Origin of the sequence: Larsenimonas rhizosphaerae (genome assembly GCF_023700005.1) — a bacterium.
GTDB classification, from domain to species: Bacteria; Pseudomonadota; Gammaproteobacteria; order Pseudomonadales; family Halomonadaceae; genus Larsenimonas; species Larsenimonas rhizosphaerae.
The window spans coordinates 1,632,729-1,748,071 of the sequence record NZ_JAMLJK010000001.1 but is presented as its reverse complement, the minus strand read 5'-3'; the positions used below and the strand labels follow the sequence as shown (position 1 = coordinate 1,748,071).

The 115,343-nt window shown below is 56.0% G+C and carries 100 protein-coding genes, 1 tRNA gene and 1 pseudogene (2 of these 102 cut by a window edge); 56 read left to right on the top strand and 46 right to left on the bottom strand.

Features of this window, described 5'->3' with window-relative positions:
* The 9 genes from tssJ to NAT21_RS07920 all read left to right on the top strand — a co-directional run.
* Positions 1 to 356 carry the 3' portion of a type VI secretion system lipoprotein TssJ gene (gene tssJ / locus NAT21_RS07960; protein ID WP_322974097.1) on the top strand. It extends 187 nt beyond the left edge of the window, so only the last 356 of its 543 coding nucleotides appear in the window; its start codon lies off the left edge, out of view; the stop codon is at positions 354 to 356.
* Positions 357 to 465: 109 nt separating this feature from the next.
* Entirely contained in the window at positions 466 to 1,812 is a 1,347-nt protein-coding gene (gene tssK, locus NAT21_RS07955; protein WP_250937049.1) for a type VI secretion system baseplate subunit TssK, read from the top strand.
* On the top strand, positions 1,809 to 2,531 hold the full coding sequence (gene icmH / locus NAT21_RS07950) for a type IVB secretion system protein IcmH/DotU (RefSeq protein WP_250937041.1): 723 nt from the start codon (positions 1,809 to 1,811) through the stop codon (positions 2,529 to 2,531). Before tssK ends, icmH begins: the two co-directional genes overlap by 4 nt.
* Positions 2,532 to 2,534: 3 nt before the next feature.
* Positions 2,535 to 6,554 carry a type VI secretion protein IcmF/TssM N-terminal domain-containing protein gene (locus tag NAT21_RS07945; RefSeq protein ID WP_250937039.1) on the top strand — a complete coding sequence of 1,340 codons (4,020 nt, stop codon included), beginning with the start codon at positions 2,535 to 2,537 and terminating at the stop codon, positions 6,552 to 6,554.
* An 18-nt stretch (positions 6,555 to 6,572) separates the two neighbouring features.
* Entirely contained in the window at positions 6,573 to 7,484 is a 912-nt protein-coding gene (gene tagF, locus NAT21_RS07940) for a type VI secretion system-associated protein TagF (RefSeq protein ID WP_250937036.1), read from the top strand.
* A gap of 29 nt (positions 7,485 to 7,513) precedes the next feature.
* Complete coding sequence (gene tssM, locus NAT21_RS07935; RefSeq protein WP_250937033.1) at positions 7,514 to 10,003, top strand: type VI secretion system membrane subunit TssM; 2,490 nt, start codon at positions 7,514 to 7,516, stop codon at positions 10,001 to 10,003.
* Between the two features lie 274 nt (positions 10,004 to 10,277).
* A complete protein-coding gene (locus NAT21_RS07930; protein ID WP_250937031.1) occupies positions 10,278 to 10,808 on the top strand; it encodes an Hcp family type VI secretion system effector in 531 nt (176 codons plus the stop codon).
* Positions 10,809 to 11,011: 203 nt separating this feature from the next.
* Entirely contained in the window at positions 11,012 to 12,124 is a 1,113-nt protein-coding gene (gene tssA / locus NAT21_RS07925) for a type VI secretion system protein TssA (protein WP_250937028.1), read from the top strand.
* Between the two features lie 2 nt (positions 12,125 to 12,126).
* On the top strand, positions 12,127 to 13,299 hold the full coding sequence (locus NAT21_RS07920; protein ID WP_250937026.1) for a hypothetical protein: 1,173 nt from the start codon (positions 12,127 to 12,129) through the stop codon (positions 13,297 to 13,299).
* Here NAT21_RS07920 and NAT21_RS07915 read toward each other — a convergent pair.
* Positions 13,290 to 13,556 carry a PAAR domain-containing protein gene (locus NAT21_RS07915; protein ID WP_250937024.1) on the bottom strand — a complete coding sequence of 89 codons (267 nt, stop codon included), beginning with the start codon at positions 13,554 to 13,556 and terminating at the stop codon, positions 13,290 to 13,292. The two genes, NAT21_RS07920 and NAT21_RS07915, sit on opposite strands and share 10 nt — an antisense overlap.
* A 118-nt stretch (positions 13,557 to 13,674) precedes the next feature.
* Here NAT21_RS07915 and NAT21_RS07910 point away from each other — a divergent pair, with 118 nt between their 5' ends.
* Both NAT21_RS07910 and NAT21_RS07905 read left to right on the top strand, forming a co-directional pair.
* Positions 13,675 to 16,476 (top strand): type VI secretion system Vgr family protein, encoded by a 2,802-nt coding sequence (locus tag NAT21_RS07910; RefSeq protein ID WP_250937023.1) that lies wholly within the window; start codon positions 13,675 to 13,677, stop codon positions 16,474 to 16,476.
* Positions 16,473 to 18,773 carry a hypothetical protein gene (locus NAT21_RS07905; RefSeq protein WP_250937022.1) on the top strand — a complete coding sequence of 767 codons (2,301 nt, stop codon included), beginning with the start codon at positions 16,473 to 16,475 and terminating at the stop codon, positions 18,771 to 18,773. Before NAT21_RS07910 ends, NAT21_RS07905 begins: the two co-directional genes overlap by 4 nt.
* A gap of 42 nt (positions 18,774 to 18,815) precedes the next feature.
* Here NAT21_RS07905 and NAT21_RS07900 read toward each other — a convergent pair whose 3' ends face one another.
* The 5 genes from NAT21_RS07900 to NAT21_RS07880 form a co-directional block, all read right to left on the bottom strand.
* The gene (locus tag NAT21_RS07900) at positions 18,816 to 19,733 is read right to left on the bottom strand and encodes a formylglycine-generating enzyme family protein (protein ID WP_250937021.1); all 918 of its coding nucleotides are present in this window, start codon (positions 19,731 to 19,733) and stop codon (positions 18,816 to 18,818) included.
* Between the two features lie 416 nt (positions 19,734 to 20,149).
* A complete protein-coding gene (locus NAT21_RS07895) occupies positions 20,150 to 20,797 on the bottom strand; it encodes a lysophospholipid acyltransferase family protein (protein ID WP_250937020.1) in 648 nt (215 codons plus the stop codon).
* Positions 20,798 to 20,806: 9 nt separating this feature from the next.
* Positions 20,807 to 21,739 (bottom strand): phosphatidate cytidylyltransferase, encoded by a 933-nt coding sequence (locus NAT21_RS07890; protein ID WP_250937019.1) that lies wholly within the window; start codon positions 21,737 to 21,739, stop codon positions 20,807 to 20,809.
* Positions 21,732 to 22,424, bottom strand: a complete 693-nt coding sequence (locus NAT21_RS07885; RefSeq protein ID WP_250937017.1) for a CDP-alcohol phosphatidyltransferase family protein — start codon at positions 22,422 to 22,424, stop codon at positions 21,732 to 21,734. Before NAT21_RS07885 ends, NAT21_RS07890 begins: the two co-directional genes overlap by 8 nt.
* A gap of 1,181 nt (positions 22,425 to 23,605) precedes the next feature.
* Positions 23,606 to 24,511: a formylglycine-generating enzyme family protein gene (locus NAT21_RS07880; protein WP_250937014.1), complete on the bottom strand. Its 906-nt coding sequence runs from the start codon at positions 24,509 to 24,511 to the stop codon at positions 23,606 to 23,608.
* A 240-nt stretch (positions 24,512 to 24,751) separates the two neighbouring features.
* On the opposite strand from NAT21_RS07880, the gene NAT21_RS07875 reads away from it, so the two are divergent.
* From NAT21_RS07875 to NAT21_RS07855, 5 genes are all read left to right on the top strand, one after another.
* Entirely contained in the window at positions 24,752 to 27,385 is a 2,634-nt protein-coding gene (locus NAT21_RS07875; protein WP_250937012.1) for a type VI secretion system Vgr family protein, read from the top strand.
* Between the two features lie 12 nt (positions 27,386 to 27,397).
* The gene (locus NAT21_RS07870; RefSeq protein WP_250937010.1) at positions 27,398 to 28,222 is read left to right on the top strand and encodes a DUF4123 domain-containing protein; all 825 of its coding nucleotides are present in this window, start codon (positions 27,398 to 27,400) and stop codon (positions 28,220 to 28,222) included.
* Positions 28,219 to 30,981 carry a T6SS effector BTH_I2691 family protein gene (locus NAT21_RS07865; protein WP_250937008.1) on the top strand — a complete coding sequence of 921 codons (2,763 nt, stop codon included), beginning with the start codon at positions 28,219 to 28,221 and terminating at the stop codon, positions 30,979 to 30,981. Before NAT21_RS07870 ends, NAT21_RS07865 begins: the two co-directional genes overlap by 4 nt.
* 2 nt (positions 30,982 to 30,983) lie before the next feature.
* A complete protein-coding gene (locus NAT21_RS07860; protein WP_250937006.1) occupies positions 30,984 to 31,940 on the top strand; it encodes a DUF6708 domain-containing protein in 957 nt (318 codons plus the stop codon).
* Between the two features lie 818 nt (positions 31,941 to 32,758).
* Positions 32,759 to 33,385 (top strand): LysE family translocator, encoded by a 627-nt coding sequence (locus tag NAT21_RS07855; protein WP_250937004.1) that lies wholly within the window; start codon positions 32,759 to 32,761, stop codon positions 33,383 to 33,385.
* Positions 33,386 to 33,544: 159 nt separating this feature from the next.
* Here the strand turns inward: NAT21_RS07855 and NAT21_RS15630 are convergent, their stop codons facing one another.
* Both NAT21_RS15630 and NAT21_RS07850 read right to left on the bottom strand, forming a co-directional pair.
* On the bottom strand, positions 33,545 to 33,799 hold the full coding sequence (locus NAT21_RS15630) for a phage integrase central domain-containing protein (RefSeq protein ID WP_407658222.1): 255 nt from the start codon (positions 33,797 to 33,799) through the stop codon (positions 33,545 to 33,547).
* A 528-nt stretch (positions 33,800 to 34,327) separates the two neighbouring features.
* Positions 34,328 to 34,412 (bottom strand) — tRNA-Leu (locus NAT21_RS07850).
* 123 nt (positions 34,413 to 34,535) lie between these two features.
* On the opposite strand from NAT21_RS07850, the pseudogene NAT21_RS15590 reads away from it, so the two are divergent.
* The 8 genes and pseudogenes from NAT21_RS15590 to NAT21_RS07815 form a co-directional block, all read left to right on the top strand.
* Positions 34,536 to 34,709: pseudogene (locus tag NAT21_RS15590) on the top strand (double zinc ribbon domain-containing protein); the annotation flags it as partial.
* 9 nt (positions 34,710 to 34,718) lie between these two features.
* Positions 34,719 to 35,267 carry a ComF family protein gene (locus tag NAT21_RS07845; protein ID WP_250937002.1) on the top strand — a complete coding sequence of 183 codons (549 nt, stop codon included), beginning with the start codon at positions 34,719 to 34,721 and terminating at the stop codon, positions 35,265 to 35,267.
* Positions 35,264 to 36,238 carry a serine/threonine protein kinase gene (locus NAT21_RS07840; protein ID WP_250936999.1) on the top strand — a complete coding sequence of 325 codons (975 nt, stop codon included), beginning with the start codon at positions 35,264 to 35,266 and terminating at the stop codon, positions 36,236 to 36,238. The genes NAT21_RS07845 and NAT21_RS07840 overlap by 4 nt, the downstream gene beginning before the upstream one ends.
* The gene (locus NAT21_RS07835) at positions 36,207 to 37,412 is read left to right on the top strand and encodes a murein transglycosylase domain-containing protein (protein ID WP_250936997.1); all 1,206 of its coding nucleotides are present in this window, start codon (positions 36,207 to 36,209) and stop codon (positions 37,410 to 37,412) included. The genes NAT21_RS07840 and NAT21_RS07835 overlap by 32 nt, the downstream gene beginning before the upstream one ends.
* 93 nt (positions 37,413 to 37,505) lie before the next feature.
* Positions 37,506 to 38,060 (top strand): GTP cyclohydrolase I FolE, encoded by a 555-nt coding sequence (gene folE, locus NAT21_RS07830; protein ID WP_250936995.1) that lies wholly within the window; start codon positions 37,506 to 37,508, stop codon positions 38,058 to 38,060.
* 70 nt (positions 38,061 to 38,130) lie between these two features.
* Positions 38,131 to 39,588: an NAD-dependent succinate-semialdehyde dehydrogenase gene (locus tag NAT21_RS07825; protein WP_250936993.1), complete on the top strand. Its 1,458-nt coding sequence runs from the start codon at positions 38,131 to 38,133 to the stop codon at positions 39,586 to 39,588.
* A 127-nt stretch (positions 39,589 to 39,715) separates the two neighbouring features.
* Positions 39,716 to 40,960 (top strand): pyridoxal-phosphate-dependent aminotransferase family protein, encoded by a 1,245-nt coding sequence (locus NAT21_RS07820; RefSeq protein ID WP_250936990.1) that lies wholly within the window; start codon positions 39,716 to 39,718, stop codon positions 40,958 to 40,960.
* A complete protein-coding gene (locus NAT21_RS07815) occupies positions 40,953 to 42,191 on the top strand; it encodes an allantoate amidohydrolase (RefSeq protein WP_250936988.1) in 1,239 nt (412 codons plus the stop codon). The genes NAT21_RS07820 and NAT21_RS07815 overlap by 8 nt, the downstream gene beginning before the upstream one ends.
* Here NAT21_RS07815 and uraD read toward each other — a convergent pair.
* Positions 42,154 to 42,669, bottom strand: a complete 516-nt coding sequence (uraD, locus tag NAT21_RS07810) for a 2-oxo-4-hydroxy-4-carboxy-5-ureidoimidazoline decarboxylase (protein ID WP_250936986.1) — start codon at positions 42,667 to 42,669, stop codon at positions 42,154 to 42,156. The two genes, NAT21_RS07815 and uraD, sit on opposite strands and share 38 nt — an antisense overlap.
* Before the next feature lie 32 nt (positions 42,670 to 42,701).
* On the opposite strand from uraD, the gene uraH reads away from it, so the two are divergent.
* On the top strand, positions 42,702 to 43,037 hold the full coding sequence (gene uraH, locus NAT21_RS07805; protein ID WP_250936984.1) for a hydroxyisourate hydrolase: 336 nt from the start codon (positions 42,702 to 42,704) through the stop codon (positions 43,035 to 43,037).
* 15 nt (positions 43,038 to 43,052) lie between these two features.
* Here the strand turns inward: uraH and NAT21_RS07800 are convergent, their stop codons facing one another.
* From NAT21_RS07800 to xdhA, 5 genes are all read right to left on the bottom strand, one after another.
* The gene (locus tag NAT21_RS07800) at positions 43,053 to 44,456 is read right to left on the bottom strand and encodes a uracil-xanthine permease family protein (protein ID WP_250936981.1); all 1,404 of its coding nucleotides are present in this window, start codon (positions 44,454 to 44,456) and stop codon (positions 43,053 to 43,055) included.
* Between the two features lie 117 nt (positions 44,457 to 44,573).
* Positions 44,574 to 45,899: a guanine deaminase gene (gene guaD, locus NAT21_RS07795; protein WP_250936979.1), complete on the bottom strand. Its 1,326-nt coding sequence runs from the start codon at positions 45,897 to 45,899 to the stop codon at positions 44,574 to 44,576.
* Between the two features lie 40 nt (positions 45,900 to 45,939).
* On the bottom strand, positions 45,940 to 46,794 hold the full coding sequence (xdhC, locus tag NAT21_RS07790; RefSeq protein WP_250936978.1) for a xanthine dehydrogenase accessory protein XdhC: 855 nt from the start codon (positions 46,792 to 46,794) through the stop codon (positions 45,940 to 45,942).
* The gene (gene xdhB / locus NAT21_RS07785; protein ID WP_250936977.1) at positions 46,787 to 49,198 is read right to left on the bottom strand and encodes a xanthine dehydrogenase molybdopterin binding subunit; all 2,412 of its coding nucleotides are present in this window, start codon (positions 49,196 to 49,198) and stop codon (positions 46,787 to 46,789) included. The genes xdhC and xdhB overlap by 8 nt, the downstream gene beginning before the upstream one ends.
* Positions 49,191 to 50,609: a xanthine dehydrogenase small subunit gene (gene xdhA, locus NAT21_RS07780; RefSeq protein ID WP_250936976.1), complete on the bottom strand. Its 1,419-nt coding sequence runs from the start codon at positions 50,607 to 50,609 to the stop codon at positions 49,191 to 49,193. Before xdhA ends, xdhB begins: the two co-directional genes overlap by 8 nt.
* Positions 50,610 to 50,799: 190 nt before the next feature.
* Between xdhA and NAT21_RS07775 the strand changes: the two genes are divergently transcribed.
* The 4 genes from NAT21_RS07775 (at position 50,800) to NAT21_RS07760 (ending at position 54,247) form a co-directional block, all read left to right on the top strand.
* Positions 50,800 to 51,498 carry a TetR/AcrR family transcriptional regulator gene (locus NAT21_RS07775; RefSeq protein WP_250936968.1) on the top strand — a complete coding sequence of 233 codons (699 nt, stop codon included), beginning with the start codon at positions 50,800 to 50,802 and terminating at the stop codon, positions 51,496 to 51,498.
* Positions 51,495 to 52,199, top strand: a complete 705-nt coding sequence (locus NAT21_RS07770; protein ID WP_250936966.1) for a GntR family transcriptional regulator — start codon at positions 51,495 to 51,497, stop codon at positions 52,197 to 52,199. Before NAT21_RS07775 ends, NAT21_RS07770 begins: the two co-directional genes overlap by 4 nt.
* Positions 52,196 to 53,026, top strand: a complete 831-nt coding sequence (locus NAT21_RS07765; RefSeq protein ID WP_250936963.1) for a MurR/RpiR family transcriptional regulator — start codon at positions 52,196 to 52,198, stop codon at positions 53,024 to 53,026. Before NAT21_RS07770 ends, NAT21_RS07765 begins: the two co-directional genes overlap by 4 nt.
* A 72-nt stretch (positions 53,027 to 53,098) precedes the next feature.
* A complete protein-coding gene (locus tag NAT21_RS07760; RefSeq protein WP_250936961.1) occupies positions 53,099 to 54,247 on the top strand; it encodes an amidase in 1,149 nt (382 codons plus the stop codon).
* A 73-nt stretch (positions 54,248 to 54,320) separates the two neighbouring features.
* Here the strand turns inward: NAT21_RS07760 and puuE are convergent, their stop codons facing one another.
* Genes puuE through NAT21_RS07745 form a run of 3 tightly spaced genes read right to left on the bottom strand, consistent with a single transcriptional unit; the run spans position 54,321 to position 56,727 of the window.
* Entirely contained in the window at positions 54,321 to 55,244 is a 924-nt protein-coding gene (gene puuE / locus NAT21_RS07755) for an allantoinase PuuE (RefSeq protein WP_250936960.1), read from the bottom strand.
* On the bottom strand, positions 55,241 to 55,993 hold the full coding sequence (locus tag NAT21_RS07750; protein WP_250936954.1) for an aspartate/glutamate racemase family protein: 753 nt from the start codon (positions 55,991 to 55,993) through the stop codon (positions 55,241 to 55,243). Before NAT21_RS07750 ends, puuE begins: the two co-directional genes overlap by 4 nt.
* A complete protein-coding gene (locus NAT21_RS07745; protein WP_250936942.1) occupies positions 55,990 to 56,727 on the bottom strand; it encodes a GntR family transcriptional regulator in 738 nt (245 codons plus the stop codon). The genes NAT21_RS07750 and NAT21_RS07745 overlap by 4 nt, the downstream gene beginning before the upstream one ends.
* 280 nt (positions 56,728 to 57,007) lie before the next feature.
* Here NAT21_RS07745 and NAT21_RS07740 point away from each other — a divergent pair, with 280 nt between their 5' ends.
* Together NAT21_RS07740 and NAT21_RS07735 are read left to right on the top strand one after the other, a co-directional pair.
* Positions 57,008 to 58,474: an NCS1 family nucleobase:cation symporter-1 gene (locus tag NAT21_RS07740; RefSeq protein WP_250936940.1), complete on the top strand. Its 1,467-nt coding sequence runs from the start codon at positions 57,008 to 57,010 to the stop codon at positions 58,472 to 58,474.
* Positions 58,475 to 58,658: 184 nt separating this feature from the next.
* On the top strand, positions 58,659 to 60,395 hold the full coding sequence (locus tag NAT21_RS07735) for a methyl-accepting chemotaxis protein (protein WP_250936938.1): 1,737 nt from the start codon (positions 58,659 to 58,661) through the stop codon (positions 60,393 to 60,395).
* Positions 60,396 to 60,505: 110 nt separating this feature from the next.
* Here the strand turns inward: NAT21_RS07735 and NAT21_RS07730 are convergent, their stop codons facing one another.
* The 4 genes from NAT21_RS07730 to NAT21_RS07715 form a co-directional block, all read right to left on the bottom strand.
* On the bottom strand, positions 60,506 to 61,654 hold the full coding sequence (locus tag NAT21_RS07730) for a glycosyltransferase (protein ID WP_250936935.1): 1,149 nt from the start codon (positions 61,652 to 61,654) through the stop codon (positions 60,506 to 60,508).
* Positions 61,655 to 61,710: 56 nt separating this feature from the next.
* On the bottom strand, positions 61,711 to 62,928 hold the full coding sequence (locus tag NAT21_RS07725; protein ID WP_250936934.1) for a PIG-L deacetylase family protein: 1,218 nt from the start codon (positions 62,926 to 62,928) through the stop codon (positions 61,711 to 61,713).
* Positions 62,925 to 64,136 carry a glycosyltransferase family 4 protein gene (locus tag NAT21_RS07720; protein ID WP_250936925.1) on the bottom strand — a complete coding sequence of 404 codons (1,212 nt, stop codon included), beginning with the start codon at positions 64,134 to 64,136 and terminating at the stop codon, positions 62,925 to 62,927. The genes NAT21_RS07725 and NAT21_RS07720 overlap by 4 nt, the downstream gene beginning before the upstream one ends.
* 133 nt (positions 64,137 to 64,269) lie before the next feature.
* Positions 64,270 to 65,709 carry an SLC13 family permease gene (locus tag NAT21_RS07715; RefSeq protein WP_250936924.1) on the bottom strand — a complete coding sequence of 480 codons (1,440 nt, stop codon included), beginning with the start codon at positions 65,707 to 65,709 and terminating at the stop codon, positions 64,270 to 64,272.
* 165 nt (positions 65,710 to 65,874) lie between these two features.
* Between NAT21_RS07715 and galE the strand changes: the two genes are divergently transcribed.
* The 14 genes from galE (at position 65,875) to NAT21_RS07645 (ending at position 79,390) form a co-directional block, all read left to right on the top strand.
* Positions 65,875 to 66,885 carry a UDP-glucose 4-epimerase GalE gene (gene galE, locus NAT21_RS07710; protein WP_250936923.1) on the top strand — a complete coding sequence of 337 codons (1,011 nt, stop codon included), beginning with the start codon at positions 65,875 to 65,877 and terminating at the stop codon, positions 66,883 to 66,885.
* Positions 66,886 to 66,988: 103 nt separating this feature from the next.
* Positions 66,989 to 68,335, top strand: coding sequence for a UDP-glucose dehydrogenase family protein (locus NAT21_RS07705; protein WP_250936922.1), 1,347 nt, complete (start codon positions 66,989 to 66,991; stop codon positions 68,333 to 68,335).
* 11 nt (positions 68,336 to 68,346) lie between these two features.
* Positions 68,347 to 69,489 carry a glycosyltransferase family 4 protein gene (locus NAT21_RS07700; protein ID WP_250936921.1) on the top strand — a complete coding sequence of 381 codons (1,143 nt, stop codon included), beginning with the start codon at positions 68,347 to 68,349 and terminating at the stop codon, positions 69,487 to 69,489.
* Positions 69,490 to 69,492: 3 nt separating this feature from the next.
* Positions 69,493 to 69,978: a DUF2489 domain-containing protein gene (locus tag NAT21_RS07695; RefSeq protein ID WP_250936920.1), complete on the top strand. Its 486-nt coding sequence runs from the start codon at positions 69,493 to 69,495 to the stop codon at positions 69,976 to 69,978.
* A 299-nt stretch (positions 69,979 to 70,277) separates the two neighbouring features.
* Positions 70,278 to 71,177, top strand: coding sequence for an OmpA family protein (locus NAT21_RS07690; protein ID WP_250936919.1), 900 nt, complete (start codon positions 70,278 to 70,280; stop codon positions 71,175 to 71,177).
* Positions 71,178 to 71,425: 248 nt separating this feature from the next.
* Positions 71,426 to 73,324, top strand: coding sequence for a threonine--tRNA ligase (thrS, locus tag NAT21_RS07685; RefSeq protein ID WP_250936918.1), 1,899 nt, complete (start codon positions 71,426 to 71,428; stop codon positions 73,322 to 73,324).
* A 34-nt stretch (positions 73,325 to 73,358) separates the two neighbouring features.
* Positions 73,359 to 73,898 carry a translation initiation factor IF-3 gene (gene infC, locus NAT21_RS07680; protein WP_265895905.1) on the top strand — a complete coding sequence of 180 codons (540 nt, stop codon included), beginning with the start codon at positions 73,359 to 73,361 and terminating at the stop codon, positions 73,896 to 73,898.
* Between the two features lie 78 nt (positions 73,899 to 73,976).
* The gene (gene rpmI / locus NAT21_RS07675; RefSeq protein ID WP_250936917.1) at positions 73,977 to 74,171 is read left to right on the top strand and encodes a 50S ribosomal protein L35; all 195 of its coding nucleotides are present in this window, start codon (positions 73,977 to 73,979) and stop codon (positions 74,169 to 74,171) included.
* 32 nt (positions 74,172 to 74,203) lie between these two features.
* A complete protein-coding gene (gene rplT, locus NAT21_RS07670; protein WP_250936914.1) occupies positions 74,204 to 74,560 on the top strand; it encodes a 50S ribosomal protein L20 in 357 nt (118 codons plus the stop codon).
* A 136-nt stretch (positions 74,561 to 74,696) separates the two neighbouring features.
* The gene (gene pheS / locus NAT21_RS07665) at positions 74,697 to 75,716 is read left to right on the top strand and encodes a phenylalanine--tRNA ligase subunit alpha (protein WP_250936911.1); all 1,020 of its coding nucleotides are present in this window, start codon (positions 74,697 to 74,699) and stop codon (positions 75,714 to 75,716) included.
* Positions 75,717 to 75,737: 21 nt separating this feature from the next.
* Positions 75,738 to 78,119 carry a phenylalanine--tRNA ligase subunit beta gene (pheT, locus tag NAT21_RS07660; RefSeq protein WP_250936909.1) on the top strand — a complete coding sequence of 794 codons (2,382 nt, stop codon included), beginning with the start codon at positions 75,738 to 75,740 and terminating at the stop codon, positions 78,117 to 78,119.
* Between the two features lie 20 nt (positions 78,120 to 78,139).
* Positions 78,140 to 78,451: an integration host factor subunit alpha gene (ihfA, locus tag NAT21_RS07655; protein WP_250936905.1), complete on the top strand. Its 312-nt coding sequence runs from the start codon at positions 78,140 to 78,142 to the stop codon at positions 78,449 to 78,451.
* A gap of 109 nt (positions 78,452 to 78,560) precedes the next feature.
* Positions 78,561 to 79,010, top strand: coding sequence for a flavodoxin (locus NAT21_RS07650; RefSeq protein ID WP_250936903.1), 450 nt, complete (start codon positions 78,561 to 78,563; stop codon positions 79,008 to 79,010).
* Positions 79,007 to 79,390 (top strand): hypothetical protein, encoded by a 384-nt coding sequence (locus NAT21_RS07645; RefSeq protein ID WP_250936901.1) that lies wholly within the window; start codon positions 79,007 to 79,009, stop codon positions 79,388 to 79,390. Before NAT21_RS07650 ends, NAT21_RS07645 begins: the two co-directional genes overlap by 4 nt.
* Before the next feature lie 107 nt (positions 79,391 to 79,497).
* Here the strand turns inward: NAT21_RS07645 and ppnN are convergent, their stop codons facing one another.
* Both ppnN and NAT21_RS07635 read right to left on the bottom strand, forming a co-directional pair.
* Positions 79,498 to 80,865, bottom strand: a complete 1,368-nt coding sequence (gene ppnN / locus NAT21_RS07640; RefSeq protein ID WP_250936898.1) for a nucleotide 5'-monophosphate nucleosidase PpnN — start codon at positions 80,863 to 80,865, stop codon at positions 79,498 to 79,500.
* Positions 80,862 to 81,167: a YfcL family protein gene (locus NAT21_RS07635; protein ID WP_250936895.1), complete on the bottom strand. Its 306-nt coding sequence runs from the start codon at positions 81,165 to 81,167 to the stop codon at positions 80,862 to 80,864. Before NAT21_RS07635 ends, ppnN begins: the two co-directional genes overlap by 4 nt.
* Before the next feature lie 185 nt (positions 81,168 to 81,352).
* Between NAT21_RS07635 and NAT21_RS07630 the strand changes: the two genes are divergently transcribed.
* A complete protein-coding gene (locus NAT21_RS07630) occupies positions 81,353 to 82,270 on the top strand; it encodes a LysR family transcriptional regulator (RefSeq protein ID WP_250936894.1) in 918 nt (305 codons plus the stop codon).
* A gap of 66 nt (positions 82,271 to 82,336) precedes the next feature.
* Here the strand turns inward: NAT21_RS07630 and gcvP are convergent, their stop codons facing one another.
* Both gcvP and gcvH read right to left on the bottom strand, forming a co-directional pair.
* Positions 82,337 to 85,216, bottom strand: a complete 2,880-nt coding sequence (gene gcvP, locus NAT21_RS07625) for an aminomethyl-transferring glycine dehydrogenase (RefSeq protein WP_250936893.1) — start codon at positions 85,214 to 85,216, stop codon at positions 82,337 to 82,339.
* A gap of 101 nt (positions 85,217 to 85,317) precedes the next feature.
* Positions 85,318 to 85,710 carry a glycine cleavage system protein GcvH gene (gene gcvH / locus NAT21_RS07620; protein WP_250936892.1) on the bottom strand — a complete coding sequence of 131 codons (393 nt, stop codon included), beginning with the start codon at positions 85,708 to 85,710 and terminating at the stop codon, positions 85,318 to 85,320.
* A 301-nt stretch (positions 85,711 to 86,011) separates the two neighbouring features.
* On the opposite strand from gcvH, the gene NAT21_RS07615 reads away from it, so the two are divergent.
* Positions 86,012 to 87,373, top strand: a complete 1,362-nt coding sequence (locus NAT21_RS07615) for an alanine/glycine:cation symporter family protein (protein WP_250936891.1) — start codon at positions 86,012 to 86,014, stop codon at positions 87,371 to 87,373.
* Positions 87,374 to 87,430: 57 nt separating this feature from the next.
* Positions 87,431 to 88,540, top strand: coding sequence for a glycine cleavage system aminomethyltransferase GcvT (gcvT, locus tag NAT21_RS07610; protein WP_250936890.1), 1,110 nt, complete (start codon positions 87,431 to 87,433; stop codon positions 88,538 to 88,540).
* A 30-nt stretch (positions 88,541 to 88,570) separates the two neighbouring features.
* Here the strand turns inward: gcvT and NAT21_RS07605 are convergent, their stop codons facing one another.
* The 12 genes from NAT21_RS07605 to NAT21_RS07550 all read right to left on the bottom strand — a co-directional run bounded on the left by NAT21_RS07605 (position 88,571) and on the right by NAT21_RS07550 (position 99,057).
* Positions 88,571 to 89,185 carry an alpha-ketoglutarate-dependent dioxygenase AlkB family protein gene (locus tag NAT21_RS07605; RefSeq protein WP_250936888.1) on the bottom strand — a complete coding sequence of 205 codons (615 nt, stop codon included), beginning with the start codon at positions 89,183 to 89,185 and terminating at the stop codon, positions 88,571 to 88,573.
* A complete protein-coding gene (locus NAT21_RS07600; protein WP_250936886.1) occupies positions 89,182 to 89,703 on the bottom strand; it encodes a phosphatase PAP2 family protein in 522 nt (173 codons plus the stop codon). Before NAT21_RS07600 ends, NAT21_RS07605 begins: the two co-directional genes overlap by 4 nt.
* Positions 89,696 to 90,907, bottom strand: a complete 1,212-nt coding sequence (locus NAT21_RS07595) for a glycosyltransferase family 4 protein (protein ID WP_250936884.1) — start codon at positions 90,905 to 90,907, stop codon at positions 89,696 to 89,698. Before NAT21_RS07595 ends, NAT21_RS07600 begins: the two co-directional genes overlap by 8 nt.
* 39 nt (positions 90,908 to 90,946) lie before the next feature.
* Positions 90,947 to 91,666, bottom strand: coding sequence for a peptidoglycan DD-metalloendopeptidase family protein (locus NAT21_RS07590; RefSeq protein ID WP_250936882.1), 720 nt, complete (start codon positions 91,664 to 91,666; stop codon positions 90,947 to 90,949).
* An 83-nt stretch (positions 91,667 to 91,749) separates the two neighbouring features.
* The gene (yihG, locus tag NAT21_RS07585) at positions 91,750 to 92,595 is read right to left on the bottom strand and encodes a 1-acylglycerol-3-phosphate O-acyltransferase, YihG family (RefSeq protein ID WP_350355164.1); all 846 of its coding nucleotides are present in this window, start codon (positions 92,593 to 92,595) and stop codon (positions 91,750 to 91,752) included.
* Positions 92,596 to 92,853: 258 nt separating this feature from the next.
* Positions 92,854 to 93,693 (bottom strand): fructosamine kinase family protein, encoded by an 840-nt coding sequence (locus NAT21_RS07580; protein WP_250936879.1) that lies wholly within the window; start codon positions 93,691 to 93,693, stop codon positions 92,854 to 92,856.
* Positions 93,680 to 95,545: a monovalent cation:proton antiporter-2 (CPA2) family protein gene (locus NAT21_RS07575; protein WP_250936878.1), complete on the bottom strand. Its 1,866-nt coding sequence runs from the start codon at positions 95,543 to 95,545 to the stop codon at positions 93,680 to 93,682. The genes NAT21_RS07580 and NAT21_RS07575 overlap by 14 nt, the downstream gene beginning before the upstream one ends.
* Before the next feature lie 70 nt (positions 95,546 to 95,615).
* The gene (locus NAT21_RS07570; RefSeq protein WP_250936877.1) at positions 95,616 to 95,882 is read right to left on the bottom strand and encodes a GrxA family glutaredoxin; all 267 of its coding nucleotides are present in this window, start codon (positions 95,880 to 95,882) and stop codon (positions 95,616 to 95,618) included.
* 119 nt (positions 95,883 to 96,001) lie between these two features.
* Positions 96,002 to 96,826 carry an inositol monophosphatase family protein gene (locus NAT21_RS07565; protein ID WP_250936876.1) on the bottom strand — a complete coding sequence of 275 codons (825 nt, stop codon included), beginning with the start codon at positions 96,824 to 96,826 and terminating at the stop codon, positions 96,002 to 96,004.
* Positions 96,827 to 96,861: 35 nt separating this feature from the next.
* Positions 96,862 to 97,401: a response regulator transcription factor gene (locus tag NAT21_RS07560; protein ID WP_250936875.1), complete on the bottom strand. Its 540-nt coding sequence runs from the start codon at positions 97,399 to 97,401 to the stop codon at positions 96,862 to 96,864.
* A 32-nt stretch (positions 97,402 to 97,433) separates the two neighbouring features.
* Entirely contained in the window at positions 97,434 to 98,699 is a 1,266-nt protein-coding gene (locus tag NAT21_RS07555; RefSeq protein ID WP_250936873.1) for an ATP-binding protein, read from the bottom strand.
* Between the two features lie 208 nt (positions 98,700 to 98,907).
* Positions 98,908 to 99,057, bottom strand: coding sequence for a hypothetical protein (locus NAT21_RS07550; protein ID WP_250936871.1), 150 nt, complete (start codon positions 99,055 to 99,057; stop codon positions 98,908 to 98,910).
* A 206-nt stretch (positions 99,058 to 99,263) separates the two neighbouring features.
* Here NAT21_RS07550 and NAT21_RS07545 point away from each other — a divergent pair, with 206 nt between their 5' ends.
* From NAT21_RS07545 to NAT21_RS07525, 5 genes are all read left to right on the top strand, one after another.
* Positions 99,264 to 99,920 carry a metallophosphoesterase gene (locus tag NAT21_RS07545; RefSeq protein ID WP_250936866.1) on the top strand — a complete coding sequence of 219 codons (657 nt, stop codon included), beginning with the start codon at positions 99,264 to 99,266 and terminating at the stop codon, positions 99,918 to 99,920.
* 86 nt (positions 99,921 to 100,006) lie between these two features.
* Complete coding sequence (locus NAT21_RS07540; RefSeq protein ID WP_250936865.1) at positions 100,007 to 100,204, top strand: hypothetical protein; 198 nt, start codon at positions 100,007 to 100,009, stop codon at positions 100,202 to 100,204.
* A 133-nt stretch (positions 100,205 to 100,337) separates the two neighbouring features.
* A complete protein-coding gene (locus tag NAT21_RS07535) occupies positions 100,338 to 101,924 on the top strand; it encodes a peptide chain release factor 3 (protein ID WP_250936864.1) in 1,587 nt (528 codons plus the stop codon).
* 72 nt (positions 101,925 to 101,996) lie between these two features.
* Positions 101,997 to 102,479, top strand: a complete 483-nt coding sequence (gene mscL / locus NAT21_RS07530; protein WP_250936863.1) for a large conductance mechanosensitive channel protein MscL — start codon at positions 101,997 to 101,999, stop codon at positions 102,477 to 102,479.
* 2 nt (positions 102,480 to 102,481) lie between these two features.
* Positions 102,482 to 103,246 (top strand): TatD family hydrolase, encoded by a 765-nt coding sequence (locus NAT21_RS07525; RefSeq protein WP_284732668.1) that lies wholly within the window; start codon positions 102,482 to 102,484, stop codon positions 103,244 to 103,246.
* Between the two features lie 71 nt (positions 103,247 to 103,317).
* Here NAT21_RS07525 and NAT21_RS07520 read toward each other — a convergent pair whose 3' ends face one another.
* From NAT21_RS07520 to metH, 3 genes are all read right to left on the bottom strand, one after another.
* The gene (locus NAT21_RS07520) at positions 103,318 to 103,815 is read right to left on the bottom strand and encodes a DUF934 domain-containing protein (protein WP_250936862.1); all 498 of its coding nucleotides are present in this window, start codon (positions 103,813 to 103,815) and stop codon (positions 103,318 to 103,320) included.
* A complete protein-coding gene (locus NAT21_RS07515; RefSeq protein WP_250936860.1) occupies positions 103,808 to 105,460 on the bottom strand; it encodes a nitrite/sulfite reductase in 1,653 nt (550 codons plus the stop codon). The genes NAT21_RS07520 and NAT21_RS07515 overlap by 8 nt, the downstream gene beginning before the upstream one ends.
* Before the next feature lie 204 nt (positions 105,461 to 105,664).
* Positions 105,665 to 109,366 carry a methionine synthase gene (metH, locus tag NAT21_RS07510; RefSeq protein WP_284732667.1) on the bottom strand — a complete coding sequence of 1,234 codons (3,702 nt, stop codon included), beginning with the start codon at positions 109,364 to 109,366 and terminating at the stop codon, positions 105,665 to 105,667.
* A 184-nt stretch (positions 109,367 to 109,550) separates the two neighbouring features.
* On the opposite strand from metH, the gene nfuA reads away from it, so the two are divergent.
* Positions 109,551 to 110,138: a Fe-S biogenesis protein NfuA gene (gene nfuA, locus NAT21_RS07505; RefSeq protein ID WP_250936856.1), complete on the top strand. Its 588-nt coding sequence runs from the start codon at positions 109,551 to 109,553 to the stop codon at positions 110,136 to 110,138.
* Between the two features lie 63 nt (positions 110,139 to 110,201).
* Here the strand turns inward: nfuA and NAT21_RS07500 are convergent, their stop codons facing one another.
* Positions 110,202 to 111,164 (bottom strand): DNA-binding protein, encoded by a 963-nt coding sequence (locus NAT21_RS07500; RefSeq protein WP_250936854.1) that lies wholly within the window; start codon positions 111,162 to 111,164, stop codon positions 110,202 to 110,204.
* Positions 111,165 to 111,361: 197 nt separating this feature from the next.
* Between NAT21_RS07500 and NAT21_RS07495 the strand changes: the two genes are divergently transcribed.
* Positions 111,362 to 112,504, top strand: coding sequence for a tyrosine-type recombinase/integrase (locus tag NAT21_RS07495; RefSeq protein WP_250936844.1), 1,143 nt, complete (start codon positions 111,362 to 111,364; stop codon positions 112,502 to 112,504).
* 62 nt (positions 112,505 to 112,566) lie between these two features.
* Positions 112,567 to 112,977, top strand: a complete 411-nt coding sequence (locus tag NAT21_RS07490) for a SufE family protein (RefSeq protein ID WP_250936842.1) — start codon at positions 112,567 to 112,569, stop codon at positions 112,975 to 112,977.
* A gap of 6 nt (positions 112,978 to 112,983) precedes the next feature.
* Here the strand turns inward: NAT21_RS07490 and yidD are convergent, their stop codons facing one another.
* The 5 genes in view from yidD to NAT21_RS07465 are tightly spaced (at most 14 nt apart) and all read right to left on the bottom strand, a layout consistent with a single transcriptional unit that may run on beyond the window.
* Positions 112,984 to 113,277 carry a membrane protein insertion efficiency factor YidD gene (gene yidD, locus NAT21_RS07485; protein WP_250936838.1) on the bottom strand — a complete coding sequence of 98 codons (294 nt, stop codon included), beginning with the start codon at positions 113,275 to 113,277 and terminating at the stop codon, positions 112,984 to 112,986.
* Entirely contained in the window at positions 113,258 to 113,713 is a 456-nt protein-coding gene (gene hisI / locus NAT21_RS07480; protein ID WP_250936836.1) for a phosphoribosyl-AMP cyclohydrolase, read from the bottom strand. Before hisI ends, yidD begins: the two co-directional genes overlap by 20 nt.
* Positions 113,714 to 113,716: 3 nt before the next feature.
* Positions 113,717 to 114,553, bottom strand: a complete 837-nt coding sequence (locus tag NAT21_RS07475; protein WP_250936834.1) for a metal ABC transporter permease — start codon at positions 114,551 to 114,553, stop codon at positions 113,717 to 113,719.
* A gap of 14 nt (positions 114,554 to 114,567) precedes the next feature.
* Positions 114,568 to 115,299 (bottom strand): metal ABC transporter ATP-binding protein, encoded by a 732-nt coding sequence (locus tag NAT21_RS07470; RefSeq protein ID WP_250936831.1) that lies wholly within the window; start codon positions 115,297 to 115,299, stop codon positions 114,568 to 114,570.
* Positions 115,296 to 115,343, bottom strand: partial view of a metal ABC transporter solute-binding protein, Zn/Mn family gene (locus tag NAT21_RS07465; RefSeq protein WP_250936829.1) — the 3' end only. Its footprint extends 909 nt past the window's final position; the window shows 48 of its 957 coding nt (coding positions 910-957); the start codon falls outside the window, past its right edge; it ends in the stop codon at positions 115,296 to 115,298. The genes NAT21_RS07470 and NAT21_RS07465 overlap by 4 nt, the downstream gene beginning before the upstream one ends.

Below are 115,343 nucleotides of genomic sequence, written 5' to 3'. Positions count from 1 at the left end.
TATCGGTAGTAGTGCGACTCTATCAGCTTGGAGAGCTGCCACCCTTTGCAACGGCTGCCCCTGACCGGCTATGGGATGATGCGGAGGGTGTGCTGGGTGACTCGTTGATTTCCCAGCGTGAGCTCACATTATTGCCTGGCGCTGAAAGAATTGACGTGGCGCCTCTCGATGAAAGAACCCGCTATGTGGGCATTGCAGCTTTCTTTCGTCACACAGGGGGTAATGCATGGCATGTGGCATTGAATGCCAATGAGTTGCGTCGTGACGGTCTGATAAGCGCCTCCGAGGGCATTCGGGTGAAACTCGCGGGGGACCGGATGGAGCTTGAAAGAGGCGATGACCTGATCAACCGTTAGTCGGCAAGCGACCGGTTATTGACGAGACATCGAAGGAGGGCGCTGATGCTTATACATCAGTGTGCTGACAGCATAAAGGTAAACGCGGCGGCGTTCGGGATGAATTCAAGTGAGCAAGCATAATCGCATCATGTGGTCAGAAGGCATGTTCCTTTTGCCGCAACACTTTCAGTATCAGGATGAGTTTCATCAGCGTCAGCAGGCTGCGGCGCGACAGTCTCAGACGCCGTTTCACTGGGGCGTTCAGCAACTGACCGTTGATGAGGGGGCCCTGGAGCAGGGGACTCTTCGACTGACTCGCCTCAAAATGGTATTTCCCGATGGCACACTAATGGATGCCCCGCAACACGACCCGCTGCCTCTCGGTCGTGATCTCAATGAGTTATCTCGCAATACCGAAGTGCTCATCCATGCGGCATTGAAAGTGGTGGAACCCTGGGCGCCCAGCTACCTGAACGAGAACGTACCCCGCAATGGCAATCGTCGTTTTATCCAGCGTTTCGACACTATGGTTGACCTCAATGAAGGCTCGCTTGAAAACGAACTTGGGATGCTGGAGCTTAATGTTACGCTTTTGATGGAAGGTGACAGCCTGGACGGATACACCAGTTGTCCGATAGCCCTGCTCAAGCGCAATGCTGCTGGAGGATTCAGCCTCGAGACGCGCGAATTCATGCCGCCTTCGCTTCATCTGTCTTCTTCTTCATTGCCGCTCGAGATTGGTAACCGTCTGGTCGGCATGCTTCAGGCGCGCAGCGAGGCTCTTTCAGGACGTCGACGCGAGCGCGCCGACCAGGTGGCTGAATTCGGCTCCAGTGACGTCACGCTTTTCTGGCTGCTTTATACCATCAACCGGGCCTACCCTCAGCTCTCCCACCTTATTGCTCATACGGGATGTCATCCTGAAAGGCTCTATCGTTTTCTGGCGGAGCTCGCTGCCAGTCTGATGACATTTTCGATGTCGCATGCACTGGCTGATATTCCTGAGTATGACCATCACAATCCGGCTCCTTCGCTGCTGAAGCTCGAGCAGGTCGTGCGAGAGCTGTTGGATGTTGTGGTTCCCAATCAATACATCCCTATCCCGCTCGAACAGACCCGACCCTCATACTATATGGGGCGGCTCAATGATGCTCGTCTCAAGGACGCTGACTTTTATATCAGTGTTCATGCCGACATGCCCGGTGCCCGTATTCTGGAGCTGGTCCCCAGGGCCTTCAAGGTGGGATCTCCTGAAGACATTGAAGTCGTCGTTAATACAGCGATGCCCGGCGGCACACTGACCCATGCTCCTCGACTACCCAGCGCCATCCCGGCCAGGCTGGACAACCACTATTTTGCTCTTGAGCCCCATGGAAGTGTTTACGAACGCATGATGAAGGCGCAGGCCATTGCCTTTTACGTACCCAGCGGGTTCACCAACCTCAGCATTGAACTGATGGCGGTAATGAAATGAATGAAGCCCTTGCCCGGCCGGTAGACGAGGCCGCTCCACGAACCCTGAAATATCTCTCGCGCGATTTCATCTCCATGGTCCTCATGGTGCGGCGCGGTCAGCAGGCAGAAAGTGTCGAGAAATTTCTGGAGAGCGTTGATCGATGGCTCAAGGACTTTGAAGAGCATGCTCGAGGAGAAAATTACAGCGCTGACGCCGTGAAGGATGCTCAGTATGCACTGTGCGCCTTCCTTGACGAAAGCGTGCTCAAGGGCGGTGTGGGCAACATTCGCGAACATGTTGAGCTGCATCCGTTTCAATACCGCTATTTTGGTGTACATCTGGCTGGCGAAGGATTCTATGACCGTCTGGATGCGCTGCGCGCGGATGTGCCAGGCAATCTTGATGTGCTGGAGGTCTACCATTTATGCCTGGCGCTTGGTTTCGAGGGCAAATACAGCCTGGAGAATCGGGAGCAGCTTCGCTATATCGCCAACACGCTGGGTCAGGACATTGCCCGCTACCGTCACCATGATGCCGGCATTAGCGAAAGCTGGAAGCTGCCTGATCAGGTCGGGCAGTTGTTGCGCTATGAAATTCCTTTCTGGGTTTATCTGCTGGCCATTGCCGTGATCTGCCTGGCGGTGTACGGCGGTCTGCACTGGTGGTTGGATAGTGCGACGGGGGCGCTGACCGAACAGGTCCATCAACTGTTTACTACCCCGGGCAAGAGTGAGTAAGACATGATGCGATTTCTACGATTTCTGCGCTTGCTCAAGGGGTTCTGGGCACTGGCCATCGTGCTGTGGCTGGCTGGGCTTGTCATGTGTGTTTTACTGCTGCCACTGATAACCCAGGAGCGGGAGCAGGTTTTCATTGCCATGGCCCTTGTAACCGCCGTCTGGCTGTTGGCCGTGGTTCTTCGCCAGTACCATCGTATTCGCTCCGAGCGCAACATCGAAAACCTGGTTGAACTCGAAGTGCATCGTGAAGCGGCCGACAGCGAGCCGGGTGACTACCAGGTCTTGAGAGAGCGGCTCAAGCATGCCTTGTCCATGCAGCGTGCCTCTCGCTCGGTTGAAGGTGGCAGAGCGTCCCTTTATGCACTTCCGTGGTATCTGGTCGTGGGCATGTCTTCGGCTGGCAAGACTTCATTACTGACCCGTTCCCCACTCTCGGCCACCATGGCCGGCGGCAGCCAGATTTCAGCTGTCAGCGGCACCCAGCACTGTGACTGGTACTTCAGCCGTGAGGCGGTAATGATCGATACGGCTGGACGGTATCTCACCGATGATCGTCCTGCCAGTGAGTTTGCCGACTTTCTGAAAACGCTTCGCAAGCAGCGCAGTCGTCCCGCCATTAACGGCCTGGTGCTGGTTGTCAGTCTGCCGGATCTGTTAAAGGACTCCCGGCAACAGGCCCACGCACTGGCAGAGCAGCTGGTGAGCCGGGTTGATGAGTACCGTGACTGCCTGAGGCTCAATCCACCGATTTATCTCTTTTTCAGCAAGGCAGATCTGTTACCCGGTTTTACGCGTACCTTTGAATCACTTGATGCCGCCGAGCGCCAGCGTCCCTGGGGTATTACCTTCTCTCTTGAAGAGCTTCGTCAGCAGGGCGTGATTGCTGCCTTTCAGCAGCGCTTTCCGCACCTTGTCGATCAGCTTCGTACCACGGTGGATCGGCGCGTAATGGAGGAGGGGCTCAAGGCAGACAGCGAGCTTCTGCGCTTTTGTGACTACTTTGCCGAACTCTCGGGCGTGCTCAGCGACTTTCTTGAACAGTTTGACAGCCAGCTTCACGGTGAGCGTGCCCCCGTACTGCGCGGTCTTTATTTTACCAGTGCCCTGCAAGGCGGTCCGGCCCTGCCAGCGCTGCTGGATGAACAAACGCGCCATGACTTTGCTCTGGAGCAAAGCATTGGTGTGGCCAACGATCGTGAGTCACAGGGCGAAAAAAGCTATTTTATTGCCGGTACCTTTCGTGACGTCATCTTCGCTGATCGTAATCTGAGCCTCTACTACTCAAGGCACGGTAATCGCCGCGCTCTACCGCCGCTCCTGATCGGTGCGGCAGGGCTGCTGGGCGTGGCCGCTATAGCAGCGCAGGGCTGGTCTGCCTGGCACAATCACCAATGGATTGATGGTATCTCACACACGCTTGAGCAGAAGGAGCGTGGGCCGATCATGAACATGGATCGGGACCAGCGTCTTGCCCTGCTGGAGGACATGCAGCGCCAGTTGACCACCATCGAGCAGTATCGGCAGCAGGGGGTGCCGTTGCAGCTTGACATGGGGCTTTATCAGGGCGATGCCATGCGTGATGCCCTGATGCAGGCCTGGGGGGCGCTACTGAAGGCCGAGGCGCTGGCACCTCTGCAGATTCGTCTGGCACGACAGCTGCGTGACCTGGACGTTCTGGCCGGTCGTCATGATGGGCTCGATACCCGTGCAGAGACTACTCGTAATGAACTCTCTGCCAATGAATCCATGCAGGAAGAGTCTGGCGCTGATGAACGTCCGGCGCAGGTGCTGAGCGCTCGTGGTCAGGCCATCGGCAACTCTGCCGTATCCCGCATGGAGGAGAGCTCCACCGAACGCGCTGCGCTGGGTAGCGTGCCTACCAGCCTGTCCGAGGTAGGGAGCCGAGTGCGTAGTGAGGCTCGTTCACGTACTACCGACAGTGCTCGGGATGCCTGGTATTCGGCGCGCAGCGATCTGCGCACCGAGGTAGAAGAAGGTATACGCCAGGGCGGACATGTTTCAGGAGAGCTGAATGGAAATAAGGCGGAGGCATCGGGTGTTGCATTAACGTCAGGCCAGCAGCGCGGGCCATCGCTTTCCGAAGAAATGTTGACGCGACTTGATCAGGCGGACATTGAGCGTCTGATAGAGGGTTACTCCTCACTGCAGCTCTATCTGATTCTGACGGATCCGGACGCTCATGAGGACCAGGCAGACTTCGTGGCCACAGCGTTACCACGTCTGTTAACCGACATGGCAGAGAGGAAGGAGATCGCTCTGTCCAGGGAAAGCATCGTGGACAGTGCGGCGCTGTATGTGCACTTTCTTCAATTGGGGGAGGCGCCGGCGCTTGAGCGCAATAAGCTGCTGGTGGCCGATACGCGCGCCAATCTCAATGCCTTTCTGATCGATAGCAGCCTGGTGGATCGTGAGTACCTGCGCTATCAACTTGAAGCTGAAAAGCGCTTTGATCCGCTTACGCTGTCGCGAATGGTGCCTGACATGTCCGGCCGGCTGTTGTATGCCAGCCGCGCTGTGCCGGCCCTTTATACCCATGAAGTGTGGGAGCAATATCTGCGCCCGGAAATCATCAAAACGGTATCTGGCGATCTCGATCGCGAGTCTGACTGGGTGCTCGATGATGAAAATACCGACGATGCCGTACAGTCAAAGGCCCGCTTTGTCAGCCAGTTGATGGCTCGCTACAAGCGTGACTATGCCAAAGCATGGGAGCGCTTTCTGGGCAGCACTCACGTCTCGCAGTTCGATACGCTGGATCAGGCCAGTAATAGGCTGGCTCAATACAGTGATCTGCAGACCTCGCCGCTGCGCCAGGTTCTGAGGGCCGTGGATGAAAACACCCGCTGGGATTCTCCGCGTACCCGTGATGAACAAGGTGATCAACGTGGCCACGAGCAGGATCAAGGGTTCTGGGCACGTGTCACCCGGGTCTTCGGTGACGACGATGCCAATGACCACTCGATCGACCTGACGTCGCTTCCGCGCATCAACGACGGCACGCTGGCGCGCCATTTTCGCCCTGTCTCACGGCTACTGGCGGCTGATGAAGCCACAGGCAGCGATGATTCCGTGATCAATCAGTACCTGCTGGATCTACGCCAGCTCAAGAACCGCATCGATAACATCCGTGGCGCTCAGGATACGGGGCGCAGCAGTAAGTTACTGATCATGGAAACACTGGCGGGGCAATCTTCCGAGATCAATACGCTGCACAATTTTATTGCAGCGCGCGTGGACACGTCTCGAATGCCACTGGTTGCGTCCCTGCAACCCCTGTTTCGTACACCAGTGGACAATACCAGGAAGGCCCTCGACGGACCGGCTCGTGCTCAGCTCAATGGTGCCTGGAATGATCAGGTTCATACGCCCTGGCAGCAGATGATCGCGGGTCGCTATCCGGTAGCTGATTCGATCAATGAAGCCTCGGTCCGTGACCTCTCTCATTTCATTGATCCTGATGATGGGCTGCTGTCGAAGTTTCGTCATGACGAGATTGGTGACCTGGCAGGTTCCGGTAGCGGTCAGCGTTCGAATATGGTCGATCCTCGCATGCTCAAGAGTATCGATAATGCCACCGAGCTTGGGCGTGTGATCGACAGCCTTTCCGATCTGCAAAACGGCTTCGAACTGCAGATAAATCCGACCTCGGGTCTAACGGAAATCGTGCTGACCCTTGATGGTCAAACGGTTCGCTATCGCAATAACAGTCAGCACTGGGAGCGGATGATCTGGCCTGGTGGTGGCCGATCCTCTGGTGCCCGCATGGATATCATCAATCGTAATGGCGAACGGCATACAGTCTTTGACTATCCCGGTCGTTGGGGATTTTTGCGGATGATCGATAGTGCGCACATTACTTCTCTTGATCGAGCGCGACAGCGCTTTGAATGGCGGACCTGGATGGGTGCAGTCAGCTTTGATGTGCGCAACTTTGGTGGTGTAAGGGTTTCGGATCTCAAGCGTATCAAGGCGCTCAGCATTCCCGGAATGGGCCAATGAGCAACAGGAACGAGCATCATGATTGGTTGCTTTGGCAAGATTCCCTGCAGAGCTGACTTTGTAGGTGTTAATGCCTCCGGAGAGGTCATTAGAGAGCTGGATCAGTGGTTTCAGCAGGCCTTGTTACGTTTTCTGGATCACTCGGACTGGCAGCAGCGTTTCGATGCTCTGCCCATCTGTTATTTCAGCTATCACGCCCGGGCGGGAGGAAATGTGATTGGGGCGATGATCAGCTCGTCGGATGCCTCGCAACGTCGCTATCCCTTTTTTATTTATCAAATGCTCAATGGTGAGCGGATCCGAACGCTGACCTGTCAGCATACTTTGGCCGAGATTTCTGCCAGCCAGATCAGACAGATTCTTACCGATGCGGTCCACGGCGATGCGCTGATTGATCCGATTCGGGCACTGTCCGAGTTGCGCAACTGGACCGATCAGGACCTTGTGCTCTATCAGCGGGTTAATGAGCGCTTTCTGGAGAATTACAGTCTGTCCGATATCACGGCGGCAATGATGTGGAATCGGCCCGAGTTCGTTTTGTCAGCCTGTCTGCATCGGCTTTATTACGTCATGCAGCGCTGGCAGGCGGGAAGCACCGTGGCAGCGCTGCTTCCATTACCGGCAGAGCGCGGACTCAAGCGCCCGGTGGCGGATCTCTGGCAACAGTGGCTGGGCCGTGCCTGTCCCGGCGGTCTGCCGGTAATGAGCCTTTTGATCGATGATTTCATGCAGCCCTGTCTGCTGATCATGCCCTCCTGGTCAAGTGCGGAGCAGTTTTATGAAGTGCTGTCCGAGCCGGGCAATCCTCGCCGCTGCATCGATGTAATGGCGTCATTCCATCCGGATGAAGCGCATCCTGGAACACTCTCATTACCTGATATGCATTCAAGCCTGGCACAGGCCATGGCACGTTTTCCAAGTCACGCCTGACGGCGGTGAGCATTGAGCGGATAACAGCGATGAAACGTTTTAAGCCAGCTTATCTGAAATACGCATTTTTCAAGTATCAGCCTTATATCCTGGGCATATTGTTCTTTATCGCGATTTTTTTGGTGTGGCGCCTGGGGGTGGCGCTGGGGCTGTCTTCGTTGACCAGCCTGCTCATCGGCATCCTGGTATTTTTGCTGGCCTCGGCCCTCTATGTTCTGCTGCTTTATCGCGGCGTAGGACAAAAGCGCAACCTTGAGCGGTTGTTGATGGATGATGCCGATGCGGCCGTGCTGGGTGCCAGCCCACAGGACCGTGAAGAAATCAGCCTGCTGCGAGAGCGGTTGCTCAAGTCGATCGAGCGGTTGAAAAGTACCGGCAGTGGACGTGGAAAACGTTCACGCGATGCACTGTATTCACTGCCCTGGTACATGGTCGTTGGACAGCCTGCCGCGGGCAAGAGCACCATGGTTTATCAGTCAGGCCTCAATTTCCCCTTTGCCGAGCGTGAGAATGCACGGGTGGCCGGTATGGGAGGGACGCGTCACTGTGACTGGTTTTTCAGTGCTGATGCCATCCTGCTGGATACCGCCGGGCGCTATATGGACAGTGAGGAGGAGGCCGGTAAATGGAAGGCCTTCATGGGCATGCTGAGTGAGCAGCGACGACGCTGTCCGCTCAATGGCCTGATTGTGGCCGTCAACATCAGCGATGTCATGCGTGCGGATGAGCATCAGCGCGGCCTTCTGGCACGGCGCTTGCGTGAGCGCATTCAGGAGGCCCGTGAGCAGCTGCAGTCACGGGTGCCCATCTATCTGGTCTTTACAAAATGTGATCTGATCGAGGGGTTCGCCTCTTTTTTCGAACGGCTTGATCCGGCTCGGTGCAGTGACGTGCTGGGCCATACCTTTCCTCATCAGCAGCCCCACAACGTCAACTGGGGCGAGCAGTTCGACAGGGCCCTGGGTGATCTCTGTCGCCACTGGCAGCAGGTCGGGGATGACGAAATCACGCAACGGGATATCACCGATACGCGCCGGGAGATCGCTGCGTTTCAGTTTCCGCTGGAATTTGAAGCCCTGCGAGGCCCTCTGAGCGACTTTGTTGGCACATTGACCAATGCCAATCCCTATCAAAGCGCGCCGTTACTGCGCGGGTTCTATTTCATCAGTGCCCTGCAGGAGGGCGAGGCGATCGAAGGGGAACACGCTCATAGCGTCAGTCGGCACTTCGCTCTTGATCGAGCGCCTGTGACCTCTACAGAACGAGCGCATCGGCCGTATTTCATCGCCAATCTATTTCGCGATGTCATCATCGCCGATCAGCACCTGGCCGGTCGCCATGTCAATAATACCCGTGAGCGACATCAGCGATTGGGTGGACTGGCGGCACTGGCACTGGTGGGGCTTTTGATCTGCGGTCTGTGGGTCCATTCTGCGCTGCGCAATCACGATGAGATCGACATGCTGTCGCAGTCTCTGGTCGAGGCAGGTCATCAGGATGATCGCCGGCCGGAGCAGTATGCTCGCTGGCACAGTCTTGACGCGCTCAGGAGCTGGAGTCAGCATTACTATGATCGGCGCCTTGAAGGGGGCGCGCCGCTTGGCATGCGCTGGGGGCTTTATCAGGGTGATGAGATCGAGCCGGCTCTGCGTCAGACCTACTTTGAAGCGTTGAAGCCCATCATGCTTGCGCCGGTCGAGCATAATCTGACCCGTTCACTCTACGCGCTGACCACCATTGATGTTTACCGACGCAGCACCGACGAGCTGCACAAGGTGAATGGTCCGGAAACGGTGGCACCGTTTGCACGTCCTGACAACAACAGTGCCCAGTCGCTGGCGACATTCGGTCGAGCCACGCTGGATACCTACCTGATGCTCTCGGAAGCCGACCGTGGTGACATTGACTCTGCACGCCTGCGCAATCAGCTTCCGGCGTTCTGGTACCCCGATATTGCCCGTAATGCTGATAGCGATACCCAGGCCGGTGAGGACTATAGGGAAGCGGGCCGTCAGATCGACTTCTATGCCAGCCAGTTGCCTGAAGCCGATGTGCCACGCATTGCTTCCAATGCGTTTTTGATGTCGAGCAGTCGAAACTATATCGACAGCCTGCTGGAGCAGACGCTTTCCTCGGCGGAAACCATTGTGCTGGAGTCGGATACGCTTTTTGCCTTTGGCCGTGGCGACTATGCCGGGCTGCAGAAGGCCGGGCAGCAGGAACTCGATGCGTTGGCCCAGAGGTTGCTCAATACGCGTGATTTGGGCGAGATCAAGATCACCGGACACGCCGATCCCATTGGCAATGCCGAAACCAATCGGAAGCTATCCCTGCAGCGGGCTCGTACGGTTCGTCAGTATCTGGTGGGCAAGGGTGTCCCTGCAGAGCTGATTGAAGCCATTGGTGCCGGTAGTGATCGACCTCTGGTGAGCTGTGAGAGACAACAATCGCGCGCTGATTTGATCGAGTGCATGGCACCCAATCGGCGTGTTGAAATCGAGGTGCGCAAGCAATCATGAGATGAAAATAAATTGTTGAAGGCTGAAACAGTCAAGAATTCAGCTTGAAAACCTATATGTTAGCGTTCACTGCAAAAGTCGTTTTATATATAATTCGAGTCAACCGATGTGAAGCCGATCATTGGTTGGCCACGGGCAGGCGGCCCTGGTGCTGGAGTAGTCAGTCCCGAGGTGCGCAGCACCTCACTGCCGCATACACGGTAGTGAGAGAAGAAGACGTCGACATGTCGGCAGCGCTTTTTCAGACACTGAAAATATAGGAGAACTGGATAACATGGCATTTGATACGTATCTCAAGATCGATGGTATCCCGGGTGAAAGCCTGGATGACAAGCACAAGGACTGGATCGAGCTGCTGAGCTTTGATTTCGGTGCCAGTCAATCCACATCGGCGACGGCAAGCTCCGCCGGTGGTGCATCTGCCGAACGTGTGAACCTGAGCGAATTCCGTGTTCAGAAGTTCATCGACAAGGCTTCTGCCAAGCTGTTTGAAGCCTGCTGCAAGGGCCAGCACATCAAGGAAATCACCATGAACGTCAACCGTGCCGGTGGCGACAAGGTGCGTTACATGGAAGTAAAAATGGAAGAGGTCATTGTCTCCTCGACCAACATGGAAGGTACTTCCGTATCGACCGGCTTCGAGCAGGATCAGAACGAAGACCGTCACGATCTGCCGCATGAAACCATTAAGTTCAACTATGCGCGCATCAAGATCACCTACACCCAGCAGAAACGCTCTGATGGTCAGGGCGGCGGCAACGTCGCTGGCGGCTGGGATCGCACTCGCAACAAGGTCTATTCCTGAGTTCGAGCGCTGTTCGTTGAGAATGACAGGGCGGCACTTGCCATGAGGGCTGCCTGATCGTTCCCTTTGCGCCCGCCAGTTGGCATCAATGATGGCTCTGGTGGGCGTATTGCGTTTTATCAGCCTGTATACTTCATGGTTTTAATACAGTGTGACCTGAAGGATGATATATCCATCAGGTACAAGGGATCAGGAGAGGGGCAATGAATGAACTCGGTGAGCTTTCCGTCGAAGCGCTGCTGGCGCCAATCGATGGCAGCAGTGGCGAAGACCTCACCTTTTCCCTGCTTTTTGACGACATCAAGGAAGCACGTCGTGCCGACCCGGACTATCTCCCACAGGGGGAGTGGCAGACCGAGCTCAAACAGGCTGATTGGGGGTTGGTTATTCGTCTGGCCGGTCAGGCACTGGCCGAGCAAAGCAAGGATATTCAGCTGGCCGGCTGGCTGTGTGAAGGGCTTGCCCATCAAGAAGGATTTGCCGGCGTTCGCTTTGGCCTCCATCTGATGGGGCGGCTGCTCGACGAGTACTGGGAAAGCCTTTACCCCGAGCTTGATGAGGATGACCTCGAAGAGCGCTCTGCTCGATTGGGCTGGTTGAGTGACACGCTGACAGGCGTTGTTCGTACTCTGCCGCTGGTGGCTGGCGAGGGATACGGTCTTGCCGATCATGAGGAGTCTCGTCAGGTCGAAAACCAGGCGCGCAATGATCCTGATGCCATGGACATCGCCCTGAGAGAAGGCAAGATCAACGATGAAATTTTCCAGCGTTCCGTTGTACTCAGCAGTACCGACTTCCTGAAGGACCGCCATGCCAATATCGTCGAAGCACTGACCGGTCTGCACCAATTGGGCAGCATCTGTGATCAGAGATTCGGACGCGATGCCCCCAGCTATGGCGCGTTGCAAAAGGTCATGGATCAGTGCCGAGATCTCACCGAGCGTCTGCTGCGTGACCGCGGCGCGAGTTTTACCAGCGAAAGCGATGAGACGTCGCTCGACGCGCCCATCGTCATATCGGAAGCGGGCGCTGTTGCCCCTTTGAATGAAGCGCCATCAACGTCGGTTGGTACTGCGCCGACCGGGAGCCTTCGCAAGCATCCGCAAAGCCGTGACGAAGCCTTTGAAATGCTCAACGGTGTGGCCCGCTACTTCAAGGAACGCGAACCGCACAGCCCGGTTCCCTATCTGGTTGAGCGTGCCATCAAATGGGGGCGGATGCCGCTTGAAGAGTGGCTCAAGGACGTCATCAAGGATGACGGTGTGATCGACAATATTCGTGATACCCTGGGTACTCAGCAACGGGATGACGACTGATCATGTCTCGCTCTTCGATCTTTGATCTGCTTCATCAGCGCCATCAGGAGGCTGTACCTGTCGTTGAGACGACTGCGCGCAGTGATTACCTGCCCGATCGTCTTCATCTGGTCGATGGTGTGGCGCTGACACCCGCAGGTTTCGTGGCACGTGGCGTGCTGCCTGATGCCATCCCGCCGGAGCTTTCCGAATCCCTCCATGGCCCGGATGGTTATCGTCTGCTGGTGCATCCCATTAAGGATGTCATGCCGTTGGAGGACAACCGCCTCAAGCGGCTGGAGCACAAGGCACATCGGCTGAATGCGCTGGTTCAGACCCTGATGGTCGAAGCCTTGATCATGCTGGAAGCCCTGCCGGAAGGGGCGGGGTTCGATCTGATACTCACACTGCCGATCAGGTCATCTCAGGCTGGCGATATCATACTGGCACAGGCGCGCGAGGCCATCATGGAGACCCAGTATGGAGATCGTCTCGAAAGTGCTCGCCTGGCGCCCTGTCAGGGGGAGCTGCACGATCAAATGGCGGTGCCGGAAGAGGGCGGCGCAGCCTGGGCGCTCTGGCTGAGCGCTGACAGCCTGCTCAATGACGATGATGTGGCACGCCTTGAGGCACGAGGTGTATTGGGGCGCTCGTCAAAAGGGCCAGGCCTGCACCCCGGGGAGGCAGTGAGTGCATTGCTGCTTCAGCGTGTGCTGCCGGATCATGACGCCTTTGATCAGGGCTGGATGATCGAGAAGGCCACAACCTGCCGCCATGAAAAGCGCTCCGAACAGCGTGACTATTATCGCCGTGAGCAGCTTTTCGCTCTGCTCGGTCAGGTCTGGCCCGATAATACCGGCACGCCGCCCGATACCACAGAAAAAAACCAGGCCTTGCCTGTCGCACCGGCATGGCTGGTGGTAGACAGCCTGACACTGCCGGGACGTGCGGTAGAAGCCGGAGGAGCGCTGATGGCCCGCTGGGAAATGCTGGATCTGATTGACGATGGTATCGGGGTAGATATTCACGGCGGATGGCCGGGCGAGGCGATGAGCGCCCTGCAGCTGGTACTGGCCACGGCGCGGCTCAAACAGCACGACTGCGCACTGGTACTGAACATTGCCGATGAAATGCAGAGCCGAGCGCTGGTATTACGGGCCTGTATCGGCCCGACAGTTATGGCGGATCAATTATGACCGTGATCACCATTATGCGAGGAGATCAGCGTGGCGCCACAGGCCGTCTTGTGGCCATGCATGGCCACCGGCTTGCCGTTGACGGTCATGGTCGGGTGCCCTTCGACAATGGCACTGGTGCTGTGGCCGCTTTTCGGGCAGGTCACCTTGTCGCCCACACAGGCCACCGGCTTGCCGTTGAGCAGATAGTTGCTTTGCGCGGTAATCACCTTGCCGCCATGGCTGGTAGCGTCACCCAGTACAACGATGCCTTTCATATGGTCGCAACTCCCCGAAAGGAATGAAGGAAAACGCCCCGGCCCGGGAGCGTTAATGAAGGTTAATTTAGCCACTGCCAGCGGCATGGCACAAGCGGTCAGTGCGAGGGAGGGAGAGATGGCAGCAACTTCATTGATGGAGCGCATTCAGGACGCGTTCGATATCACGTTGTCTCAGTCGCAGCGTCTGCTGCGGCTGGCGCTGCCCGGGACAGCGCTGCTGCCGCATAGGCTGGTGGGCGAGGAACGCGTCAGCACGCCGTTTCGCTATCGCCTCGACTGCGTGGCCCAGCAGGGCGATATCGAACTCACGTCGCTGATGGCCCAGCCCGCGCAGCTGAGCGTTCTGCAGGCTGACGGCAGCACTCGCACCCGCCATGCACTGGTCGAGGAGGCCGCGCTGCTGGGCGAGGACGGCGGCGTCTACTACTACCAGCTCACTCTGGTACCCTGGCTTGCGATGCTCAAACTGGGCCGCGACAGTCGCCTGTTTCAGGATCGCAGCGCGGTCGATATCCTCACCGAGGTGTTTGACGGCCACCTCATTGCCCGCGGCGGCTATCGCTTCGACCTGCGTCGCGAGTACCCGCCGCGCAGCTACTGTGTCCAGTACCGCGAGAGCGACTTCAACTTCATCAGCCGGCTGTGTGAGGAAGAAGGCCTGTGGTATTACTTCGAACACGCCGGGGACGGCGTCAGTGATGACGACGGTGGCGACAACAGTGTCGCCTTCGACGGCCACCGGCTGGTCATCACCGACGACGTCGACACCTGTCCGCCGGTCAGCCCGCAGGCGATCCGCTTTCATCGCCAGGCCGCCACCGAGACCGAGGACGCCCTGAACCAGTGGGGCGCCGCGCGCCGCGCCCAGCCCACCCGCGTCAGCGTCGGCACCTTTGACTACAAGCAGCCCGCGCTCACCAAACGCACCGGACTCGACACCCTCGATGAGCAGGGCAACCTGCCGGCCAGTGAAGTCTACGACTACGCCGGCGAGTACTATTACCACGGCTTTGAGCGCGGCGAACGACTGACCGAGAACCGCCTCGAGGCCCACGAATCGCTGGCCAGGCGCTTCCACGGTGCCGGCGGCGCCCGTCAGCTGCAGGCCGGCCACTGGTTCGAACTCACCCAGCACCCGCTGCACGACACCGGCGGCGAGGCCGAACGGCAGTTCCTGCTGCTGGGCATCACCACGTATGCCGAAAACGCCCTGCCGGTCTCGGCCCATCTCAAACGCCTGCCCGGCAGCCTGCAGGCCGAAATGGACGCCGCCCGCCGCGCCCATGGTCTGGATGAAGATCAAAAGGAAGACGGTGATCAGAGCGCTGAGCTGCTGGACAACTACCGCAGCGCCGGCACCGGCCACTTCCTGGTTGATATCGAGGCCCAGCGCCGCAGCCAGCCCTACCGCCACCCGCTGACCCATCGCCGCCCGGTGCTCGGCGGCCCGCAGACCGCCACTGTGGTGGGGCCTGAAGGCGAGGAGATCCACACCGATCACCTCAACCGGGTGCGCGTCCAGTTCCACTGGGACCGTACGGGTCAGCGCAACGAACAGGCCGGTGTATGGCTGCGGGTCGCCCAGCCCAGTGCCGGCGGCGGCTGGGGTGGAGTGTTCGTGCCCCGTATCGGTCAGGAAGTGCTGGTCGATTTCCTCGAAGGCGACGCCGATCGGCCCCTGATCACCGGGCGCATCTACAACGGCGAGCAGACCCCCGACTGGCACAGCAACGGCCTGCTCTCCGGTATCAAGAGCAAGACCTACCGTGGCAGCAAGTACAACGAACTGGTCTTCGATGACGCTACCGATCAGGAGCGGGTGCGGCTCAACTCCGAGCACTCGAAAAGCCAGCTCAACCTCGGCTACCTGATTCACCAGCACGGCAATCACCGCGGCGCCTTCCGGGGTACCGGCTTTGAGCTGCGCACCGACGCCTATGGCGCCATCCGCGCCAATGAAGGGCTGTATCTCTCCAGCTGGGGCCAGCTCGGCGCCAGTGGCGATCAGCTTGATCTGCGACCGGCCTTTCAGCAGCTCAGCACCGCCCACGAGATGGCCGAATCCCTGAGTCAGAGCGCCGCCGGCCACAACGCCGAGCCACTCGAGAGCAACGAATCCCTTGAAAAGGCCGGAGACGATACCCAGGCTCACTACGGTAACAGTGAAATGCTCGGTGGGGATCAAGGCACTGCCCGCGGCGCCATCGATAGCGGCGGGCGCGGTCAGAGTCCTGGCCTCAAGGCTCCCTGGCTGCACGCCGCCGCCTCGGCCGGCATGACCCTGAGCACCCCGGAATCCACGCACCTGGCCCAGGGGCACTCGCTGGGCGTGACCTCGGGCGAGGATGTGAGCATCGCCACCGGCCGCAGCCTGATCGCGTCAGCTGCAGAGAAACTCTCGCTGTTCGTACAAAACGCCGGCATCAAGCTGCTTGCCGCCCGCGGCAAAATCGACCTGCAGGCCCAGTCCGACAATCTGGAAGCCACCGCCCGCCACAACGTCGACGTCACCTCCAGCGATCAGAAGATCGATCTCGCCGCCGCCGAGGAGATCCTGCTGGTCAGCGGCGGCGCCTACGTACGCCTCAAGGGTGGCAATATCGAGATTCATGCGCCAGGCAAGGTGGACATCAAGGGCGCGAGCAAGAGCTTTACGGGGGGGACGAGCCAACCCATGGCTTTTGACAAGCTTCCAGAGCAGGAGGGCCCCTACGAGCAGTACTTTTTCCTGACCGATAAACAATCGGGCGAGGCACTGCCCTATGCTTCTTACCGGATTGAAACTGCCGAAGGCAGGGTATTTGAAGGGCGGGCTGACGGTGAAGGAAAAACCGGCAAGATAATGACCCGTACCTCACAACAGCTAAAAGTGACGATCCTGGATCGTTTCGATGATGCAGAAGGCAGCCTGTCATGACCAGTTCTACCGCTACTGCCCATGGACAATCTCAAACAAGAATATGTGCCGATGGGGCTCGGGCATCGAATGAGCCTGCTGCTCAGATGTTCTACATGACAGGCAAAAACACCATTCTATTGGTGCCTCAGGAAGCCATGTGTTCGTTCAGCAATGAATTGAGAACACTGGAGGCTCTGGTCGATGCACAACAGGAAGCGATGGCAAATCTGAAATATTGGCAAAATAGATACATCGCCTATATCCATGGCAGCTATTTCAAGCCCGGAGAGCGGCCGGATATCGATCGTGCCGGAGGCGTTGGGAACCAGGGCTCGGTCGCGATTCAGGTTCAACTGGCACGCAGGGCGCTCAATCAGGCCAACGCACAATTCAATGACGTGATCGATTCACTGACTGCCCCGGATGATGAGAGCAACAATATTGTAGAGCTTGTCGCGCTTCAGCGCCGAGGGGCCAGTGAATCTTCGGCCGGATTTCGGATGGGATACGTCAGAGCCAGCAAAATTTCTCCCGACTGGGAAAGATACCCTTTAGCGTCGGCATCCGACGATGAAGTGTTGAATGAGCATGGCCGAGTGGACTGGGCAACGCTGGATGCTCAGCTCAAGGCGCTACCGGGCAAGATGGAAGGACGTAATGACTGGGTCGACGGCTGGCTGGCGCTGGAAGACCAGGAAAAGGAGCTGTTCCACTGGAGCGAAGCAATCAACAGAAACCTTGAATTGAACGCTGAAACCCAGTCCGGTGGCGATCATGAGTCAGGCGCCATAAAGGTGGCGCTCAATAATGAGGCGCAACTGATGCGCTGGACCCACGGTGCCAGCGGTATCTCCATCAACGCGAGCCCTTTTGAGGGCAAGGGCACTATCAAGGCCAGCGGGCATGCCTCACTGATGCTGGCACAGGCCAAAAGCGAAATTCACTGCTATGAGCCACCCGGCGGCTACATGATGCAGTTTCAGCTCCCTAGCAGAGAAGACGATGACTCATCAGCAATGCAGCTGATTGATCTGGGCATGCTGCGCTCTCATGTCATTCTGGCCTCCGAGGGACGTGTGGGCGCCAGTCTTGCTGCCGAATTGAATATCGAGGCCGATCTCAGCAGTCCCAACGGCAGAACAGCGGGCATCAGAGGCACACTGGACCCCAATGGCTTGCCTGGTATGCAGCGAGTCGACATGTCGACAAGTGATGACGAAGACGATGCCGACGGCAATCAGATTCGGGCCTTCGCAGGCGCCGAACTGGAGTGCACGGTGACCGGTCAGATCGAATGGAAAAACCCGGAGGTCGATGAGTTTCGACCTTTCGGAAAATTGGCGCCGCAGTTGACCGCACAGGCCGGCGGGGGATTTGAAGGGGGGCTGCAGATTGGTTATAGGCAAGGCAAGTTTACCTTTATGGCCAAGGCAGGTTTTTGTTGGGGCGTAGGTGCCAAGGGAAAGGTTTCGGGAGAAGTCGACAAGGATCTGGTGCTGGAATTTATCAAGTGGACAGCTTATCAACTCAGACATGTCAATTTTCAACGCTTAGATTTTATAGGTGCAGAAGCATTTCAAGCCATATCTAATTTGGTCTATTTGGTTATAATTACAGGAGAACAAGTCGAAAATTTCTTGGATGAAACTGCGGCGGCTATATCTATAACGGCTCAAGAAAAATATGAGGAAATAAAAGCCAGTATAGAAAGAGGTATCGAAAGAGGGGAGTTGACATCCCGAATTAATGCAGACCCAGATGTCTTGAAATATGCTTCACCAGAAGCTAAAGGTGCCCTTCTTTATCTACTAACAACTAGCACTATTGTCGATGAAATGGATTGGCGTAATGCAGCATCTCCTTTCGACCGTGATGCTTGGCGTTTTGGCGCTTTACCTAACAGAAAAAGAGCTATTATTCGGGTTTTCGAGTGGGTGCAATCAAAAGCTGAGTTTGATTGTGTGATGGAGAGAGTGGCACCGGCCATTACAGTAACCGAGCTATCTTCGGGAGACAAAAAAGTCCGCAAAAAGGAAGGGGAAGAGAAAATATACGGCTTTCTCGGTATGGGAGAAAGAGAGCGAATTGAAAGCTTGCCTGAATTTTCGAAACTTTACACTAGTGATTACGGTAATGACCTCCGAAGAATATATGAGGACCTTCCAGAAGTGGCTCCCAAAGGGGATCGTATGGTGAGTAATCGAGTAGAGGAATATTTTACGCAGATAGAACAAAAGGTTACGCCAAATTTCTATACGCCCTGCAACAATTCTACTGATATTATATTTTTACCTAATAAGATGATGGTGTCTTAGGTATCAAATGCGGGTGGGCAAGTTATTTGCCCACCCGCATTTTTATTTTTCTATATCTTTGGAATTAGATGTGCACCGGAATGAAAAAGTTATAGGCGTATTTTTGGATTCCAGTTTTGGATCGGCACGATAACGCTCAATAGTTAATGCTCCTCCCTGTCCATCACCATGGGGTAATCCTCTTACAACTTTTTCTTTACCATTTTTAGGCCCCTTGGGATTTTTTTCGGGAGAGCTTTGGTAATAGTCAGCTTGGTACCAGTCAGAGACCCATTCGTATCCATTGTCACTCATCTGGTATAGTCCGAGCGGGTTCGGTGGGTACATGTCGACGGGATAGGGTGCGAGATTACTAAAGTCACCTGCGTTGGTAGTTTTCGCTACTTCATTTGTAGTTGGTATGCTTTTTCCTTTTTCAAGTGTACCTGTATTTGTGCCATAGGCTATGAACTTGCCACCTGACCTCGCTGCATATTCCCATTGAGCCTCGGTAGGTAATGCAAAAGGCAATGAAGTTTCGGCGGCTAGCCAACTGCAGTAATCACGGGCCTGTTGCCAATTGACGCCAGCAGGTACGTTAGGGTGCCTGAACTGCATCTCAACTTTACTGGTATTATTGATTTTTTCTCGATCGGTCGCCGCCGTGAAGACGTCATAATCCGCATAGGTGACCTTGGTCGGCGACATGTAAAAGGTATCGAGTGTGACCTTGTGCAGCGGTTTGTTGTCTTCGTCAGCACTGTAGGGCAGGCCCTTGTCGCTACCGGTCAGGTTGGGATCGATTGGCCCGAAGTCTCCCATCTGAAAGGAACCGCCTTCCACAAGAATCATGTTGTCTTTCGTCTTTTGAATTAGATCCTTGACGGCCTGTGAGTTTTCTTCGCTGTCAGCCTGGCTGCCATTGCAAGCTGTCATGCCCAGTGCCAGTAGTGATATAAAAGCGGTTCTACTGCGCAACATTAGAAATTCCCTCGCATCTTTTACTAGAAACGACAATCCTGCCACAGAAATTCTCATTTAGTGATTGTTTCACTATCAGAATTTTACCTGGAAAGAGCAGTTGGCCCTCAACCCTAGTGCCGGCGGCTGGGATGGAGTGTTCGTGCCCCAACCGGCATGACCCTGAGCACCCCGGAATCCACCCATCTGGCCCAGGGGCACTTGCTGGGCGTGACGCGAGAGAGGATTTGAGCATGATTGCCTCGGTTGTAGAGAGACTCTCAATGTTCGTACAGAGCGCCGGCCTAAAGGCTTTTCTTCGGGTATGGGGAGAAAAAATTCAAGCGAATAAAGCGCAGGATGAGTGATTCTGTAGCAATTTTTTGCACAGCTTTTTTATTTGCATCGCTTCCACTTACGAGTCGGTATTCACACTACTACCATTTATCAAACCAGGCACTAGCTCGGCACTGCTCAACAAGCGCTTCAAAAGCGGCTTCAAGTGAGCTCATGAAGACAGCGCAGTCGTTATCAACGTGCATCTGCTCACCCACGGCCACATCGCAATTGCGGGGCACCAGCAGCGCCTCGCCTTTGGGGAGCGCCCGACCCAAACCTCTCAGCATAACCGGGGTCAGGGGGATCTCTGCGCTTTCCTTGAGCAAATGAAAGATTCCTTTTTTCAGCGGCTGCATGGTTTCGGGTATGCCCCGACTACCCTCTGGAAAGAGAATAAGGATGTCACCAGCCGCCAGAGCTTCATGACAATCGGCCATTAGATCTCTCCCCACATGTCCGTCACGATGAATTGGAATGATGTCAAGTACACGAGTCGAAAACCAGGCCAGCCAGCGGTTGGCAAGAAAATAGTCCGCTGCCGCCACCGGCCTCACGCGAGCCAGGTCCCGCAAGGGAAATAGACTCATCAATACCAGTGTGTCTAGATGGCTATTGTGGTTTGCGACCAGCACGTGTGGCCCCCTTCGCGGGAGTCGTTCGCGATGGAATACATTGAGACCGATGACGAAGATGATTAATGGCCTCACGATCAGAAGGAAAAAGAGCACTTTCAGCCAGCGTTGCATGGCGACACCTTAATAAGCGACGTAGCGGTAGAAATGAAAGAAAATTGGTGCTGTATAGATGATGCTATCGAGCCGATCGAGAATCCCGCCGTGGCCCGGAATGAGCTGCCCGGTATCCTTGATATTTAGATCGCGCTTGACTGAAGAGATGACAACGTCACCGAAAAATCCGCATACGGCGATGATCGCACCCGCTGCCAGCGACAGCGGCCAGGACATTCCTGTCAGGTAGGGACCGGCCATGCCAGCACAGAGCGTCACTGTCATCACCCCACCCAGAAAACCACCCCAGGTTTTGTTGGGGCTTACTTTGGGAAGGATCGCTCGCTTACCGATCTGCTTGCCCCACACGTACTGACACACATCGTTGAACTGTGTTATGAAAAGTACAAATAGTACGGGTCCCAGATACCCTGCTGCGGGATTAAGCACGGGTAGCGTCAGCAACGCTGCGAGATGGCTGATTGAATAGATCGCCAGCATCACCATCCAGTGTATTACACCCGCTGCGCGAATGAAGCCCACGCTATCGCCCAACAGCAGCATACGTACCGGTAGAAACAAGAAGACGTAAACCGGCACGAAGACGCTGAACATTCCGTACCAATCATGCCACACCCACAGGTACTGCATTGGAATTGCGAGGTAGGCCCAGAACAGTACGCGACGATCCACTAGCCGTGTTGGCACGATCGAGAAAAATTCCTTGAGCGCTAGATAACTGAGACAGGCGAAAAAGACAATACCTGCATTTCGACTTGAAAGCAGGACCACAAACAACAGACCAAGCATCCACCACCAGGACCTAATACGTTGTTTGAGCTCGAGGTTATCTTGTGCTGGACGGCGTTGATCGAGAAATATACGGGTGAGGCTGGCGAGACAGAGCAGCCCAAGTATCGCGATAACTACGGTTTCAACGTGCGGCGCAATCTCAAACATCGTGCCCGCCCTCGGATAAGCCTTCGTTAGCCTCCTCGAAGTGTGCATGAATCTGCCGCGTACGACGGACAATGGTCCAGGCACTACCGGCGGCGATGATACCCACTGCGAGCAGTAGTACGATACCTTTTTGCCAAAGATAGGGTTCGAGCATGCTGAACAAACAGGCGCCACTGAGCAGCGCCATGCGGTGTTGCTTTGCCATAGGGCCCGAGAAGCGCATCGGCGCCCCCATCGAGGCGCCAAGTACGCGAACGTATGCCGTCATGACGGCCAGAATCGCGGCCAGCCAGCCCATCCATGGGCCAAGGCTCCAGAAGGCTCCTGAGGCGTAGCCGGCAGCTACGAGTAAAAGTGCATCTGCCGCTCGGTCCGGCATGTCATTGTAGAGTTCCCCGGCCAGGGTCGAACGTCCCCCCTCCACGGCGACCATACCGTCGAAGAGATTACACAAAAGCCGACCCTGGATACCCAGGATGACGAGCAGGGGTAGAAGCCACTGCATTCCGCCGGATGCATGACGCCAGAATACCAGTATTAGTGCAGCAGCAGCGGCGAAGCCGATACTTGCAAGCGAGATCTGGTTAGGCGTGAAACCACGTTGATTAAGCCAGGCCGCGGTACGCTGCGCAAGGCAATTTTCACGGCTCTTGATAGGGCGCCGATGTAGGCTGGAAGGTGGCAAGGTAGAACTCCTGAAAGCCTCGGTTAATGGGATACTTTGCAATGGTTAAACAGTGGCGTACTCGCCAGGCAACCCACTGGCAGTCATCCAGGCAAAGATGCAGTACCAGCTGCCTCGTAGCAGTATCGCGGCTAACACAGTGGGTATAGATGTTCAGTCCGAAGATCTTCTGGTCTGTTTGCATTGCCGCTCTTTATTAGGCGAGGTGACATTAATAAAGGCTCATGGGCGTAAAGTCCATAGTAAAAAAAGATATTTATTTTCCAGCGATCCAGTAGGCTGGAAAGGCGATTGATATCTAATTATTGTTATTTAAATATTGGGTTCTTTTTTATAAATATAGTTATATAAATCGATTATCAGACTCCTTTTGGCGTCCTGATTTAATTTTTAGTCAATGTGTTATTAATTTAATTGGGGGCGCTGCGATCGTGACTAATATCCTGGTTGCATCACTGGCGGATGGTCATATCGTAAACTCCAAAAAGCTCCGCTAATGTAGATCTCGAGATAAGTGCGGAAACAATTTTATCTTCAGCGGTTGAATACCCGTTATTACAAGCCTGGCCAGCAGCTTCAGGGCCATGGTGATGCTGTCCTGTATCGAGCGCTGCATGCGAGCTGACTTTTCAAGCAGAATTTGGTGTGCAATAACGTGCCTTGAGTGCCGACCTGCCATGTTGCATATGTTTAAATTAGCCGTGTTGCGACAGGGCCTGGAGGAACCTTGGTCTGGCCCATGAGCGTTGCTGCGCGAGATAACAAACCTCAGGTCAGGTTGCAGGAAAGGGGGCAGGAAGATGTACAGTGACTGAGCTATCTGCGGCGGACAAAAAGTCCGCCAAAAGGAAGGAGAGGGGAAAGTATATGGCTTTCTCGGTATGGGGAAAAGGATCGAATCGAAAGTTTGCCTGGACTTTCGAAAATTTACACTAGCGATTACGGCAACGACCTTCGAAGAATATATCAGGACCTCCCGGAGGTGGCTCCCAAGGGAGATCGCATGGTAAGTAATCGAGTGGAATAATACTTTACGCAGGTTCAACAGCGAGTTGCACCGGGATTTTACAAGCCTTGTAATAATTCGGCAGAAGTTATCTGCTTGCCTGGCAAAACTACCACTATGGTGGCCTGAATATAAAAAGAAGGGGTGTTTTTCATGTTCATCTACCCACTGATATTTATTTTTCCATGGCTTCGGAACTTACGACGCAGCGAAAGGAATACTCTGTATGTAGAGAATATTCACCTATGTCGGGACGCACATGATAACGCTCTATCGTTAGAGCGCCTCCCCAGCCCTCTCCGCGCGGTAAACCTCTTACGACCTTTTCATTTCCACTTTCAGGCCCTTGAGGATTTTTTTCAGGAGAAGCCTGATACCAATCAGATACCCACTCTCTACCGTTATCTCCCATTTGATAAAAACCAAGCTTGTTAGGTGGATAAAGCGTCACAGGGTAAGGCGCTAGATTACTTCTTATGCCCGTATGTGTTGCCTTGTCTACATCATACCTGGTTGGAATACTTTTACCCTTTTCAAGCGTGCCGGTGCTGGTACCGTAAGGTATGAACTGTCCTCCTGACCGTGCCGCGTATTCCCACTGAGCTTCGGTAGGTAATGCAAAAGGCAAGGACGTTTCGTCGGCCAGCCAGCTGCAGTAATCATGGGCCTGTTGCCAATCGACACCGGCAGGAACATTGTCCTGACGGAACTGCATTTCGAACTCATTCGTCGTGTTGATCCTTTCCCGACCGGTTGCCGCCGTGAAGACATCGTAATCGGCATAGGTGACCTTGGTCGGCGACATGTAAAAGGTATCGAGTGTGACCTTGTGCAGTGGCTTGTTATCTTCGTCAGCACTGTAGGGCAGGCCCTTGTCGCTGCCTGTCAAATTGGGATCAATTGGCCCGAAGTCCCCCATCTGGAAAGAGCCACCTTCGACAAGGATCATGTTGTCTTTCGTCTTCTGGATCAGATCCTTGACGGCTTGTGAGTTTTCTTCGCTGTCAGCCTGGCTGCCATTGCAGGCGGTCAGGCCCAGTGTCAGTAGCGAGACAAAGACGGTTTTACTGTGCAACATCATGAATCTCCTCACATACTCTCGGAACAATAATCCTGTCACAAACCAGTTGTGCCGTAGTGCTGGTTGAGAAGCCAAAAAGTATGGCATTAGTGTGCAATAACGTGCCTTGAATGCCGACCTTCCATACTGCATATGTTAAATTAGCCGTGTTGCGACAGGGCCTGGAAGAACATTTGCCTGGCCCATGAGCGTTGCTGCGCGAGATAACGAGCCTCAGGTTGCAGGAAAGGGTACAGGAAGATGTCAGATTCGCTACTGGATAGTTTACTGGAACAGTTCGATATCACGCTGTCTCAGTCGCAGCGTCTGCTGCGGCTGGCGCTGCCCGGGACAGCGCTGCTGCCGCATAGGCTGGTGGGCGAGGAGCGCGTCAGCACGCCGTTTCGCTATCGCCTCGACTGCGTGGCCCAGCAGGGCGATATCGAACTCACGTCGCTGATGGCCCAGCCCGCGCAGCTGAGCGTTCTGCAGGCTGACGGCAGCACTCGCACCCGCCACGCGCTGGTCGAGGAGGCCGCGCTGCTGGGCGAGGACGGCGGCGTCTACTACTACCAGCTCACTCTGGTACCCTGGCTTGCGATGCTCAAACTGGGCCGCGACAGTCGCCTGTTTCAGGGCCGCAGTGCGGTCGATATTCTCACCGAGGTGTTTGACGGCCACCCCATCGCCCGCGGCGGCTATCGCTTCGACCTGCGTCGCGAGTACCCGCCGCGCAGCTACTGCGTCCAGTATCGCGAGAGCGACTTCAACTTCATCAGCCGGCTGTGTGAGGAAGAAGGCCTGTGGTATTACTTCGAACACGCCGGGGACGGCGTCAGTGATGACGACGGTGGCGACAACAGTGTCGCCTTCGACGGCCACCGGCTGGTCATCACCGACGACGTCGACACCTGTCCGCCGGTCAGCCCGCAGGCGATCCGCTTTCATCGCCAGGCCGCCACCGAGACCGAGGACGCCCTGAACCAGTGGGGCGCCGCGCGCCGCGCCCAGCCCACCCGCGTCAGCGTCGGCACCTTTGACTACAAGCAGCCCGCGCTCACCAAACGCACCGGACTCGACACCCTCGATGAGCAGGGCAACCTGCCGGCCAGTGAAGTCTACGACTACGCCGGCGAGTACTATTATCACGGCTTTGAGCGCGGCGAACGGCTGACCGAGAACCGCCTCGAGGCCCACGAATCGCTGGCCAGACGCTTCCACGGTGCCGGCGGTGCCCGTCAGCTGCAGGCCGGCCACTGGTTCGAACTCACCCAGCACCCGCTGCACGACACCGGCGGCGAGGCCGAACGGCAGTTCCTGCTGCTGGGCATCACCACGCATGCCGAAAATGCCCTGCCGGTCTCGGCCCATCTCAAACGCCTGCCCGGCAGCCTGCAGGCCGAAATGGACGCCGCCCGCCGCGCCCACGGGCTTGATGAGGATCAGGACGACAACCTCGAGGTGCTGGACAACTACCGCAGCGCCGGCACCGGCCACTTCCTGGTTGATATCGAGGCCCAGCGCCGCAGCCAGCCCTACCGCCACCCGCTGACCCATCGCCGCCCGGTGCTCGGCGGCCCACAGACCGCCACCGTGGTCGGCCCGGCTGGTGAGGAGATCCACACCGACCACCTCAACCGGGTACGTGTCCAGTTCCACTGGGATCGCCAGGGCCAGCGCAACGAACAGGCCGGCGTATGGCTGCGGGTCGCCCAGCCCAGCGCCGGCGGCGGCTGGGGTGGGGTGTTCGTGCCCCGCGTCGGCCAGGAAGTACTGGTCGATTTCCTCGAAGGCGACGCCGATCGGCCCCTGATCACCGGGCGCATCTACAACGGCGAGCAGACCCCCGACTGGCACAGCAACGGCCTGCTCTCCGGCATCAAGAGCAAGACCTACCGTGGCAGCAAGTACAACGAACTGGTCTTCGATGACGCCACCGATCAGGAGCGGGTGCGGCTCAACTCCGAGCACTCGAAAAGCCAGCTCAACCTGGGCTACCTGATCCACCAGAACGGCAACCACCGGGGCACCTTCCGCGGCACCGGCTTTGAGCTGCGCACCGATGCCTATGGCGCCATCCGCGCCAACGAAGGCCTCTATCTTTCCAGCTGGGGTCAGCTCGGTGCCAGCGGCGATCAGCTTGATCTCTCCCCTGCGCGAGATCAGATCCAGAGCGCCTGGAACCTGTCCGACACGCTCAGCCAGAGCGCGGCGGATCACAACGCCGAACCTTTCGACACCTTGGAAGGCCTGAAGCAGGCCGGAGATGACGCCGATGACCGCTACGGCAACAGCGAACAGATCGCTGATGCCGATCAGAATAGTGCCCGTGGTGCCAGCGAGTCCGGCGGGCGAGGCGAATCCGCCCGCATGAAGGCGCCGTGGCTGCATATGGCCTCGCCGGCCGGCATCACCATGAGCACGCCTGAATCTACCCACCTGGCACAAGGGCGCTCGCTGAGCGTCTCGACCGGCGAAGACATGAGCATCGCCACCGGGCGCAGCCTGATCGCCTCCATCTCCGAGAAACTCTCGCTGTTTGTCTATCGCGCCGGCATCAAACTCTTTGCGGCAAAGGGCAAGGTGGAAGTGCAGGCTCAGAGTGATGACATGGCGCTCACCGCACAGAAGGATGTAAAGATTACCTCTACCGAAGGGCGGGTACAGATCAATGCCGCCAACGGCATTCTGCTCAGCAGTGGTGGTGGGTATATCCGCATCGAGGGCGGTAACGTCGAAATCCACGGCCCCGGCAATATTGATGTGAAGGGCGCGCAGCACGTGTTTGATGGCCCAGCGAGCATGGATATGGCGATGCCGGAGCTGCCGGAAGGTAGTGACTGCCAGACCAAACATGCAGGGGCCGCCAGCAAGGGATCATCCTTTGTCGGATGACAGGCTTAAAACATGACCACGTGGTTACTGCATGATCATCTCAATGGCTCACTGGATATAAAGGAAGGGGTCGAATTCGCTGGTGCGCTTGCGCCTCGTCAGCGCAGTGATCTGCACGCGCTGACTCCACATCTTTATCGACTCGATGAGCATGCTTTAGACGCAATAAGGGAGCAGACCAATCGGAGATGGCAGCACAAGCTGCCCCCCGTGGTCTGCGCCATCCTGCACGCGGATACTGACGCCCGGATACTGCGCGAGCAGTTGAGCCGTTTTTGCCTGTTTGGAGTTCAGAAAGGGCAGACAAGGTATTGCCGCTATTTTGACCCACGAGTCATGACCCATCTTCGATGGATTTTGACCAATGGTCAGCTTCATTCCCTGTTAGGACATATTCAGCACTGGGAGCTGATGGACTCGAACGGCCAGTGGATTGTGACGTCTCCACCCGAGTCGAGTGCAGGGCGGATGATACGCCTGATACTGGATGAACAGCAGCGTCGTTACCTTGAACTACTGCCCGCCATTCGTGAATGTCTGAAGCATTGGCGCGCCATGTATCCAGACAAGCTGCGGGATGATGCCGAGGCGGGCCCCCATCTTGCCCATCGGTTTGATCGTGCCCAGGCACTGGGTCTGGGGGATATGAAGGACTGTCTGGCACTGGTGCTCCATGAGGTGCTGGTGCATCCCAGGGTTACGGACCACCCAAAAGTCGCTTCTGTCATCAGCGCGGTAAAGGAAGGCGCTTCCTATCAGAGAACGACAGCACACTGGTCGCCGGAAGACTGGCAGACCATTCAGAAACAGTTGAATGCAGAGGGCAGGGTCACATGAGTTCTACACCCGATATCAGTGCCATTGTGGGGGGCGCCAGCAGTCAGGTTGCGACGACCCCATCGGCTGCTACCGGCTCAGGTGGCTGTGATGATTGTACAATGTGCGAGAAATCACCCGGCCTGGTGATTCTGCCTGTACGTTACTCGGCCATTGCCGAGAGCCATGCCCATGGAATTCATGGTTTGACACCGATTTCACAGGGCGACCCGTTTGGAGAGGGCGTGCTGGATAAATCCATGCAGCGTGCCAGGTACATCCTGCGCTGCATGCGTCAGGGCTATTTTTATCTGCATTTCCCGAGTGGCGACGCCGAAGGCGCCACCTGGCGAAAATATTCGGTCACCAGCGACAGCAACTTTATTCCGCTGCCTCTTGATGCGCCTCTTCCCGATATTGAAAAAAATCAGGCCTGTCGTCGTTCAAGTGACTGGCAGATGGCGCGCTGTGTCACCATCAGCACACCGGAAGACGTCTCGGAAGCCTGGCTGGCCTTTTCAGATACAAACTGGGATGAAAGCATTCGCAACCGGGTGGCGCAGGATCCATCAAAGCGTATGCAATTCCTGTCTCCCGCCCAGTGCATTGGTGGAGGCGCGGGGCAGCCTCATACCGCACCGCTGTCAGAACTGACCAATTGGGTCAGCGAATATCGTTCTCTTGCATCACGTTCCTTTAACAGTACGGTGGCCGATCTGGACGATGATCAGAACACAGCCACCTTTGAATCCGTCTATCCGTTCCACTGGCGCGCCTTCGAAGCCGACGATTTGGTCGAGACGGCCGAAAGAAAGTCAAACGGGCGCGCTATCGTGTTTGCAACCCATGACCCGCGGGGCATTACCGTCGAGCTTAACGCCGAGCAGATTCAGGCCGTGGCAGCATCGCTGCAGCGCCATAGCTGGCGTATTGCCTCGTGGGAGGGCATACAGGCCATTAAGAATACGGTCGAGATCACAGCGGAGTCTGTCTATAGAAACGGTATCGCCGAAAATCAGTCGATGATACTGAATGTGCCTGAAACAAGACTACGTGAGGCACAGAGAAAGATTGATAATGGTACGGCTACAGATGCCGACAGGCAGACGGTTTTGGAGATGCAGGAACTGCTGGCGAGTACTATGGCGAGTAACCAGCAGCAATATCTCAGTCAGGGTACTATTCAGGCTCACCGCAAGCGGGCTTGGCGTAGTACACGAAATGATGTCTGGTTTGGTATCTTCGAGGATAATGACGAATACTTGAAGATGTCAGATGAGGAAATCGCGCAGGACTTTAAATCGCAGGTATCTACTGCTTTATATAACGAACAAGAAACGGTTCATACTCCGATCTCTGAAGACCATGCCAAATGGCTGGGCTCCATTTCACTTAAAAACTGCTTCGAGTTTGACTATAAGGATGATGATCTGGACTCTGGTACGCATTATGTCGAGCATTTTATTGAGTGCCTACATGATGCAGCAGACCGGGCCGAATGCGAGAAGTTGATTCAGGAATGGGTCGAGCAGCCCGATTTGGACGATACCTCTAACCTGTTGATGCGTAGCCTAGTGTGGAACCAGGTTGCGCATGTTGCCATCGTCAAGGATCTAGAAAACACGGTAATCACTGCCAGCAACGCGCAAACAGCAATGGACAAGATAAATAGCGCCTGGGCGGCTAGCCGGAAATATATGTTCAACCCGGAAGCTTCCGAGGAAGCTGCTAAAAATATTTTCTCGCAGCTGCTATATCAGACAGGCGCGCCGGTGGCCAAGTTTCTTTCCCGTCAACTCGATTCGGCAGCCATGAATGTTTACGTTGCCGCGTCAATGCTGGCCACAGGACGACTGATGCTGCAGCGTCCATTGGCAGGTACGCCTGAACAGCATCTCAACTGGCTTACTGCTCAGATGAGAGACCGTATTCCTCGCAATAAGCGTCCTAGCGCTAACCAAATGCGTCGCGTGGCTCGCGCTTGGCTTAAGGCTGGCGGCTCTGAACCGATGATTCGTGTCCCTAACATCATTCTACTGGATGACAAAGCGCTTCGACAGGTGGCAGATGGCAGTGGTGGAGGCCGAGCTGCGCAAGCCAGGCTGCTAAATTCGAGTCAACCTATTATTCTCACTGCCGAGAACATTCGCGAGACTGCATTGCCTAAGTTTCAAGCGTTCGTCAATAGTGACGCTCGTATAGCGGCTGTGGGGCTACTGTTTAGTACAGTATCTACATTGTTTGCGCGAGACGCCATGCAAGACGCTGATGTGTTTGCTGATGAAGAAGCCGCGGGGCGCTATTATGCCAGCGGCGTTGGGTTGATCGGTGGCGTCTTGAATACTGCTGAAACAGGTATACAGCGGGCAGTTGCTGTTAATAGCATCAGCACGACTAGTCAAGAAAGTGCGTTGGCACGGGCAAAATGGTATGGACGTTTTGGGCGTTTCCTTGGTGCCGGAGCCGCTTGGGGGTTTGCGTATTATGACGCCAAAAATGCAATTGAAAATGCTAAAAAAGGTAATTGGATAATGATGATTCTATATGGCGTTTCAGCTGGCTTAAACGCCATATTGGGTATAATGTCTATTTTTGTTAAATTTCTGTCTGGTTGGGCTGGGCTGATATTTATGATCGCACTAGGTGTCGCTCTGCTGATAGAGGCAGTTAAAGATAGTGACGCGCAAAATTGGTTGAAACATTGCTTCTACGGTAGCGAAAATCGCTGGCCTAGTGTCAAGATAAGTGACAAAGAACTACAGAAGGTATTGGAAAACTGATCATGAACAAAGCTCAGCAAAAGATACTTGAGGCAGTCGGTGTTTTTGGTAAAAACAGAAACAGTTTTTCAGTGTTTTCAAAATCGCATATTTTCGACATAAAGGAGGGTGGCAGAGAAGTCAAAGTGCCTGACTTTGTTTGTGCTCGGAAAAATAACTGTTTGGTGTTATCAGAGTCTTGGTTCCGTGAAAGAGGGCTGTATGTTTCCTGGGGCACACTAGGCGGAATTGTATTGCTAGTTTTTTTTCTATCTTTCCCTTTGGCAATGCCATGGATTTACGACGTTGAAGTTGATGCTGGTGGAGTCGTTGCATTGTCTTTTATGGCGTTTCTTGGTTTTTTGTTTTCTTACCCCCTTTTATTTGCTGCGAAAAGCGAGCTAAAGATCCAAGGCCTTCAGTACATAATATTTAACCATGACTCTAAAAGAGTTTATTTTGTCAGTGATGTCGACTTTCAACCAAAAACCTGTCGCTGGGATGAATGCACGTTTTGTCTTGCCTATTCTGCTGGAAGTATCGAGGGCTACTATTATGAGCTCAAGGGGTACTTGTTCCATGATGATGGTAGCGTTAAAGACAGTTTCTCGTTCGATGACTATCATTACATGATCTCCAATAGTGATAATGCTCGCCAAGCAATGATCGATGACCTTTCGGCTCGTTTCGAATATGTACGGCGCTTCATGGAAGAAGGTCCTGATTCGGTGGAGCCTGTTTCGGGGCATCTTGACTTGCGGCCAAGCCTGTCTGAGGCGGCGCACCGTTTTCAGCCCCGCTCAAAGAGATCTGACGGCAAGAAAGCTCATTTTATTTATTCGGCAGTGCGCGTGATTTTTTTGATTCCTTTCAGTGTGCAGGTTGTGGGGCATTACTTCTTTTGTAGATACTGTCGTTTGCCCGAATGGCCTCAGAGCGTGATTGATGAATGTGGAAAAGAGGTGTTTCCGCATCGTTGATTCCTGGATACGGGACTGTTGTGAGTCAAGTATACAAACGCCATGGTTTTTGCCACGGCGTTTTTTATTGTCTTGACGACAAACTGCATCGCCACTGGATGTCGGGCATGATAGCCAGGATATTGAATCTGGCGCATGCCATGCTGATCTGCGTCCAGAATACGCAGGAGTATTCGTCCTGCGCGGACCTGTATCATCGCTGGCTATCGTAATCGAATATCGATCAACGTGATCTTGCGCTGCGGACGCTCGGTTACAATCAGAAAATCATACTTGAGCGACGGGGAGGGCGCGTCAGTGTTGGTTTATAGCCTGACTCCCTGCGCGGTTTACCATGGGGTGGCTTGATCGGTGGCTATGAAAAAGCCCTTCAGGCCCTGCAGGATGGTAGTCAGAACGCCGTGGCCTGACTGACTGCCGCTCTCGGCGCTCCCTTCGCTAATGTTGCGGCCAAGGCGGTCGATGGTGTCGCCGGCCCTGCGCTAGTCGGTATGGGGGGCATTGCACGTTCGCCGGTCATTCTGGCTAGCAAGAAGGCACCGATAGCCGAGTTGGTAGCCAGAAATTGAAGAAATGACTGCTTATATCATTCCATGAGTATAGACAAGGTCGGCGATTGAGTATTTTTCGGACTTTTCTGTCAGGTCCACCTTCTCCAGAAAAATGCTCATGTTTTGCATTTCTTATGTAGTGGGGTAGGGTGTTTGACTGAAAATGATGTTCGTAAAAAATAACAGTTTTAAACGCTGCGGGCCTGATTGCCTGAGGCTCGGTTCCTGGAAGAGCTGCTTCAAAAATGAGGTTGTAATTTTATACGCATGTTAAATATCGCACAGTTATTTTCATATATGTCGGCACTGGCAATAGCTGCAGCCATACCGGGACCAGGAATGACGGCTTTAGTCGCTAGAAGTGTTGGTGGCGGGATTCTTCCTGGTTTTGCATTGCTTTTGGGAATTGTTTGTGGCGATATTCTGTATTTGACGTTAGCTGTATTTGGCCTGGCGGTCATGGTCAACAATTTTGCTTCTTTTTTCCTGATGGTTCGTATAGCTTCCTCGGCTTATCTATTATGGTTGGCATGGCAGTTTTGGAAGTACGAGCCGGAAGTGTTGGACGCTAACCCATCCATGAATCTAAAATCGCTGGGAGCTTCATGGGTGGCTGGGTTGGGTATTACTATCGGGAATCCCAAGACTATAGCATTTTATCTGGCACTTGTGCCTATCGTGATTTCTCTTGAAGATGTAACAGTTTTTACCTGGGGCGTTGTTTTGGTTCCTGTTACGGCCGGGGTGCTTGGTTTGGTGGGAAGTATTTTTATTCTGGGTGCGGCCAGAGCGCGTAACATACTAGGAAGCGTGAATGCGCAGCGTATAGTATTCAGGACGGCTGCAATGATAATGTTTTTGGCAGCTATGAGCATGGTTGTAAATTTTTTATGATTAATCTTTTTATGTTAAAAGATGAATGTAAGTGGAGTGGTTTTCCATGTTCATTAATATGAAAAGTACTAACGAGATTCGATAACTACTTCAGGTCAAGGCTGCCATTTATTACACTGGTGGGCGATGCTCTTGAAAACCCGTAATGCATCCGGTAGTTCACTTTCGGAAAGGTGAGGGTAATTGCGATGTGCTGTTCCCCGTGGCGTTGTGCTCGGATGCCGGATTGAGCTCGCATTTTCCTTGTGCTGTCGCCATCGAAAGGATAATGCTGATCCAGTCGCAGACTTTTCCGGCGATATTGAAAGCGCCTCTGCTCTCTAGTGTCTGCTCTATTCCTGCACAGTCTTTACGGGTTATTTCATCCAGTGGTTTGTCGCAAATGGTGGGAAGAATGTTTCGGCCAGGCTGCATGCGCGTTTATGGGATGACTCCATGTGCTCAACCAGTATCGATGCTGCACTGATATTACTTTTCTCCAGCTTCCTTTAGCGTTGCTTCGCCTGTTTCTGATCACTTGCCGATATATCTACCATCTGCAGTCATTCTACGAGGGCGTTCGGCTCTTGCTCGCGCAGATGTCGTAGACACGTTTGGATAACCATCTGGTCCCATTCGGAGCTACGTGTCATGGGGCTTGTTATATCCTGACTACAGGATTTGGTGTCGCTGGGCTTCACTCGAATGTAGAGGCCATTACCGTCGAGCTTATGATAGATGCGCGTTCAGGTTCAGGGTTAGCCAATGTTGTATCTGAGAGACCTTCGTTTGATCTGCGGCCACTTCATGTATGCCATTTATAGGCGAGCATACAACTGGGCATACAGCACAGACAATGCAAGAAAGAGGGGTTAAGCCATCATGTATGGGTATGCAGTATTCTTTCTGAGGGAGGCCGCTGGCGGGCTTGAAGGAATATCCAGAGAAGGTAATTAAAGCTGTTGGTGCGGAAGGAGAGACTCGAACTCTCACACCTTTCGGCACTGGAACCTAAATCCAGCGTGTCTACCAATTCCACCACTCCCGCGACAGCGAAACGCATTATACATGATGTCTGGTCTGGCGCAAGTCCTGATGGTTTTATCCTTGAAGTTCAAGCGCTTGGCCTGTTTGCCGTTATCAGGCAAAAGCCATTGTTCAGGAGCTTGCCGTGGTGTGGGGGCGGGTTGATATAACATCATTGTGGGCACTTCGTTGCCAGGGGTGCCTTGCTCTGGCAATGCCGGGCAAGGAATGGTGTCGGCGATGTTTCGAACATTTGCCCGTCAATCACTCAGCCTGTCCGAGATGCGCTCATCCTCTGCCGGCCACCTCGAGCAGCTGTGGTGGCTGTATGAAGCAGCCGCTTCCCATGGATCATGTATTTTCTCCCTTTCTTTATGACGAAGATATTGCCTGGTTGATAGTTCGATTCAAACACCACGCTGATTTTCGTGCCGGCCACAATCTTTTTCGTTTACTGGAAGGTCATCTTTATAAGGTTTCTGATGCCGACTCACCCGCGCTGTTGCCCGTTCCGTCTCATGTATCCCGCTGCAGGGAGCGCGGGTTCGATCCGGTGTGGTGGTTGGCGCAGCGGGTAGCGAGACGGTTGGCGTGGCCACTTCTTGAAGCGCACAAGCGCCGAGCAACACCCCGTCAGCAGCAGCTGACTCGGGCGGGCAGGGTGAAGAACCAGCGACAGGTATTTGAAGTGCCTGACATGACAGGAAAGACCGTCTGGTTATTTGATGATGTGATGACCACGGGGACTACGCTTGGCTCTCTTGCTCAAGCCTGCCGAGCGAGGGGGGCCTGTCGTGTCAATGCGCTGACGCTGGCACGCACACCGGCCTCCCATGAATCTGCTAGCATGGCCGCCTCGCCAAGGAGAACGCCATGACTCACCCCTATGACACCCTGACGCCTGTAACCGTGCTGGATATGATTGAAGCTCTGGGCTTTGAGCTTCAGGGCGAGCCCTTTGCACTTAACAGTTATGAGAACCGGGTCTATGCCTGGCGTGCGGAAAGTGGGTCGCGGTTTGTATTGAAGGTGTACCGGCCGGGGCGCTGGACAGCCCAGCAGATTGATGAAGAGCTTTCATTTCTTGACTGGCTGGAACAACACCAGGTGCCCGCAGGGCGAGTGTGGACATCGCCGGAGGGTGTCCGTCGCCATGAGTTCAAGGGGTTTCATTACGCCCTGTTTCATGCCGTTCCCGGGCAGGCGCCCGAGCTTGATAATCCGGCACACCTGTTTGCACTGGGCGAGCTGATGGGCAGGATGCACGCGGCAGCAGCCGATTTTTCGTTTGTTCATCGACCGACACTTGAACCGATGCCCCTTCTGGAGCGAAGTCGTGAGCAGGTACTTTTGTGCGGCCGTCTCGACAAGGGGCAGCGCCGTACCTATGAGCGTCTGACAAGTGAACTGCTTACCCAGGCAGAACAGTGGTCATTATCAGGGCTGCGCCTTCTGCCCACTCATGGTGATTGTCATATCGGAAATCTGTTGGGCCGGGATGACGAGTTTTCACTGGTGGACTTTGATGATGCCATTACTGCTCCCGCCATCAACGATCTCTGGATGTGGTTGAGCGGAGAAGATGCCCAGCAGTGGCAGCGACAGTGGTCTGAAATCATCGAAGGGTACGAGCAGTATCGTGCCTTCGACAGCCGTGAACTGGAATGGATCGAGCGGTTGCGTACCTTGCGTCTGGTGCGCCATACGGCCTGGATTATCGAGCGCTGGAACGACCCTGCCTTTCCCTCAGCCTTCAGCTGGCTTGAACGCCCCGGTTACTGGGAAACCCACCTGCGCACGCTGGAGCAGCAACGCCATGCGCTATCTTCCCCTCACTGGCTGGCGTAATGCGGCTTATCGATCGCGGGCTGTGCTGCTCGCGGTCGGGTTGCTGCTGCCGGCCGTAACGCTCGCCGGTGCCGACCAGGACCCTCCCTGGATTTCGAAATTTCCGGCTCTGGAAGCCCGTGTTGATAGTGTGATGAGCGTTGTCAACGCATGGACGGGCAGTGCCAGTGAGACACTGGCTGATTACGATCCCCTGTTTGAAGCCGTGCAACGACATGCCAGTGCCTACTGGCAGGATGTCAGACTTTCTCAGACCAGGACCCTGGTGGCCTACGATGATAACTGGCAAAGCCGCTCCGAGATCGATTTCGAGCATGGCCGAGTCACTATTGAAACGCTCAGGAGCGGGGCTACCACGGAAGAGCTGACCCGCCTGATCGAAAAGACGCTGGCATCGCCTGTCGATGACAGTGCGCTGGATAGCGGGCGGCTGAGTGATACACCGACGGATGGCATACAGGGGGTGCTGGCGGGCCAGGTCAGAGACCAGGAAGGTAAATCGGTTGAATACGCATGGCGGGCCAAACGCTATGCGCGCTGGTTGGCCACCCACCGTGTAGAGCGCAGCCAGCAGGCAGATGGAAGTGATATATTACGAATAAATATACCGTTATCTTCCAATCACCTCAGAGTAAGAGCTCAACAGTTTGTACCGGCCATCGAGAAGGCGAGTCACCGCCATAAGGTAGACCCGGCACTGGTCATGGCCATCATCGCGACAGAATCGAGCTTCAACCCCTACGCCGTCAGTCATATCCCGGCTTTCGGGCTGATGCAGATTGTTCCGCGTACTGCCGGCCATGATGTCTTCAATCGGGTCTACCGGAAGGCCGGAAAGCCCGACAGGGACTATTTATTCAATGCCGGGCGCAACATTGATGTGGGCACGGCGTATCTCGGGCTGCTCAATCATGTTTATCTCAAGGGCATCAACGATCCAGTAAGTCGCCGCTTGTGTGTTATTGCTGCCTATAACGGCGGAGCCGGCAATGTGTACAAGACCTTCGGGGGCGGAAAGAAAAAGGCGCTGGCCAGAATCAATTCACTCAGTTCACAGCAGGTCTATAACCGGCTGCGTACCCACCATCCCGCCGATGAAACGCGCCGTTACGTCAAAAAGGTCAAGGAGGCTCGTACGCGTTTCAGGCCACTGATTGTTGCAGGGACAACCTGAACTGCGTATTTCCTGCGCTTGCGATAAGATAGGGCTGAATCGGGCAGCCATGCGGGCTGCCCGTCCCTTACCTGTCAGAGATGAATAAAGCCCATGTGCGACGAGCTTTCCCACCATTATCACGAAATCATCAAGGGTCTGGGGGAGGATCCTGAGCGGGAAGGGCTGCGCGATACACCGGTTCGTGCAGCCAAGGCCATGCAGTTCTTGACCAATGGCTACAGCAAGTCACTTGATGAGCTGGTCAATAATGCTGTCTTTTCCTCGGATACCGATGAGATCGTTCTGGTCAAGGACATCGAGCTTTACTCGATGTGTGAGCACCATATGCTACCGTTTATCGGCAAATGCCACATCGGATATCTGCCGGATGGCAAGGTGCTTGGGTTGTCCAAGTTTGCACGGATCGTCGACATGTTCGCGCGACGTCTGCAGATTCAGGAAAACCTGACACGCCAGATTGCCGAGGCGGTACGTGATGTCACTGGTGCACGTGGGGTGGGAGTGATTATTGAAGCCAAGCACATGTGCATGATGATGCGAGGCGTGGAAAAACAGAATTCCAGCATGACAACGTCCGTGATGCTGGGTAATTTCCGCAGTCACGTTGAAACACGGCAGGAATTTCTGGCGCTGCTTCGTCGTTAGTCCGAGACTCGAAGGGTGCCGGTCTTCAGTGAGCAACGAAGTCGGAAAAGATACCAGAAGGGAGCATGTTATGGATAACCTCAAGGACAAGGCCCTGTTTCGGCCCTTTGCCTTTATTGATGGCAACTGGGTAGCCGCCGACAGCGGTGAGCAGATCGAGGTGGATAACCCGGCCACCGGCGAAACCATCGCCCGCGTGCCGCGGATGGGGGAGAAGGAAACCCTGCGTGCCATCGAGGCAGCCCACGCAGCGTTTCCGGCATGGTCGGCGCGTACCGCGCTTGAGCGGGCCGATATTCTCAACCGCTGGTACGAGCTGATGATGGAGCATCAGGAAGATCTGGGCCGTCTGATGACCCTTGAGCAAGGCAAGCCCAAAAAGGAAGCAGAAGGTGAAATTGCCTACGCTGCAAGCTTCATGCGCTGGTATGCCGAAGAGGCGCGTCGTGTATATGGCGATACCATTCCGGGGGCCAAGGGCAATCAGCGCATTGTCGTGCTGAAGCAGCCTGTTGGCGTGGTAGGAGCCATTACGCCCTGGAACTTTCCGTCATCAATGATTACCCGCAAGGCCGCTGCTGCCCTGGCGGCCGGTTGCCCGATCGTCATCAAGCCGGCCAGCCAGACGCCGCTGTCGGCGACGGCACTGGCAGTGCTGGCCGAGCGTGCCGGTGTACCGCGCGGCGTCTTTAACGTACTGCCGGGCAGTGCCGGGGAGATTGCGGGTGCCATGACGTCCTCGCCGATGGTCAGGAAGATTACCTTTACCGGTTCTACCGGCGTAGGCAGCACCCTGATGGCCAATGCCGCCGAGAATATCCAGAAGATTTCACTGGAGCTTGGAGGTAATGCGCCCTTTATCGTGTTCGAGGACGCAGACCTTGATGCAGCCGTGGAAGGTGCACTGGCTTCCAAGTTCCGTAATGCCGGACAGACCTGTGTCTGCACCAATCGGTTCCTCGTGCAGTCGGGTGTCATCAATGCGTTCTGTGAAAAACTTGCTGCGGCCATGAACCGTGAGCTGGTAGTGGGCGATGGCATGAAGGAGGGCGTGACCGTAGGGCCCATGATCGATGAAAATGCGGTCGAGAAGATGTCCGAGCACGTGCAGGATGCCATCGACAAGGGCGGTGAGCTGATGCTGGGCGGACAGCCTCATTCAAAGGGTGGGCGCTTTTATATGCCAACCCTGATCAATGGCGCTACGCCCGAGATGAAGGTAGCCAGTGAAGAAACCTTCGGCCCGCTGGCCGCCGTCTTTTCCTTTGATACCGAGGATGAGGCGCTCACCATGGCCAATGACACGGAATATGGTCTGGCGGCCTATTTTTACAGCCGGGATATTGGCCGGGTATGGCGTGTGGCTGAAAGGCTCGAGTACGGCATGGTTGGTATCAATGAAGGTCTGATTTCCAATGCTGCCGCACCCTTTGGTGGCGTCAAGGCCTCTGGCCTTGGGCGTGAAGGGTCAAAGTATGGGCTGGAAGAATATCTGGAAACCAAGTACCTCTGCATGAATATCGGATAATCCTGTATTTCATGTCTGGCCGGCCTTCATGGCCGGCTTTTTTTTTGCGGTAGAGCGCGCTATCGTAGGGATGAAACGTTAGTTTCATATACACGTTCAAAGAAACAATAATAAAGGCCTTCTTCCCATGACCACCACCTTCCAGCCGCCTTGCCGCCTGCTGATGGGCCCAGGCCCCATCAATGCCGACCCGCGCGTTTCCCGAGCCATGTCGGCCGCCCTCGTTGGTCAGTATGACCCGGCGATGACGGGCTACATGAATGAGACCCAGCAACTGTATCGACAGGTCTTTCGTACCCATAACGAAGCAACGCTTCTCGTGGATGGAACATCGCGAGCCGGCATCGAGGCGGCACTGGTATCTTTGGTGGCACCTGGCGAGCGAGTGCTGGTGCCGATGTTTGGTCGTTTCGGGTTGCTGCTCAAGGAAATTGCCGAACGCTGTGGCGCGGAAGTGCACACCATCGAAGCTCCCTGGGGAGAGGTGTTCACACCAGAACAGATCGAACAGGCACTGGCACGGGTAAAACCTCATGTACTGGCGCTGGTACAGGGCGATACATCAACCACCATGTGTCAGCCACTGGCGGGGATCGGGGCGTTGTGTCGCCGTCACGGCGCACTGTTTTATACCGATGTGACCGCCTCGCTGGCGGGTAATGAGCTTCGTGTGGATGACTGGCAGATTGATGCCGCAACCGCCGGACTTCAGAAGTGTCTGGCCGGGCCCTCCGGCAGCTCACCGATAACCCTGTCAGCACGGGCGGTCGACAAGATCATGCAGCGCGCTCACATTGAAGCAGGACTTCGCCAGTCCTCGGATGAGGCGGGTCATGCTCAGCCGATTCGCTCCAATTACCTGGACCTCAGCCAGATCCTCAAATACTGGGGGCCGGAACGGCTCAATCACCATACCGAGGCGACGGCCATGCTCTATGGCGCACGCATGTGTGCGGCGCTGCTGGTGGAAGAGGGCATGGATCAGGCCATCGCACGTCATCAATTGCACGGGCAGGCCATGGCCGCTGGGCTGACGGCCATGGGCCTTGAACTGTTCGGTGATCAGCAGCATCGTATGCATAACGTGGTCGGGGTGTATATCCCCGAGGGGCTGGATGGCGAAGCGGTGCGACGCTGCCTGCTGGAAGATTTCGCCATCGAGATTGGCACTTCCTTCGGCCCTTTGCACGGGCGGATATGGCGCATTGGGACCATGGGCTACAACGCGCGCCGGGACTGCGTGTTTACAACCCTGGCGGCGCTTGAGCAGGTGCTTGGGCTGTTTGATATAACCGTGCCCGCCGGCGAGGCGGTGCGAGCAGCACACCGGATTTACTCTACCTCTACATTACAGGACACCCCCCATGCATGATGCCGATCAAATACTGGCCGCCTGTGATGAACTGGCCCGGCTCAGTGAAACCGATACCGGCATCATGCGCCGTTATCTGACTCCGGTGCATCTTGACGCCAATGCCAGGGTGGCACAGTGGATGCATGAGGCGGGCATGGCAGTTCATCAGGATGCAGCCGGCAACCAGTGGGGCCGTTACGAGGGGCTTGAGGCGGATGCGCCGGCGCTGGTGATCGGGTCTCATCTTGATACGGTGCCTGATGCCGGCCGTTATGACGGCATCCTGGGAGTCATGCTGGCCATTGGCGTAGTGCAGCGGCTTCAGCGCAGTGGACGGCGCCTGCCCTGTGCCATCGAGGTAGTGGCCTTCGGGGATGAGGAAGGTACGCGCTTCGGCTCAACCCTGCTGGGCAGCCGTGCGGTGGCCGGTACCTGGGAGCCTGAATGGTGGGCGCTGACCGACCCGACAGGGATCTGTCTTGAGCAGGCCTTTGAAGCAGCCGGGCTTGTTCCGGGTCGAATTGATACCGCTCGTCGTGAGTCATCGCAGATCGTGGGGTATCTTGAAGCCCATATTGAACAGGGCCCGGTACTGGAAGATCGTGATCTTGCCCTGGGGGTCGTTACGGCGATTGCCGGCGCACGGCGCGCCAGAATTACGCTGACCGGTTGCGCTGGTCATGCGGGCACCACGCCGTTTGATCTGCGCCGGGACGCGCTGTGTGGCGCCTCTGAAGCGGTACTGGCCATTGAGGCACTTGCACGCGCCAGTGGGGCAGTCGCTACGGTCGGTGAGATGAATGTGGCGCCCGGAGCCGTGAACGTTATTCCGGGCGACGTGAGTTTCAGTCTGGATGTGCGGGCGCAGGAAGATGCCGTGCGTGACCGGACCGTAGCGGCTATCGTGGAGTCACTTGAGCGCATCTGTACTGCTCGTGAGCTGACGATGCACTGGGAGGATACGCACAGCGCCAGCGCGGTTGCCTGCGCTGACTGGTTACAGGATTGTGTCAGCAGGGCGGTAACGCAGGTTCAGGGTGATGAAGCCCTGCATCTGTTCAGTGGCGCTGGCCATGATGCCATGGCCATGGCGTCACTGACCGATGTTGGCATGCTGTTCATTCGCTGTGGTGGAGGAGTAAGCCACCATCCGGATGAGTCGGTGCGTGCCGATGATGTCGCGATGGCCCTCGACGCCTTTGAAATTGCGGTTATTCGGGCGGCACGTCAAGCAGGGCTGCCAGCCTGATCGCTGCGATTCGTCCGATTTGCTCGAGTGCCTCGGCCAGTTCAACATCGCCGGGGCGCTCAAGGCGAACGGCAAGTGCGTCCAGTATCATGGTGGCCGTCATACCCTTGACGGCCACCACAAACGGAAATCCGTGCCGTTGTCGATAGGCCGCATTCAGTTGCCTGAGGCGGGTCAACTGCTCCGGAGGGGCGGCGACCAGGCCCGCACCGCGCTGCTCCTGCTGTGACGCGGTAGTCAGCCGATGAAGCTGGGCTTCTCCAAGCTCGGGGTGTGCGCAGATCAACGCCTTCTGCTGTGCCTCCGAGGCGTTGCACACTACGCCCTGGGTGGCCTGGATCAATGCCTCAGGTGTTTCAAACGGACGCCGGGCTGCCGCATCGCGAACAATCCAGTTCGAATGTTCATACAGCCCTTCCAGTGCCTTTACAAACTGGTCCGCTGGCAGGGCGTTCAGTTCGGCAAGTGTTACCGTCATATTCATTATCCTGTTAATTCACGAGGTGGCCTGTGACTCGACTTACCACTCATGTACTTGATCAAGCTGCCGGCAGGCCTGCAGCAGGGGTTCGCCTTCGCCTGTACCGTGAGGGCGAAACAGACGCGCTGGCGGATACCTTCACCAACGCCGATGGCCGTGTAGATCAACCATTGCTGGAAGGCAGTGATGTGGCCGGGCGCTACGTGCTGGTCTTTTCGGTCGGTGATTATTTTGCCGCCAATGGCCAGCATCAGGCTCGTTTTCTGGACGACGTTCCGGTGGCCTTTACCCTGGCGGACGAGGCGCATTATCACGTCCCTCTGCTGGTCACGCCCTGGGCCTACAGTGTTTACAGGGGCAGCTGAGCTGCCCCTGTGGTATCAACCTGCCTGATTTACCGTCGATGAGGTCTCCGCTACCGGCTCGGTGGTTTCTGCCTCGTTCTTCTCGTCCTTTTCCTGTAGCTCGCGCTCCGGCATCAAAAGGTGGCCAATGATGGCCACCAGCCCACCGGTGGTGATCGATGAGCTGAACACCGCCTTCAGAGCGTCCGGCAATTGCGCCGTGATATCGGGTACCACCTGCACGCCAAGCCCCGCCCCAAGGGACAGCGCAATCAACATGATGCGTTTTCGAGTCATGTGCTGCTCGGCAAGAATGCGAATGCCGGATACCGCGATCAGGCCGAACATCAGGGTGGTGGTGGCACCAAGTACCGGCTTCGGAATCTGTTGAAGCCACCCACCCAGTGAGGGCAGCAGCCCCAGCGCCATCAGAATGACCCCGACATAAAGCCCGACATGTCGGCTGGCTACGCCGGTGAGGTGAATGACGCCGGTATTCTGGCTGAATGTCGTATTGGGGAAAGTGTTGAAAAAGCCGGCAAGCAGGGAGTTAAGGCCATCGGCAATGACGCCGCCTCGGATGCGGCGTTGATAGTCCGGCCCGTGAGTGGGCATGAAGGACGCTCGGGATGAGCCAGTCAGATCTCCTACGGTTTCGATGGCCGTGATCAGGAATACAAAGGCAACCGGTATAAAGGCCGCCAGATTGAAATCAAGACCGTAGTGCAACGGCATTGGCAGGCGAAAGAGAGGGCTGTCATCGGTGGGCGGGGTAAACATGCCAAACATGGCCGCCAGAATGCAGCCAATGACCAGCCCTGCAAAGACCGATCCCACCCTGAGAAGTGGCCAGCGGCTCAGCTGACAGGCCAGTACCGTAACAATCACGGCCAGGGCCAGAAGCAGATTGGCCGGTGCACCAAAGGTCTCGGCTCCAAAACCGCCGCCGATATCGGTCATCCCCACATGGATCAGGCTCAGGCCGATCAAGGTGACGACAATTCCGGTAACGGTCGGTGTGATCAGGCGTCTGAGCCGGTTCAAAAAGCCCCCGAGTACGACCTCGATCAGGCTTCCTGCCATGCAGATACCAAACAGCGTGGCGAGAACCTGCTGATCATCGGCGCCCTGTTGTCGGGCAATCATCCCCGCCGAGATCAGGGCGGCCACGAACGAAAAGCTGGTGCCCTGAACGCTCAGTAGTCCCGAGCCAACGGGACCGAAACGCCGGGTCTGTATGAAGGTACTGATACCTGAAATCAACAGGGAGAGGCTGATCAGATAAGGCGCTTCAGCACCAAGTCCCAGTGCATTGGTGACAATGATGGTCGGTGCGATGATGCCGACGAAGCTCGCCAGTACATGCTGAAAGGCCACCAGTGCCGCAGTCACGGGGGGCGGGCGGTCGCCGTGTTGATAAACCAGATCGTTGGATGTCATGGGAAAGTATCCTGATGTCGTGTTGGTGAGTCTTTGTTGTTGTAGTAACCGTGTGATTACGGCATCGAACGCGGACCGGCAGGCGAGCATCGTCTGGCGGTCCGTGTACGGGTGGTGCTACCTGCTGACCGCACTTGTGGTCATCGGGCGGCCCTGTACGTGTACTGCGTGAATGGCACGATCATCACCCAGCATCATGAGGTTGAAGAGCGTCTCGAACAGGTTTTTCGAGCGAGCGGCCTTGCGTGACAGGGCTGGTGAACCGGCCGGATCCAGAACCACCACGTCAGCTTCCATCCCCGGGACGAAGCTTCCAATGCGGCTGTCCAGCGACAGCATGCGTGCATTGCCGCGGGTCAGTTGATAGAACCCCTGCCAGGGCGTCAGCGGATGGCCCTGAAGCTGACTGATCTGATAGGCCGCCGCCAGAGTTGCCAACTGAGACAGGCTGGTGCCGGCCCCGATGTCACTGGCAATCCCCGTCATTACCTGTTGCTCGCGGGCACGTCTGGCATCAAACAGGCCACTGCCCAGAAACAGGTTGGACGTGGGGCAATAGGCAATTCGGCCCCCGGCGCGGGCCAGGCGCTGACGGATGTCGTCATCGATGTGAATGCAGTGGGCAAACACCGAGCGGTCTCTCAGCAGGCCGACCTGATCGTAGACATCAAGGTAGTCCCGGGCCTGGGGGTAAAGGGATGCCACCCAGTCGATCTCGCCCTGATTTTCGCTCAGGTGGGTTTGAACGACCATGTCCGGGAAATCCTGTGCCAGTCGCCCGGCAATATTGAGCTGCTCTGGGCTGGATGTCGGCGCAAAGCGAGGCGTAATGGCATATTCCAGCCGATCGACGCCATGCCATCGTTCAATCAGCGCCCGGCTTTCATGATCGGCCCGCGCTGGTGTATCGCACAGGGCCGCTGGTGCATTGCGGTCCATCATGACCTTGCCGGCCAGCATCCGGCAGCCCCGTCGGCGAGCCGCTTCAAACAGGGCGTCAGCCGAATGGGGGTGGCTGGTACAGAAGACCAGCGCCGTAGTGGTGCCATACCGCAGCATTTCGTCCATGAAATCCTCTGCCATGTGCGTGGCATAGGCAGGGTCGCTGAAGCGCATCTCTTCCGGGAAGGTGTACTCGTTAAGCCAGTCCAGCAACTGCCGGCCGTAGGAGGCAATGATATCGAGCTGGCTGAAATGCAGGTGGGGATCGATGAACCCCGGCATGATCAACTTGTCCGGATAGTGATAAAGAGTAATGTTTTCCGGAAGCTCGCTTAACAGGGCCTCTGCCGCCCCGAGGCGGGTTACGCGGCCGTTTTCGATGACGAGTACGCCATCATCCAGATACTCGACACTGCCAGGTGCAGGGGTAATGTCCTCGCCCGGGTCGGCGGTAAAGTGCAATACAGGGCCGCGTAAAACAACAGGTGCTTCATGGGTCATGATGGTGGTCCACATAAGGGCCCGCTTCGGCAGGCCGTGATCATGATGGTTCGGTAATCTGTTCAATATGTGTCAATGCCGGCCCGTCCAGGCCTCGCAGCACGGAGGGCGACGCTACCGGTGCAAGCGTCAGAAGCTCTGCTGCGACAGCGATGGCAATTTCATGAGGCCGCTTGCCTCCGATGCCGGGCAGACCGATCGGGCACCTTACCTGATTCAGCTGCTGCTCGGTGGTGCCGCCTGCCAGAAGTCGATGACGAAACCTGGCCCATTTGGTTGCCGAGCCAATCATGCCAACGGAAGCCAGGGTGCCATGCGTCGCCAGCCGCTGGATCAGCGCTTCATCCTCATGATGGTCATGGGTCATGACCAGTGCATGAGTGCCGGGCTGCAGGCACTCGGCGGTGGCCAGGGTGTCGTGCTCGAAATGACAACGGGTTCGAGGCGAGCTGCCGACATGTCCGGGCAGCGGGCGGCTATCATACCAGTCGATGCGCCAGTCCAGGGGGGCCAGCAGGCGTTCAAGTGCCGTGGCCACATGACCGGCGCCGAACAGGGCCAGTCGCGATGTGGCCCCCGGGTCTGTCGTGACCAGAACGCTGACATGGCCGCCACAGCACTGGCCCGAGCGTACGCCCAGGGGAAAGCGCTCAAGCTGCATGTGGGCATCGCCCGTGACCAGTTGCTTTCGCGCCAGAGCGATCAACTGATGCTCAAACTGCCCCCCGCCCAGTGTGTCGATGATCTGGTCGTGTGTCACGAGCATACCGGCACCGGGTTCGCGCGGTGTCGAGCCGGCACTCGAGACCAGCGTGCACAGCACGTGCGGTACGCCGGTGCGCTTGCACCAGGCGAGGGCATCGTACCAGGTGGTCATGGTTGCAAGCTCATCCATGGTCGGCCCCTTCCGGGCACGCGGCCGGTGTGCTGGCGGACTTGATGGCCTCGACGGCCAGCAGGATTCTTTCCGGCGTGGCGGGGACATCCAGGGCCGGGCTGGTGGTGTAATTGGTCAGGCTCGACAGGGCATCTCGCAGGGCGGACCACACTGACAGGGCCAGCATGAAGGGCGGCTCACCGACTGCCTTGGAGCGGTAGATGGTAGCCTGCGAACACGGATGGCCTTCCAGTAGCGCCACATTGAATACCGGCGGGGTATCACTGTAGGCCGGGATCTTGTAGGTGGCCGGCCCGGTGGTCAGCAGGGTGCCCTTGTCATCCCACTTGAGTTCTTCCGTGGTCAGCCAGCCGGCCCCCTGGATGAAGCCGCCTTCGATCTGGCCGCGATCAATGGCCGGGTTCAGGCTGTCTCCCACATCATGCAGGATATCGACGCGCCGCAGCCGGTGCTCACCGGTCAGGGTATCGATTTCCACCTCTGATACGGCCGCACCATAGGCATAGTAGAAAAAGGGATGGCCCTTGCCGGTGGTCTTGTCATAGTGAATGGTCGGGGTGGAGTAGAATCCGGTCGCGGACAGGGGAACTCGTTTGAGGTAGGCCGCCTGAATCAGTGCTTCCCAGGGCATCGACCAGCCATCGGCGATCAGCTGGCCGTCGCTGAAGGTCAGGCTGTCGCGGGGCTGGCGGTATTGTTCGGCGGCCAGATCCAGTAACCGTGCTCGCAGGGTGAGTGCGGCGTCCCGGGCGGCCATGCCATTGAGGTCTGCCCCTGATGACGCAGCGGTCGGCGACGTATTGGGAACCTTGTCGGTACGCGTCGCGCTGATGCGTACCCGTCCCAGTGGGATATCAAATACCCGCGCCACGATCTGGCATACCTTGGTATGCAGGCCCTGGCCCATTTCGGTGCCGCCGTGGTTGATCAGTACACTGCCATCGGTATAGATCGCCAGTAGTGCTCCGGCCTGGTTCAGGTGCTGAGCGGTAAACGAAATGCCGAACTTGACGGGGGTCAGCGCCAGCCCCCGTTTGATGATCGGGTTTTCCTGGTTAAAGGCCGTAATGGCCTGGCGTCTGTGTCGGTAGTCGCTTTGTTTCTCCAGTTGATCAATCAGCGGGCCGATCAGGTGCTGGTCCAGTCTCTGCCCGTAGTGGGTCTCGTCTTTCTGGTCGGTATAAAGGTTGCGCTTGCGAACATCCAGAGGATCAAGCCCGAGCCGCCGGGCAATATCATCCATGGCGGCTTCGATCGGCATCATGCCCTGCGGGCCACCAAATCCCCGAAAGGCCGTATTGGACGCCGTGTGTGTCATGGCCCGGTGCCCGGTCACCCTGGCATTTCCCAGGTAATAGGCATTGTCGGCGTGGAACATGGCCCGATCGACCACTCCTTCGGACAGGTCCGGCGAGTGACCGCAGTTGCCAATCAATGAAATGGTGGTGTCCCGTAGAATCCCGCGGTCGTCGGTAGTGACCTCGTAGTGCGTTTCGAAGGGGTGACGCTTGCCGGTCATCAGCATGTCGTCGCGCCGGGGCAGGCGAAAGCGCACCGTGCAGTGATTGCGGGCGGCGGCCAGCGCGGCCATGGCGCCGAGGGCTGCGGCCTGGCTTTCCTTGCCACCAAAGCCGCCGCCCATGCGGCGCACTTCTGCAACAATGCTGTGAAGTGGCCGGTCCAGCACTTCGGCGACCAGCTTTTGTACTTCGCTGGGGTGCTGGCTGGAGGTCAGGATGCGAATGCCATCATCATCAAGCGCTTCTGCTTGAGCGATCTGACCTTCCAGATAAAAATGCTCCTGACCACCGATGGAAAGAGTGCCACTGACACAGTGACTGGCGGCGGGCGCTTCCCCGGGGGCTTCACGAGTCTGGGTGTTGTTTTTCATCGCGCTACCGCGGTCCAGAGGCGTGGCACGCTCGTGATGGTGTACCGGCAGAACAGTCAGTCCCTGAGCAATGGCCTCGACGGCATCCAGCGAGGCTGGAAGGGGCGTGGCATGGATCACGGCCTTGTCGACAGCTCGGCGTGCACTGACCAGATCCGTTGCGACCACGGCAAAGACCGGCTGTCCGGCGTAACGCAGCTCCCTCTCGGCCAGCAGCGGATCGCCAGGGTATACGGCACCGACTTCGTTGCGGCCCGGAATGTCAGCGGCGGTGATGACGTCGATGACCCCCGGACTCTGGCGCACCGCGTCAAGGGTCAGTCCATCCAGTCGCGCATGAGCATGCGGACTCAATCCAACGGCCAGATACCCCATGCGAGCATGGGCGGGCAGGTCATCCACGTAAATGGCGCGCCCGGTAACATGCGCCACGGCGCTGTCGTGGGGGGCGCTGTGTCGTGTGGCAGCGTCGGAGGGAAGCGGCGCGGGTGCCGGGATCAGTTTACGCATGAGTCAGCTCCTTGTGGCCGGGCACGGCGTTCAGGTGCCAGTAAAGTCGTTCGATCAGGTTGCCTGCGGCGATACGGCGATAGGTACTGGAGGCGCGTACATCATCCAGGGGTGTGAATTCCTCTGCCAGAGCCTGTCTGGCCATTGCCAGCCGAGCGGCTGTCAGCCGGTGACCTTCCAGAACCTGTTCGAGTGCCGGCGCGCGGGCTGGGGTGGCGGCCATGCCACCAAAGGCAATGCGTACATGATCAAGGCGGTCGCCTGTAACGGTGGCGCTGGCGGCCATCAGTACCGCAGAAATATCGTCATCGCGTCGTTTTGACAGTTTCCAGACCCACAGGGCCTGATGCCTGGCAAGGCTGGGTAAAATCAGTGCCTTGATGTAGTTTCCGGCGCCCAGCACGGTCGTGCGGTAGCCGGTAAAGAACTCATCCAGCGGAAGGCGCCGTTCCCCGGACAAGCCATCCAGAATCAGCTCGGCGTTCAGTGCAAGCCAGATGGGGGGCGTATCGCCAATCGGGGAGGCATTGGCGATATTGCCACCGACGGTGGCCTGTTCCCGAATCTGTCGCGACCCCAGGCGATACAGAAGCTCGGCCAGTGCCGGGTAGTGCTTCTCCGCCAGCGGCAACAGGGCCTCGAAGGTGACGCCCCCGCCGATATACCAGCCTTCCTGGAGGGGCATGATTTGTTTCAGCTCGGGAAGGCGGGTCAGGTCGATCAGGGTGTCGAACGTGCGTAGTCGGGCATTGGCTTCCACCATCAGGTCAGTGCCCCCGGCAACAAGCGGCGCGTCCGGGTGGCGTGCCAGGCAGGCGTGCAGGTCACTCAGGCTGGTCGGCAGCAGGTAGTCCCGTGCCGTGGACACGGCGGGCGGGACAGGGGCCTTGTCCTGTGCAGGACGCGGTCCTGATGGCGTGGTCATGACGGCGCGCGCGGCGTCACGAATGGGACGATACCCGGTGCAGCGACACAGATTGCCGGATAAAGCCTGTTCAATGCGATGGTCCAGATGCGAGTCGTCCACCATATCCACTTCCTGCCGATTTTCGTACAGGGCATAAAGTGACATGACGATACCCGGCGTACAGAAGCCGCACTGGCTGGCGTGGTGTTCGACCATGGCCTGTTGAACCGGGTGCAACTGTGTTTCTTTCGCCAGTCCTTCCACTGTCGTGACGTGACAGCCGGCCAGCTGGTGGGCAGGCAGAATGCAGGCATTGACACTTTTATATCGCCCGGGTGCTTCCGGAGAGGTAATGGTAATGGTGCAGGCGCCACAATCGCCGCTGGCACATCCTTCCTTGGTGCCACATTGCCCCAGTGTGGTGCGCAGTAAAGTGAGTGCGCTCGTTTCCGGTGCAGGTGACTTGCACTGCACCGGGTGATCATTCAGTGTGAAACTCAGCATGGCGTGCCCTCAGCTATCGGTCGTGGTGCACTGATCTGCAAGCCCGCGACATTGGTATAGACATTACAATGCAAAAAGCTGACCAACTGTACAGAGTTTAATATATCGATATTTTCTGGTAGTACATGAAAATAACTGACGACACGGTATGCATACTGACCGATGCATCATTATTTCAGGCGACATGCGCATGACAGCAGGGTCCGATGAGCAGGGAACATCCAGGGCGAAAACGCGCCTTGCCAATGAACAACTGATTCTTGACGTGGCCGAGGGCTGCTTTGCCCGCCACGGCTTTCGTGGCACCAGTGTGCGGCTGATCGCCGAAGAGGCCGGGTTGCCGAAATCCAACATTCTTTATTATTTTTCATCCAAGCTGGTGCTGTACAAGGCCCTTTTGGCACGCACCATGCAACGCTGGAACGAGCAGATTGACGATATACGTGTCGAGGATGACCCGGCCGAGGTGCTGAGTCGGTTCATTCGAGCCAAGATCGAACAGGCCAGGCTGCACCCACAGGCCTCACGGCTTTTTGCCACGGAAATGCTTCAGGGGGCTCCGTTCCTGCAGGATTACCTCGGCAGCGTCGGCCGTGCCTGGATGGCAGACAAGGCTGAGGTGCTGGCGGTCTGGATGGATCAGGGGCGGTTGCGTCGCATGGATCCTGTTCGATTGATCTTTCTGATCTGGGCCTCGACACAGCACTATGCGGATTTTGAAGTTCAGATTCTGGGCGTCACCGGCAAGGAGGCCCAGAGTGCCGAAGATTTTGATGCGGCCGCGGATTTTCTGTGTGCGATGATCCTGCGAGGTTGTGATTTGATCCCGCCGTCTGGAACCATTACGGATCACCTGCCCATGCTGGCGGCTCAGGGAGTGCATACATGACCCCGTTGATAACGACGCAAATGACCGAGGTTGATCGCATCGCCGAGCATTTAAGGGATGCGATGGCGCGGCACCGTCTGACCCCGGGCACAGTGCTGCGGGAAAAGGAGCTGGCCATGCTGTATGGCTGTTCGCGTACGGTGATTCAGCAGGTATTGATCCATCTGGAAGAGCTGGCGCTGGTCACGCGGGCGGCGCATCGCAGCGCTCAGGTGCGTACGACCACCGAAGAGGAGCTGGATGATGTCTTTACCATCTGGTCAACGCTCGACAGGGAAGCCCTTGCCCTGCTGAGTGGCACTCTGACACCTGTAAACCGCCAGGTCCTGAAGGACCTGCTGGACACCGAGCGTCGCGCCCATTATCAGGGGCACGACATGATTCGGACCCAGTGCTCCAGAGAGTTTCACGAAATGCTGGCGCGTCGCTGCCCGAATCGGCCGCTGGGCGATGCATTGATGCGCGTACTGGTGCATGTATCGGCACTGGTCGTATTGTTTCGGACACACGGGCCGGCGTCATGCTATATGGAGGAAGATCATCAACTTCTGCTGGAGGCGCTGATTGTCGATGACGCCGATAGGGTTTACCAGCTCGGTCGTGATCACATTGAAGGCATTCGTGCCCAGTTGAGCAGCCGGCAGCCGGCGCCGATAGACGATGTTCCGACTGCGCTCAGACCCTTGATGTCTCGACTATGACGCAGCATATCGGACAACGCATTGAGGCCTACTACCAGGATTTGCCCTCCCACGAGCGGCGTGTTGCAGATTTTATTCTGGCCCACTTTGATGACTTCGCCATCTACAGTGCAGCAGACCTGGCACGCCTGACCGGCGTGTCAAAGGCCACGGTGACGAGACTGTTCAAGCGGCTGGGATTCGCCCATTTTCAGGAGGTGCGCGAGCACGCGCGTGAATTGCGTAATCTGGGGGTGCCACTGGTGACCGAGCCCGGACACACTGTGCAGGCCTTCCATCGTCATTTCGAACGTGAGCAGGCCAATGTGAAGGCCATGCTGGATGGTCTTGATCCGGACACCCTGGGAGCGATTGCTCAGGCCGTGTCGACCGCGGATAACGTGGTGGTCATGGGGTTCCGCAACAGCTACCCGGTGGCCCTGCACCTGCGGCAGCAGTTGCTGCAGGTGCGCGGTCAGGTCCATGTGTTACCCCAGCCGGGTCAGACGCTGGCCGAGGAGCTGGCCTCGCTTGGCGACCGCGATGTGGTCGTGGTCGTGGGATTCAGACGCCGGGTCACGTCATTTGATCGGCTGATGGCGCATCTGCATACGCTGCCCTGTTCGGTTCTGCTGATCGCCGATGGTACGGCCACATCAGCCCGACAGCATGCGGACTGGTCTGTCATTTGTCCGCTGGACAGTATCTCCGCCTTTGACAGCTATGCCGCAGCGATGAGTCTCGTCAATATCCTGGCCAGTGCCGTGCTGCATGAACATTTGAAATCCGGCCGCCAGCGAATGGCACGGTTATCGCATCATTTCGAACAGCTTGACGAATTGTCATAGCCTCACCGGAGGCTCGGTGTCGGCCGTAGCCTCCCTGTTATCAATAACAACAACATGATCAGGATGTAGTGCATGACAACGTCTTCCTTCTGGGTTACCCCCCGCAGCATTCGTCCGCCCACCGGTAGCGGTCCGCTCGACTACCAGCGTTTGGCGGTCAAGGACCTGTTTGATGTAAAGGGGCTGCCTACCGGTGCCGGCAATCCGGACTGGCTGGCCACGCACCCTGTACCGCAGTCCAGTTCTCCGGTAATCGCGACGCTTTTGAACGCCGGGTGTCATCTCACCGGCAAGACCCTGACCGATGAGCTGGCCTATAGCCTGAACGGGGCCAATATCCATTATGGCACGCCCACCAATCCGTCAGCTCCGGACCGATTGCCCGGCGGCTCAAGCTCGGGATCTGCAGTGGCTGTGGCCCGGGGAGAGGCCGATATCGGATTGGGAACCGATACGGGAGGCTCCATTCGCGTGCCGGCCAGCTATTGTGGTCTTTATGGCCTGCGCCCCAGCTGGGGCGCCATCAGCACTGCCGGGATGGTCCGCCTTGCGCCCCGGTTTGACACGGTGGGATGGCTGACGCGGGATATGAAAACCCTCGCTGCGGTCGCGGATGTGCTGCTGCCGGCACAGGCTGATGTGACATTCAGCGGTGTGACCGTGCTGCGTCCCGAGGGGATGCCGGCGGGGGCATTTGACCGGATAACTTCCCGGCTGACACGGCATGTGGAAAACGTGAGTGTGGAAACACTGCCCCTGTCGGTTGTGAAATCAGCCAGTGCCACGTTCAGAATACTGCAGGGGCGGTCGCTGTGGCGTGAGCATGGTGACTGGATCACCCGGACCCGCCCCACCTTTGCCCCGGATATTCAGGCACGTTTTGACTGGAGCGCCGAGCTGGACGCTACTGCCGAGGCTGAAGCCGAGCATCAGCGTCTGGCCATCATACGCCGGTTGATTCGCTGGAGTGACGGAGGGCGCAGGCTGATCTGCCTGCCCTCGGCACCGGGCGCTGCGCCCCGCCTGACTACACCTGCCGGATCACTGGCCGATTATCGCGAACGATTGATGGGCATGACTGCGCTGGGCGGATTATGGGGGGCACCGGTACTGGCGCAGCCCTGGCTTGAGGATGACGGCTGCCCGTGGGGCGTTTCCCTGCTGGCGCCTCCCGGGCATGATCGGGCACTGTTGGCAGCATTTGAAGAAATAACGGGGTGACGGTCTGCGCTGCCATCTCGTTTTATCATTAAAAACGCCGCAGTTGCGGCGTTTTTAATGAGAGACTTGAGTGCTATTCACCGGCCGGGTGATGGGTCTTCCAGTGCTCTGCAATATCGATGCGGCGCGTTATCCAGACCCTGTCATGAGCGGCCACATGATCCATGAAGCGCTGTAGACCGCGGAAGCGGCCAGGCCGGCCGATCAGGCGGCTGTGAAGCCCGATGGACAGCATTTTTGGATGCTGTTTGCCTTCCTCGTACAGAACATCGAACGCATCCTTCAGGTAATGAAAGAACTGATCGCCATTATGAAACCCCTGCGGCGTGGCAAAGCGCATGTCATTGGTATCGAGGGTATAAGGCACTACGAGGTGAGGTTTGGTCGTACCATCGTGGCATTGTACGCGGGTCCAGAAGGGCAGGTCGTCACCGTAATAATCCGAGTCGTAGGTAAAGCCGCCGTGCTCGACCACCAGCTGGCGGGTACGAGGACTGTCGCGGCCGGTATACCAGCCGGATGGCGCGGCCCCGGTCAATCGTCTGAAAATCTCGACCGCGCGTGCCATGTGTTCCCGTTCCTGGTCGATGGGCATGTCCTGATAATGAATCCAGCGCCAGCCATGACAGGCGATTTCGTGGCCGCGGCTTAAAAAGGCGTCGGCCATTTCCGGATAGCGTTCAAGTGCCATGGCCACACCAAAGACGGTCAAAGGCCAGCCCCGACGGTCAAATTCCCGCAATACGCGCCATACTCCGGCCCGGGTGCCATATTCATACAGTGATTCCATGCTCATGTGACGATCGGGATAGGCGGTGGCGCCAATGATGTCCGACAGAAAGACTTCGCTGGCATCATCACCATGCAGGACATTGTTTTCTCCGCCTTCCTCATGATTGAGCACGAACTGGACTGCGATACGGGCGTTGCCCGGCCACTGCGGATCAATGGGGTGCTCGCCATATCCCCTGAGGTCGCGCGGGTAGTGGGTATTCATGAACGGGTGTCCTCGTGAAGTCTGGCATAAAGGTGTGAATGCGGGCCGATGACCGGCTTGTCGATCGGCAGGGCGCGATCGTGCTGCTTGGCAGGTGAAAGGCCCAGTTGGTCAAGGTGAACCAGCAGCTGTAGACCGGCGCTTACGCCATCAACGACAGGGCGGCCAAGTCGTTCCTGTAATCCGGGCGCCCAGGGAGCCATGCCGGCACAGCCCAGAATCAGGACATCGCTCTGGTCGGCGCTCAATAACTGTTCACTATCTTCCAGTACGCGTTTAAAGGCCAAATCGCTATCCAGGTCCAGCACGTTGATGCCGCTGGCATGGATGCCACCACAGTGTTGCGCATGGCCATATTCACGTACCAGCCGTCGTGCCAGCGGTACAGTGCGTGCCAGTGTGGTAATGATCGAGAAGCGTTCGCCGATCAGCCGGGCGCTGGCCATGGCGGCTTCTGCCATGCCGATGACCGGCCGCCGGGCAACCTCTCGAGCGGCGGCAATACCGGGATCACCGAAGCAGGCAATGACATGACCACGACACCTTGGGTGGTGGTGTTCGGCTTCGATGATGCGGGTTAAAAGACCTGGCACGGCAAGGGCTTCATCTGCATGCCCTTCAAGTGAAGCCGGGCCGCAGGGCGAGGTTGTGACCTCGATATCCAGCGCAGGAAAGCGGTGAGTGAGGGTGGTGGCCAGCAGGTCGCTCATCGCCTGGCCGGTGTTGGGGTTGGCAATATGCCAGTTCATGATGCGTTCCTTGATGATGGGTCCGTACTGAAGAGCGTTTCGAAGTCGGGCAGGTCGGTATCGCGGGGTGTCATTTCGAGCCCCTGCTCAAGTGCTTCAAGGTGATGGTGCATCCATCGGGTCGCCTGGTCTGCTTCGCCCTCAGTGATCAGCGTGATCAATTCATCATGCTGACAGTGGCAGGGATGGGTATTGGCTGGTGGGTAAAGTGCGATCAACAGGGATGTGCGCGACACAAGCTGTGCCAGTGATTCCAGTAAAAGGGTGTTGTCGGCCGGTGTGAACAATCGAATATGAAATTCTCCGGACAGGCGAATGGCCTCCATGCGATTCCCCGTGGCAATGGCGCGCTTCTCCTGGTGGACCAGGGCTTCAAGGCGCTGGGTATCGGTGGCGGTGGTATGACGAACCACGGCCGGTATCAGGCCGCATTCAATGATGCGCCGCGCTTCGAATATCTCTCTGGCTTCTGCCGGGGTAGGGCTGGCCACGCGAGCACCTCGGTGTGGCGCCAGTACGATGAGCCCTTCCAGACTCAGGCGCTGCAGGGCACGGCGAATGCCGGTCCGACTGGTTGAAAGTGCCCGTGCCAGCGCATCTTCCGGCAGCCGGGCGCCGGGCCGGAGTCGTTGACCGATGATGGCCTGCCACAGGCTGACATAGACGGTGTCGTCAGGGAGTAGCTGCTGTATTCGAGTGGAGTCGAATAGATGACGTTGGTGTGCCTGGGTCATGTGATGCGCTCTTTTAGTAAGCCATGCTGTTATTTAAGCAGGAAGCGTGCCAGGTGTGTGTCGACAGAGTGCGCGCTGTTTTGTATACAATAAACGTCATTTCCTGCACACGATAAGTGCAGGGCGTGGCATTCATGCGCTGTTCAGGGGCATCGACAAGACTGACATGGCCCCTGGTGTATTTGAATGATGCGGAAATAGCGCCTTGAGCATCGAGTTGGCACGCCTTTTGTATACAAAAGGACCACACCTTGTGTTCTCACCGCTTTGGAGCCGCAGCATGGATAACAATTACAACACGCGTGACTGGAGTCCGACGCTTTACAACGACGATCTGGGGCCGGTTCGGCAGAAGTGGACGGCCTATAATATTTTCGCCTTCTGGATGTCTGATGTGCACAGCGTGGGGGGCTACGTGTTCGCCGCCAGTCTGTTCGCGCTGGGTCTGGCCGGCTGGCAGGTGCTCGTATCCCTGCTGGTAGGCATCGGCATCGTCCAGGTGGTTGCCAATCTGATGGCGCGTCCCAGTCAGCGTACCGGTGTGCCCTTTCCTGTGGTATGTCGCCTGTCCTTTGGCATCAGGGGTGCCAATGTGCCAGCTGTCATCCGTGGCCTGATTGCTGTCGTGTGGTATGGCATTCAGACCTACCTGGCCTCCAGCGCACTGGTTCTGGTGTTGTTGCGTTGGGTGCCATCGCTTGAACCTCTGGCCGGGCAGTATTTTCTGGGGCTGTCGCTGCTGGGCTGGATCGGGTTTTCAATCATGTGGGTGCTTCAGGCGCTGGTGTTCTGGCATGGCATGCATGCCATCAAGCGGTTTATCGACTGGGCCGGGCCTGCGGTCTATGCGGTCATGTTTCTGCTGGCTGGCTGGATTGTGTACAAGGCTGGCTGGAGCAACATCAGCTTTTCGATCGGCAGCAAAGAGTTGAGCGGAATGGATGCGGTGTGGCAGATGGTGGTCGCTGCGGCGCTGGTAGCAGGTTACTTTTCAGGACCAACCCTCAATTTTGGCGACTTTTCGCGGTATTGCCGCAGTGAGGCAGACGTTCGGCGCGGCAATTTCTGGGGCCTGCCAGTCAATTTCCTGCTGTTCTCGGTCATTACGATCGTGGTGGTATCCGGAACCCCCGCCGTGTTTGGCGAGATGATCAGCGATCCGGTAGAGACGGTGGCTCGCATCGATAATGCAACGGCTGCGGCACTGGGTGTGCTGACATTCATCATTGCCACCGTTGGCATTAATATCGTGGCCAACTTCGTGTCACCGGCATTCGACTTTGCTCACGTCGCACCGCAGCGTATCAGCTGGCGGACCGGGGGCATGATTGCGGCCATCGGCTCGATATTCATTACGCCCTGGAACCTGTTCAATAATCCGGACATCATCCATTACACCGTCGATCTGCTGGCGGCCCTCATTGGCCCGATCTACGGCATTGTATTGCTGGATTACTACCTGCTGAAGCGTCAAAAGGTCGATGTGAACGCGTTGTTCATTGATGACAGTCAGGGCGCCTATTACTTCCAGGGGGGGGTCAACTTCGAAGCGGTTAAAGCTCTTCTGGTCGCTGGAGTCGTTACGATCATCATTAATTTCATACCGGCACTGGGTGATCTTCGTCACTTTTCCGTCTTCATTGGCGGGTTGCTGGCGGCCGGGTGTTACGGGCTGTTTTCCGAGTACTGGCTGGGAGCTGCCACTGCAGGGCGCCGTGTCGTGGTTCCGACCGGAAGCCGCGTATAACGTGCCATTTCCTGAATCTGATGGGTATCGGGGCCTGACAGGGCCCCTTTTTATTGTCAGGCGTTTAATTTTTTCAAGCGAGTGCCGATACCGGAAAGGCGGTTAATACTGTCGGATGGCGCCCATGGATCGGGGCAGCATCCCTGCAGGGTATCAACAACTCCCAAGCATGGATTAAACGAACATGACAGTTGCGGATCGATTCAAGAGCGTAAGATATCGTCTCATTGGTGCCTTCGGCAGTGGCGTGGTCGTCGTGGTTGCTCTTGGCCTTTTTGGTGCCTATGGCATTCACGAAGCCAACGGTGACCTTGAACGGGTCTACAAGAACAACCTGATTGCCACCCAGTCTCTGGGCACCATCAAGAGTGAATTGTCCGAAATTCGCGGCAAGTCACTGAGCATGACCACCCTCAGGGATGATGCCCAGTCGGCGGAGATCCTCAAGGCGGTGCAGGCCTCCCAGGATGCGGTCAATACCAGCCTGGCCGCATATTATCCGGCCATGGTGTCATCGGGTGAGGAGCGTGAGGTCGCCATACGCTTCATCAATACCTATGATGCGATGTCCGCAGGACTTGAGCGGATGCTGGCGGCCATTCGCGCCTCCAATTATGACCAGGCTCGAGATCTGTACGTCAGTGACGTGAGGGCCAGCTTTCATGAAGCCCGCGACATCAGCAACCAGCTTCTGGCCATTCAGAACGATCAGTCCGCCACCTTTTACGCCAATTCCATGGCACGTTCGAATACTGAGCAGTGGGTTATCTGGCTGGCCATCGTCGTGGCGGCTGTTTCCACGGCAATCGTCGGTCTCTGGACCATTCGTTCGGTCATTGCCCCCTTGTTGAAAGCACGCGAACTGGCGGCCTCCATTGCCGAGGGTGAGCTGGACAACGACATTGATACGCGTCGTGCTGACGAGTTTGGCGACATGCTGCGTGGCCTGCATGCGATGCAGCAGCGCCTTTCTGCGGTAGTAACGCGCATGCACAGTAACTCCGAGTCCGTGCAGGTGGCAGCGAAGGAAATTGCCTCCGGTAATGACGATTTGAGTCGTCGTACCCAGGAGCAGGCTGCCAGTCTTGAGCAGACGGCGGCCTCCATGGAGGAGATGACATCGACGGTACGTCAGAACGCCGATAACGCTCAGCAGGCCAATCAACTGGCAGCCAGTGTCAGTGAAAAGGCAGTGCATGGCGGTGAAGTGGTTGGCAAGGCCGTTCAGGCGATGGAGGAGATCAACGCCTCCAGTAAGAAGATTGCCGATATTATCGGTCTGATTGATGAAATTGCGTTTCAGACCAATCTTTTGGCACTGAATGCTGCCGTTGAGGCAGCACGGGCCGGCGAACAGGGTCGTGGGTTTGCAGTAGTGGCTTCGGAAGTCCGGAATCTGGCGCAGCGCAGCGCCAAGGCCGCCAAGGAAATTACAGGGCTGGTCGAGGAAAGTGTGGTGCGTGTCGAGTCAGGCTCCAAACTGGTCAGCCTATCCGGCGACACGCTGGCGGACATCGTCGCCAGCGTCAAGCAGGTCAGCGGCATCGTGGCCGAGATTACCCATGCAAGTCAGGAACAGTCGACCGGTATCGACCAGGTGAATCAGGCTGTTTCACAGATGGACCAGGGCACGCAGCAAAATGCCGCGCTTGTTGAAGAAGCGGCGGCTGCGAGCCGAACACTTGAAGAGCAGGCCGAGGAGCTTCGCCAGGAAGTGGCCTTCTTCAAGCTGGGGCGTGCGGTAGCCAGTACCGGTGGGCAGAGGAAGGCCGCGCCGTCTTCACGTCCGGCAGTACCACCGGCGGCCAGGGCTTCAAGGCCTGCTGCGGCCTCGGCTCCAGGAAGGCTTCCGGCTGCGAAGGCACCTCGACGCGAGGCTGTCTCTGCAGTGGGCAATGATGATGACTGGGAAACCTTTTAACGCTTTACCCCTGTTTCAACGACTGATGTAAACATCTTCATGATGGTGTAGTCCCCGCTTGCCGCGCATGGAATGCCAAGGTTCCTGCGCGGCCTTTTTATTGTCGCCATTCAGGGCGTGACAGGCAGTGCCAGAAACTTCTCCATGATACGGGTATCCCTATAGCGTTCGTAAAGTTCCGGATCGGCAGAAATGTCAGGAGGGTTGTCAAGACCTTCACGTATCCTGGCGGCCAGTGACGCAATGGTGTCATCTGCGATCAGGCGCGCCTGATCATTGATCAGTACATTGCGAATACCGCCGGGCACATCCGGTGCTACACAGGGGGTGCCGCAAATCATGCTTTCTGCCAGCACGATACCGAATGCCTCACTGCGCGAACTAAGGATGAACAGGCGTGCGTGCTTCATCCAGGGGTAGGGGTTAACGCGGCTTCCGATCAGGTGGATGCGGTCCTCCGCATTGTGCTCACGAATCACGGCTTCGACATGGGGGCGCATGGGGCCATCACCGACAATGACCAGATCTTCATCAATGCCGGCAGCGAGATAGGCTTTAACCAGAACGTCCTGTCGCTTGACGTTTGACAGGCGGCACACTTGCACTACAAAGGGACGAGAAGGAAGTTCTACCGCCTCATTGGCCCGCTCCCTGATGCCGTCGATATCACACACATTACCGATGGTCGTCCAGCGTGCTGGCGAGATCCCGTAGAAGGCCAGCTGTTCTTCCAGTTGGCGGCGAACGTTTGGCGTATTGCAGACTACCTGTTTGCCTTCATAAAGCCTTCGCAGATAGAACCCTCGGAGGCGACCGCCGTATTCACCAGGCCAGGATACCGTAACCTGCCAGAGCCGAGGATCACGCCAGGACCACACGGTTTCAAAGGCGCCCTGGCCGCGCATGATAATTCGATCCAGCGGACCATGATCATGTTCCAGCGCAGCTACAAAGCGTTTCAGATAGCGCCCGCCGTACCAGCCGCGCCACACAAAGCCTGACCCCTTCATGAGGGGGGACAGCAGTGCACGGGTAGCAAGATCGTACAGCAGACCTATGCCGGTTTTACGAAAGGCCTTGTCGAAGTCCTTTCGGTGGACGTGAACACCCGGGTCCGGTGTCAGTTCATGTCCGCCCTTGAGAACCAGAATGTGAACCTCATGTCCCTCGCGGTGAAGCACATTGGCCAGATTGATTGTATTGCGTTCAATGCCGCCAATACTGAGTTTGCGAACTACCAGAAGAACACGCTGAGACATGACACATTGCCAACCATGGGAGAGGTCAACATGGTAGCGCACTCGTTAATACGCGCTCAAATTTCCCGGGCCCACCCGTCAAGGAACGCCTTTGTTTCAATGCATCTAAAGAATTCCGTAGACCGAATGGCCGCCTGAAAGTAAGGATCCCTTTCTACTGCAAACCGTGATGTAAAGCCGGAACGTCTGGCTTTCCTGCGCTGTTGGCGGGGTGAAAACCGATATGATAAATCACTCATGCTGTCCAGCAGTAATGCCTTGTGTTTTTGAAGCTCCGGGCTTAGCACGTGATGGTATGGGGCTGGTGCGTCATGGAACAGTTGCTTGACTGCGATACTGCCGGGTGGCGTCCAGGCTGGCTGACCGGCGGGCCCTGGTGGATAGCCCCCTTGATAGTGATTGGCGTACATCAGGATGGCCTCTGGCTGATGGTCGCTATCGGCCAGTGCCAATGCAAGTGCCAGCGAAGCTGCCTGGTGATCCGGGTGGGGATCGAATTCGGGGTCTGTCACCAGAATCGTGGCAGGCTTTATCTCATGGATCAGCTCGGTCAGGGGGGCGATGATGTCCTGGCGCACAAGGCCTGACGAGGAGGGCGACGGAAGCCTTCGATGATTATGCTGGCGCAGTGACTCGACCGGGATATCGGGTGTAATGGTCTGCTGGTCATGAACAAGTGCCCATCCCATGCCGTCCGGCATGCCGATCAGCGTGGAACGTTCAGGCGTGATGCCTGATAGCAGCGGTGTGGCGATGACATTCCAGGTTCGCCACTGCGCCTTGCGTTGCCGGGCGGCTTCAAGTGTATCGTCCAGCCCCGAAAGGTATTGACGCTCCAGACTTTTCAGTTTTTCTCCAGCAGACAGGGTGACAATATAGGTGTCATCTGCGTGGGTGGTATAAAGCCCTCCTGCTGCCAGTTCCGCATCGTCCGGATGAGGCGAAATGACAAGCCATGGCCCCTTGAGCTGCGGGCGTGGCCAGAGTCTTGTCACCGGCGTGCTGCTGAGTGTGGCGCCTTTCAGCGTCAACCTCATTTCCGCGTGTATCGTTTCTTCATGGAGTGGCCAGGTCAGACGCTGTTCAATGTGGTCTCGGTCCAGCGTGAATACGACCTCGGGTTGTCCTGGCTGATGGAGCGTCGCAGTCGGCAGGGGTTGCTGCCATGGTCGCCGTGATACACCAATATTGAAGGTGATATCCAGTGTTCCACCGTGGACGAGGCTGAAAGAGGCGCTGTCCTTTCCTGTGGCGCGGGTTTCCAGAAGGGTCATCTTGTTGTTCCATAATGGTGTAGATGGGACACCATGTTATCGACATAACGATCAAACCCGAATCGTTCGCGAACAAGTGCCTGCCCTGCGATACCCATGTTCTTTCGTCGTGTCTCATCCAGAAGCAGTTCAGCGGTTGCATCTGCAAGCTGCTTTGGCGATACCCCGAGCGGTGCCCTGAGAGTATCAGTATCAGGGTCATACACCTGTTCCGGAATACTTTCATGATTCGCATGCAGGGTGACGGAGGCCGGGGCTTCCGTGCAGGGTAATGTCATGCCGGTAATTCCTTCGCTCAGGGTTTCCGGCAGTCCGTCTACCCGGCTTCCAATCACAGGACATCCTGCTGCTGCAGCTTCCACACTGACCAGGCCAAAGGTTTCTCGAAAGGATGGGCACAGCAGTATGTCAAATTCAGCCATTCGGGCGTTGATGTCGCTGCAGTAGCCGTGAAACTGTACGGCACCCTCCAGGCCAAGTGATGCGCACTCCTGTCTCAGAGCTGCTTCCATCATACCGGTACCGATGATATGAAGTTCAACGTCAAGCCCACGATCCCTGATTATTTTCAATGCCTTGAGAGCAATGGGAAATCCCTTGACGGGGACCAGACGACCTACCATCCCCAGCCGATATCGATGCTTTTGTCTGGCTGGGCGATCAGTCGTCGCTTCACAAGTAACCTCCTGCCCGGGCATCAGGGGGTTATGTTGAACGATCAAGGGAACATGATCCACACCCCAGCGCAGCTCCAGCATGCGGCGGGTGGCGTTGGATACACAGATCACTGCCTCGCAGGCCTTCAGGTGATCAAGCCGGGCTGCGCTGGGGTTTGAGCGCCAGGCAGAGCCGTGGTCGTAATGAATGGTGGTGGCACCCAGTTTGCGATGGGCCTTGATCAATGGCACTGCATTGAGCTGTGACCAGCTCAGCAGTACGTCCGGCCTGTCGTGTTGTTTCAGTGCGCGTGTCAGGCTATGCGTACGTACATGTGTCAGCGCGCCGGGGATACGCACTCTTCCGGGCTTTTTATAGCTCATGACGGGCACGCTTTTCTGCATTTTCTGCTGGATGGCGGGCGCAATATGCGTCCCCTTGTTGACCAGCAGGTTGTGATGGCCCCGGGCTTCCAATGCGTGCACCAGGCTAGCACTCAACAGGCCAATGCCACCGGCTACATTGAAACTTGCGAAATGAGAGATATTCATGAGTATCGTTTACCGCAGAGCTAATTGAAACACTGTTTTTTAACAATGGGAGCATACTACGTAACGTCGGTAACAAAGCAAGCGAAAGCGCCGGAAATTGATCCGGCGCTTTCGTCATGAAAAGGTCTGCCGATTACAGCCAGAACAGGGTGATCAGCCCATAAGCCATGAAGGTAACGATCAGCGTACCGGCCAGATTCAATGCCAGACCGGCTGAAATCATCGACCCTATCTGCATTTTTCCTGTAGCGAAAACAATGGCATTGGGCGGCGTGGCGACCGGCATCATGAAGGCGCAGCTGGCTGCAATGGCAGCCGGCACGGTTATCAGGAGTACAGGCACGTTCAATGACAGGGCAAGCGCGCCCAGTAGCGGCAGGAAGGCTGCTGCGGTCGCTGTATTGGAGGTCACTTCCGTCAGAAAGATAATTACCAGAACAATGGCAAGTATAAGTAGTACCAATGGCAATATGCCGAAGATTGACAGATGCGCCGCTATCCATTCTGCCAGCCCCGAGCTTTTCACCGCACCGGCCAGGGACAGGCCACCACCAAACAGCAACAGTACGCCCCAGGGCAATTCGCTGGCATTATCCCAGCTCATCAACCGAGACTGACCCGGCTGGCCGGAGGGCATGAGGAACAGCCCCACACCGATAATCATGGCAATGCCGGTATCCGATAGCCATTCCATGCCCAGGTCATTGATAAGGGGGCGTAGAATCCAGAGTACCGCCGCTACGACAAATGTGACGGCGACACGCTTTTCGGCATGACTCATTGGCCCGAGTTCCTTGAGCTTGTCCTCGAACAGGGTTCTGCTCTGTTCACCATTGCCATGATCTGCAATGCCACGCGTCAGCCACCACCAGGTTAGCGCCATCATGGCGAGGGCAATGGGCAGGCCGACGATCATCCACTGCGCAAAGCCGATATCCATGTTCTGATCCGTGGACAGGTAGCCGGCAAGAAGCGCATTGGGGGGCGTGCCGATCAAAGTGGCAACGCCACCGATGCTGGCCGAGTAGGCGATGGCCAGTAACAGTGACGTGCCATACCGATCCATGCCTTCCTGTTTTTGATCATTCAACAGCGTAATGACGGACATGCCAATGGGCAGCATCATGATGGCCGTTGCCGTATTGGAAACCCACATGCTCATGAAGCCGGTGGCCAGCATGAACCCGGCAATCTGTCGCCTGGGAGAGTGTCCCACCTTCAGCAGGATATTGAGCGCAAGTCGGCGGTGCAGGTTCCAGTACTGCATGGCCAGCCCCAGCAGGAAGCCCCCCAGAAACAGAAAGATGATGGGGTTGGCATAGGGTGCCGTGGCAGTCTTTACATCGCCGATGCCCATGGCGGGTATCAGAATGATCGGCAACAGGGATGTGACCGGGATGGGGATGGCTTCGGTTGACCACCAGGTGGCCATCAGCAGTGCCAGACCTATGCAGTGCCACGCGGGCGGGGGCATCGAGGCGGGTGGGGGAATCAAAAGTACCAGTACGGCAAAGACAAACCCTATAATGAGCCCTATTCTAGGCGCAGTAAGTACATCTGCTTTCCTGTCCATGTATGGTCGTCCTTTATTGACATGTAGGTTCGGAAAGCGTGGTGCATCTTTCCGGCATGGGACACTTTGGCATATAAGCCTTTGGTATAATGTGTTTTCATTGTCGGTCATGGTGGGCGGCTTTGGCCCACTCCTTTTGAAAGTGTGTTGAATGGAGGTGAAGCAATGATTCTGGTAACCGGTGGCGCTGGCTATATCGGATCACACACCGTGGTAGCGCTCATGGAGGCGGGCCACGATGTGCTGGTACTCGACAACCTTTGCAATTCAAGCCAGCAGGCGCTTGAGCGCGTTGCAACACTGGTAGGCCGCGAAGTGCCTTTCATGGAAGGTGATATTCGTAATGAAGCATTGCTTGATCGACTGTTCGAAACGCATGACATTACCTCCGTTGTTCATTTCGCCGGTCTGAAGGCCGTCGGTGAGAGTGTAGCCCAGCCGATCAAATACTATGACAACAATGTCAGCGGTACGCTGATACTCTGTCGTGCAATGGATCGAGCCAACGTTCGCAATATTGTGTTCAGTTCTTCTGCGACGGTATACGGTGATCCGGCCACCGTGCCGATAACCGAAGACTTCCCGACGGCTGCGACCAATCCTTACGGTCGCTCCAAGCTGATGGTTGAAGAAATTCTGCGGGATCTCGCCGTGGCTGATGACAGCTGGCGTATCTGCCTGCTGCGTTACTTCAATCCGGTAGGGGCGCATGAAAGTGGCCGGATTGGTGAAGATCCTCAGGGCATCCCGAATAATCTGGTGCCGTTTATCAGCCAGGTCGCTATCGGGCGCCGTGATGAGCTTTCCGTCTTCGGCAGTGATTACAACACCAGCGATGGCACCGGGGTGCGGGACTATATCCACGTTACCGACCTGGCGGATGGCCACCTCAAGGCGATTGAATACCTTGAGCGCAATGAAGGGGTCTTTACCTTCAATCTGGGAACCGGCCAGGGGTATAGCGTGCTTGAAATGGTCAAGGCCTTCGAAAAGGCCAGTGAGCGCAATGTACCCTATGCGCTCAAGCCGCGTCGTCCTGGCGATATTGCTGAATGCTACGCTGAACCCGGGTATGCCGAGCAGGAGCTTGGCTGGAAAGCCCGGAAAGGCATAGAAGACATGATGGTAGATACATGGCGGTGGCAATATAATAACCCGCAAGGGTATGCCGAATAAGCAGTTGGCAGCGTATTTGAAGTCTTAATGTAAAGCGGGCCTGACAAACGCGTTTATCAGTCTGTCGTCCGCATGAAAAAACAGATGTACAAAGGAAGCTACATTGAAAATTACAGTCTTTGGTACCGGTTATGTTGGTCTGGTGACAGGTACATGTCTTGCTGATGTGGGTCACGACGTTGTGTGCATGGACGTCGATGCCGACAAGATCTCTCGTCTGGAGCAGGGTGAAATTCCCATTTTCGAGCCTGGTCTCTCCACCATGGTCGAACGCAATGTGTCCTCCGGTCGCCTGCGCTTTACTACCGATGCCGAGGCCGCAGTGGCTCATGGCGTGCTTCAGTTCATTGCCGTTGGTACGCCTCCGGATGAAGATGGCAGTGCTGATCTCAAGTATGTGCTGGCCGTGGCATCGACCATTGGCGAGTACATGCAGGACTACAAGGTTGTCATTGACAAGTCCACGGTGCCCGTCGGTACTGCGGATCGCGTGACTGCTGCCCTGCAGGCCAAGCTTGATGAGCGTGGCGCCTCGCTTTCCTTTGACGTGTGCTCCAATCCCGAGTTCTTGAAGGAAGGTGCTGCGATCGAAGACTTTACGCGTGGTGCGCGTATCGTGGTTGGTACTGATTCCGACAAGGTCGTTGAGCTGATGCGTGAATGTTACGGCCCATACAACCGTAACCATGATAAGCTGATGTTCATGGATGTTCGTGCGGCTGAGCTGACCAAGTATGCGGCAAATGCCATGCTGGCCACCAAGATCAGCTTCATGAACGAGATCTCCAACCTGGCAGAGCGTCTGGGTGCGGATGTTGAAGCCGTGCGTCGCGGTATCGGCAGTGATCCGCGTATCGGCTATCAGTTCATTTATCCGGGATGTGGCTACGGTGGCTCCTGTTTCCCGAAGGATGTTCAGGCGCTGGCTCGCACCGCCTCACAGGTCGGGTACGAAGCCGAGTTGCTCAACTCGGTGGAAGCCGTTAACTACCGCCAGAAAACAACGTTGTTCCGCAAGCTGTCTGCTGCCTTCAACGGTGAGTTGAAGGGCAAGACAATTGCTGTCTGGGGCCTTGCCTTCAAACCCAATACCGATGACATGCGCGAAGCGCCCAGCCGTACCCTGATGGAAGCCATCTGGGAAGCCGGTGGTCGAGTTCAGGCATATGACCCTGAAGCCATGAAGGAATGTCGCCGTATTTATGGCGACCGCGATGACCTGGTACTGGTGGCGGATCAAAGCCAGGCAGTACGTGGCGCTGATGCGCTGGTGATCGTTACCGAGTGGAAGGAATTCCGTACGCTTGACTTCAACTGGCTCAAGGATCAGCTGTCACTGCCGGTTCTGATCGATGGTCGTAACCTGTATGAGCCTGATGCCGTTCATGAGGCTGGTCTCATGTATTATGCGATCGGTCGTGGAGAGTCTCTCAAGCTGAATAACGCCTGAGAGGGTCATCAATGAAGGTATGTCCCGACAAGACGGCTGCCATTGCAATTCGCCAGGTAGAAAAGAATACCGGCGCCAGCCGTAATGCTTTCGAGCAGGCTGCAGTACTTCAGTCCCTGGGATACCGCGTTACCATTCTGGCCGAGCGTGCTCGGCCAGACCTGATCCGCGCCAGCGGTGTACGTTATGTGCACTGCTGGCGTTTTCCGTTCAAGGGCGCTATACGACGGTTCTGGTTCAACAGGCAGGTGCAGTGCTGGGCTCGGCGACATGCGCCAACGCTTCTCGTCAGTCACGGCGATGTTGAAACGCCGGATGTGGTCTACATGCACAACTGTGTACATCTGGCCAGCCAGCGAATCAACAAGGCACCACTTCCCAGGAATCATGAAGTAGCAGCAATACATGATCATGTCCTGAGTCGGGGGCGTTTTCGGCGCGTCGCGGTCAATTCACGTCTGATGGGCGATGAGTTGGTTTCCCGGTACGGTATACCTGACCACCAGATTGAGATCAGCTACCCTGGCTATGATGCCCATCGGTTCAACCCCGTGAGCGCCAGAGCTGGCCGTGATGCCGTGCGTCAGGCGATGGGGGTTGCCGATCACTGTTTTCTGGTCGGGCTGGTAACGTCAGGGAATTTCAAAAAACGCAACGTTGATGGCTTGATTACACTGGCTTCGGTGCTTTTGAAGCAGCAGAAAGCCTTTCATTTTCTGATCGTTGGCAAGGACGATCCAGCGCCTTATCAGGCACGCATAAGGCAACTCGGCCTGGAAGCCCATTTCAGTTGGCGCACGACCATTGATGAAGTGGAAACCCTTTATGGCGCTCTGGATCTGTTCATTCTCCCGGCGCATATCGAGGAGTTTGGGCGGGTGGCTCTGGAAGCCATGGCCTGTGCAACACCTGTGATGTTGTCACGCTACGTGGGTGCTTCCGAACTGATTGCCGATCGCTGGCCGGACCTTGTGATCGACCCTGATCAGGTCGAGTCGCATGTCAGTCAGATCCTTGCCTTGCTGAATGATGAGGCTCGCTGCAGATCAACAGGTGAGGCCATGGCGGAATTGGCTACTCACTACTCACATGAACAACAGGCCCGCAAGCTGGTGGCTTCTTTCGAGTCGCTGGTGGATATGCCTCAGGGGTAAATAATGTCGGCAATATGGCTTTGGGTCATTCTGGCAGCGTGTATCTTGACCGTGGCCGGACTTGCCCTGTATGCGCACAGGCTCTGGAAGGAAGTGCGTGTGCGCCAGGCGAGGGCCGCCAGTGAGGTTGAGCGTGCTCGTGTACAGTGCCTGGCTAACCTGGATGTGATTTCAAGGGCGATGCTGGCAGATCAGGTCGATCTGGTAGAAGGTGTGCTCAGGGCGTGTGTGATCATAGACATTCTGGATAGCACCCTGTTTGAACGTGAACCTCTGAAAGTGCTGCCTGAAATTCGCGAAAAAACCGCGCATCTGCATACCCATCAATCACGCTCGGAACTACCCGCACGCGAGCGCATGAAGGAGGATCGCGAGCGATTGAATATTGCCGGCAATTATCGTGATCGTATTCATGCAGCAGCCATGGAGCTGCAGGGGATGTGCAGTGGTCTGGGGGTCGAGGTCAAGGACGCCACATCTGGCACTTGATCTATTTTATGCTATTGTCTTGTGGAATATGCCCTGAAGGCTTTCATGATGCCCTTTTACGGCCGCGCTTTCGATTAAGCCCATTGTTTGATAAACACATTGAAAACGCTGTTCGACTATTGCATCATTCCGGTGAACAGGGCAGTTTATAAGCGTGATAGGGGCCTGGCCTCTATTCAGGTGATGAGAGCAGAGAGTGCGACGCTTGGATTGCTCAATGGAGCGCGCCCTGACCCTTTGCTGTCATTAACGACCGGTTAGCATGAAGCTAACCTGGATGTATCCCGAAGGAGTTTTAAATGAATAAATCAGCGACTGGCTTACTGCTCGGTTCTGCACTTGTCATGGGCCTTTCCGGCTGTGCAAGCTCCAGCAGTTCCTCTACTGCAGGTTCTTCCGATCAACCCTGGTATTCCACTCCCTTCGTCTGTGGTCTGGCTGGTGGTCTGATCGGTGGTGGTATCGGTTACAGCGTCAGCGGCGACAGCGACGAGGAAACTGGTGGTGCCATCGGCGGTGTCGCCGGTGCAACAGCAGGCGCCATGCTTTGTGCTGACAATTCTCCGACATCCATGGATTCCGACAATGATGGCGTGCCGGATGACCGTGATCAGTGCCCGGGTACACCGGCTGGCGTTGCAGTTGACGCACAGGGCTGCCCGCTTGATTCCGACAATGACGGTGTTGCTGACTATCAGGATCAGTGCCCGGGTACACCGGCTGGCGTAAGCGTTGATGCCAAGGGCTGCCCGCTTGATTCCGACGGTGATGGCGTGCCGGATTACCAGGACCAGTGCCCGAATACTCCGGCTGGTACCAAGGTAAATGCGCTGGGCTGCCCGGCCAATGTTGTCCTGCATGATGTCAACTTCAAGTTTGACTCCGCGCAGCTGACGTCCAGTGCCGAACAGATCCTGAACGGCGTTGCTCAGAAGCTGAACGGTAGCGACAGCGTTCGCGTTCGCGTTGAAGGTTATACCGACTCTGTTGGTTCTGACTCCTACAACAAGGACCTGTCTCAGCGTCGTGCTGATTCCGTCAAGAGCTACCTGGCAAGCCAGGGCGTTGACGCCAGCCGCATGGAAACCCAGGGTCTGGGTGAAACCAACTTTGTTGCTACCAACCAGACTGCAGAAGGCCGTGCGCAGAACCGTCGCGTAGAGCTTCGTCCGCTGGGTAGCGCAGGTGAGCTGAACTAAGCAGTTCCTTCGCCCGGCATCAGCCGAGCGCAAGCAGAAAGCCCCGGCCAATGCCGGGGCTTTTTTGTGTTGTCTGGACGGGCTTGCAGTGCCCCTGATAAGGTAGGCCGGCTTCACTGGCCAATGCCTGGGCTGAATCGCATACCGCCGTGTAAGGCGGGCAGGTTCAGAAAACGGCATTGGTCACCATCTATATGATTGTTCACGTGATCCTTGGTAGGGGTCACCACTGAACCAGAGGATTTTCAATGCCTGTTATAACCCTTCCCGACGGTTCTCAACGACGCTTCGATGCGCCTGTTTCCATCATGGGCGTAGCCGAGTCGATAGGTCCCGGGCTTGCCAAGGCTGCTGTCGCCGGAAAAATCAATGGCCAGCTTGTCGATGCAGCTGATGTGATTGAGCAGGATGCTGACGTAGCCATCATTACTGCGCGTGACCATGAAGGTCTCGAAATCATACGCCATACCTGTGCACACCTGCTGGGCCACGCAGTAAAACAGCTGTATCCGGACGCCAAAATGGCAATCGGTCCGGTCATTGATGATGGCTTTTACTACGACATCGATTTTGGTCAGTCCATTTCGGCAGATGATCTGGAAGCCATCGAAAAGCGCATGAAGGCGCTGATCGATACCAGTTATGATGTTGAGCGTGAATACGTAGGCAAGGACAAGGCTGAAGCCACGTTTGCAGCTCGGAACGAACCATACAAGCAGGAGATCGTTTCGGGCATCGGTGAAGGTGACACCATTCGTCTTTATCATCACCAGGAATATGTGGACATGTGCCGAGGTCCGCACGTGCCCAATACCCGTCACCTCAAGTCATTCAAGCTTTTGAAGCTTGCCGGCGCCTACTGGCGTGGAGATTCGACCAAGCCGATGCTGACTCGTATTTATGGCACGGCGTGGGGTGATAAAAAACAGCTCAAGGCATATCTGACACGGCTGGAAGAAGCGGAAAAGCGCGATCACCGCAAACTGGCCAAGCGCATGGATCTCTTCCATATGCAGGAAGAGTCACCGGGTATGGTATTCTGGCATCCGGGTGGCTGGTCCATCTGGCAGGTGGTTGAGCAATATCTGCGGGGTGTATACAAGCAGGGCGGTTATCAGGAAGTGCGCTGTCCGCAGGTCATGGATGTCTCACTCTGGAAGAAATCTGGACATTGGGACAACTATGCAGAGAACATGTTTTTCACCGAGTCAGAGAAACGTGAATACGCTCTGAAGCCCATGAACTGCCCGGGGCATGTTCAGTTGTTCAATCAGGGGCTCAAGAGCTACCGTGACCTGCCTGTTCGCTTTGGTGAATTTGGTGGTTGTCACCGTAACGAGCCATCCGGTGCACTGCATGGCATCATGCGTGTTCGTGCCTTTACCCAGGATGATGGCCACGTATTCTGTACCGAGCAACAGATCGAATCCGAGGTTACCGACTTCCATCGGCAGGCGCTCAAGGTGTATGGTGACTTCGGCTTTGATGATATCGAGGTGAAGATTGCCCTGCGCCCTGAAAAGCGGTTGGGTGATGATGAGGTCTGGGATCGTGCCGAAGGGGCACTTCGCAATGCTCTCTCGCAGTGTGATGTAACCTGGACCGAGCTTCCTGGGGAGGGCGCATTTTACGGGCCCAAGATCGAGTATCACATGAAGGATTGCCTGGGTCGTGAATGGCAGGTCGGTACCATGCAGGTTGATTTCATGATGCCGACAAGGCTTGGCGCCCAGTACGTGGCCGAGGATGGTAACCGTTATCCTCCTGTCATGCTGCACAGGGCCATTGTAGGATCGATGGAGCGCTTTATCGGTATCCTCATTGAACACTACGCTGGCAATCTGCCCAGCTGGCTTGCGCCAGTTCAGGCCGTTGTGATGAGTATCACGGATGCCCACTCGGAATATGCTCGCTCGGTAGTCGATCAGTTACAGTCTGCAGACGTTCGCGTCAAGTCGGACTTGAGAAACGAGAAGATTGGTTTTAAAATCCGGGAACATACGCTGATGAAAGTTCCTTATCTGCTGGTTATTGGTGATAAGGAAGTCGAGGCCGGTCACGTAGCGGTACGGACTCGTACCGGTGAAGACCTTGGAAGCATGCCGGTTTCGAAACTTCTTGCTACACTGTCTGACAGTGACAAGTAGTCTTTTCTTTTAAACATCATACGGAGACGTAGCGATCAAGCGGAATAATCAACGTGGCCGCGCTCAAGAGAAGCGCCCACCCATTAACGACCGTATTCGTGCAGACGAAGTACGCCTTATCGACGCTGAAGGCGAGCAGAAAGGGGTTGTACCCTTTCCCGAGGCTCTGGCGATGGCTGAAGAGGCAGGCATGGATCTTGTTCAGATTTCCAATGCTGACCCTATCGTTTGCAAGATAATGGATTATGGGAAATTTCTTTTCGAGCAGAAAAAGCAGAAATCTGCCCAGAAGAAGAAACAGAAACAGATCCAGATCAAGGAAGTTAAATTCCGTCCTGGTACGGATGAAGGCGATTATCAGGTCAAGCTTCGCAACCTGATCCGCTTTCTTGAAGACGGTGACAAGGGTAAGGTTACCCTTCGTTTCCGCGGACGCGAGATGGCGCACCAGGAGATCGGGCGCAAGCTGATGGAGCGAATCGAGGGTGACCTTGAGGAGCTTGCAGTAGTTGAATCGCGTCCGAAAATGGAAGGTCGGCAGATGATCATGATGCTGGCCCCCAAGAAGAAGTGATCCAACGGCTCCCTAACTGGTGCGTCTAAATGGCGCACCGGCCCTGGATTTTCTTAATAAAATGATGGAGCATTTATTATGCCTAAAGTCAAGACAAATCGCGGCGCTGCCAAGCGATTAAAGAAGACTGCCAATGGCTTCAAGCACAAGCAGTCCTTTCGTAGCCACATCCTGACCAAGAAATCGACCAAGCGTAAGCGTCAGCTGCGCGGGATGAAGCAGGTCCATGATGCTGATCGTCAGCTGATTGCACGTATGCTACCCAACCTTTAATCGTCGACTATTGATTTTATCAGGAGAAAGCTATGCCCCGCGTTAAACGTGGTGTCGTCGCACGCCGTCGTCACAGCAAGATTCTTAAGCAGGCCAAGGGTTACTACGGAGCGCGCTCGCGTACCTTCCGTGTAGCCAAACAGGCAGTCATCAAGGCCGGTCAGTATGCATACCGTGACCGCCGCCAGCGGAAGCGTCAGTTCCGTGCCCTGTGGATTACCCGTATCAATGCAGCAGCACGCATTCACGGTCTGTCCTACAGCAAATTCGTTGCCGGCCTGAAGAAAAGCGGCATCGAAATTGACCGTAAGGTGCTGGCTGATCTGGCTGTTCATGAAAAAGCTGCATTTGGTGCTATCGTCGAGAAAGCCAAGGCTGCTCAGTCGTAAGACTACATGTCCCTGAACGGGATCTGTAATCGCATCGTAAGGGAAGAGCATGCCGCTCTTCCCTTATTTTTTGTCTATCCACTGATGCCCTCGGGTGTTGGAATGGATCAGAGTCATTTGTCAGTGGAGCTAACGGATGGATCATCTTTCTGCGTTGGTCATCGAAGCAGAGCGAGCAATCGATGATGCCGAAACAGCGCAAGTGCTTGATGAATTGCGCGTTCGCTATCTGGGCAAGAAGGGTGAGCTCACCGCTCAGTTGAAGGGCCTTGGCAAGCTGTCCCCGGAAGAGCGCCCAAAGGCAGGCGAGGCTATCAACCGAGCCAAGCAGTCGCTTGAACAAGCAATTGAACTGAAAAAAGATCAGCTGAACCAGGTGGCCATGTCTGCGCGACTTGCCTCTGAAACCGTTGATGTCACCCTGCCTGGCCGAAGTGTGCCTGCAGGCGGATTGCATCCGGTGACACGCACCCTTGAGCGAATCGAGCAGCTGTTTACCCACATTGGATATCATGTGGCGGAAGGTCCCGAGATCGAGGATGACTTCCATAATTTCGAAGCACTGAATATTCCCTCGCACCACCCGGCGCGGGCCATGCACGACACCTTCTATTTTGATGCCACGCGTCTACTGCGTACGCATACCTCGCCGGTGCAGGTCAGAACCATGAAGGCGCAGACACCTCCCGTTCGGCTTATTTGCCCCGGCCGCGTTTATCGATGCGATTCGGATCTGACGCATAGTCCGATGTTTCATCAGGTAGAGGGTCTGTTTGTTGATGAACATGTAAGCTTTGCCGATCTCAAGGGTACCGTTGAAGCTTTTCTGCGAGCCTTCTTTGAGCGTGATGATCTTGATGTTCGTTTTCGCCCCTCGTACTTTCCCTTCACCGAGCCCTCTGCCGAAGTGGATGTACAGTGTGTAATGTGCCTGGGCGATGGTTGTCGAGTTTGTTCACATACCGGTTGGCTTGAAATCATGGGCTGCGGCATGGTGCATCCGGAGGTGTTCCATCATGCAGGAATCGATGCTGACCGGTATTCCGGATTTGCCTTCGGGATGGGGGTAGAGCGGCTTGCCATGCTCAGGTATGGCGTTAACGACCTGCGTCTGTTTTTTGAAAACGATCTGCGTTTTTTGCGCCAGTTCCAGTAAGTGAAAGGCTAGCGAGGCCCTATGAAAGTTTCAGAGACATGGTTGCGCGAGTGGGTTTCACCAGCATTGGACACTCAGGCAATTGCAGATCAAATCACCATGGCCGGTCTGGAGGTCGATGGTATTGAGCCGGCCAGTGCTGATTTTTCAGGTGTTATTGTTGCGCGTATTGCTTCCATTGCGCCGCATCCCTATGCCGACAAGTTGAACGTCTGCCAGGTCGATACCGGCAGCGACAGCGTTCAGGTAGTGTGCGGAGCTTCCAATGTAGCAGAAGGGCTGTACGTTGCGTTTGCTCAGGTGGGCGCTGTACTGCCTGAAAACTTCAAGATCAAGAAGGCAAGGCTGCGCGGTGTTGAATCCTTCGGCATGATTTGTTCGGCTTCCGAGATTGGCCTTGAGGAAGGTACCTCGGCCGGAATTCTTGAGCTGCCGAAAGAGCTGACCGTGGGAGACGACCTTCGAGAGGCTCTGTCACTGGATGACCAGGTTATCGAGGTCGATCTCACGCCCAACCGGGGCGACTGTCTGAGTATTCAGGGTGTGGCCAGAGAGGTCGGTGTATTGAACCGGCTTGATGTCCGGACACCCGATTTTCAATCGGTAGCTCCGGTTATTGATGATGCGCGTGATGCGGTTATTCAATCGCCTGATCTGTGCCCGCATTATCTGGGACGAGTAGTGCGCGACGTAACAGTTTCTGCGCCGACGCCTGTCTGGATGAAGGAGCGTCTGCGCCGCAGTGGTGTACGTTCGATTGATATCGTAGTGGACATAACCAACTATGTACTGCTCGAGCTCGGTCACCCGATGCATGCATTTGATCTTGCTAGGGTAAATGGGGTTGTATCCATTCGCACTGCACGCTCCGGTGAGCGTCTGACACTGCTTAATCAGCAGGATGTTGCGCTTCGTGATGACACGCTGATCATCGCCGATGAATCCGGGCCGCTGGCCCTGGCAGGGGTCATGGGTGGAGAGGCATCGAGCGTTACCCGTCAGACAACTTCTCTTTTTCTGGAAGCTGCATTCTTCACGCCGCTGGCCATTGCCGGCAGGGCGCGTTCCTACGGCCTTCATACGGATGCTTCTCATCGATATGAGCGGGGGGTTGACCCTGAGCTGACCGTACAGGCCATGGAGCGAGCAACACAGCTTCTGGTTGATTATGCCGGGGCCAGACCCGGGCCGGTCACGGATGCCTCCGGCGGTCGTCATTACGGCAGAACCTCGCCCATAGCCCTGTCTTCACAGCGTGTTGAGCGGGCATTGGGTCTGGCGCTGCCTGATGAAGATATCCAGGACATTCTGACGCGACTGGGGATGGAAGCCAGGGCGGTCGGTGAAGGAGAGTGGTCTGTATCTGTACCCAGCTGGCGCTTTGATATCAGTATTGAAGCTGATCTGGTCGAAGAGCTTGCCCGTATCCATGGCTATAACCGCATGCCGGTTCGCTATCCTGACATGGCGCTGGCACCTGAAGTGCAGCATGAGCATCGTATTGGCCCATCGCTGATTTCGCGGTGTCTTGTCGACCAGGGGTATCAGGAAGCGATCACCTACAGCTTCGTGGCACCTGAGCTGCAGCAGCAGCTGTTGCCGGATGCCGAATCACCTGCGCTGCTGAATCCGATTTCAACGGATATGGCTGTCATGCGGGCCGGGCTCTGGCCCGGTCTTTTAAAGACACTGAAGCACAACCTCAACCGGCAGCAGGATCGTGTTCAGGTCTTCGAGATCGGTCAGGTCTTCAACGGGGGGCTTGATAACCTGTCCCAGACCAGCCGGATTGGTGGGCTTGTTTACGGTAATCGTTATCCGGAAGACTGGCACGGTCGTCAGGGGCGCCTCGATTTCTTTGATATCAAGGCGCATGTGGAGGGGTTGATGGCCCTGGGCGGCAGTGCTCGCCAATGGCGGTTTGTTCCTCAGTCTCACCCGGCGCTTCATCCCGGGCAATCTGCCTGTATTTATGATGATGAGGCGGCAATTGGCTGGGTGGGAGCACTTCATCCCTCCATCCTCTCTGATCATGGCATCAAGGGAGATGTGCTTGTCTTCGAGCTGGCTCTTGATGCCGTGGAGCAGCGCACCGTTCCACGTTTCAAGCCCTTGTCCCGTTATCCGGAAGTACGTCGTGATCTTGCTGTGGTCGTTCCGGAGACGCTGCCTCTTGGTGATGTTGAAAACGTTATCCGCAGTCAGGCGGGAGAGTGGCTGGTTGACTGGCGTCTATTCGACGTTTATCAGGGCAAGGGGGTTGATGAAGGCTACAAGAGCCTGGCGGCAGGCTTGACCTGGCAGCATCCATCGCGCACCCTCAATGATGAAGAAGTCAGTGAATGGGTGGCTCGAATTGTTGATGAGCTTGGACAGCGATTCGGCGCTACTCTTAGAGGGTAATTACAACGGAGAAACAGGGCATGAGTGCACTGACCAAAGCGGAACTGGCTGAGCATCTGCATACCGAGCTTGGGTTGTCCAAGCGTGATGCCAAGGATATGGTCGAAACCTTTTTCGATGAGATTCGCGGATGTTTGCGTGAGAATGAACAGGTCAAGCTGTCAGGCTTTGGTAACTTTGATCTTCGCGACAAGCGTGAGCGTCCTGGACGCAACCCCAAGACCGGTGAGGAAATTCCCATTTCCGCACGCCGGGTAGTTACCTTTCGCCCTGGTCAGAAGCTCAAAAGCCGTGTGGAAACCTACAGTAATGCCAAGGCTCGTGAGGCCTGAGCGGGCGAATGTTTGTCTGTTCGAAGACTGTAATGAAAGGGCGCCTGCAAGGGCGCCCTTTTGATACCAGTAGTATGTAAATGCTGACCTACCTTATTCGGAGTTTATCGTGTCTACCCTGAATATATTTGTGGCCACTGTATATGGTGGTGCGTTGGATGTGGCTGAGCAGGTACAGCCGCTGTTTGAACAGGCCGGCTATACCGTGACGATTCATGAAGATCCGCCCATGGAGTCAATTACTACCGCGCGTGCCGATCTTTCCCTGTTCTGCATTTCCACGACCGGCAGTGGCGATGTTCCGGGCAACCTGCTTCCCTTTGTTGAGTCCATTCGTGATCAGCATCCCGATCTGTCGGGCCTTCGCTATGGACTTGTGGCATTGGGGGACAGTTCCTACGCAGAAACGTTCTGTGGTGCCGGCCGATCACTGGATGCTCTGCTCAGTGAATGTGGGGCGCGTCGTATCGGGGACCGGCTTGAAATCGATGCCATGGAAACCTTCATGGCTGACGACGCTGCCATGCCATGGGTCGAACAGTGGATCGATAGCCTGTGATCAGTGAGCCCATGAGTGCCGGTCGGCTCTCTTCATTGTGGGCCCTGGTGGGTACCATGCTGGCCTCGCTGCCATGGTTCTGGTGGCAGCATGATGTGACGCGCTGTCTTTTATTGGGCCTTGGTATCTTCGCCGTGGCAGCGCTGGCTGTTTTCCAGCAGCGCGTACGTTTTGACGGTGAGGGGCGGCAGGTAGCAAGAGGGGTGATTCAGTGGCTGATGTGGTGGCTTTTGGCAGCACTGATGCTGGGTATTCTAGCTTGGTTTAACGTGGGTAATACCGCGCAGGTGAGTGGAGGAGCATTGTTCTGGTCCACGCTCTCAAGGGCTGCAGTGGTAGCGTTACTGATTCACGTACTCAGGCAGTGGCGACAGCGGTAAGCTGCCTGACCTTTCAGCAGTAGCCCTGACCGAAAAGCGCGGCCTGGCCGCGCTTTTCTTTTTTTCAATCCGGTGCCTTCAGCACCCTTTGCCGCACTGATGCATGGTCATTCAAGCGTGTAGCAGGGCACATATTCGGCTGCTCCAGGTAGTTTCATGCGCCCCTGAGCGACAAACGAGGTGAGCAACTCGTCAAGGCGTTTCATCATCTCGGGCTCTGCATTGAGCTTGAAGGGGCCCTTTTCTTCAATGGCACGAATGCCGTTTTCCTTCACATTGCCGGCGACAATCCCGGAAAAGGCGCGACGGAGATTGGCGGCCAACGCGTGAACTTCCTGATCCTTGTGCAGGGGCAGTGATGCCATGGCATCATGGGTGGGCTCGAACGGCTGCTGAAAATCATCGGCAATCTTCAGGCGCCAGTTGAAGTAGAAGGCGTCCTGATGCTCGCGACGAAAGCTCGCCACATCGTCCACTCCCTGGCGCATGAAGCGAGCTACTTCCACGGCATCATCAACGATAATGCGGTAGAGATTGCGTGCCTTCTCACCCAGGGTGTACTGGATGAAGGCATCGATCTTTCGGAAGTATTCGGCGCTTTCCTTCGGGCCGGTAAATACGACCGGGAAGGGCATGCCTTCATTTTCAGGGTTCAGCAGGATACCCAGCAGGTACAGGATTTCTTCTGCGGTACCGACGCCTCCCGGGAACACGATAATGCCATGGCCCATGCGAACAAAGGCTTCAAGCCGTTTTTCGATGTCCGGCATGATGATCAGCTGATTCACGATCGGGTTGGGTGACTCGGCGGCAATGATGCCTGGCTCGGATATGCCAAGGTAACGGCCATGGTGTCGACGCTGTTTGGCATGCGCTACATTGGCTCCCTTCATGGGGCCTTTCATGGCACCTGGGCCACAGCCGGTACAGATATCCAGGTCTCTCAGGCCAAGGTGATACCCCACGGATTTGGTGTAGTCATATTCTACCCGGTTTATCGAATGGCCTCCCCAGCAGACTACCAGGCTTGGGTCATTCGATGAGGCCAGTACGCCGGCATTGCGTAGAATATGAAACACCGCATTGGTGATTCCTTCGGAAGAAGTCAGGTCAAACCGGGACTGGTTCTGAATCTCATTGCTGACATAGACAATATCGCGCAGCACGGATGACAGTAGCTCACGAATCCCACGAATCATCTTGCCGTCAACAAATGCATGGGCCGGGGCATTGGTGATCCGAAGCCGCACGCCTCGGTCCTGCTGCAGTACTTCTATATCAAAATCGTGATAGGTCTCAAGAACGCTGCGGCTGTCATCGGTCAGCGCACCATAGTTGAGGATGGCCAGAGCACAGCGTCTTAAAATGTCGTGAATGCCACTGGCGGAGGTGTCCCTCAGTCGATTGACTTCCTGCTGTGACAGGACTTCCAGACTGCCTTCCGGTGAAATAATGGTCGAAACCGTATCTGTCATGGTGCTGTGTTTCCTTGCTGTGCCGCATTGTGGCAGGCGTTCTGCCAGAGTTCGGTAATGCGCTGGCGATCGGTATCGCCCATGTGATCCTGATCAAAGGCAGTCAGTAGCCAGTGTTCGAAGGTTTCATCAAAATCGTCGGCCGTGACATCGTCGGCGTTGTAATCGGCCATTTCCTGTACGAGTTCTGTTTGCGGGATCAAGTAGCCCAGTGCAAAAAGGTCGTCCTCGGCTGCCTGGCTTTCCATATGCAGTAGTTGTTGCTTGATGGCGTCGCCGCGTGCGAGAAAAAGATCCTGCATATCTGCCTCTGTCTGGTTGAATGGTGTCAGTAGCCACTACGTGGGATGCTACCATGCCGAACGTGACTTCTCAGCGCTGCGCGCAGGTTGCGTCTCTGGTAATATGCCGGAGTATGACCGCAGGTCAGACAGTAGACCGTTGATGATAGATACCCCCCCTGGATGATCGAGCCGGCAGATCCCTGATGTTCAATGCCCAGTATTTTCGTACCTTTATTACGCTTGTCGAAACCGGCAGTTTTACACAGACTGCGGGTAAGCTCGGCATGACGCAACCTGGTGTCAGTCAGCACATCAGAAAGCTTGAAACCTATCTGGACAGGACACTCCTGCGCCGACACGGGCGCCGATTTACCCTGACCGATGCCGGCCGGAGAGCCTATGACTATGCAGTCAAGCTCTTTGCTGAACATGAGCATTTCAAGCATTCACTGGACGATGAGTCGTCTCATGCAGGTGAGTGCCGTATTGCCAGTCCTTCCAGCATAGGCCTGATTTTTTATCCCTTTGTACTGGGATACCAGCAGGTCTACTCCGGATTGACCATCAATTATAATTTTGCCTTTAATCAGGAGATTGTCCAGGACGTCCTGGCGGGCCGCTATGATCTTGGACTGGTCTCTGATCAGGTCAAGCATTCCGAGCTGACCTTTACCCTCTGGCATCATGAGCCCCTGTGTCTGGTTGTACCGGCCGATTTTCGTGGTAATGGACTGACCGAGCTGATGGCACTGGGTTTTATCAATTACTTCGATGGCATCAATAATGCCACGCAACTGCTGCGTGAGAATTTCGCGGATGAGTTTCGCTCCATGAGCCATGTACCGCTAAAGGGGTATACCAACGATGTGGGTGTGGTGCTGGATGCTGTAGCACGCGGGCTGGGGTTTACTGTCGTTGCCCGCTCGGTACTTGAAACATCTCCGTGGCAGCGACAGGTGCTGGAGGTACCTCTGGCCACGCCAGCGTATGAAGCCTTTTATCTGGTTACTCGTACCGGCACCGAGCTGGCTCGCCGTTATGATCAATTGCTGACGGACTTTCGCGAGCAGCGCCACGCCACGTTATATGGCTATAGCGAACAGCCTCCTGCGGCCAGATAAGCATGAGTTTGAGGTACTGATGAAAAGCCCACCTGCTGGTGGGCTTTCTGCTTTTGGATTTCGGTGTCAATCGTTGCGGTAATGATCGATGGAGGGGCACGAGCAAATCAGATTGCGATCGCCGAAAACATTGTCGACCCGGTTGACCGAAGGCCAGAACTTGTTGGCCGTATCCCCGGCAGGAAACAGTGCCAGGTCCAGACCGTAAGGCCTGTCTGTCTGCGCCAGCATGTCGCGGTGAGTGTGCGGGGCGTTGACCAGTGGGTTATTGTCGGCCGGCCAGTCGCCATCCTCGATGCGTTGTATTTCGTGGCGAATCGAGATCATGGCATTGCAGAACCTGTCCAGTTCCCTCAGGGACTCCGATTCGGTCGGCTCAATCATCAATGTTCCGCCGACAGGGAATGACATGGTCGGGGCATGGAAGCCGTAGTCCATCAGCCGCTTGGCAATATCCTCTTCGGTAATGCCGGTGGCCTGTTTGAGGGGCCGCACATCCAGAATGCATTCGTGTGCCACCTGTCCCTTGTGTCCCCGATAAAGAACCGAGTAATGGGGGGCCAGTTGGTGCGCGATATAGTTGGCGTTGACAATGGCCAGCCTGCTGGCCTGAGTCAGGCCACTGGCGCCCATCATCCGGATGTAAGCCCAGGAGATCGGCAGAATGGATGCGCTGCCAAACGCGGCGGCTGAAACGGCCATGCTGCCTGGCTTGCCGCTGTCATGTACATGATCGGGCAGATACGGTGCCAGATGTGCCTTGACGCCGATAGGGCCCATGCCCGGGCCTCCACCGCCATGCGGTATGCAAAATGTCTTGTGCAGGTTCAGGTGAGAGACATCACCGCCATAATCGCCTGGTCGGGCCAGCCCTACCTGTGCGTTCATGTTGGCCCCGTCGATATATACCTGTCCGCCGTAGCGATGAACAATGTCGCAGGCCTGCTGCACGTTTTGTTCAAAGACACCGTGCGTGGAGGGGTAGGTCAGCATGATAGCGGACAGATTGGCCTGATGCTTGTCTGCCTTGCTTTCCAGATCCGCGATATCGATGTTTCCTTCGCGATCGCAGTTCACTACCACAACATCCATGTCGACCATGGTCGCCGAGGCAGGATTGGTGCCATGTGCCGAGGAAGGGATCAGGCAGATACGGCGATGGCCTTCCCCTTGTGCGGCCTGATAGCGGCGTATGGCAATCAGCCCTGCATATTCCCCTTGAGCGCCCGAGTTGGGCTGCATGGAGATTCTGTCATAGCCGGTAATGGCCGTCAGAAATCCCGATAGTTCCTCGATCAGCTGTTGATAGCCTGCGGTCTGATCACGAGGAGCAAAGGGATGGATATCGGCAAATTCGGGCCAGCTGATCGGCGCCATTTCTGCTGCGGCATTGAGCTTCATGGTGCATGACCCCAGTGGGATCATGGCATGTACCAGAGACAGGTCCCGGTTTTCCAGGCGCTTCATGTAACGCATCAGCTCGGTTTCGCTGTGGTAGCGAGTAAATACCGGATGAGTGAGGTAGTCCGACTTGCGCATGAGATCGCCGGGAAGTCCGGTCAGCGCCTGATTAATCACCTCTTGGTCCAGTGCGCTCAGGTCGGGTGCCGAGTCTGCAGTAATGATTCCAAGCAGGTCGGTGACGTGTTCGCGGGTGGTGGTCTCATTCAGACTGATGCTTACGCCACCATCGTCGCGGTAGTAGAGGTTAATACCCTGTTTTAGCGCACGTGAGCGAAGCTCACTGACCGCGAGACCATCAAGGGTCAGCGTGTCAAAGTAGCGTGAATGCCGCACCGTGATTCCGGCGTCCTGAAGTCCCTTGAATAGCAGGGTGGTCAGTCGATGAATCCGGCTGGCGATGGTGTGAATGCCTTTGGCGCCATGATGCACTGCATAAAATCCGGCCATGTTGGCCAGCAGGGCCTGGGCGGTACAGATATTGGACGTCGCCTTCTCACGGCGTATGTGCTGCTCCCGAGTCTGCATGGCCATGCGCAGGGCCAGTTGACCCCGGGTATCGCGTGAGACACCGATAACCCGTCCGGGCATCATGCGTTTCAGGGCATCACTGACGGCAAAGAAGGCGGCATGGGGACCACCAAAGCCCATGGGAACACCAAAACGCTGACTGTTGCCCAGTGCAATATCGGCCTGCCAGGTGCCGGGTGCTTCCAGTACCGCCAGACTCATGAGGTCGCAGGCGACTGCAATCATGGCCTTTTGGTCGTGTGCAGCACTGATCAGCGACGGCAGATCATGAATATAACCACTTTCACCGCTGTACTGGATCAGCGCGCCGAATACGTCATGTTCGCAGAGTGATGCTGCCGGGCCGGTAATAATCTCTATGCCCAGATAATGGGCACGTGTCGCAATAACGTCTTGTGTCTGGGCAAGCACGTCATCGGCAACGAAAAAGGCATTGCTGGTGTGCTTGCGGTTGGCACGGCGGCACAGGGTCATTGCTTCGGCCGCGGCCGTGGCCTCATCCAGTAGTGATGCATTGGCAATGGGCATGGCGGTCATGTCCATGACCATCTGCTGGAAGTTCAGAAGGGCTTCCAGCCGGCCCTGGGAAATTTCCGGTTGATAGGGCGTATATGCCGTATACCAGCCTGGATTTTCGAGCAGGTTCCTTGTGATCACTGATGGCGTGTAGGTGGGGTAGTATCCCTGACCCAGATGGCAGCGAAATACCTGGTTGCGCTCCGCGATCGTCTGCAGTTCGCTCAGTGCCTGAGCTTCACTGCAGGGGGGAGCAAGCTGTAGCGGCTCGCTTATGCGAATGGGGTCAGGCAGGGTATTGGCCAGTAGTTGCTCAACGCTTTCGAGCCCCATGGCCTCCAGCATGGAGGGCAACGTTTCATCGTCAGGACCATTGTGGCGAGCCGGGAAGGCATCAGAATGATCAAGAGCGTGAAGCGGGCGAGAATCAAAGGTCATGCACAAGCCCCTTGCATCATCAGAAGTGTAGTTGGGAGGTGAGGCAGGTCTAACATGCTGTGCTGGCGCCCCGGCGAGGCCGGGGGCCTGAAGGCGACGTATCAGCCTTCCTGTTCCAGCAACTGGGCGTAGGCTGTCGCTGACAGCAGGTCTGACAGTTCTTCCTGATCGCTCAGTTTGACCTTGATGAGCCAGGCATCTTCATAAGGGCTTTCATTCACGCTTTCAGGCGCATCTTCAAGGCTCTCGTTGACGGCAATGACATCACCGGTCAGGGGGGCGTAAAGGTCTGACGCTGCCTTGACCGACTCGATGACACCGAACTCCTCGCCTGCTTCAATTGCCTGACCAACTTCCGGCAATTCGACGAACACAACATCACCCAGCGCGGACTGGGCGTGATCGGTGATGCCAAGCGTAATCGTGCCATCGCCGTTGTCGAGCACCCATTCGTGACTGTCACTGTAAAGAAGGTTCTCGGGAATCTGGCTCATCGTTATTTTCCTGTTGAAAACATGGGGCGTTAATGGCGTTCGTCGAGGGAGGTGCTGTGCCACGTGATGACGTGTTGCACCGGTATACTCGACGAAACCCTAGAGTGGCGTCAAAAGGGTCGCACGTCCAGCCCCTGTGGGGCTGTGAATGAGACCCTCTTGAAGAACCATGACCCTGGAGTACACTCTCAGCCATGCTGTATTGCTGACAAGGACGGTGCAGGGGGTGATGCACCAGAAGAAGCAAACGCTACGACTGTCATGTTGCAGATAAGGCACGTAATAACAAGGGAGATAAAATGTGGAACAAGTGACAGCGATGGTACAGTCAATCAACGGTGTGGTCTGGGGCCCGGTCATGTTGATTCTGCTGCTGGGGGTGGGGCTGTTCCTGCAGGCCGGATTGCGCCTGATGCCGGTGCTTCGTCTGGGAACCGGATTTTCGATGCTCTGGCAGGGGCGTCAGGCCGGCAGTGGCGACAAGGGGGAAATTTCGCCGTTCAATGCCTTGATGACGTCACTTTCCGCCACGATTGGTACCGGCAATATTGCCGGGGTGGCTACGGCGATTACCCTGGGTGGGCCCGGTGCCGTATTCTGGATGTGGGTGACTGCGCTGGTGGGGATGGCCACCAAATACAGTGAAGCGGTATGTGCCGTACGTTTTCGTGAAACCGATGAAGCGGGTAACCACGTGGGTGGCCCGATGTATTACATCAAGAATGGGCTTGGCAGGAACTGGGCCTGGCTGGGAGTATTGTTTGCCCTGTTTGGTACGGTGGCATCCTTTGGTATTGGCAATACCGTGCAGGCCAACTCCGTAGCGGATGCGCTTTTCACGTCATTCAACATCCCGGCCTGGCTTACGGGCATTGTCATCATGGTGCTGGCGGGCAGTGTCATTCTGGGTGGTATCAAGCGTATTTCTGCTGTTGCCGGCAAGCTGGTGCCACTGATGGCGGTGGCGTACTTTCTGGCGGGCATCGTGATACTGGTCATCAATGCCGATGAAATCATTCCGGCGCTGGGGCTGATCATCGAGCATGCCTTCACACCGGCTTCTGCCACTGGTGGCTTTGCCGGGGCGGCCGTGGCATCTGCCATTCGATTTGGTGTCGCACGGGGGGTTTTCTCGAACGAGGCGGGTCTGGGGAGTGCTCCGATCGCCCACGCCGCTGCGCAAACCAGTGATCCGGTACGCCAGGGGCTGGTGGCCATGCTCGGTACCTTTATTGATACGCTGGTGATCTGCACGATTACGGCGCTGGCCATCATTACTTCCGGACAATGGCTGAGTGGCGAAAGCGGGGCGGCCCTGACCTCCATGGCATTTCGCCATACCCTGCCTGGCCCTGGGGACTATATTGTGGCCATTGCCTTGGCCATCTTTGCCTTCACGACCATTCTTGGCTGGTCCTATTACGGTGAGCGATGCTTTCAGTTCCTGTTTGGTGCCAGGTTCTGCATGGTGTATCGCGTGTTGTTCGTGCTGGCGATTCCTGTTGGTGCCATGGCGCATCTGGACTTTATCTGGCTGCTGGCGGATACCTTCAATGCATTGATGGCAATCCCCAATCTGATCGCGTTGTTGATGCTGTCTCCCGTTGTCTTTTCACTGACCAGAGAATGGTTCGCGCGCGAAGCAGCACATACACCCTCATAACGTTACCCTGCAGGCCCGTGATTCACGGGCCTGCTCTTCTTCATGGCAGGAGCTTTCATGACAACACCACATCGTACACCCCTGTATCCTCTACACGAGGCGCTGGGGGCCAGGTTCGTTCCATTTGCTGGATATGATATGCCTGTTCACTACCCTGCGGGCGTCAAGCAGGAGCATGAGCATACTCGCCGTGCCTGTAGTCTGTTTGATGTATCGCATATGGGGCAGATACTGCTTTACGGTGATGAAGCCGCACAGGCACTGGAAACACTGGTGTGTGCCGACCTTGTTGATCTGGCGCAGGGCAGGCAGCGCTATGCCCTGTTCACCACCAGCACCGGGGGTGTTTATGATGACCTCATGGTCGCCAATCAGGGTGATTGTCTTTATCTGGTCGTCAATGCGTCCCGAAAGGACAATGACATGGCGCTATTGCGTACCGGATTATCGGGGGATGTGCGCATTGACATGCAGGAGCGGGCGTTACTGGCGCTTCAGGGCCCGCAAGCGGTAGATGTGCTGGCGGATTTCAATCCGGCTGTCAGAGACATGACATTCATGGATCACCAGCGAATGACGTTTTCGGATATTCCGGTTTGGGTCAGTCGGGCTGGTTATACCGGCGAGGATGGGTTCGAGATCTCCGTATCGAGTGAGCAGGCCGTTGAGCTTGCTCAACGGCTGCTGGCATATGAACAGGTTGCGCCAGCAGGCCTTGGAGCGCGGGACTCACTGAGGCTTGAAGCAGGGCTATGTCTGTATGGGCATGACCTGACAGAGCACACCACACCCATCGAAGCGGCTCTGCCCTGGGCCATTGGCAAGGCACGGCGGCAGGGCGGCGAACGTGAGGGCGGGTTCCCGGGTGGCGATGTGATATTGACGCAACTGGCCAACAGGGATCATCTCCAGCAGCGTGTAGGACTAATTGCAGAAGGCCGTGCCCCGGTACGAGAGGGCGCAGAGCTCTACAGCGAACAGGATTCTCGTCTGGGAGAAGTATGTTCCGGTGGTTTTGGACCGACCATTGGAAAGCCCATCGCCATGGCCTATCTGCCGGTTGATTTTTGCCAGCCGGGAACTCGGGTATGGGCGGAGGTGAGAGGCAAGCGCCATGCCATGACCGTAACGACTACTCCATTTGTGACACCGGGTTATGCGCGCTGATTTATACCGTTATCTTGCTCGTTAAAAAATTTATCGAAAGACGTGGCGAAACGTAAGGTTGATACGGGGGGATTGATGACGCTGGCGTGGAGGCAGTGAATGTTGCCAGTCTGTCTGCACGCCGGGGCCCATCAACAGGACGCTGCCGTGCTCCAGTGGGATATTGAACGAGGGTGTCAGTGTCCTGCAGACAGGATCAGCACGTCTGAGCCGAAAGTCCCGCGTGGCTCCCAGGCTCAGGGAGGCAATAACAGGCTTTTTACCCAGTTCAGGTTCATTGTCACTGTGCCAGCCCATTCGGTGCTGGCCATTTTCGTAGTGATTCAACAATACGCTATTGAACGCTGGAGCATCGGGCAATAGCTGACGAGCAAGCTGGATCATCCCGTCTCGCAGGGACGCCACCGTGGGATGCCAGGCAACCGGTATGAACTGCTGATTGGAATAGCGGTAGGCCGCATCTGGATCACCCATCCAGATCTGTTGTCGTGGGATGGGGTGCCGTTTGCCAAACAGGGTGATATCGGGCTGTTCCCACATGGGCAGTGCCAGAAGCTCCTCGAATACCTGCCAGGCGCGGGTGCCATCCAGTGCATCAGGCAGGTACCAGAGGGGCCAGTCTTCCAGCACCCGATGTGATGTCACGACAGGGAAATAAGAATGATACTGAGCTCGGCCAGCAGGAACCCGATGAGGGCACCGGCGGCGACATCCGTCAGGTAATGCAGCCCGAGAATGACGCGAGAAAGAATAACCAGAGCAGCAAAGGGGAGTACCGCCCACAACAGTTCAGGAACAAACGTTGCTGTCAGTGTCGTGAACATGACGGCGTGAAGCGTATGGCCACTTGGAAAGCTGTAGCGATCCAGCGGGGGCATCGTGCAGGGGATTTCAAAGGAAATATAAGGCCTTTCTCGACAGAGCCGGTTTTTCAATAACCGGTACAAAAGCCCGCCCACGGCTGCTGTCAGTCCAAATTCCACTGCCAGAAGCCAACCGTGCATGCCCTTGAACAGGGGGATTGAAAAGCACAGCAACACCCAAGCAGGCCAGTCTCCCAATCGGCTGGCAATTCTTAAAATCCAGAGGACAGGGCGGTAGGCCCCCAGTCGAGACAGCCTGTGGCATGCACGCCATTCCAGCATATCCAGACGCTTAAACATTAGAGAGCTGCGCTCTTGCATCACTCACCTCCTGTGCCTGATGCAAATACTTGATAAATTGGTCACAAATGGATGACCACGTCAGTGATAACACGCGCTCGCGCGCTGCTTCTCCCATTTGGCGAACATGCTCCGTGTCCTCAACCAATGAAAGCGTAGCGTCAATAAATCCCTGATCGTCAGTGTAGTCGACCAGTTGTCCTTCCTGCCCGTGCTCAATCAACTCACCTGCCGCCGCGTAATTGAAGGCAATGCAGGCCAGACCGCTGGCCATTGCTTCTGTAACCACATTGCCAAAGGTTTCCGAACGCGAAGGGAAGATGAAAATGTCGGCGCTGGCATAATAGGCCGCCAGCTCATCACCCTCCCTGAACCCGGCAAAAATGGCCCAGGGCAGACGGGTTTCCAGTTCCCTTTTCATGGGGCCATCGCCGACAAACACCGCCCGGACATCCGGATACCGCTCATGCACCTGCTCCAGTGCCTGGATCATCAGGGGCATGTTCTTTTCGGCAGCGAGCCTGCCGACGTACAAAAATACCAGAGTATTATCCTTCGCCTTCCAGTCCTGCCTGAGTGAGGCACGACGATGTGAGGGTGAAAACCGCTCATTGTCCAGTCCGCGTCCCATGACTTCAACATTGTTGTAGCCGTAGTTTGTCAGGGCATCCGCCTGGAAGCGGGTGGGTACCAGCGTCACCGCGGACCGATTATGAAAGCGGCGTAAAAAGGGCCGAACGAAGGGGCGCAGTACCTTCAGCATGATGTAATGCTGACTGTATTGATCAAAATTGGTATGAAACCCGCTGACAACGGGAAGGCCAAGGCGCCTCGCTGTATTGAGGGCACTTAGGCCCAGCGGCCCCTCAGTGGCGATATAGACAACATCCGGGCGATGAGCCTTCCAGAACCGAGACAGCCGATGCGAACAGGGTCTTCCCATGCGAACCCCTTCATAGTCAGGGATCGGAATGGAGCGGACCTGAAGCTCGTGAGTGACATCCGGGTCGGTTGAGCCATCAAGAGGAACCGGGCGAATCAGCTGCAGCTCGAAGCCACGCGAGACCAGCTTACCAGCGAGCTGATGAAGCGTATGGGCCACGCCATTGATTTCGGGTGCCCAGGTTTCACTGACAAAGGCAATGCTGGTCATGGGGGGTTCCTGACCGGATGGCGTTTGCTGAAGAGTATGTTCAGTCGTCATGACAGCATCGCGTAAAAGAAATGATAATTGAATGACGTCTCACTTTAGCACGCGCCTTGGGTCGACCGGATGGCCCGCCTTTCTGATATCGAATAACAGGGCGTGTTGTGAGGCCTGCTCGCGCGGAGCAACACGGCAAACAGGTGTGCCGGGCATTACCTGTTGTCCTTCCCGAACGTCGGGCGTGCCGCAATAGGCAAACACTGTCTGCATGTTACTGGCGTGATGAATAATGACGACATTGCCCAACTGGCGCATATTGCCGGCAAACTTTACCACACCTGCGCTGACGGCGCGGGCCGTTCGATCATTTCCAGCCAGTAACATCATGGGTTGCAGCGTGCCTCTGGCATCTTCACCGAACTCGCGCGTCACTCGGCCGTCTCTCAATGGCCATGGCCAGTTGTGCGCACTGGCCGGAAGGGTAATGTTGCTGGGCCGTGATCTGGGAGCTGCGGCCACACGTGTAGAGGCAGAGACGGGGACACTGATCAGGCGGCCTACCTGCAGGGTTCTGGGGTTCACCTGACGGTTCGACTGACTTATTGCCGCGGCTGATGTGTTGAAGTGTGCTGCAATACGACCAAAGGTATCGCCCGGCCTTATCTGATAGCGGTAAGTGCCGCTTCCTGGTGCACGCTCCTGCCGTGACGGCATCATCAGCCGCTGTCCGACCTTCATGTCACGAGCATTGATCCCGGGGTTGAAGCGTTGCAGCCGCAATACCGGTATGCCATAGCGGTTGGCCAGGCGGTGCATGGTATCACCACGTTGTATGGTTACCCAGCCGCCGCTTCCCGACGAGGAGGATATTGATGCACACCCGCTCAACAGAGTGGCCATCAGGAAGAAGAAGAGGACAAGCGTTGATCCTTGTCGTGCCACAGAGTATTGACCCATGTATGAAACCGTTGTTTGCGTTCGACATCCGTCAGCCCGGCAGAATACATCCAGGGCTCGACGGGAAGTTGGTGAATGGTCAGCTTGATCAGACCACTGCGACCACACAGAAAATCCCAGAACCGGCTTGATCCCTGACTATAGTCCAGGGTGACATCCAGAATACCCGACAAGCGATCCCCCAGCATTGACAGTACAACACCAATACCTCCGGCCTTTGGTTTCAGCAGGTGGGTGAAGGGGCTGTGCTGTGCCGCTTTCTTTGCTGGCGTGAAGCGTGTGCCTTCCACGAAATTGTAAATGGCAACCGGAGTATGGCGAGCACGCTGGCACAGTCTGCGCGTTGCTGCCATGTCTCTGCGTGAGGCACTGACAGAACCCTTGCGATACATCAAGGGGAACTCTAGTGCCCACCAGGCCAGTCCAATAACCGGAATCCATATCAATTCGCGTTTGATGAAAAAGCGAGGCACGGGGATCTGGCGGCGCAGGGCCAGTTGAAGCAGCAGAATATCCGTCCAGCTCTGATGATTGGAAATAACCAGCCACCACTGGTGAGGAGACAGGTCATTCGGGCGTGTCAACGCTATGGAAGGACGCAGTACATGTCGAATCCAGAGATTATTGAGATCAATCCAGTAGCCCGCGATGCGATTCAGCCCCGCCAGACAGCGAATCTGCAGGCGCTCTGAGGGCACTAAAAGCTTGATTAATGCCAGAAAATAAAAGGGCAGCGCACACAGTAATGTATTGATCGCGAGATAGCACAGGCTGGCACAGCCTTTCATGAAATACATCCATCGCCCTCGGAAATTTGCCAGAAAAAGCCGAAACTTATCAGCGCATTGTGCATAGTGGCAGCTGTTAAAAGCAACCCGCAAGCCATGGCTGTAGATGGTGTTCAGCCGACCACTGCGCTGCCGTCCAGAGACATTGAAATCAGCGTAGCAACAGATTGGTAGACGTGAGGAGTTTCCATGGTTCAATTTATACCGTTATCTTTTTTGTTGAAAATAAATAAAGAAAAATTTTATAACGGAGCGAGATTAATTCATGACTTTTGAAAGCGCTCTACGCACACTTGCCAGGTAACCTTCACCAAACAAGTGGAGATGGTTGAGCAGTGGATATAGCTGAAAGAGAGCACATCGTTCAGGCCAGTACGATGGCTTGTTTCCATCCCAGTACGCTTCACTGAAGGCTTCAGCAGGACTCGCGAAAAGCTCAAACAAGGCAAGATCCATATCCGGGTAATGCCAGTATACTGCCGGATCAATCAATGCCGCGCCATCAGGCGTGTAAAGCACATTGCCATGCCAAAGATCCCCATGGACAAGGCAGGCAGGGCGATGTTCAAGCCATGTTGGCAAGTCGTCATAAAGCTGGGCAAGGTCAAGCATGTCCAGCTCGGAGAGGTAGCCCTGATGATGACAGCGTGATGCAAGAGGCTTTAGCCGGCGTTCGATCAAAAAGTCCCGGCCATCCAGTGTCAGTGTGTTGTCCTGAGGTGTTGGTCCAGCATAGGTTGTGCGATGAAATCCATGCTGCTGCTGGCGTGTACCCGCATGAAGGTGACGAAGTTCCTCTCCAAGAAACGCTGCTCCGAAAGGCCCTGATGGCTTCTGTGTGATGAAATTCATCACCAGAGCATCATCCATGTGCGCAAGACAGCAGGGAACGGTCAGGCGAGTACCCGCCTGACGAAGCGCTTCAAGGCCGATCGCTTCCGCCCGAAGAACAGAGGGTAAGCCAAACTTGACGACAATCCGCCCCTGCCGCGTTTCTACCTGATAAACCTCGCTGACATCTCCGCCCTGTAGAGGAGTCAATGTGGACATGAGCTGAATATCATGGGCCTCAAAGACCGGATGGTCACTTCTCATCATGAGACATCTCTTGAGTGGTTTCCTGAGGTATATCCGTGGTCGTCCTTTCTTCCTGGGGGCGTTTCCTTTCACGGCGCTCCTTGCGCTCTTCATCAGCTTTCTGACCCTTTTGAAACAGGGCATAAAGTTCGTTCATCGCAACGCGGTCGCTCTCAAGCAGGGCGTCGTTATCATTCCTGTGGCGATAGGAGGATCTGAAAAGCTCGTTATCGAAATCCCTGAAGGTACGCACCGCTTCAGCAGCGTTGGCGCTGGGAAACCCGAGACCACGCAGAATATCGCCGCTCATTTCCATGCTGGCACCGAATGTTTCGCGTACCAGATGGGTTACCCCAAGCTCCATCAATTGCCAGGCGTGATGACGATTGCGTGCTCGTGCATAAATCTCGAGATGAGGAAAATGTTGTTTGGCCATGCGCGCGATGTCGAGCGTTGCCTGAGGGTCATCAACAGCGATAACCAGTACCTTCGCCTGCTCGGCACCAGCCGAGCGGAGCAAATCATGCCGCGAAGCATCTGCGTAATAGATGCGCGAGCCGAACTTGCGGATGAATTCGACCTGCTTGATGTTCGGGTCCAGCGCCGTGAAATTGATCCCCTGAAGCTTGAGAATACGGGCAATCATTTGCCCCACACGCCCCAGACCTGCAATCAGTACAGGAGGCGTTTCATCATTGTCTGCTGTATCAAAGGAACGTTTGGGGGCAAGTGAATGCCCCCAGCGCAGGGCAAGCCGATAAAGAAAGGGAGTCAATGCCATGGAGATGGTTACAGCGGCAATGCACAGGCTGGCTACGCGCTGGCTGAATACGCCGGCACTGACTCCGGCAGTCAATAGCACAAAATCAAACTCTCCTCCCTGGGAAAGTATCGCTGCCAGCGGTGGTATTTCGGCTCGGGGAAGGCGAGTCAACCAGCCAATGGTGGCCAGAATGGCGGTTTTGATAAGCAGCAGTAGTACGGTAATGGCAAGCACCAACAGGATATTTTCGCCGACCAGTACCAGGTTGATGGACATTCCTACGCCAATGAAGAATAGCCCCAGCAAAATACCCTTGAAGGGTTCGATATTCGCTTCCAGCTCATGACGGTAGACGGTATCAGCCAGCAATACACCTGCCAGAAAGGCCCCGAGCGCCATCGACAGGCCGGCCCATTCCATCAGCAGAGCCATGGCAAGCACCATGAACAGGGCCGCGGCCGTGAACACCTCATGCAGTTCACTTCGTGCGACCAGGCGTAGCACTCGCGGAAAAATAAAGCGTCCGACCAGAATGGCGGCAATGACGGTACCGGCACTGCGTAACACGCCAATGGCGAGTTCGCTGGAACTGGCCAGGGCACCGCCCGCAAAGAGTGGCAGCACCGCCAGCAACGGGATGACGGCCAGATCCTGGAAGAGCAGCATGGAAAAGGCAGACTGACCGTGCGCGGTGGTCAGGTGCTTGTTCTCGTTGAGTACCTGCAAGGCAAACGCGGTAGAGGAGAGCGCCAGTATAAATCCGAGCAGTAATGATGACCCCAGTTCCAGTTGCAGCAGCCAGCCAATGCTGGCCAGGAGCAGCCCACTGATGACCATCTGGGCGCTACCCAGTCCCATGAGTCGAAGGCGCATTCGCCACAGGCGCTTGGGCTCAAGTTCAAGACCGATGACAAAGAGCAGCATCACTACGCCGAATTCGGCAAAGTGCAGCACTGCCTCGGGTTCGGAAAATACCTTGAGAAGGGAAGGGCCGAATAGAATACCTACAAACAGGTAGCCCAGAATAGAACCAAGTCCCAGTCGCTGAAATACAGGGACAGCAATAATGGCAGCGCCAAGCAGCAGGGCAGCTTCAAGAAGAAAAGGCATCGACGGTTCCTCGTGTACGATGCCCTTATGCTAGAACGTGACGACGGTTCGTCGCCAGTTCATTGATGGATCAGGATGTTGCGAGAAGGGCGTTTTCCTGCACATAGGCGTTGAATTCGGTGAAACCACCGATATGCGCTTCATCAACAAAGATCTGTGGCACGGTATTTACCGGTTTACCAATCGTTTTCTCCATGTCGGCCTTGGTGATGCCTTCTGCATGAATATCGATATAACGGTAAGTAAAATCACTGCGCGTGCTGGCAAGTTCATCAGCCAGGTCCTTGGCACGAACGCAGAAAGGGCAGCCGGGGCGGCCAAAGATAACAGTAAACATTCCAACTCCTGCAGGACATCGACCCGCAATGGGGTGTCATTGATTTTGAAAACGAGGATGACTGAATCCGTAGCGAAGCACTAATGAATTCAGTCAACATCGATTATTGACCAAGTATATCAGAGCTCGTAATCAAAGATATTGCGGTCTGCCTTTTCCAGCAGGGAGGCCAGCTCGCTGTATATGGCAGGCGCTGAGGTCACCAGGTTTTCGCCATACAACTCTTTCGGTATACCTTCCGGACACGGATAAAGATGACCGGTACGTGCACCGGCCTCTCGTGCAATCAATAATCCGGCCGCGAAATCCCAGGGGGAAGTGCTTTCATAATAGGCGTCCAGTCGTCCACAGGCGACGTCACACAGATCCAGTGCCGCCGATCCGTTACGGCGCACATCACGGCAATTTTCCAGCACCGCCCGCAATCGGCGCAGTAACGGAAGCCGGGCATCCCTGTCATAGGGAAAGCCTGTGCCGACCAGTGCCTCGGCAATGTGCTTGCATTCCCTGGGGGCGATGGCCTCGTTATTGCACCAGGCGCCTTCGTCCCGTATTGCGGTAAAGGTCTCGCCCAGAAACGGCGCGTGTACCACACCGATTTGAACCTTGCCCTTTTCGGCCCACGCAATCGAAACGGCGACATGGCGTTGGCCATGGGCAAAATTGACGGTGCCGTCGATGGGGTCAATGATCCAGAGGGCGCGGCTGTCGGTAATTGCATCCTTGTCGGGCATCAATTCCTCGGACAGGCGTGCTTCATCACCAAAGTATTGATCCAGAGCGCCACTGATATAGGTATCAACGGCAACATCGACATCAGTTACCAGTTCCGACCCATCCTTGTAGCGCTGCCCAAAATTACTGTTCTGTCGCGCCTCGATAATGCGGCGGCCCGCTTCCTCGGCAATTTCCACAGCCTTGTTCAATCGATCTTTCAGCAACATGAGTGCTCGCCTTAAGCCAGAAGTGTCGGGGCAGTTTACCGGCGAACCGGACGTTTTTGCAGTTTACGCTGCAGTGTGCGCCGGTGCATGCCGAGGCTGCGGGCCGTCGCGGAAATATTGCCGTCGTTTTCCTGCAGCACCTTCTGGATGTGTTCCCAGGTCAGTCGATTGATCGAGGGCGGATTGTCGGCAATTTCCGTGTCCGGGTCTCCCATGTCAGCCCGCCCAAGTGCGGTTAGAACGTCATCGGCATCGACTGGTTTGCACAGATAATTGTGAGCCCCGAGTTTGGTAGCCTCTACCGCGGTCGCAATGCTTGAGTAGCCGGTAAGGATAATGACCTTGCAGGATGGATTGATGGTCAGGATTTCGGGAAGAAGCTGCAGGCCCGAGCTGTGTTCAAGCTTCAGGTCAAGGGTGGCATATACCGGCGGCGTCACCGTTGCCAGTGCGATGGCCTCATCGTGATCGGCAGCGGTCATGACGCGATAGCCCCGCCGGGTCATTGCACGTGCCATGACCTGTCTGAACAGGTCATCATCATCGACGATCAAAAAGGGAATATTGTCAGCCATTGCCGAAACGTCTCCTGTAGTTCGATAAGTGCTTATAGACTGCTGTTGACGCGTGGCAGCACCACTTCGGTCAACGTACCGCCATCTTCATGGTTGTAAAGAGTGACGCTGCCGCCGAATCGGTTGATGGTGGCGTGCGTTAGAAACAGCCCTATGCCCATTCCCTTGCTTTTGGTAGATACAAAGGTTTGTCCGAGCTGATCGGCAATCTCCATCGGTACGCCCTCGCCGTGATCACGTATATCAATGGTAACTTGTGTATTGTCCCAGTCCAGCTGGATATCAATGCTGGACGGATTGGCATCAGCGGCATTGTTCAGCAGGTTCAGTAGCGCCTGCTGAAGAGTATCGTCCGTCGGAATGATGGCGTGGCGCTTACCACTACATTCAAACTGGTGGGTAACATCGGGACGGATTACCAGCCACTTCTGGATGACATTTTCCAGATACTGACGTGCATCCATGTTGTCAGGAGGGCCTGAGCGTCGCCGTTCAGCGGTGGCCACCAGTGAGCGAAGATGGCTTTTACATTGTTCTACCTGACCCTGTAACAGGGCAATGTCGTTGCGCAGCAGGTCATCATCTGCATCTTCCTTCATTTCACCCAGCAAAATCGCCATGGTCGCCAGCGGTGTGCCCAGTTCATGTGCCGTGCCGGCGGCCTGGCTGGCCACCGCCAGAATCTGTTCATTGCGAAGAGCGGCTTCACGGGTATGTGACAGTGTCATGTCCCGATACCTCAGAGCGCGCGCCATCTTGAATACAAAATAGGTGATCAGGCTGGCACACAGAATGAAATTCAGCCACATCCCCAGAACATGAAGGCTGATACTTGAACCGGCAATATAGCGTGATAGCTCGGGGATCGGCTGGTAAAACCACATGAGCCCGCTATAGGCAGAAAAGCAGCATCCCGTGGTGAGCAGGGCATAGCGCCAGGGAAGGGTCGCAGCCGCGATGGTGACAGGAACAAGATAATAGGTGATGACCGGGTTATTTGATCCACCCGTAAAGTAGAAAATCACGGTTAGACCGAGAATGTCGATCAATAGATGGGCCAGACATTCGCCGGCGGTGACTGAGCGAGGCCAGCCAAGCCGCCACCAGGTCGCCACGTTGAATAGTCCCATCACGGCAATCGTGACAAAAATAGGCACCAGATAAAGCTGAAAATTCAGTATCTCGATGCCGAAGATAATAGCGACCAGAAAGCCCGTCCATGTAATACCTCGGGCCACGGTAAGAAGGATCAGATTACGGCTGGGCGTTGAAAGGGCCAGCGGTTGGTTGGACATCATGAGCTCCATCGCCCGGACGAGATAATTCGTGGAGTCTTATGGTAGCGCATTGTGCTGCGACAACTTGATGCTGCGGCATTTTGCGTCAGATACCATTTTTGTAGTTTGACTACATAATGGAGCGCCAGACGCATGAAAAATGGAAGGAATGCTTGTGTATGGAAGGGTTGTATCCAAAAAAAAGCCGGCGGGTGCCGGCTCTTCGTGATCAGTGTGACATCAGATGGTGCTGCTGTTCGGTTCGGGGCGCAGTGCGATGAGCTTCTGGTGCGAAGGATGAGGTTTCATGCGCTTCCTGGCGGCGACGAGCCTGCATTTTCTGCTCTTCCTTCAGCATGATGTTGTGTCCACCCGTCATGTGCATCTCTCCTTTCCCGTTGATTCTGACTTTATTGTATACCAAGGTATTTGCTTTTGAAATAAAACTACAAGATTTTCTCAAAAAATGGCTTCAGCATGTAAAACGACTACGGCTGGAAGAGCAAATACTTGAGGCGGGGTGCCTGATGTACTGGACTGCTTTAAGATTGTTACCCCATATACACTGCACAGGAACCTGGTGCCATGATCGAGCGTATGGCCTTGAATACGGAAGGAAAGGATTATGTCGTGGGGGATTTGCATGGTGAATATGATCGATTGATGTCGGCGCTCGAGGCGCTGGAATTCAATACGGTCGTGGATCGTCTGTTTGCCGTGGGTGACCTTATTGACCGTGGTCCGTCCTCGATGCAGTGCCTGGCCTTGATGGATAATCCCTGGTTTTTCTCGGTACGTGGCAATCATGAGGCCATGGCCGTAAATGCACTGAAGGGCCGCATGTGGAACAACTGGCAGGAAAATGGCGGTCGCTGGGTTTTGAAGGAAAATCCGCCGGATGTCAGTCGTGTACTGAATCAGGCGTGGCAGGCCATGCCACTGGCCTATGAGATCGAGGTATCCGGAGGACGTCGGGTTGGTATCGTTCATGCCAATCCGCCAGCTCGCTGGTCAGAACTTGATGACATGACCGAAGAGGTGGAAACCCGCCTGTTATGGTCGCGCCGACGCCACAAGACCGGCGATACCACGCCGGTTGAGGGCATCGATGCAGTCATCGTGGGTCATACGGTGGTGGGGTCGCCGATGATGCTTGGCAATGTGCGTTATATCGATACCGGTGCCTATCATACGCGCCGTCTCACCGTTGAGCCGCTGGATCAGGTGCTGGCGTGCCTTTGAATGAGTGAGAATTGATTAAAGTACATGCGGTGGTCCGCCGTTAACCTGATATTGAGTCCTTTTTACTCTGCACCGGGAGTATCCGCATGTACCGTGTTCGTTGTGCATTTCAGCCGTCGACCTATGCCAAGCCGAAGGTCATTCAAATGAAGCTGATCCCGAAGGTGGGTGAGTGGATGCTGCTGGATAATCAGGAGCTGGAAGTGCAGCGGATTATCCATACGCCACAGGACACTGATATCGAAGTCCAGCTCCAGCTCAAGGTCAACCTCAACACCATCTGACCACCTCCTTTCCCTGCCCTGATTGTTTGTCGCGGCGTGATCAGCGAAAATACCCGTCAACCTAGTACTGACCACTTCCCACCGGTGCAGCTTGCTGTACCGGTGACATGCTTATCAGGATTGAATCAAGTCGATGTCAACTACTGCTGTTGCGCAGGAAGCCGCCAAGCGTCGCACCTTTGCGATAATTTCCCACCCCGACGCGGGTAAAACCACGATTACCGAAAAGCTGCTGCTGTTCGGAAATGCCATTCAGGTCGCCGGAGCAGTCAAGAGCAAGCGTGACGCACGTCACACCACTTCCGACTGGATGAAGATGGAGCAGGAGCGCGGCATTTCCGTCACAACCTCCGTCATGCAGTTCCCTTATCAGGGACGTATGGTCAACCTGCTGGATACGCCAGGGCACGAGGATTTTTCCGAGGATACCTATCGCACACTGACGGCCGTGGACTCGGCGCTGATGGTGGTCGATGGTGCCAAGGGGGTAGAGGACCGTACCATCAAGCTGATGGAGGTCTGTCGTCTGCGAACCACGCCGATTCTGACCTTCGTCAATAAAATGGACCGTGACATCCGAGATCCAATTGAGGTGATGGATGACATCGAGACCACGCTGAATATAGCCTGTGCTCCCATTACCTGGCCGATAGGCATGGGTAAGCAGTTCCGTGGGGTCTATCACCTTCTAAACGATACGGTGCATCTGTACACGCAGGGGCAGGGGAAGCGTATTCCTGATGATCGGTTCATTCAGGGCCTTGATAACCCCGAGGTTGATCGAGAGCTGGGCGATTATGTCGCTGAAGAGCTGCGGGAGCAGATCGAGCTGGTCAAGGGAGCATCCCATGAGTTTGATCATGCCGCTTACCTGCGCGGTGAACTGACACCTGTCTATTTCGGTACAGCCATGGGGAATTTCGGCGTACGTGAAATGCTTGACGGATTTGTTGAATATGCGCCGCCACCCCAGTCGCGGGAAACAAATGTTCGTGAAGTCGAGTCGGATGACGAGCGCTTTACCGGCTTTGTCTTCAAGATCCAGGCCAACATGGACCCCAAGCACCGTGACCGGGTAGCCTTCCTGCGTGTGTGTTCGGGCAAATACGAAAAAAACATGAAAATGCGTCATGTGCGCATCAAAAAGGACGTCAAGATTGCCGATGCGTTGACTTTCATGGCGTCGGACCGTTCACATGTAGAAGAAGCATGGCCGGGAGATATCATCGGGCTGCATAACCACGGCACCATTCAGATCGGCGATACCTTCACCTTCAGTGAGGACATGCGTTTTACCGGCATTCCTCATTTTGCTCCCGAGCTGTTCAAGCGTGTGCGCTTGAAGGATCCGCTCAAGATGAAGCAGCTTCAAAAGGGCCTTCAACAGCTTTCCGAAGAAGGGGCGACACAGGTATTCATGCCGCTCAATAACAATGACCTCATTGTCGGGGCCGTGGGAACGCTGCAGTTTGATGTGGTCGCACATCGACTCAAGGATGAGTACAAGGTTGAATGCATTTATGAAGGCATCAACGTGCAGACAGCGCGCTGGGTCTATGGCGATGATCGCAAGCTCGAGGAATTCCGTAACAAGGCGGGTGAAAATCTGGCGCTGGATGGCGGGGGGTGTCTGACATATCTTGCGCCTACGCGCGTTAATCTTCAGCTCACCCAGGAGCGCTGGCCTGACGTTCGTTTTCTGGCAACGCGCGAACACTGACACCTGCCGGCAGGTGCAGTATTTCCGATATCACCATGGGGCTGCCTCGGGCAGCCCGTCAGGGAGCGTCACGTGAAAGGATTTCTTGAGGAGTTCCGGACCTTTGCCGTCAAGGGTAACGTAGTCGACATGGCCATCGGCATCGTGGTGGGAAGTGCCTTTACCGCGATTGTCAGCAGTGTGGTCAAGGATCTTTTTTCACCCTTGATCGGGTTGATTACCGGTGGAATGAATTTTTCCAACCTCTTTGTCGTATTGAAATCCGGCGCCACCCCTGAGCCGTATCTCACCCTTGAGCAGGCTCAGCAGGCAGGTGCCGTCACGCTCAATTACGGCAATTTCATCAATTCAACCATTTCCTTCATTATTATTGCCTTTGTGGCGTTTATCATCGTGCGGGCTGTCAATCGCCTTCGGACGCTGCACGACACGCCAGCCCCCGTGGCTGAGAAGGTGCCTGCTACCAAAAGCTGTCCTTATTGCCTGACACAGCTGCCGCTGGCCGCGTCTCGCTGCCCGGCCTGCACTTCTCATCTGGACGCTGAGACGCCCTGATCATGATCGATGCGCATTGCCATCTTTCCCTGTCGGCGTTTGATGTCGATCTTGAGGAGGTCAAGGCGCGTGCCCGGTGTGCCGGTATCATGCATATGATTGATGCCGGCACTACAGCGGATCGGTTCAAGCGTCAATGCACGCTGGCTGCGGATGCATCGATAAGTATCTGTCATGGGCTTCACCCCTGGTTTCTTGATGTGCACCGGATCGACACTGATGCCGGCCATAATGACCTTGACTGTCTGGAGCGCATGCTGGGCAGCGGGCAGGCCGTTGCAGTAGGTGAATGTGGTCTGGATCGACGAATGGGGCGACTGGATGAACAGTGGTCGCTGCTTAATGCGCAGCTCAGGCTGGCCAAGACCCATGATCTGCCGGTGGTGCTGCACTGTGTTGGCATGAACGACGAGCTGAGCAAGCGACTCCGCGAGATGGATCTCCCGCGACGGGGGCTGATACATGCCTTCAGTGGTAGCTGGCAGCAGGCAAGGCGGTTGCTGGATCTGGGGTACCTGCTGGGTGTGGGGGGCGCAATGACCCATCCCGGTGCGCATCGATTACACCGAGTAGTAGCGGCTCTTCCTGACGATGGTTTTGTGCTGGAAACAGACTCCCCTGACATGCAGCCGGCAGGGATTACCGGGCGCAACGAGCCATCACATATCGTTCAGACATGCCGTAAAGCCGCTGAACTGCGTCATGTTTCGGCGGACACGCTCTCCCGATATACCGCTGATAATACAACACGCCTGTTCAGGCTTTGAGTCAGGATAATAAAAAGAGCCACCCATGGAGGATGGCTCTTTCGTGGTGACACAGACCTTCAATGGCCATGCTACGCGTTGAGCTGACGCTCGCGCAGACGCCGTTCAAACAGGGCTTCATGCTGATCCGTGCCAGTCTGGTAATGCACCGTAAAGCTTTCAAATGCCCGCATTGCATCCTGCGGGTCCTGATCTTCACGGAGGTCAAAGCTGTCGAAGCCACAGCGGCGCATGTAATAAAGCTGATCCACCAGCACATCACCGATTGCGCAGATCTCGTCGGTGTAGCCTGCTCGCTCGCGCAAAAGCCGTGCCAGCGTATAGCCCCGGCCGTCAGTGAAGGCCGGGAAATCAATGGCGATCAGATGTGTCGTCTTCAACGCGTCAAGCAGTCTGGTGTCCATGACGGTATCACTGGGCAGCCAGGGAGCCAGTTCTGATCGATCATCGGCGGCCTGCCACAGGGCCAGTGGTACAATGGCAGGGCGCGCATCAGGCAGCTGCTCTTCATCGCGGCTGAGTGTCCACTCATCATGGTGCACACCATCAAGGCGAATAATATTACGCATAGACATACTCCTTGAAGGGCTTGATGCCCAGACGGCGATAGGTTTCAACGAATCGCTCGTCTTCATGGCGTTCACGCACGTATACCTGCAGGACCTTTTCGATCACCGAGGGTACATCTTCGCGGAAAAAGGAAGGGCCGAGAATCTTGCCAATGGAAGCATCATCAAGACTGGAGCCGCCCAGAGAGACCTGGTAATACTCTTCGCCCTTCTTGTCGACGCCCAGAATCCCGATGTTACCTACGTGGTGATGCCCGCAGGCATTCATGCAGCCGGAGATATTCAGATCCAGCGGGCCAAGATCGTAGACAAAATCGAGGTCATCGAATTTGGCCTGGATGGCCTGTGCGATGGGAATCGATTTGGCATTGGCCAGCGAGCAGAAATCGCCCCCGGGACAGCAGATGATGTCGGTCAGGGTGCCGATGGTCGGGCTGGCCATGTCATGTGCATCCAGAGCCTTCCAGAGTGACTCGAGCTCATCGACAGGTACATCGGACAGCACCATGTTCTGCTCATGGGTGATGCGCAGCTCGCCAAACCCGTATCGATCGGCAAGATCAGCCACTACATCCATCTTGTCGGCCGTAATATCGCCTGGAGCATGGGTCTTGTGCTTGAGCGACAGAGTGACTGCACAGTAACCAGGCACCTTGTGGCCGGTTACGTTGTTGGTCACGAAGCGGCCGAAGGCCTTGTTGTCCCTGCGCAGCTGCTCAAAGGCATCAATGCCGGCCTGATCGACCGGATGGCGCTCGGGATCGGGGAAAAAGCTGCGTGCATGATCGATGGCTTCCTGAGTAATGGTCTGACTGCCGTTCTCGAGGTAAGCCCATTCTTCATCCACACGGCGACGGAACTCGTCGATGCCCAGTGCCTTGACCAGAATCTTGATGCGCGCCTTGAACTTGTTGTCGCGGCGCCCGAACTGGTTATAGACCCGTACGATGGCTTCGATGTAGGTCAGGATGTGCTGCCACGGCAAGTCTTCGCGAATAACGGTGCCTACCGTCGGTGTACGGCCAAGGCCGCCGCCGACCATCATGCAGGCCCTGACATCACCATCTTCGGCATGCCACAGGCGGATGCCGATATCGTGGACCTGGACGGCAGCTCGATCATGGGTAGCACCGGTTACCGCAATCTTGAACTTGCGGGGCAGGTAGGCAAATTCCGGGTGCAGGGTAGACCACTGACGAATCAGCTCACACCACGCCCGTGGATCCTCTACTTCATCCTGAGCGATGCCAGCAAACTGATCCGTGGTGGTGTTGCGCACACAGTTGCCGCTGGTCTGAATGGCGTGCATCTGTACGGCAGCCAGCTCAGCCAGAATATCCGGCACATCCTCGATCTTCGGCCAGTTGATCTGTACGTTCTGACGCGTGGACAGGTGGCCATAGGCCCGATCGTACCGGCGGGTAATGTCGGCGATGGTGCGCAACTGATGGGAAGACAACATGCCATAAGGGACTGCAATGCGCAGCATGGGCGCATGACGCTGGATGTACAGGCCGTTTTGCAGGCGCAGGGGGCGAAACTCCTCTTCGCCGAGCCGGCCTTCCAGAAAGCGTGTCATCTGGTCACGGAACTGCGCCACTCGTTCTTCGACGAGGGTCTGATCATAAGTGTCGTAGCGATACATCGTAAAATGATGTCCTGCTGTTGGGCCACCTGCCAGGTGCAGGCAGCATGAATAAGACACGATGGCCGGGGATCAGGCCCCGGCAGACTGTCGTTATCCTGACAGGATACACGTCTTTACTTCCGGGAGAAGTGGCAGGTCGACCACTCTGCATAAAAAGCCATATCGGTAAAACGGATACCGCTGGCCAAACCTGCCGCGCTGTCAGTTTTCCGGGTCGTAGGACAGTACCGGCGAAAGCCAGCGCTCAATCTCGGGCATTGCCATGTTCTTTCGTTCAGCCAGGGCCTCGACCTGATCGCGGCCGATCTTGCCTGTCGAAAAATAACGCGACTGCGGATGAGAGAAATACCAGCCGGAGACGGCTGCAGCCGGCCACATGGCAAAGTTCTCGGTAAGTATCATTCCGGTACGTTCCGGTGCTTCAAGCAGGGAGAACAGCGCGGCCTTTTCGGTATGATCCGGACAGGCAGGGTATCCCGGAGCCGGGCGGATGCCCTGGTATTTCTCGCCAATCAGGGCCTGGTTGTCCAGGTCCTCGTCCGGCACATACCCCCAGAATTCCTTGCGCACTCGCTCGTGAAGTCGCTCGGCGAAGGCTTCCGCCAGTCGGTCTGCCAGGGCCTTGACCATAATGGCACTGTAATCATCGCCGGCTTCCTCGTACTGTCTGGCCAGTTCGTCAGCCCCATGGCCGGTCGTGACTGCAAATCCGCCAAGCCAGTCCTCACGGCCGGTGGCTTTCGGGGCCACAAAGTCGGCCAGGCTATAGCAGAGGCCGTCGCGGCTTTTACTGCTTTGTTGACGAATGTGGTGCAGGCGTTCGTGAACGGTAGTGCGACTTTCATCGGTATACAGCTCGATGACGTCATCATCAACGGAGTTGGCAGGCCAGAATCCGATCACTCCGCGCGCCTCAAGGTGTTTTTCATCGATGAGTTTTGCCAGCATGACCTGTGCATCGGCAAAGAGGCTTCTGGCCGCCTCTCCGACAATTTCATCGTCGAGGATCTTCGGGTACTTGCCCACCAATTGCCAGCTCATGAAAAATGGCGTCCAGTCGATCTTTTCAACCAGCTCATCAAGGTCGTAATCCTCGAAGGTCATCAGCCCCTGAAACGTCGGTCTGGGCGGGGTGTACCGGTGCCAGTCAAGCGCAGCACGGCGCTCGCGGGCCTGCTCATAGCTGATGTCGGAGCCCTTGGGCCGGCGCTTGCTGTTTCGCTCACGAACCTTGACGTACTCATCACGAATCTCCTGCACATAAGGCCCCTTGAGCTGGGGCGAAAGCAGGCGACTGGCTACGCCTACTGCGCGGGAGGCATCGCTGACATAGATGACGGGCTCACTGAAGTTGGGTTCGATCTTGACGGCAGTGTGGGCCTTCGAGGTGGTGGCCCCCCCGATCAGAAGCGGCAACTTCAATCCCTGACGCTCCATTTCCTTTGCAACGTGCACCATTTCATCCAGTGAGGGAGTGATCAGTCCTGACAGCCCGATAATATCCGCATTGTGTTCGCGGGCGGCAGCGAGAATCCTTTCGCAGGGCACCATGACCCCCAGGTCAATCACCTCGTAGTTGTTGCACTGGAGCACCACACCCACGATATTCTTGCCAATGTCATGTACATCGCCCTTGACCGTGGCCATGATGATTCGGCCCTTGGTCTCGTTGGCGCCGCTCTTTTCGGCTTCGATAAACGGAATCAGGTAAGCGACGGCCTGTTTCATGACTCGCGCTGACTTCACGACCTGAGGCAGGAACATCTTGCCGTCACCGAACAGGTCGCCTACCACGTTCATCCCGTTCATCAGGGGGCCTTCGATTACTTCGATCGGCCGTGTCGCGCGCTGGCGTGCCAGCTCGGTATCTTCCTCGATGAATGCCGTTACGCCCTTGACCAACGCGTGCTCGATGCGCTTCTCTACATCCCAGCCACGCCATTCGAGATCTTCCTTTTTGGGGCCGCTGGAGCCATCACCCCGGTATTTTTCAGCGATATCCAGCAGGCGTTCGGTGCCATCTTCGCGGCGGTTGAGGACAACATCCTCGACCGCGTCACGCAGTTCCGAGGGCAGGTCATCATAGACGGCCAGCTGACCGGCGTTGACGATCCCCATGGTCAATCCTGCCTTGATGGCATGATACAGAAAGACCGAATGGATGGCCTCGCGCACCGGATTGTTGCCACGAAACGAGAAGGAAACGTTCGACACTCCGCCCGAAATCATGGCGTGGGGAAGGTGGTCGGTAATCCACTGGCAGGATTCGATGAAATCCACGGCATAGTTATTGTGTTCTTCGATGCCCGTGGCGATGGCAAAGATGTTGGGGTCAAAGATAATGTCTTCGGCCGGAAAGCCGATATCGTCCACCAGCAACCGGTAGGCCCGCTGGCAGATTTCGGTCTTGCGGGCAAAGGTGTCTGCCTGACCCTGTTCATCAAAGGCCATTACGATAATGGCCGCTCCGTAGCGGCGACATTTGGTGGCCTGCTCCCGGAACTGGGCTTCGCCTTCCTTGAGAGAAATCGAATTGACAACGGCCTTGCCCTGAACACATTTCAGGCCGGCTTCGATAATGTCCCACTTGGACGAGTCGATCATGATCGGAACCCGGCAGATGTCGGGCTCGGAAGCGATCAGGTTCAAAAAGCGAACCATCGCTTCTTCCGATTCCAGCATGCCTTCATCCATGTTGATATCGATGATCTGCGCGCCGTTTTCGACCTGCTCGAGCGCTACTTCAAGTGCCGTAGTGTACTCTTCTTCCTTGATCAGCCGCTTGAAGCGGGCTGAACCGGTAACGTTGGTGCGTTCCCCGACGTTGACAAACAGGCTGTCCCGGGAAATGGTAAATGGCTCCAGACCGGCAAGCCGGCAGGCTGGCGAAATGCTGGGTACGACACGGGGAGCCAGGCCCTCCATGGCCTCGGCAAGCCGCCGAATATGCTCAGGTGTCGTGCCACAGCAGCCGCCAATGATATTGATCAGGCCGCGCTCACCGAATGACTTGACGATTTCAGCCATCTCTTCCGGTGTCTGATCGTACTCGCCAAACTCGTTTGGCAGCCCCGCATTCGGGTGAGCGCTGACAAAGGTGTCGGCGCGGTTCGACAGCTCTTCCAGGTACGGTCGCAGATCCTCGGCCCCCAGCGCACAGTTCAATCCGACAGAAATCGGATTGGCGTGGCGTACCGAGTTCCAGAACGCTTCCGTGGTCTGACCGGAGAGGGTGCGTCCGGAGGCATCGGTAATGGTGCCGGAAATCATGATCGGCAAGCGTCGGCCGAGCTGCTCGAACAACACTTCCAGTGCGTAGATTGCTGCCTTGGCGTTCAAGGTATCGAAAATGGTTTCGATCAGCAGAAGATCCGAGCCACCTTCAATCAGGGCTTCCGCCGCTTCAAGATAGTTCTCGACCAGTTCGTCAAAGGTAATATTGCGTTTGGCGGGATCATTGACGTCCGGAGACAGTGACGCGGTTCGGCTGGTTGGCCCAAGAACGCCGGCCACGTAGCGAGGGCGTCCGGTTTCTGCGGCGACTTCATCGCAGACTTCTCGCGCCAGCCGGGCGGCCTCAAGGTTCAATTCACGGGTCAGGGATTCAAGTGCGTAATCGGATTGTGACAGGCGCGTACTGTTAAAGGTGTTGGTTTCAATGATATCGGCGCCGGCTTCAAGGTACAGACGATGGAGGTATTTGATATCGTCGCGACGAGTCAGGGTCAGAAGGTCATTATTACCCTGAAGATCCGTTGACCAGTCAGCAAGGCGCTCGCCGCGAAAGTCCGATTCTTCGAAGCCATAACCTTGAATCATGGTACCCATGCCGCCATCCAGTATAAGGATGCGGTTCTTGAGCGCGTGAGTCAGTTCTTCGCAATGAGGCGTGCTGGTCTTCAACGGTCGAGCTCCGGAAATGGTTATATTGTTGCTGGTTCAGGGGCCAGCCAGCGGCTGCTCAAAATAGCAGAAAACGCCGAATGCGGCGCGAGCGATTACTTGATCAAATTACTCGGGAATTGTGTCGTTCATCGATATTGACGTACCATAAGGCCAATTTCTGTACAGAATCCAGAGGATTATCATGAGTGACAGCATCGAAATTACCGATAGCGCACAGGAATACCTTGCCGAGCTGCTGTCCAAGCAGGATGTAGGTGGCATGGGCGTGCGCGTTTTCATTACCCAGCCGGGGACGCCCTACGCTGAAACCTGTCTGGCCTATTGCCGCCCGGGAGAAGAAGAGCCTACGGATATTCGCCTCGAGCTCGATAAGATCACGGCTTTCATTGAAAAGCACAGCGAGGCATTCCTTGCTGAAGCAGTTGTTGATTTCAACAAGGACCGAATGGGCGGTCAGCTGACCATCAAGGCGCCCAATGCCAAGATGCCCAAGGTCAATGAAGACAGCCCAATGGAAGACCGTATCAATTACATTCTTTACAGCGAAATCAATCCAGGCCTGGCTGCACATGGCGGAGAGGTCAAGCTGATCCAGCTGACCGAGGATAATGTTGCCATTCTGCAGTTCGGCGGTGGGTGTCAGGGTTGCGCCGCCGTCGACGTCACGCTGAAACAGGGCGTTGAGCGCACCATCATTGAGCGTATTCCTGAAATTCAGGCAGTGCGTGATGTGACTGACCACTCTGACACGACCAATGCCTATTATTGAGCCATGGTTGCACCTCGGTGCATTACGTGAAAAAGGCGCCTGTTGGCGCCTTTTTTGCGAGCATCAGATATAAGGGGGCAGTGTGGTGCGTGACAGGCGTTCCTGCAGTACACGCAGCTCGGTCTTCAGCCGGGCATTGTCGCGTTCACGCTCTTCCAGTTGCCGATTGGCGCGCTGTTCCCGCTCGGTCGATTCGCGCAGATTCTGTTGGGCCTGCTGCATTTTCCATTCGGCTTCACGCAGCTTGCGCTCGCTGTCCTGCACCATCTGGCGCTGGCCTTCAAACTGCTGGTTCAGGCGATCGATCCGCTCTTCGAGCTGCTCGATCTTGCGGCGTGCCTGCTTGTCGCTGTCGCTCTTTTCCTGACGTGCACTGTCCAGCAGTTGCATCAGCCGGTGCTCGGCAGCCTCATGTCGGCTCTCCTCCTGCGCCAGCTGCTTTCGGCGCTGGTCTTCAAGTGTTTCGATGACGGTTTGATGCTCGCTTTCGAGGCGCTGACGCTCGTCGCTGAGCGCTTCAATCTGCTCATCTCGCATCGATAAGCGGGTCTCAAGCTCATCACTGTGTTTTTTAAGCATCGTGAATTCGCTGTCACGATGCGCCAGAGAGGCTGTCTTTTCTTCCAGCCGGGCCTGCATGTGGTCGAATCGTTCCCCCAGAGCTGCCAAACGCTGTTCGGCGTCTTCCGTGGCGCGGCGCGCCTGCTGCGACACATTGTTGGCTTCCTCGACTCTCTCATCGGCCTGCTGGCGATAAAGCGATAATGTGTCGTTGGCTTCTTCCTGTGCCTGTTGCCACAGTCCGGCCAGCGATTCCTGCAATCGTTCCGGGATGGACTGTGGCAGAGGCTGGTCGCGATTTTCCTCGCGGCGTGCCCGCCATTCCCTCAAATGATCGCTGATGGTCGTAAAACTGCCTGTACCAAGCTCTTCGCGAATGCGCTGTACCCCTGGGGATTCCCCGCGCTGAAGAAGGCTCTCTATTGCCCGCTGTACATCCTCATAGCGTATGCCTGTGCGTGCCATGATGCTGCTCCTGTTCCCTGCCGCGCCTTTCCGGCGCGTTTCTATCCCCAGCATAGCCTGGAAACGAGTGAGTAAAAAGCTTTTTACGTATTACGTATTACGTAAAATACACTACACACATGATCGTAAATTCAAGATTACGCGTCTTATCTTGAATTGTTATACTGTCCTTTCATTACAGGTGTCAGAGGCATCCGATGGATATTGTGCTTGCCCCCCTCGCGACAGATATAACGTGCGCCCCGTCAACGGCGGTCGGGCAGGGAGGTGCGCTTATAGAAGCTCGTAGTGATCGAGAGGCCATTACTCGCTGGCTGATTGAGTATCGACACAGTCCGGCCACGTTCAGGCATTACCGCAAGGAGGCTGAACGCTTTGTGCTATGGCTTGAGTTTCGCGGTCTGTCTCTTGACGCCCTGCGCCGACACCATCTGGATGAGTTCGAACAGTTTCTGACGAACCCACTGCCGTCTTCTCACTGGACAGGGCCTACACGACCACGCCATCACCCTCAGTGGCGTCCGTTCAGAAGTGGGCTGGCACCGGCCAGCCGCCGCCAGAGTCTGGTGATTCTGCAGGGGTTGTGCGGATGGTTGAAGGAAGCAGGGTGGGTGACTCACAACCCCTTTGCCTTGATGCGCGACCGGCGCCGTCGGCTGGATAATGCCGCACCACCCGTGATTGAACGGTATTTTGAGCGTGAATGGTGGTGCGCCATGTGGAAGCTGCTCGATTCCCCTGTAGAGGATGCACCGGAGCGCTCACGCTTTCTCATCGCTCGCCGCCGTTTCCTGTTCGGGTTTGCCTATCTGATGGCGCCGCGAATAGCCGAAATCAGTCAAGCCAGGATGAATGATTTTCGCCTCGAGGAAGGGCAGTGGTGGTGGCATGTCGTTGGCAAGGGCAACAAGGTAGCTCGCTTGCCGGTACCGGACGACATGATGACCCTGCTGAGGGAGTGGCGTGCCGAGCTGGGGCTTTCCGACATGCCGCCACCCCATGACGACTCACCGGTACTTCGCGCCCTCGACAGGCGACGAGGTGTCACCGACAATCAGCTGTACCGGGTGTTCAAGGATGGGTTTTCAATGCTCTCTGATGCGCTGATAGCCCGAAACTGGTCACAGGATCATCCCTTGATTGAACAGTTGCGCCGGGCTACGCCGCACTGGCTTCGCCATACGTCGCTGACGCATCAGGCGCAGTCAGGGATTGAGCTACGCTATCTGGCCATGAATGCCCGTCATGCCCGACTTGAAACCACGGCACGCTACCTGCATGCCGAAAATGATGAATGGCAGCGCCAGCAGGCTCGCCATCGATTAAGCCGTATTGAATAACAAGAACGATCCTTTGATCGCACAAGGCCACGATACCAATGTCCAGCAACCAAGGAGAAATCATGAACACCGAGCATGCCCAGCAGGAACTCGTTGATGAATTCAGCATGTTTGATAACTGGATGGACCGTTACCAGTATCTGATTGATATGGGAAAGCTTCTCCCGGAATTTCCAGAGCACCTCAAAACCAGTGAGACACGCATCGAGGGCTGCCAGTCCAACGTGTGGATTCATGATCGGCTTGAAGACGGCGTGCTGTATTTTGATGCGGCTTCGGACGCCGCCATTGTTTCGGGACTGATCGCAGTATTGATGCGCATCTACAATGGGCGCACCCCTCAGGAGATTTCTGCAACATCACCGGCATTCATGGAGGAGCTGGGGCTCGACAAGCATTTATCGCCAACTCGCAGCAACGGCCTGCATGCCATGTTGAATCACATTTATCACACGGCAAAAAACGCCGGCTGAACGAAATCAATGTGACGTGTTGTGCTCGTCAGGTGGGCAGTGGCGGCAGGGCGGCACGGGATCAACGCCACCCTGATGAAAGGGGTGGCATTTACCGAGGCGTTTGATCGCGAGCCAGCCGCCTCGCCAGGGCCCATGACGGCTGATGGCTTCCAGTGCATAGCTTGAGCAGGTTGGCCAGAAGCGACACCGCGGGCCCAGAAGCGGACTGATGACATATTGATAGGCCCGTATCCCTGCCTTGAGAAAGGAAGCCGCCCACCGGGTAATTACGCTGCCTTCAGGAGGAAGGGGCGCCATACAACATCTCCGGGTCCATATCGGGTGCCGAGGCAATTGTTGCCCCTTCGCTGTCCAGTTGATGATAGAAACAGCTTTTTCGCCCTGTGTGACAGGCTGGGCCCTGCTGGTCGACGATCAGCAACAGGGTGTCACCGTCGCAATCAAGATAGGCTTCCTTCAACCACTGCACCTGACCTGATGATTCTCCCTTGCGCCAGAAACGCTGCCGTGAGCGGGACCAGTAGCATACGCGCATTTTTTCCAGGGTTTCCTGCAGGGCGGTCCGGTTCATCCAGGCCATCATGAGCACGTCCTTCGTATCATGCTGCTGGGCAATGGCGGGGATCAGACCATCTTCATTCCATGGAATGGCGTCCAGCAGATCCTCCAGCGCCGTACGTGTTCGAGGGGCTGCTTTTTCAAGACGCTTGAACAGCGTTAACGAAGAGGGCATGACTTATCCTTGGCGGTAGGGCTTCAAAAGATGCTGCACACTGATCGAGACAAAATAACCAAGCCCGGCGACCAGTACAATAGTGGCACCTGAAGGTAAATCGGCCACCCATGATATGGCCATTCCCACCACAATAAACAGCATGCCGGCCAGTGAAGCGATCAGCATCATGGCGCTGATCGAGCGCACATGGTGCCCCGCCAGAGCAGCAGGCAGCGTAAGCAGGGCGATGACCATGATCAAGCCGATGGCCTGAAGCAATACAACGACCGATACAGCGACCAGACACAGTAGAAGAATATACAGTGTGCGAGCGGGCACACCACGCAGGCTGGCAAACTCTTCATCGAAAATCACGGCCGTCAGGGAGCGATGCACCAGAAGCAATACCAGTACCAGTCCTGCCACAATTGCGGAAAGCACGGAGGCCAGGCCAGGAGGTGTCAGCAGTAGATTGCCGAACAGATAGCTGGTCAGGTTGGTGCTGTAACCGGGCGTCTGGCTGATGAACAGCACACCGACGGACATTCCGACAGCCCACAGGGCATTGATGACCGTATCTTCTTCCCTGGGGCTGTAAAGACTGATCACCCCGATAATCACTGCGGCAACTAGCGCACAGATGAAGGCGCCGACAATGGGTGACCCGCCCAGAAAATAGGCGATGCCCATGCCGGCCAGCACCGTATGGGCAATACCGCCTCCCAGATAGCCGATGCGCTTCACCACCACGTATGGACCGATCAATCCGCCGGCCAGAGCCGCCAGCAGCCCGACCAGCAACGCCTGACGCAAGAAGGGTTCAGTAAGGGCTGCGTGGAAGAAATCTTGAAAGGCCAAGGGTATATCCTGCGTCAGTGAGCATGGTGATGGTGCACCATTTGCACCTGTTCGCCGTAAAGCTGGTTAATGGTATCAGCGGTGACAGCCGCGGTGGGATGCATGACCAGTGACTGGTTCAGGCAGGCTACTCTGTCCACGTAGTCACTTATAAATCCAAGATCATGGGAAATCACCATGACGGTCATGTTTTTTTTCAGCGTGCTGAATAATTCAAACAATGAGGTTTCGCCGTGTCGGTCCACACTGGCAGTGGGCTCGTCCAGCAGCAGGATTTCAGGATTGGCAACCAGTGCTCGCGCAATCAGTACGCGTTGCATCTGGCCGCCGGACAGCGCCTCGATATGACGAGAACGCAGATGGGTAATTTCAAGCAGGTCAAGAATGTCGGTAATGGCATGGCGATCGCTGCGCTTCCAGAAACCCCACATATTACCCTGGCCCAAACGGCCCATCAGCACGACATCTTCCACCGAAATCGGGAAAGACCGCGCAAAACGGGCAAACTGGGGTACATAGCCCAGTCTGCGCGCTGCGCGGCGAGGTGTTGTATCCAGCACGGATATCCGGCCTTCCTGAGGGGGCAATAGTCCCAGAATCAAGCGCAATAGCGTGCTTTTCCCACCACCGTTGGGGCCTATCAGCCCCATGAATTCCCGGTGGCGGACACTTAATGAGACATCATCAAGTACCCGCTGACTACCATAGGAAAAGGATATATTGTCAAGCTGTATGGCATCGGTCATGACGAACTGTCTGTTGCCTTTTCAAAGCCGGCGACCAGCGCATC

Bases quoted from the DNA above. Each gene is read 5' to 3' on its own strand.
- icmH (WP_250937041.1), top strand. From the start codon at position 1,809: ATGAATGAAGCCCTTGCCCGGCCGGTAGACGAGGCCGCTCCACGAACC.
- NAT21_RS07945 (WP_250937039.1), top strand. From the start codon at position 2,535: ATGATGCGATTTCTACGATTTCTGCGCTTGCTCAAGGGGTTCTGGGCA.
- tagF (WP_250937036.1), top strand. From the start codon at position 6,573: ATGATTGGTTGCTTTGGCAAGATTCCCTGCAGAGCTGACTTTGTAGGT.
- tssM (WP_250937033.1), top strand. From the start codon at position 7,514: ATGAAACGTTTTAAGCCAGCTTATCTGAAATACGCATTTTTCAAGTAT.
- NAT21_RS07930 (WP_250937031.1), top strand. From the start codon at position 10,278: ATGGCATTTGATACGTATCTCAAGATCGATGGTATCCCGGGTGAAAGC.
- tssA (WP_250937028.1), top strand. From the start codon at position 11,012: ATGAATGAACTCGGTGAGCTTTCCGTCGAAGCGCTGCTGGCGCCAATC.
- NAT21_RS07920 (WP_250937026.1), top strand. From the start codon at position 12,127: ATGTCTCGCTCTTCGATCTTTGATCTGCTTCATCAGCGCCATCAGGAG.
- NAT21_RS07915 (WP_250937024.1), bottom strand. From the start codon at position 13,556: ATGAAAGGCATCGTTGTACTGGGTGACGCTACCAGCCATGGCGGCAAG.
- NAT21_RS07910 (WP_250937023.1), top strand. From the start codon at position 13,675: ATGGCAGCAACTTCATTGATGGAGCGCATTCAGGACGCGTTCGATATC.
- NAT21_RS07905 (WP_250937022.1), top strand. From the start codon at position 16,473: ATGACCAGTTCTACCGCTACTGCCCATGGACAATCTCAAACAAGAATA.
- NAT21_RS07900 (WP_250937021.1), bottom strand. From the start codon at position 19,733: ATGTTGCGCAGTAGAACCGCTTTTATATCACTACTGGCACTGGGCATG.
- NAT21_RS07895 (WP_250937020.1), bottom strand. From the start codon at position 20,797: ATGCAACGCTGGCTGAAAGTGCTCTTTTTCCTTCTGATCGTGAGGCCA.
- NAT21_RS07890 (WP_250937019.1), bottom strand. From the start codon at position 21,739: ATGTTTGAGATTGCGCCGCACGTTGAAACCGTAGTTATCGCGATACTT.
- NAT21_RS07880 (WP_250937014.1), bottom strand. From the start codon at position 24,511: ATGATGTTGCACAGTAAAACCGTCTTTGTCTCGCTACTGACACTGGGC.
- NAT21_RS07875 (WP_250937012.1), top strand. From the start codon at position 24,752: ATGTCAGATTCGCTACTGGATAGTTTACTGGAACAGTTCGATATCACG.
- NAT21_RS07870 (WP_250937010.1), top strand. From the start codon at position 27,398: ATGACCACGTGGTTACTGCATGATCATCTCAATGGCTCACTGGATATA.
- NAT21_RS07865 (WP_250937008.1), top strand. From the start codon at position 28,219: ATGAGTTCTACACCCGATATCAGTGCCATTGTGGGGGGCGCCAGCAGT.
- NAT21_RS07860 (WP_250937006.1), top strand. From the start codon at position 30,984: ATGAACAAAGCTCAGCAAAAGATACTTGAGGCAGTCGGTGTTTTTGGT.
- NAT21_RS07855 (WP_250937004.1), top strand. From the start codon at position 32,759: ATGTTAAATATCGCACAGTTATTTTCATATATGTCGGCACTGGCAATA.
- NAT21_RS15630 (WP_407658222.1), bottom strand. From the start codon at position 33,799: ATGCAGCCTGGCCGAAACATTCTTCCCACCATTTGCGACAAACCACTG.
- NAT21_RS07845 (WP_250937002.1), top strand. From the start codon at position 34,719: ATGAAGCAGCCGCTTCCCATGGATCATGTATTTTCTCCCTTTCTTTAT.
- NAT21_RS07840 (WP_250936999.1), top strand. From the start codon at position 35,264: ATGACTCACCCCTATGACACCCTGACGCCTGTAACCGTGCTGGATATG.
- NAT21_RS07835 (WP_250936997.1), top strand. From the start codon at position 36,207: ATGCGCTATCTTCCCCTCACTGGCTGGCGTAATGCGGCTTATCGATCG.
- folE (WP_250936995.1), top strand. From the start codon at position 37,506: ATGTGCGACGAGCTTTCCCACCATTATCACGAAATCATCAAGGGTCTG.
- NAT21_RS07825 (WP_250936993.1), top strand. From the start codon at position 38,131: ATGGATAACCTCAAGGACAAGGCCCTGTTTCGGCCCTTTGCCTTTATT.
- NAT21_RS07820 (WP_250936990.1), top strand. From the start codon at position 39,716: ATGACCACCACCTTCCAGCCGCCTTGCCGCCTGCTGATGGGCCCAGGC.
- NAT21_RS07815 (WP_250936988.1), top strand. From the start codon at position 40,953: ATGCATGATGCCGATCAAATACTGGCCGCCTGTGATGAACTGGCCCGG.
- uraD (WP_250936986.1), bottom strand. From the start codon at position 42,669: ATGACGGTAACACTTGCCGAACTGAACGCCCTGCCAGCGGACCAGTTT.
- NAT21_RS07800 (WP_250936981.1), bottom strand. From the start codon at position 44,456: ATGACATCCAACGATCTGGTTTATCAACACGGCGACCGCCCGCCCCCC.
- guaD (WP_250936979.1), bottom strand. From the start codon at position 45,899: ATGACCCATGAAGCACCTGTTGTTTTACGCGGCCCTGTATTGCACTTT.
- xdhC (WP_250936978.1), bottom strand. From the start codon at position 46,794: ATGGATGAGCTTGCAACCATGACCACCTGGTACGATGCCCTCGCCTGG.
- xdhB (WP_250936977.1), bottom strand. From the start codon at position 49,198: ATGCGTAAACTGATCCCGGCACCCGCGCCGCTTCCCTCCGACGCTGCC.
- xdhA (WP_250936976.1), bottom strand. From the start codon at position 50,609: ATGCTGAGTTTCACACTGAATGATCACCCGGTGCAGTGCAAGTCACCT.
- NAT21_RS07775 (WP_250936968.1), top strand. From the start codon at position 50,800: ATGACAGCAGGGTCCGATGAGCAGGGAACATCCAGGGCGAAAACGCGC.
- NAT21_RS07770 (WP_250936966.1), top strand. From the start codon at position 51,495: ATGACCCCGTTGATAACGACGCAAATGACCGAGGTTGATCGCATCGCC.
- NAT21_RS07765 (WP_250936963.1), top strand. From the start codon at position 52,196: ATGACGCAGCATATCGGACAACGCATTGAGGCCTACTACCAGGATTTG.
- NAT21_RS07760 (WP_250936961.1), top strand. From the start codon at position 53,099: ATGACAACGTCTTCCTTCTGGGTTACCCCCCGCAGCATTCGTCCGCCC.
- puuE (WP_250936960.1), bottom strand. From the start codon at position 55,244: ATGAATACCCACTACCCGCGCGACCTCAGGGGATATGGCGAGCACCCC.
- NAT21_RS07750 (WP_250936954.1), bottom strand. From the start codon at position 55,993: ATGAACTGGCATATTGCCAACCCCAACACCGGCCAGGCGATGAGCGAC.
- NAT21_RS07745 (WP_250936942.1), bottom strand. From the start codon at position 56,727: ATGACCCAGGCACACCAACGTCATCTATTCGACTCCACTCGAATACAG.
- NAT21_RS07740 (WP_250936940.1), top strand. From the start codon at position 57,008: ATGGATAACAATTACAACACGCGTGACTGGAGTCCGACGCTTTACAAC.
- NAT21_RS07735 (WP_250936938.1), top strand. From the start codon at position 58,659: ATGACAGTTGCGGATCGATTCAAGAGCGTAAGATATCGTCTCATTGGT.
- NAT21_RS07730 (WP_250936935.1), bottom strand. From the start codon at position 61,654: ATGTCTCAGCGTGTTCTTCTGGTAGTTCGCAAACTCAGTATTGGCGGC.
- NAT21_RS07725 (WP_250936934.1), bottom strand. From the start codon at position 62,928: ATGACCCTTCTGGAAACCCGCGCCACAGGAAAGGACAGCGCCTCTTTC.
- NAT21_RS07720 (WP_250936925.1), bottom strand. From the start codon at position 64,136: ATGAATATCTCTCATTTCGCAAGTTTCAATGTAGCCGGTGGCATTGGC.
- NAT21_RS07715 (WP_250936924.1), bottom strand. From the start codon at position 65,709: ATGGACAGGAAAGCAGATGTACTTACTGCGCCTAGAATAGGGCTCATT.
- galE (WP_250936923.1), top strand. From the start codon at position 65,875: ATGATTCTGGTAACCGGTGGCGCTGGCTATATCGGATCACACACCGTG.
- NAT21_RS07700 (WP_250936921.1), top strand. From the start codon at position 68,347: ATGAAGGTATGTCCCGACAAGACGGCTGCCATTGCAATTCGCCAGGTA.
- NAT21_RS07695 (WP_250936920.1), top strand. From the start codon at position 69,493: ATGTCGGCAATATGGCTTTGGGTCATTCTGGCAGCGTGTATCTTGACC.
- NAT21_RS07690 (WP_250936919.1), top strand. From the start codon at position 70,278: ATGAATAAATCAGCGACTGGCTTACTGCTCGGTTCTGCACTTGTCATG.
- thrS (WP_250936918.1), top strand. From the start codon at position 71,426: ATGCCTGTTATAACCCTTCCCGACGGTTCTCAACGACGCTTCGATGCG.
- rpmI (WP_250936917.1), top strand. From the start codon at position 73,977: ATGCCTAAAGTCAAGACAAATCGCGGCGCTGCCAAGCGATTAAAGAAG.
- rplT (WP_250936914.1), top strand. From the start codon at position 74,204: ATGCCCCGCGTTAAACGTGGTGTCGTCGCACGCCGTCGTCACAGCAAG.
- pheS (WP_250936911.1), top strand. From the start codon at position 74,697: ATGGATCATCTTTCTGCGTTGGTCATCGAAGCAGAGCGAGCAATCGAT.
- pheT (WP_250936909.1), top strand. From the start codon at position 75,738: ATGAAAGTTTCAGAGACATGGTTGCGCGAGTGGGTTTCACCAGCATTG.
- ihfA (WP_250936905.1), top strand. From the start codon at position 78,140: ATGAGTGCACTGACCAAAGCGGAACTGGCTGAGCATCTGCATACCGAG.
- ppnN (WP_250936898.1), bottom strand. From the start codon at position 80,865: ATGACAGATACGGTTTCGACCATTATTTCACCGGAAGGCAGTCTGGAA.
- NAT21_RS07635 (WP_250936895.1), bottom strand. From the start codon at position 81,167: ATGCAGGATCTTTTTCTCGCACGCGGCGACGCCATCAAGCAACAACTA.
- NAT21_RS07630 (WP_250936894.1), top strand. From the start codon at position 81,353: ATGTTCAATGCCCAGTATTTTCGTACCTTTATTACGCTTGTCGAAACC.
- gcvP (WP_250936893.1), bottom strand. From the start codon at position 85,216: ATGACCTTTGATTCTCGCCCGCTTCACGCTCTTGATCATTCTGATGCC.
- gcvH (WP_250936892.1), bottom strand. From the start codon at position 85,710: ATGAGCCAGATTCCCGAGAACCTTCTTTACAGTGACAGTCACGAATGG.
- gcvT (WP_250936890.1), top strand. From the start codon at position 87,431: ATGACAACACCACATCGTACACCCCTGTATCCTCTACACGAGGCGCTG.
- NAT21_RS07600 (WP_250936886.1), bottom strand. From the start codon at position 89,703: ATGTTTAAGCGTCTGGATATGCTGGAATGGCGTGCATGCCACAGGCTG.
- NAT21_RS07595 (WP_250936884.1), bottom strand. From the start codon at position 90,907: ATGACGACTGAACATACTCTTCAGCAAACGCCATCCGGTCAGGAACCC.
- NAT21_RS07590 (WP_250936882.1), bottom strand. From the start codon at position 91,666: ATGCACCGCCTGGCCAACCGCTATGGCATACCGGTATTGCGGCTGCAA.
- yihG (WP_350355164.1), bottom strand. From the start codon at position 92,595: ATGAAAGGCTGTGCCAGCCTGTGCTATCTCGCGATCAATACATTACTG.
- NAT21_RS07580 (WP_250936879.1), bottom strand. From the start codon at position 93,693: ATGATGAGAAGTGACCATCCGGTCTTTGAGGCCCATGATATTCAGCTC.
- NAT21_RS07575 (WP_250936878.1), bottom strand. From the start codon at position 95,545: ATGCCTTTTCTTCTTGAAGCTGCCCTGCTGCTTGGCGCTGCCATTATT.
- NAT21_RS07570 (WP_250936877.1), bottom strand. From the start codon at position 95,882: ATGTTTACTGTTATCTTTGGCCGCCCCGGCTGCCCTTTCTGCGTTCGT.
- NAT21_RS07565 (WP_250936876.1), bottom strand. From the start codon at position 96,826: ATGTTGCTGAAAGATCGATTGAACAAGGCTGTGGAAATTGCCGAGGAA.
- NAT21_RS07560 (WP_250936875.1), bottom strand. From the start codon at position 97,401: ATGGCTGACAATATTCCCTTTTTGATCGTCGATGATGATGACCTGTTC.
- NAT21_RS07555 (WP_250936873.1), bottom strand. From the start codon at position 98,699: ATGATGTCCAACCAACCGCTGGCCCTTTCAACGCCCAGCCGTAATCTG.
- NAT21_RS07550 (WP_250936871.1), bottom strand. From the start codon at position 99,057: ATGACGGGTGGACACAACATCATGCTGAAGGAAGAGCAGAAAATGCAG.
- NAT21_RS07545 (WP_250936866.1), top strand. From the start codon at position 99,264: ATGATCGAGCGTATGGCCTTGAATACGGAAGGAAAGGATTATGTCGTG.
- NAT21_RS07540 (WP_250936865.1), top strand. From the start codon at position 100,007: ATGTACCGTGTTCGTTGTGCATTTCAGCCGTCGACCTATGCCAAGCCG.
- NAT21_RS07535 (WP_250936864.1), top strand. From the start codon at position 100,338: ATGTCAACTACTGCTGTTGCGCAGGAAGCCGCCAAGCGTCGCACCTTT.
- NAT21_RS07525 (WP_284732668.1), top strand. From the start codon at position 102,482: ATGATCGATGCGCATTGCCATCTTTCCCTGTCGGCGTTTGATGTCGAT.
- NAT21_RS07520 (WP_250936862.1), bottom strand. From the start codon at position 103,815: ATGCGTAATATTATTCGCCTTGATGGTGTGCACCATGATGAGTGGACA.
- NAT21_RS07515 (WP_250936860.1), bottom strand. From the start codon at position 105,460: ATGTATCGCTACGACACTTATGATCAGACCCTCGTCGAAGAACGAGTG.
- nfuA (WP_250936856.1), top strand. From the start codon at position 109,551: ATGAGTGACAGCATCGAAATTACCGATAGCGCACAGGAATACCTTGCC.
- NAT21_RS07500 (WP_250936854.1), bottom strand. From the start codon at position 111,164: ATGGCACGCACAGGCATACGCTATGAGGATGTACAGCGGGCAATAGAG.
- NAT21_RS07495 (WP_250936844.1), top strand. From the start codon at position 111,362: ATGGATATTGTGCTTGCCCCCCTCGCGACAGATATAACGTGCGCCCCG.
- NAT21_RS07490 (WP_250936842.1), top strand. From the start codon at position 112,567: ATGAACACCGAGCATGCCCAGCAGGAACTCGTTGATGAATTCAGCATG.
- yidD (WP_250936838.1), bottom strand. From the start codon at position 113,277: ATGGCGCCCCTTCCTCCTGAAGGCAGCGTAATTACCCGGTGGGCGGCT.
- hisI (WP_250936836.1), bottom strand. From the start codon at position 113,713: ATGCCCTCTTCGTTAACGCTGTTCAAGCGTCTTGAAAAAGCAGCCCCT.
- NAT21_RS07470 (WP_250936831.1), bottom strand. From the start codon at position 115,299: ATGACCGATGCCATACAGCTTGACAATATATCCTTTTCCTATGGTAGT.